The organism is Chryseobacterium sp. 3008163 (assembly GCF_003669035.1).
Taxonomy (GTDB): domain Bacteria; phylum Bacteroidota; class Bacteroidia; order Flavobacteriales; family Weeksellaceae; genus Chryseobacterium.
This window is the reverse complement of the sequence record NZ_CP033070.1, coordinates 1730145-1845487: the sequence shown is the minus strand read 5'-3', so window position 1 is coordinate 1845487 and position 115343 is coordinate 1730145. Positions and strand designations below refer to the sequence as shown.

The 115343-nt window shown below is 34.5% G+C and carries 97 protein-coding genes, 1 tRNA gene and 7 pseudogenes (2 of these 105 cut by a window edge); 72 read left to right on the top strand and 33 right to left on the bottom strand.

What is annotated here, in order from left to right:
• From EAG08_RS08315 to EAG08_RS08300, 4 genes and pseudogenes are all read right to left on the bottom strand, one after another.
• Nucleotides 1-208: pseudogene (locus tag EAG08_RS08315) on the bottom strand (peptidoglycan DD-metalloendopeptidase family protein) (it extends 1345 nt beyond the left edge of the window).
• Complete coding sequence (locus EAG08_RS08310; RefSeq protein ID WP_129535038.1) at nucleotides 205-1050, bottom strand: DUF4292 domain-containing protein; 846 nt, start codon at nucleotides 1048-1050, stop codon at nucleotides 205-207. The pseudogene EAG08_RS08315 and the gene EAG08_RS08310 overlap by 4 nt, the downstream one beginning before the upstream one ends.
• A gap of 88 nt (nucleotides 1051-1138) precedes the next feature.
• Nucleotides 1139-2158 carry a sugar phosphate nucleotidyltransferase gene (locus tag EAG08_RS08305; protein WP_129535037.1) on the bottom strand — a complete coding sequence of 340 codons (1020 nt, stop codon included), beginning with the start codon at nucleotides 2156-2158 and terminating at the stop codon, nucleotides 1139-1141.
• 22 nt (nucleotides 2159-2180) lie between these two features.
• Nucleotides 2181-3635, bottom strand: a complete 1455-nt coding sequence (locus EAG08_RS08300) for a lipopolysaccharide biosynthesis protein (protein ID WP_129535036.1) — start codon at nucleotides 3633-3635, stop codon at nucleotides 2181-2183.
• 122 nt (nucleotides 3636-3757) lie between these two features.
• On the opposite strand from EAG08_RS08300, the gene EAG08_RS08295 reads away from it, so the two are divergent.
• The gene (locus EAG08_RS08295) at nucleotides 3758-5098 is read left to right on the top strand and encodes a dihydroorotase (RefSeq protein WP_129535035.1); all 1341 of its coding nucleotides are present in this window, start codon (nucleotides 3758-3760) and stop codon (nucleotides 5096-5098) included.
• A gap of 184 nt (nucleotides 5099-5282) precedes the next feature.
• Here the strand turns inward: EAG08_RS08295 and EAG08_RS08290 are convergent, their stop codons facing one another.
• Complete coding sequence (locus EAG08_RS08290; RefSeq protein ID WP_129535034.1) at nucleotides 5283-5885, bottom strand: FMN-dependent NADH-azoreductase; 603 nt, start codon at nucleotides 5883-5885, stop codon at nucleotides 5283-5285.
• 108 nt (nucleotides 5886-5993) lie between these two features.
• On the opposite strand from EAG08_RS08290, the gene EAG08_RS08285 reads away from it, so the two are divergent.
• A complete protein-coding gene (locus EAG08_RS08285; protein WP_129535033.1) occupies nucleotides 5994-6380 on the top strand; it encodes a winged helix-turn-helix transcriptional regulator in 387 nt (128 codons plus the stop codon).
• 69 nt (nucleotides 6381-6449) lie between these two features.
• Here EAG08_RS08285 and EAG08_RS08280 read toward each other — a convergent pair whose 3' ends face one another.
• The 5 genes from EAG08_RS08280 to EAG08_RS08260 form a co-directional block, all read right to left on the bottom strand.
• A complete protein-coding gene (locus tag EAG08_RS08280) occupies nucleotides 6450-7346 on the bottom strand; it encodes a helix-turn-helix domain-containing protein (protein ID WP_129535032.1) in 897 nt (298 codons plus the stop codon).
• 317 nt (nucleotides 7347-7663) lie between these two features.
• A complete protein-coding gene (locus tag EAG08_RS08275) occupies nucleotides 7664-8671 on the bottom strand; it encodes an aldo/keto reductase (protein ID WP_129535031.1) in 1008 nt (335 codons plus the stop codon).
• 309 nt (nucleotides 8672-8980) lie between these two features.
• Entirely contained in the window at nucleotides 8981-11278 is a 2298-nt protein-coding gene (locus tag EAG08_RS08270) for a GH92 family glycosyl hydrolase (protein ID WP_129535030.1), read from the bottom strand.
• 86 nt (nucleotides 11279-11364) lie between these two features.
• Complete coding sequence (locus EAG08_RS08265) at nucleotides 11365-12045, bottom strand: response regulator transcription factor (protein WP_129537241.1); 681 nt, start codon at nucleotides 12043-12045, stop codon at nucleotides 11365-11367.
• 10 nt (nucleotides 12046-12055) lie between these two features.
• Complete coding sequence (locus EAG08_RS08260; RefSeq protein ID WP_129535029.1) at nucleotides 12056-13309, bottom strand: sensor histidine kinase; 1254 nt, start codon at nucleotides 13307-13309, stop codon at nucleotides 12056-12058.
• Between the two features lie 169 nt (nucleotides 13310-13478).
• Here EAG08_RS08260 and EAG08_RS08255 point away from each other — a divergent pair, with 169 nt between their 5' ends.
• The 4 genes from EAG08_RS08255 to EAG08_RS08240 all read left to right on the top strand — a co-directional run bounded on the left by EAG08_RS08255 (nucleotide 13479) and on the right by EAG08_RS08240 (nucleotide 18308).
• A complete protein-coding gene (locus EAG08_RS08255) occupies nucleotides 13479-13892 on the top strand; it encodes a DUF1573 domain-containing protein (RefSeq protein ID WP_129535028.1) in 414 nt (137 codons plus the stop codon).
• 274 nt (nucleotides 13893-14166) lie between these two features.
• Entirely contained in the window at nucleotides 14167-15048 is an 882-nt protein-coding gene (locus EAG08_RS08250) for an SDR family oxidoreductase (RefSeq protein WP_129535027.1), read from the top strand.
• Between the two features lie 74 nt (nucleotides 15049-15122).
• The gene (locus tag EAG08_RS08245) at nucleotides 15123-17321 is read left to right on the top strand and encodes a M1 family metallopeptidase (RefSeq protein WP_129535026.1); all 2199 of its coding nucleotides are present in this window, start codon (nucleotides 15123-15125) and stop codon (nucleotides 17319-17321) included.
• 159 nt (nucleotides 17322-17480) lie between these two features.
• Nucleotides 17481-18308 carry an endonuclease/exonuclease/phosphatase family protein gene (locus EAG08_RS08240; protein ID WP_129535025.1) on the top strand — a complete coding sequence of 276 codons (828 nt, stop codon included), beginning with the start codon at nucleotides 17481-17483 and terminating at the stop codon, nucleotides 18306-18308.
• Nucleotides 18309-18528: 220 nt separating this feature from the next.
• On the opposite strand, the gene EAG08_RS08235 is transcribed toward EAG08_RS08240, so the two are convergent.
• Nucleotides 18529-19215 carry a response regulator transcription factor gene (locus EAG08_RS08235; RefSeq protein ID WP_129535024.1) on the bottom strand — a complete coding sequence of 229 codons (687 nt, stop codon included), beginning with the start codon at nucleotides 19213-19215 and terminating at the stop codon, nucleotides 18529-18531.
• Nucleotides 19205-20524, bottom strand: a complete 1320-nt coding sequence (locus tag EAG08_RS08230; protein WP_129535023.1) for a sensor histidine kinase — start codon at nucleotides 20522-20524, stop codon at nucleotides 19205-19207. Before EAG08_RS08230 ends, EAG08_RS08235 begins: the two co-directional genes overlap by 11 nt.
• Nucleotides 20525-20670: 146 nt before the next feature.
• Between EAG08_RS08230 and EAG08_RS08225 the strand changes: the two genes are divergently transcribed.
• The 3 genes and pseudogenes from EAG08_RS08225 (at nucleotide 20671) to EAG08_RS08215 (ending at nucleotide 25835) form a co-directional block, all read left to right on the top strand.
• Entirely contained in the window at nucleotides 20671-23043 is a 2373-nt protein-coding gene (locus EAG08_RS08225) for an outer membrane beta-barrel family protein (RefSeq protein WP_129535022.1), read from the top strand.
• A 131-nt stretch (nucleotides 23044-23174) separates the two neighbouring features.
• Nucleotides 23175-25039 (top strand): annotated as a pseudogene (locus tag EAG08_RS08220) (M1 family metallopeptidase).
• 91 nt (nucleotides 25040-25130) lie between these two features.
• Nucleotides 25131-25835: an FKBP-type peptidyl-prolyl cis-trans isomerase gene (locus EAG08_RS08215; protein ID WP_129535021.1), complete on the top strand. Its 705-nt coding sequence runs from the start codon at nucleotides 25131-25133 to the stop codon at nucleotides 25833-25835.
• A gap of 238 nt (nucleotides 25836-26073) precedes the next feature.
• On the opposite strand, the gene clpB is transcribed toward EAG08_RS08215, so the two are convergent.
• The gene (gene clpB / locus EAG08_RS08210) at nucleotides 26074-28668 is read right to left on the bottom strand and encodes an ATP-dependent chaperone ClpB (RefSeq protein ID WP_129535020.1); all 2595 of its coding nucleotides are present in this window, start codon (nucleotides 28666-28668) and stop codon (nucleotides 26074-26076) included.
• Nucleotides 28669-29091: 423 nt separating this feature from the next.
• Here clpB and EAG08_RS08205 point away from each other — a divergent pair, with 423 nt between their 5' ends.
• The 26 genes and pseudogenes from EAG08_RS08205 to EAG08_RS08085 all read left to right on the top strand — a co-directional run bounded on the left by EAG08_RS08205 (nucleotide 29092) and on the right by EAG08_RS08085 (nucleotide 52179).
• Nucleotides 29092-29811, top strand: a complete 720-nt coding sequence (locus EAG08_RS08205; RefSeq protein WP_129535019.1) for a hypothetical protein — start codon at nucleotides 29092-29094, stop codon at nucleotides 29809-29811.
• An 8-nt stretch (nucleotides 29812-29819) separates the two neighbouring features.
• On the top strand, nucleotides 29820-30602 hold the full coding sequence (locus tag EAG08_RS08200; protein WP_129535018.1) for a hypothetical protein: 783 nt from the start codon (nucleotides 29820-29822) through the stop codon (nucleotides 30600-30602).
• A gap of 11 nt (nucleotides 30603-30613) precedes the next feature.
• Nucleotides 30614-31408, top strand: a complete 795-nt coding sequence (locus tag EAG08_RS08195; protein ID WP_129535017.1) for a hypothetical protein — start codon at nucleotides 30614-30616, stop codon at nucleotides 31406-31408.
• Between the two features lie 39 nt (nucleotides 31409-31447).
• Nucleotides 31448-31618: a hypothetical protein gene (locus EAG08_RS21340; protein WP_164998546.1), complete on the top strand. Its 171-nt coding sequence runs from the start codon at nucleotides 31448-31450 to the stop codon at nucleotides 31616-31618.
• 84 nt (nucleotides 31619-31702) lie between these two features.
• Nucleotides 31703-32521 (top strand): hypothetical protein, encoded by an 819-nt coding sequence (locus EAG08_RS08190; protein ID WP_129535016.1) that lies wholly within the window; start codon nucleotides 31703-31705, stop codon nucleotides 32519-32521.
• A gap of 5 nt (nucleotides 32522-32526) precedes the next feature.
• Complete coding sequence (locus tag EAG08_RS08185) at nucleotides 32527-33249, top strand: hypothetical protein (RefSeq protein ID WP_129535015.1); 723 nt, start codon at nucleotides 32527-32529, stop codon at nucleotides 33247-33249.
• 550 nt (nucleotides 33250-33799) lie between these two features.
• Nucleotides 33800-34375: a TetR/AcrR family transcriptional regulator gene (locus EAG08_RS08180; protein ID WP_129535014.1), complete on the top strand. Its 576-nt coding sequence runs from the start codon at nucleotides 33800-33802 to the stop codon at nucleotides 34373-34375.
• Between the two features lie 211 nt (nucleotides 34376-34586).
• Complete coding sequence (locus EAG08_RS08175; protein ID WP_129535013.1) at nucleotides 34587-35906, top strand: phenylacetate--CoA ligase family protein; 1320 nt, start codon at nucleotides 34587-34589, stop codon at nucleotides 35904-35906.
• Nucleotides 35903-36988, top strand: a complete 1086-nt coding sequence (locus tag EAG08_RS08170) for a 2Fe-2S iron-sulfur cluster-binding protein (protein ID WP_129535012.1) — start codon at nucleotides 35903-35905, stop codon at nucleotides 36986-36988. The genes EAG08_RS08175 and EAG08_RS08170 overlap by 4 nt, the downstream gene beginning before the upstream one ends.
• A gap of 87 nt (nucleotides 36989-37075) precedes the next feature.
• Nucleotides 37076-38014: a 1,2-phenylacetyl-CoA epoxidase subunit PaaA gene (paaA, locus tag EAG08_RS08165; protein ID WP_129535011.1), complete on the top strand. Its 939-nt coding sequence runs from the start codon at nucleotides 37076-37078 to the stop codon at nucleotides 38012-38014.
• A gap of 110 nt (nucleotides 38015-38124) precedes the next feature.
• Complete coding sequence (gene paaB, locus EAG08_RS08160) at nucleotides 38125-38406, top strand: 1,2-phenylacetyl-CoA epoxidase subunit PaaB (protein WP_034679196.1); 282 nt, start codon at nucleotides 38125-38127, stop codon at nucleotides 38404-38406.
• A complete protein-coding gene (gene paaC, locus EAG08_RS08155; RefSeq protein ID WP_129535010.1) occupies nucleotides 38406-39155 on the top strand; it encodes a 1,2-phenylacetyl-CoA epoxidase subunit PaaC in 750 nt (249 codons plus the stop codon). Before paaB ends, paaC begins: the two co-directional genes overlap by 1 nt.
• 185 nt (nucleotides 39156-39340) lie before the next feature.
• Nucleotides 39341-39805, top strand: a complete 465-nt coding sequence (paaD, locus tag EAG08_RS08150; protein WP_129535009.1) for a 1,2-phenylacetyl-CoA epoxidase subunit PaaD — start codon at nucleotides 39341-39343, stop codon at nucleotides 39803-39805.
• Nucleotides 39806-39926: 121 nt separating this feature from the next.
• Nucleotides 39927-40727, top strand: a complete 801-nt coding sequence (locus EAG08_RS08145) for an enoyl-CoA hydratase/isomerase family protein (RefSeq protein WP_129535008.1) — start codon at nucleotides 39927-39929, stop codon at nucleotides 40725-40727.
• A 100-nt stretch (nucleotides 40728-40827) separates the two neighbouring features.
• On the top strand, nucleotides 40828-41958 hold the full coding sequence (locus tag EAG08_RS08140; protein WP_129535007.1) for a 3-hydroxyacyl-CoA dehydrogenase NAD-binding domain-containing protein: 1131 nt from the start codon (nucleotides 40828-40830) through the stop codon (nucleotides 41956-41958).
• A gap of 27 nt (nucleotides 41959-41985) precedes the next feature.
• A complete protein-coding gene (locus EAG08_RS08135; RefSeq protein WP_129535006.1) occupies nucleotides 41986-42213 on the top strand; it encodes a hypothetical protein in 228 nt (75 codons plus the stop codon).
• Between the two features lie 250 nt (nucleotides 42214-42463).
• On the top strand, nucleotides 42464-42865 hold the full coding sequence (locus EAG08_RS08130; RefSeq protein WP_129535005.1) for a PaaI family thioesterase: 402 nt from the start codon (nucleotides 42464-42466) through the stop codon (nucleotides 42863-42865).
• Between the two features lie 96 nt (nucleotides 42866-42961).
• Nucleotides 42962-44169: pseudogene (gene pcaF / locus EAG08_RS08125) on the top strand (3-oxoadipyl-CoA thiolase).
• Between the two features lie 140 nt (nucleotides 44170-44309).
• Nucleotides 44310-44903, top strand: a complete 594-nt coding sequence (locus EAG08_RS08120; RefSeq protein WP_129535004.1) for a transferase hexapeptide repeat family protein — start codon at nucleotides 44310-44312, stop codon at nucleotides 44901-44903.
• A gap of 20 nt (nucleotides 44904-44923) precedes the next feature.
• A complete protein-coding gene (locus EAG08_RS08115) occupies nucleotides 44924-45751 on the top strand; it encodes an alpha/beta hydrolase (protein ID WP_129535003.1) in 828 nt (275 codons plus the stop codon).
• Nucleotides 45752-45839: 88 nt separating this feature from the next.
• The gene (paaZ, locus tag EAG08_RS08110; protein ID WP_129535002.1) at nucleotides 45840-48335 is read left to right on the top strand and encodes a phenylacetic acid degradation bifunctional protein PaaZ; all 2496 of its coding nucleotides are present in this window, start codon (nucleotides 45840-45842) and stop codon (nucleotides 48333-48335) included.
• A gap of 71 nt (nucleotides 48336-48406) precedes the next feature.
• Nucleotides 48407-49117, top strand: a complete 711-nt coding sequence (locus EAG08_RS08105) for an XAC2610-related protein (RefSeq protein ID WP_129535001.1) — start codon at nucleotides 48407-48409, stop codon at nucleotides 49115-49117.
• Nucleotides 49118-49293: 176 nt separating this feature from the next.
• Nucleotides 49294-49830: an SMI1/KNR4 family protein gene (locus EAG08_RS08100; protein ID WP_185145188.1), complete on the top strand. Its 537-nt coding sequence runs from the start codon at nucleotides 49294-49296 to the stop codon at nucleotides 49828-49830.
• 43 nt (nucleotides 49831-49873) lie between these two features.
• Nucleotides 49874-50608 (top strand): DUF4241 domain-containing protein, encoded by a 735-nt coding sequence (locus EAG08_RS08095; protein ID WP_129535000.1) that lies wholly within the window; start codon nucleotides 49874-49876, stop codon nucleotides 50606-50608.
• Nucleotide 50609: 1 nt separating this feature from the next.
• Nucleotides 50610-51314 (top strand): SMUG2 DNA glycosylase family protein, encoded by a 705-nt coding sequence (locus EAG08_RS08090; protein ID WP_129534999.1) that lies wholly within the window; start codon nucleotides 50610-50612, stop codon nucleotides 51312-51314.
• 166 nt (nucleotides 51315-51480) lie between these two features.
• A complete protein-coding gene (locus EAG08_RS08085; RefSeq protein WP_317126327.1) occupies nucleotides 51481-52179 on the top strand; it encodes a methyltransferase domain-containing protein in 699 nt (232 codons plus the stop codon).
• 133 nt (nucleotides 52180-52312) lie between these two features.
• On the opposite strand, the gene EAG08_RS21980 is transcribed toward EAG08_RS08085, so the two are convergent.
• From EAG08_RS21980 to EAG08_RS08050, 8 genes are all read right to left on the bottom strand, one after another.
• Nucleotides 52313-52480, bottom strand: a complete 168-nt coding sequence (locus tag EAG08_RS21980) for a T9SS type A sorting domain-containing protein (RefSeq protein WP_262696827.1) — start codon at nucleotides 52478-52480, stop codon at nucleotides 52313-52315.
• Nucleotides 52477-53139: a T9SS C-terminal target domain-containing protein gene (locus EAG08_RS08080; RefSeq protein ID WP_228446826.1), complete on the bottom strand. Its 663-nt coding sequence runs from the start codon at nucleotides 53137-53139 to the stop codon at nucleotides 52477-52479. The genes EAG08_RS21980 and EAG08_RS08080 overlap by 4 nt, the downstream gene beginning before the upstream one ends.
• Nucleotides 53140-53177: 38 nt before the next feature.
• Entirely contained in the window at nucleotides 53178-53720 is a 543-nt protein-coding gene (locus EAG08_RS08075) for a phage tail protein (protein ID WP_129534998.1), read from the bottom strand.
• Nucleotides 53721-53754: 34 nt separating this feature from the next.
• Complete coding sequence (locus EAG08_RS08070; protein ID WP_129534997.1) at nucleotides 53755-54294, bottom strand: phage tail protein; 540 nt, start codon at nucleotides 54292-54294, stop codon at nucleotides 53755-53757.
• 297 nt (nucleotides 54295-54591) lie between these two features.
• Complete coding sequence (locus EAG08_RS08065; RefSeq protein WP_129534996.1) at nucleotides 54592-55266, bottom strand: response regulator transcription factor; 675 nt, start codon at nucleotides 55264-55266, stop codon at nucleotides 54592-54594.
• Nucleotides 55256-55981: a sensor histidine kinase gene (locus tag EAG08_RS08060; RefSeq protein ID WP_228446825.1), complete on the bottom strand. Its 726-nt coding sequence runs from the start codon at nucleotides 55979-55981 to the stop codon at nucleotides 55256-55258. The genes EAG08_RS08065 and EAG08_RS08060 overlap by 11 nt, the downstream gene beginning before the upstream one ends.
• A 76-nt stretch (nucleotides 55982-56057) precedes the next feature.
• The gene (locus tag EAG08_RS08055; RefSeq protein WP_129534995.1) at nucleotides 56058-56462 is read right to left on the bottom strand and encodes a hypothetical protein; all 405 of its coding nucleotides are present in this window, start codon (nucleotides 56460-56462) and stop codon (nucleotides 56058-56060) included.
• Between the two features lie 241 nt (nucleotides 56463-56703).
• Nucleotides 56704-57441, bottom strand: coding sequence for a hypothetical protein (locus EAG08_RS08050; protein WP_129534994.1), 738 nt, complete (start codon nucleotides 57439-57441; stop codon nucleotides 56704-56706).
• Nucleotides 57442-57660: 219 nt separating this feature from the next.
• Here EAG08_RS08050 and EAG08_RS08045 point away from each other — a divergent pair, with 219 nt between their 5' ends.
• Nucleotides 57661-58425: an enoyl-CoA hydratase/isomerase family protein gene (locus EAG08_RS08045; RefSeq protein WP_129534993.1), complete on the top strand. Its 765-nt coding sequence runs from the start codon at nucleotides 57661-57663 to the stop codon at nucleotides 58423-58425.
• Nucleotides 58426-58559: 134 nt separating this feature from the next.
• Complete coding sequence (locus tag EAG08_RS08040; protein ID WP_129534992.1) at nucleotides 58560-59294, top strand: hypothetical protein; 735 nt, start codon at nucleotides 58560-58562, stop codon at nucleotides 59292-59294.
• Between the two features lie 146 nt (nucleotides 59295-59440).
• On the opposite strand, the gene EAG08_RS08035 is transcribed toward EAG08_RS08040, so the two are convergent.
• Nucleotides 59441-61042 carry a class I SAM-dependent methyltransferase gene (locus EAG08_RS08035; RefSeq protein WP_129534991.1) on the bottom strand — a complete coding sequence of 534 codons (1602 nt, stop codon included), beginning with the start codon at nucleotides 61040-61042 and terminating at the stop codon, nucleotides 59441-59443.
• A 101-nt stretch (nucleotides 61043-61143) separates the two neighbouring features.
• Here EAG08_RS08035 and EAG08_RS08030 point away from each other — a divergent pair, with 101 nt between their 5' ends.
• From EAG08_RS08030 to EAG08_RS07985, 10 genes are all read left to right on the top strand, one after another.
• Nucleotides 61144-61761, top strand: coding sequence for a hypothetical protein (locus EAG08_RS08030; RefSeq protein WP_129534990.1), 618 nt, complete (start codon nucleotides 61144-61146; stop codon nucleotides 61759-61761).
• Nucleotides 61761-62300: a hypothetical protein gene (locus EAG08_RS08025; RefSeq protein ID WP_164998545.1), complete on the top strand. Its 540-nt coding sequence runs from the start codon at nucleotides 61761-61763 to the stop codon at nucleotides 62298-62300. Before EAG08_RS08030 ends, EAG08_RS08025 begins: the two co-directional genes overlap by 1 nt.
• Nucleotides 62301-62302: 2 nt before the next feature.
• A complete protein-coding gene (locus EAG08_RS08020) occupies nucleotides 62303-62593 on the top strand; it encodes a winged helix-turn-helix domain-containing protein (RefSeq protein WP_129534988.1) in 291 nt (96 codons plus the stop codon).
• A gap of 66 nt (nucleotides 62594-62659) precedes the next feature.
• On the top strand, nucleotides 62660-62950 hold the full coding sequence (locus EAG08_RS08015; RefSeq protein WP_129534987.1) for a hypothetical protein: 291 nt from the start codon (nucleotides 62660-62662) through the stop codon (nucleotides 62948-62950).
• Nucleotides 62951-63080: 130 nt separating this feature from the next.
• Entirely contained in the window at nucleotides 63081-63920 is an 840-nt protein-coding gene (locus EAG08_RS08010) for a metallophosphoesterase (protein WP_129534986.1), read from the top strand.
• Nucleotides 63921-63931: 11 nt separating this feature from the next.
• Entirely contained in the window at nucleotides 63932-64225 is a 294-nt protein-coding gene (locus EAG08_RS08005; protein ID WP_129534985.1) for a hypothetical protein, read from the top strand.
• A gap of 18 nt (nucleotides 64226-64243) precedes the next feature.
• Nucleotides 64244-64729, top strand: coding sequence for a Coq4 family protein (locus EAG08_RS08000; protein WP_129534984.1), 486 nt, complete (start codon nucleotides 64244-64246; stop codon nucleotides 64727-64729).
• Between the two features lie 41 nt (nucleotides 64730-64770).
• Nucleotides 64771-66144 (top strand): DUF4173 domain-containing protein, encoded by a 1374-nt coding sequence (locus tag EAG08_RS07995; RefSeq protein ID WP_129534983.1) that lies wholly within the window; start codon nucleotides 64771-64773, stop codon nucleotides 66142-66144.
• 41 nt (nucleotides 66145-66185) lie between these two features.
• A complete protein-coding gene (locus EAG08_RS07990; RefSeq protein ID WP_129534982.1) occupies nucleotides 66186-66710 on the top strand; it encodes a hypothetical protein in 525 nt (174 codons plus the stop codon).
• Nucleotides 66711-66829: 119 nt separating this feature from the next.
• Nucleotides 66830-67345: a hypothetical protein gene (locus EAG08_RS07985; RefSeq protein ID WP_129534981.1), complete on the top strand. Its 516-nt coding sequence runs from the start codon at nucleotides 66830-66832 to the stop codon at nucleotides 67343-67345.
• A gap of 70 nt (nucleotides 67346-67415) precedes the next feature.
• Here EAG08_RS07985 and EAG08_RS07980 read toward each other — a convergent pair whose 3' ends face one another.
• From EAG08_RS07980 to EAG08_RS07970, 3 genes are all read right to left on the bottom strand, one after another.
• Nucleotides 67416-68255 (bottom strand): hypothetical protein, encoded by an 840-nt coding sequence (locus EAG08_RS07980; RefSeq protein ID WP_129534980.1) that lies wholly within the window; start codon nucleotides 68253-68255, stop codon nucleotides 67416-67418.
• A 261-nt stretch (nucleotides 68256-68516) separates the two neighbouring features.
• Nucleotides 68517-68966, bottom strand: a complete 450-nt coding sequence (dtd, locus tag EAG08_RS07975) for a D-aminoacyl-tRNA deacylase (protein ID WP_129534979.1) — start codon at nucleotides 68964-68966, stop codon at nucleotides 68517-68519.
• A complete protein-coding gene (locus EAG08_RS07970) occupies nucleotides 68967-69425 on the bottom strand; it encodes a hypothetical protein (protein WP_129534978.1) in 459 nt (152 codons plus the stop codon).
• A 109-nt stretch (nucleotides 69426-69534) separates the two neighbouring features.
• Between EAG08_RS07970 and greA the strand changes: the two are divergent.
• The 7 genes and pseudogenes from greA (at nucleotide 69535) to EAG08_RS07935 (ending at nucleotide 75551) form a co-directional block, all read left to right on the top strand.
• Nucleotides 69535-70004, top strand: a pseudogene (greA, locus tag EAG08_RS07965) (transcription elongation factor GreA).
• Nucleotides 70005-70044: 40 nt separating this feature from the next.
• A complete protein-coding gene (locus tag EAG08_RS07960; protein ID WP_129534977.1) occupies nucleotides 70045-70434 on the top strand; it encodes an HIT family protein in 390 nt (129 codons plus the stop codon).
• 61 nt (nucleotides 70435-70495) lie between these two features.
• Nucleotides 70496-71683 (top strand): ATP-dependent Clp protease ATP-binding subunit ClpX, encoded by a 1188-nt coding sequence (gene clpX, locus EAG08_RS07955; protein ID WP_129534976.1) that lies wholly within the window; start codon nucleotides 70496-70498, stop codon nucleotides 71681-71683.
• Nucleotides 71684-71756: 73 nt separating this feature from the next.
• On the top strand, nucleotides 71757-73781 hold the full coding sequence (locus tag EAG08_RS07950; protein ID WP_129534975.1) for a T9SS type A sorting domain-containing protein: 2025 nt from the start codon (nucleotides 71757-71759) through the stop codon (nucleotides 73779-73781).
• Between the two features lie 8 nt (nucleotides 73782-73789).
• A complete protein-coding gene (locus tag EAG08_RS21515) occupies nucleotides 73790-74002 on the top strand; it encodes a signal peptidase (protein ID WP_185145187.1) in 213 nt (70 codons plus the stop codon).
• 147 nt (nucleotides 74003-74149) lie between these two features.
• Nucleotides 74150-75433, top strand: coding sequence for a TlpA family protein disulfide reductase (locus tag EAG08_RS07940; protein WP_129534974.1), 1284 nt, complete (start codon nucleotides 74150-74152; stop codon nucleotides 75431-75433).
• A gap of 44 nt (nucleotides 75434-75477) precedes the next feature.
• Nucleotides 75478-75551: transfer RNA gene (locus EAG08_RS07935), tRNA-Met, on the top strand.
• A gap of 676 nt (nucleotides 75552-76227) precedes the next feature.
• On the opposite strand, the gene EAG08_RS07930 is transcribed toward EAG08_RS07935, so the two are convergent.
• The 4 genes from EAG08_RS07930 to EAG08_RS07910 all read right to left on the bottom strand — a co-directional run bounded on the left by EAG08_RS07930 (nucleotide 76228) and on the right by EAG08_RS07910 (nucleotide 80264).
• Nucleotides 76228-77181, bottom strand: a complete 954-nt coding sequence (locus EAG08_RS07930; protein ID WP_228446824.1) for a DUF3810 domain-containing protein — start codon at nucleotides 77179-77181, stop codon at nucleotides 76228-76230.
• A 91-nt stretch (nucleotides 77182-77272) separates the two neighbouring features.
• Nucleotides 77273-79036, bottom strand: coding sequence for an MFS transporter (locus EAG08_RS21975; RefSeq protein WP_228446823.1), 1764 nt, complete (start codon nucleotides 79034-79036; stop codon nucleotides 77273-77275).
• A gap of 55 nt (nucleotides 79037-79091) precedes the next feature.
• The gene (locus tag EAG08_RS07915) at nucleotides 79092-79802 is read right to left on the bottom strand and encodes a lysophospholipid acyltransferase family protein (RefSeq protein ID WP_129534973.1); all 711 of its coding nucleotides are present in this window, start codon (nucleotides 79800-79802) and stop codon (nucleotides 79092-79094) included.
• Between the two features lie 3 nt (nucleotides 79803-79805).
• Nucleotides 79806-80264, bottom strand: coding sequence for a GtrA family protein (locus tag EAG08_RS07910; protein WP_129534972.1), 459 nt, complete (start codon nucleotides 80262-80264; stop codon nucleotides 79806-79808).
• 229 nt (nucleotides 80265-80493) lie between these two features.
• Between EAG08_RS07910 and EAG08_RS07905 the strand changes: the two genes are divergently transcribed.
• The 3 genes from EAG08_RS07905 (at nucleotide 80494) to EAG08_RS07895 (ending at nucleotide 84000) form a co-directional block, all read left to right on the top strand.
• A complete protein-coding gene (locus EAG08_RS07905) occupies nucleotides 80494-80757 on the top strand; it encodes a hypothetical protein (protein ID WP_129534971.1) in 264 nt (87 codons plus the stop codon).
• Nucleotides 80758-80843: 86 nt separating this feature from the next.
• The gene (locus EAG08_RS07900) at nucleotides 80844-81695 is read left to right on the top strand and encodes a BadF/BadG/BcrA/BcrD ATPase family protein (RefSeq protein WP_129534970.1); all 852 of its coding nucleotides are present in this window, start codon (nucleotides 80844-80846) and stop codon (nucleotides 81693-81695) included.
• Between the two features lie 16 nt (nucleotides 81696-81711).
• Nucleotides 81712-84000 (top strand): NADP-dependent malic enzyme, encoded by a 2289-nt coding sequence (locus EAG08_RS07895; protein ID WP_129534969.1) that lies wholly within the window; start codon nucleotides 81712-81714, stop codon nucleotides 83998-84000.
• 180 nt (nucleotides 84001-84180) lie between these two features.
• Here the strand turns inward: EAG08_RS07895 and EAG08_RS07890 are convergent, their stop codons facing one another.
• A complete protein-coding gene (locus EAG08_RS07890; RefSeq protein ID WP_129534968.1) occupies nucleotides 84181-84546 on the bottom strand; it encodes a helix-turn-helix domain-containing protein in 366 nt (121 codons plus the stop codon).
• A 156-nt stretch (nucleotides 84547-84702) separates the two neighbouring features.
• Here EAG08_RS07890 and EAG08_RS07885 point away from each other — a divergent pair, with 156 nt between their 5' ends.
• From EAG08_RS07885 to sprA, 8 genes and pseudogenes are all read left to right on the top strand, one after another.
• The gene (locus EAG08_RS07885) at nucleotides 84703-86226 is read left to right on the top strand and encodes a hypothetical protein (RefSeq protein WP_129534967.1); all 1524 of its coding nucleotides are present in this window, start codon (nucleotides 84703-84705) and stop codon (nucleotides 86224-86226) included.
• A gap of 36 nt (nucleotides 86227-86262) precedes the next feature.
• Complete coding sequence (locus tag EAG08_RS07880; RefSeq protein WP_129534966.1) at nucleotides 86263-86898, top strand: DUF6705 family protein; 636 nt, start codon at nucleotides 86263-86265, stop codon at nucleotides 86896-86898.
• Between the two features lie 190 nt (nucleotides 86899-87088).
• Nucleotides 87089-87748 carry a DUF6705 family protein gene (locus tag EAG08_RS07875; RefSeq protein ID WP_129534965.1) on the top strand — a complete coding sequence of 220 codons (660 nt, stop codon included), beginning with the start codon at nucleotides 87089-87091 and terminating at the stop codon, nucleotides 87746-87748.
• A 198-nt stretch (nucleotides 87749-87946) separates the two neighbouring features.
• On the top strand, nucleotides 87947-88597 hold the full coding sequence (locus tag EAG08_RS07870; RefSeq protein WP_129534964.1) for a hypothetical protein: 651 nt from the start codon (nucleotides 87947-87949) through the stop codon (nucleotides 88595-88597).
• 3 nt (nucleotides 88598-88600) lie between these two features.
• Nucleotides 88601-89206 carry a DUF6705 family protein gene (locus EAG08_RS07865; RefSeq protein ID WP_129534963.1) on the top strand — a complete coding sequence of 202 codons (606 nt, stop codon included), beginning with the start codon at nucleotides 88601-88603 and terminating at the stop codon, nucleotides 89204-89206.
• Between the two features lie 6 nt (nucleotides 89207-89212).
• Complete coding sequence (locus EAG08_RS07860; RefSeq protein ID WP_164998544.1) at nucleotides 89213-89686, top strand: hypothetical protein; 474 nt, start codon at nucleotides 89213-89215, stop codon at nucleotides 89684-89686.
• A 191-nt stretch (nucleotides 89687-89877) separates the two neighbouring features.
• Nucleotides 89878-90462 (top strand): Holliday junction branch migration protein RuvA, encoded by a 585-nt coding sequence (ruvA, locus tag EAG08_RS07855; protein WP_129537237.1) that lies wholly within the window; start codon nucleotides 89878-89880, stop codon nucleotides 90460-90462.
• Between the two features lie 6 nt (nucleotides 90463-90468).
• Nucleotides 90469-97538 (top strand): annotated as a pseudogene (gene sprA, locus EAG08_RS07850) (cell surface protein SprA).
• A gap of 163 nt (nucleotides 97539-97701) precedes the next feature.
• On the opposite strand, the gene EAG08_RS07845 reads toward sprA, so the two are convergent.
• A complete protein-coding gene (locus EAG08_RS07845; RefSeq protein WP_129534961.1) occupies nucleotides 97702-99240 on the bottom strand; it encodes a zinc-dependent metalloprotease in 1539 nt (512 codons plus the stop codon).
• A gap of 72 nt (nucleotides 99241-99312) precedes the next feature.
• A pseudogene (gene radA, locus EAG08_RS07840) lies at nucleotides 99313-100661 on the bottom strand (DNA repair protein RadA).
• Between the two features lie 115 nt (nucleotides 100662-100776).
• Here radA and EAG08_RS07835 point away from each other — a divergent pair.
• The 5 genes and pseudogenes from EAG08_RS07835 (at nucleotide 100777) to EAG08_RS07815 (ending at nucleotide 110256) form a co-directional block, all read left to right on the top strand.
• Complete coding sequence (locus EAG08_RS07835) at nucleotides 100777-101346, top strand: YceI family protein (RefSeq protein WP_129534960.1); 570 nt, start codon at nucleotides 100777-100779, stop codon at nucleotides 101344-101346.
• Nucleotides 101347-101521: 175 nt separating this feature from the next.
• Nucleotides 101522-103134, top strand: a pseudogene (locus EAG08_RS07830) (CTP synthase).
• Nucleotides 103135-103309: 175 nt separating this feature from the next.
• A complete protein-coding gene (yidC, locus tag EAG08_RS07825) occupies nucleotides 103310-105112 on the top strand; it encodes a membrane protein insertase YidC (protein ID WP_129534959.1) in 1803 nt (600 codons plus the stop codon).
• Between the two features lie 455 nt (nucleotides 105113-105567).
• Nucleotides 105568-108567, top strand: a complete 3000-nt coding sequence (locus EAG08_RS07820; RefSeq protein WP_129534958.1) for a SusC/RagA family TonB-linked outer membrane protein — start codon at nucleotides 105568-105570, stop codon at nucleotides 108565-108567.
• 9 nt (nucleotides 108568-108576) lie between these two features.
• A complete protein-coding gene (locus EAG08_RS07815) occupies nucleotides 108577-110256 on the top strand; it encodes a SusD/RagB family nutrient-binding outer membrane lipoprotein (protein ID WP_129534957.1) in 1680 nt (559 codons plus the stop codon).
• A 269-nt stretch (nucleotides 110257-110525) separates the two neighbouring features.
• On the opposite strand, the gene EAG08_RS07810 is transcribed toward EAG08_RS07815, so the two are convergent.
• Nucleotides 110526-111110 carry a ribonuclease HII gene (locus EAG08_RS07810; RefSeq protein WP_129534956.1) on the bottom strand — a complete coding sequence of 195 codons (585 nt, stop codon included), beginning with the start codon at nucleotides 111108-111110 and terminating at the stop codon, nucleotides 110526-110528.
• 136 nt (nucleotides 111111-111246) lie between these two features.
• Between EAG08_RS07810 and EAG08_RS07805 the strand changes: the two genes are divergently transcribed.
• Both EAG08_RS07805 and EAG08_RS07800 read left to right on the top strand, forming a co-directional pair.
• Nucleotides 111247-114270, top strand: a complete 3024-nt coding sequence (locus EAG08_RS07805) for a SusC/RagA family TonB-linked outer membrane protein (RefSeq protein WP_129534955.1) — start codon at nucleotides 111247-111249, stop codon at nucleotides 114268-114270.
• 4 nt (nucleotides 114271-114274) lie between these two features.
• Nucleotides 114275-115343, top strand: partial view of a SusD/RagB family nutrient-binding outer membrane lipoprotein gene (locus EAG08_RS07800; RefSeq protein ID WP_129534954.1) — the 5' portion only. The gene runs 419 nt beyond the window's last position; the window shows 1069 of its 1488 coding nt (coding positions 1-1069); its start codon is at nucleotides 114275-114277; its stop codon lies off the right edge, out of view.

Below are 115343 nucleotides of genomic sequence, written 5' to 3'. Positions count from 1 at the left end.
CCTTCTCTCTTAAAGCTAATTTTTGATTAACGCTTGTGAGATAAGATATGGAGAGTTTAGACTCATTTCTTGTTTTTGCTAAATCAGTATTTATTTTTGCAATTTGTTTTTTAAGCTCGGCATTTTGTTGCTGTAATTGCTCTTTCTTTTGCCCAAAGTGCAACGAGAACAGCAGAATTCCTATTAAAAAGCTAAATTTTTTAATCATTTAATCTCAATTTTCTTATAATTGGCTGGAACTGAATAAGGTGTTTCCATTTTAGTGAAGCCAAATTTCGTGTTTTCCAATAAAATCTGACTCGTTTTTGAACCTTTTATAATTATTTTAACACTTTGCGGCAATTTGAGATTATTGTCAAAAGTCTCCCATTGATCATATACGATTTCAACTGCGTCATCGGATTTCACATCCTGCAATTTAACGTAAATTAAATTATAATCATTTGAATATCTCATATTGATCTTATACTCACGCTCAACGTCATTAGTGACAATCTTTTGATTTACAATGGATGCCAATTGATATCCGTCTTCATTTTTTGTAATACTAGAATTTCTGTTGCTTACCAAAAGAAAAGTACGTCCCAAAAGGATTTTCTCTAAAGTTTTGTAATCGATAAAGTTGATATTCAGTAAATTATTTAAATAATCAAAATCAGAATCAATATAATTTTTATTGTATTTGTCAACAGCTTTTATACCTTCTGGTGTTATGATTGCTCTCGCTGCATTGAAGAATAAGAAGTTGATATTTGACCATATTTTTTTATCACTTTCAATATAAATTGTAGCATCAAGAGGGCTCACTCTGATATTATCTGCCGTGATTTTACTGTTGATTTTTATCTGATCAAATTTTGGATGTATATAAATGTTTTCGTAAAAAGTCAATCGGTCTGAAATGTTTTTTCCTTCATCAATTTTATCTTTATCGTCTAAATTTTCTATTTTGATGCTGTCATTTTCAGAATCGTTCTGCATAGCGTTTTTCTTGGTTTTACATGAAAGTATAACCATTGTTGCCAACAATAACGTGATCCATTTTTTCATAAATTCTTTATATAAATACTTTACAATATTAACGCCAAACCACACAAAACATTTTGTGTGGTTTGAAGTCAATTTATTTTTTATAAAATTAATCTTTATTTAGGAAATCCAGAACAGAATAATCACCTAAAGAAATTTCTCTTGAAACCCCAAAATACTGCGCAGAATTTCCAATCATTGAATTTGAAAGGTTTCCGTGGTTGATTTTTGTGTTTTCCTGAATCAGAGAATTTTCAATATTTGAATTGATAATTACTGTATTGTTTCCAACAGAAACTCCGGGACCAATTTTTGAATTTAAAATTTTCACATTTTCACCGATAAAGCAAGGCTGAATAATCAGAGAATTCTCAATTGTAGCTGTAGCGGTGAAGTGAGACATTTCTTCCCTTTCGTAAGCTAAAATCTTACTGTTTGTTTCTACGGTAGCGTTTTTGTTTCCACAATCCATCCAGTCATCTACTTTTCCAAGAGTGAATTTTGCGCCTTTCTGACGAAGATTTTCTAATGCAGTTGTCAGCTGATATTCTCCACTCACTTTGATGTCGTTATCCATGATGTGATTGATCTCGTCCATCAGTTTTTCTCCAGAGTTGAAGTAGTAAATTCCAATAATGGCAAGGTCTGAAACGAAAGTCTGAGGTTTCTCAATAAAATCTGTGATGAAACCGTAGTCATCCAATTTTACAACTCCAAAAGCCGAAGGATCTTCTACTTTTTTAACCCAAATTACACCGTCAGAGTTAGTATCTAGAGTAAAATCTGCTCTGAAAAGCGTGTCAGCAAAAGCTACAACCACATTTCCCGTCATTGATTGCTCTGCACATTTGATTGCGTGAGCCGTTCCCAAAGCTTCTTCCTGATGATAAATACTTCCTTTCGCACCTAATCTTTCAGCAATTTGAAGAAGAGACTTTTCAACTTCATCGCCAAAATCCCCGATAATGAAAGCAACTTCTTCTATCACCTCTCCTGCAACTTTAGCAATGTCTTCTACCAATCTTTGTACGATAGGTTTTCCTGCGATAGGAATTAATGGTTTTGGAACCGTTAATGTATGTGGACGTAATCTGGAACCACGCCCAGCCATAGGAACAATTATTTTCATTTGATATTGTATAGTTTAAATTTTATGATTTTCTGAGTATTTTGTTGATCATCGTTCTTTCGTTGTACATCAAAAATGCGATGAAGAAGATGAACATTCCGTTTCCTATAAAATAATTATATCTGAAATAGTAAAACGAGACCATCGAAATGGTAATCGAAAGGGTTAGATAGACTGCTATTTTTTTAACGTTATAGTGAATAGGATATTGTATTTTCCCCCAAATATAGGAAATAACCATCATACTTGTATAGGTAATCAGTGCTGCGAAAGCACTTGCCCAATAGCCATATTTCGGAATAAATGTAAAGTTGATGACGATCGTAATTGCAGCTCCGATTAATGAAATGTACAAGCCAACTCTAGTTTGGTCAGATAATTTGTACCAAATAGAAAGATTGAGATAAATTCCTAAAAATAATGCACCGAGCATCACAAAAGGAATAATTTCAATACCTTCAAAATAAAGTGGGTTTCCTAGGTATTTTTCAGAAATCCATTGGAGGTTCACCATCAATCCGATGTAGATGAGGCAGTTGCATATCACAAATACATCCATCAAAACTGCGTAAGTTTTGTGATTGTTTTTATCTTTAAAACTTGAGAAAAAATAAGGTTCAATACCCAATTGATACGCCTGTCGGAAAACTGTGATGAATGTTGCGATTTTATATACACCACCATAAACACCAATCTGATGTTTGGCTTCTTCTTTTGGAAGTAAATATTTTAAAAACTGTCGGTCTAAAGTCTGGTTGATTACTCCGGCCAATCCTGCAACCATTACCGGCCACGAATAACTCATGATTCTTTTCCAAAGTATAAAATCAAACTTTCTGAAACTGAAGTTTACAAATTCTTTCCCTACTATGGCTAAAGTAATAATACTCTGAACCAAGTTGGCAATGAAAACATATCCTACACCGATTTGAGGATCATATTTTAAACCTAAAATTCCGTTAGGGTAATGAGGAAGCCATTTGATGAAAAATACAATCAGAAAATAATAAACCAATGATCCGGCAACTTTTGAAATGGTATATAAAACAGGTTTTCCTTCTAATCTTAAAACTGCTGAAGGAATTGTTGCAAAAGCATCAAATGAAAGAATGAATAGGAAAATAACAAGATAATTAACCTGATCAGGAGTTTCAAAAGCATTCGCAAGTTCCTGCCTGAAAACGTATCCTAGAATAAGATAAATTAAACCGATTCCTAAAATACTCAATGCTGTAGTAGACACCAAAGTTTTTTTATCAATATCGCCTTCCTGAGCAAAACGGAAAAAAGAAGTTTCCATTCCGTGGGTCAAAAAAACCGTGATAACTCCGGCAATCGAATACCAATCTACGAAAGGTGACGATGCTGAAGGTCCGAATGCATTGGTCACGATGGGTGCAATCAGGAAAGGAAAGATCCTCACCAAAACCGAACTCAGTCCGTACACAGCGGTTTGCCCAAATAATTTCTTGTACAAATTAATTTTTTTAAAGTGCAAATGTAAATATTAGAATTCACAATTTTCAGACTTAAGTTTAAAAATCATTCCTGAAAATATTAAATTTGTGCAATACAAATCTTTATATCTAAAAAGTAAAAATGAAAATTCTAATAAAAAACGCCCAAATCGTCAATGAAAATCTGGTTTTCCAAAGCGATATTCTGATTGAAAATGATTTGATTTCTGAGATTTCGAAAAATATTTCTGAAGAAAATGTTGACCAAATTATTGATGCTTCAGGAAAATACCTTCTTCCTGGAATTATTGATGACCAAGTTCATTTCCGTGAACCGGGCTTAACGCATAAAGGTGACATTGAAACAGAATCAAAAGCAGCAATCGCAGGTGGAATAACAAGCTTCATCGATCAGCCGAATACCGTTCCGAATGCTGTAACTCAGGAATTATTAGCTGATAAATACGAAATAGGTTCTCAGAAAGCTTACGCCAATTACGGTTTTATGATGGGCGGAACCAATGATAATTTAGAGGAAGTTTTAAAAACCAACCCAAGAAATGTTCCTGGAATCAAATTGTTCCTAGGTTCATCTACAGGAAATATGTTGGTCGATAATCCTGAAACTTTGGAAAATATTTTCAGTAATACCAAAATGCTGATCGCTGTTCATTGTGAAGATGAAGCAACAATCAGAGAAAATACTCAAAAATATCTGGATGAATATGGCGAAGATATTCCTGTAAAATTTCATCATTTGATAAGAAGTGAGGAAGCTTGCTATAAATCTTCTTCAAAAGCAATTGAATTGGCTGAAAAAACCGGAGCAAGATTACATGTTTTTCATTTATCAACGGCAAAAGAAACTTCTCTGTTCAGAAATGATATTCCTTTAAAAAATAAAAAAATAACAGCGGAAGTTTGCGTTCATCATTTGACTTTTACGAATGAAGATTATGAAACAAAAGGTGGTTTAATCAAATGGAATCCTGCGGTAAAAACTCAAAAAGATAAAGACGGACTTTGGGAAGCACTTCTTGATGACAGAATTGATGTGATTGCCACTGACCACGCGCCTCATACTTGGGAAGAGAAACAAAATGTTTACACTAAATGTCCTTCGGGAGCACCTTTGGTTCAGCATTCTTTGGTCGTGATGCTTGAAAACTTTAGAAACGGAAAAATTACTTTAGAAAAAATCGTTGAAAAAATGTGTCACAATCCGGCGATTCTTTTCAGAGTTGAAAAACGAGGTTTTATTAGAGAGGGTTATAAAGCGGATTTGGTTTTAGTGGATTTAGAAGAAAACTGGACAGTTTCAAAAGAAAATATCCTTTATAAATGTGGCTGGAGTCCGCTTGAAGGAATGAATTTTAATTCTAAAGTCACCCATACTTTTGTGAATGGAAACCTGGTTTACGACAACGGAAAAATCAATGAAGAAAAATTCGGGGAGCGATTGCTTTTTGAAGTTCAGGAATAAATTATAGCGAAATAACTATATCATTAGGAACGGGCTTTAGCCCGTTTTTATTTTAAGAATCAAAATTGGCTTTAGCCAAAATTTAAATATCTCGCAGATTGAGCAGATGAAGCAGATTTTAAACGCAATCATCTGCAAAATTTGCTCAATCAGCGAGAGAAAATTATCTAACAATCACTTGAAATTAATCAATTACGATACTTTCAATCCCTTTTTCTAAAGAGTTTTCCATAATTCCCGGAATCGAAAGACCTTCTGCACGGAAAACACTGACATCAGTAACGCCATAGAAACTAAAAACATTCTTGACATAAGGAACATTAGAATCATATATCTGGTAAGGACCTTCTGAATAAACATTGCCTGACGAGAAAGCGATGTATAATTTTTTATTATTGAGCAGTCCTTTTGGTCCGTTTTCGTCATAGCTAAAAGTATATCCTGCTCTCGAAGTGTAATCAAAATAAGCTCTCAGTGTAGCAGGCACAGAAAAATTATACATCGGAGATTCTATAATGATAATGTCTGCTTCCTGCAGCTCTGAAATCAAACCTTCGGAATATTGGTTGATGGTTTCTTGTTCCGGAGTTCGGTTTTCTGCAGGCGTGAAAAATGAATTGATGTGGACATCTTCCAAAAGCGGAACCAAATTTTTCGTGAGATCACGTTCTTTTACAATGCTGTCAGGATATTTCTCATGGATTTTTTCCAATACGGCATTTCCTAATTTTCTGCTGGCAGATACTTCCACTCTCGGACTTGAGATAATGTGCAAAATTTGTTTCATTTTTTTAATTTTAAATTTCTTTGACAAAATTATGTACATTTGCTTATCAAAAGTTAGTAGTGAACAAAAGGTTAGTAGTAACCTTTTGGTTAGTTTGAGATTAATTTTATGGAAAATAGTATTGAATTAGAAGAACCGCTTACCAAAATAAATTGCCAAAATCATCTTTCATCAGTGGAAGATGCAATTTATGTCATTGGAGGAAAGTGGAAGCTCAAAATTATTATTGCTCTTCAGGAACACGGAAATATTCGGTTCAATGAGCTTCAGAGAATCGTTACCGGAATTTCGGCGAGAGTGCTTTCGAACGAGCTGAAAGATCTGGAAATCAATGGTTTTGTAAAAAGAATCGTTTACAGCGAACAAACGCCTGTGGTTGTAGAATATATTTCAACTGATTACAGCAAGACTTTAAAAACTGTGATTATGGCACTTTCCGAGTGGGGAAGAGAGCATAAAAATAATTTGAGAGAAGACATTTTCGAAAATAAATAAGACTCTCGCAGATTTTGCAGATTGGGTAGATTTTAAATTCAATCTGCCCAATCTGCGAGAGCAAAATTATCAATTAAAAGACTGCCGAAACTCCAACGGCGACATTTTCGTCTTCTTTTTGAAAAGCGTACTGAACGATTGCGAATGTTCAAATCCCAAATCATAAGCAATTTCGCTTACCGATAATTCCGTGGTCGAAAGTTTCTCTTTTGCTTTGCTGATGAGCTTTTCGTGAATGTGTTGCTGCGTGTTTTGTCCGGTATGCACTCGCAAAAGATCACTCAGATAATTCGCAGAAAGATTCATTGCTTCAGCAATTTGATGAACCGTCAAAAGTCCTTTTTCAGAAGATTCTTTATCAAAATAATCATTCAAAAACGTTTCAAATTTTGTCAAAAGCTGATGACTTCCGCTTTTTCTGGTAATGAATTGTCTCTCGTAAAAACGCTTCGAATAATTCAGCAGCAACTCAATCTGCGACAAGATGATTTCCTGCGTATGCTGGTCAATGTGCTGACATTCTTTATCAATTTTATTCAGAATTCCAAGTAAATCATTTTCCTCATCTTCAGAAAGATGCAAAGCTTCATTCACTGCGTAAGAGAAAAATCCGTAAGACGAAATCGTAGTTGCCAAAGAATGTTTCAACAGAAAATCTTCGTGAAAAATTAGCAGATAACCCGTATTTTCACAATCCATTGTCTTCAAATCGAGATACTGAACCTGATTAGGAGCTGTAAAACTCAGAACGCCTTTGTCATAATCGTAATGTTGCTGACCGTATTTTATTTTTCCGGTCGCATTACGTTTCAGTGCGACGCAATAATATCGGCTAACAAAACCTTTCCAGACCTCATCTTCAATAAAAATACTTTCAGAAAGATTGATGACACTTACCATCGGATGTTTTGGTTCCGGAAGCGACAATAATCTGTGAAAAGCTGAAATAGATTGTATGGTGTTCATAATTTGAAATTCTAAATCTTAAAAATAGTGATAATTATTTGACTCGTTCGAACCACTTTGTTGGGCGCCGATTTCCGTCTTCCACTCCCGCTTTTTTGTTACGCTTCGCTCCACAAAAAGAGCTCCGTTCAAGCCGGGGCGCAATCATATTGCGTTCCAACTTTATGATTGATAAACTTTCAGAATTTGTCATTCTGACGAAGGAAGAATCTCTGAGATATGAATTGAGATTCCTCACTACATTTCTGAACTACGTTCGTAGACCTTCAGTCTATGTTCAGAATGACAAACTGCTAAAATATCTTAATTTAAAAAGATTAATAATCCAAAAGTCCCATTCCGAATTCATCATAAGTCGCTCCCGTATCCGTTCCCAAAGGCACAATGCTTTCCAGCTTCTGAATATCAGATTCGCTCAAGACAATTTTGCTGGCTTCGATATTCTGTTCAAGATATGTTCTGCGTTTCGTCCCCGGAATAGGAACAATTCCTTTGCTGATAATCCACGCCAAAGCCAATTGCGAAGATGTAATTTCTTTTTCCTTTGCCAGATTTTCAATCGCTTCTACCAATTCAATATTTTTTTGGAAATGTTCTCCTTGAAAACGTGGAATCCCTCTTCTGAAATCATTTTCCGGCAAATCATTGATTGTTTTAATATTCCCAGACAAGAAACCTCTTCCCAATGGAGAATAGGCAACAAAGCCAATTCCTAATTCCTGTAAAGTTTTCAATACTCCTTTTTCTTCAACCGTTCTTTCAAACAAAGAAAATTCATTTTGAACTGCCGAAATTGGATGTACTGCGTGCGCTTTTTTCACTGTTTCAGAAGAAACTTCCGACAAACCTATATAACCGATTTTTCCTTCTTTTACCAAATCACTCATTGCTCCGACAGTTTCTTCAACAGGAACATTTTTATCGAGACGGTGCATATAATAAAGGTCAATGTAATCTGTTTTCAGATTTTTCAGAGAACGTTCAATCGATTTTTTTACATAATCTTTAGTTCCATTGATTTTCCAGGTGATTTGTTCATTATCATCAATTTCCCAACCGAATTTTGTTGCAATAATGTATTGGTCACGATTGCCTTCAATCGCTTTTGCAATTAATTGTTCGTTTTTGAAAGGACCATACAAATCTGCCGTGTCGAGGAAATTTCCTCCCAATTCCAAAGAACGATGAATAGTTGCAATGGCTTCTTTCTCATCGTGTTTGCCATACATATCTACATCTCCGAAACCCGTCATTCCCATACATCCCAACCCTATATTCGGAATGATTAATCCCTGACTTCCTAATTTTACCTGATTCAATTTCATATTGTTGATTTTTATTGGTACAAAATTCAGCAGAAATTAAATATATGAAGTTTGCAAAACAACGATTGTCGTATGCAAATTACGGATGAATGAATTTTAATCCATTTCTGTCATTCTGAACATAGACTGAAGGTCTGCGAACGTAGTTCAGGAATGGAGTGAAGAATCTACTTTATGCATAGAGATTCTTCCTTCGTCAGAATGACAAACTTTGAGGATATTCTGGACTATGCTTTCGTTTTATTCTGAATGATAGCTTTATTTGTGAAAATTAGTGAAAAATATTGGTGGAATTTGTGTTTAAAAAAATCATTTCCTAGGTTTAGAACTCATATAAAAACTTAGTTTTCCGCCATTCATTATATAGGAATGTTTCAAAGTGAAGTTTTTAATTTCTTTTCCATTCAAAAGAATTTTTTGAACATACACATTTTTCGGACTCTGATTAATCGCTTCAATTTCAAAAGTTTTCCCATTTTCTAAATTCAAAACAGCATGATCAATTGCCGGACTTCCAATCGCATAATCTTCCGATCCTGGAGCCACCGGATAAAAACCAAGCGAACTTAAAATATACCACGCACTCATTTGTCCGGCATCGTCGTTTCCGCCCAATCCATCGGGAGTTGCTTTGTATTGTATCTCTAAAATTCTTCTGATCTGCGCCTGAGTTTTCCAAGGTTGGCCTGCCCAATTATAGAAGTAGGCAACATGATGCGCCGGTTCGTTTCCATGAACGTAACCGCCGATAATTCCTTCTCGGGTAATGTCTTCTGTGTCTGCGAAAAATTCGTCTGGTAAATGCATCGTGAACAATTGATCCAATTTTGAAGCGAATTTTTTCTTGCCGCCCATTAATTGTATGAGTTCGTCAGGATTTTGAGGAACGAAGAAACTGTAATTCCAGGAATTCCCTTCTATAAAGCCTTGCCCGTGAGTGCTTAGTGCATTAAAATCTTTTTTAAAACTTCCGTCTGCTAATCGAGGACGCATAAATCCTGTTGTTTTATCAAAATTATTTTTCCAGTTTTCCGAACGTTTAATGAATTGATTGTAAATTTCTGTTTCACCTAAATGTTTTGCCAACTGAGCAATTGCCCAATCGTCATAAGCGTATTCCAACGTGTTGGAAACCGAAGTTCCGCTTTTCTCCGCCGGAATGTAACCTTTGTCGATATAAAACCCGATTCCTTCGTAATCTCTTTTGTTGGCAGTTTCTACACAGGCATTCAAGGCTTCTTTTGCATCACCGTCATAATTTCCTTTAATAATGGCATCGGCAACCACACTTACGCTGTGATAACCGCTCATGCACCAATTGTCATTTGCATAATGCGACCAAATCGGCAACATTTTCATCGAAAACTGATTGTAATGCGCCATCATCGATTTCACCATGTCATTATTCCGTTTTGGCTGAATGATGTTGAAAAATGGATGCAACGCACGATACGTGTCCCAAATTGAAAATGTTGTGTAATTGGTAAAGCCTTCCGCTTTGTGAATGTTTTGATCTAAACCTTTATATTCTCCGTTGACATCTGTATAAGTTGTCGGACTGATAAAAGTGTGATACATTGCCGTATAAAAATTTGTTTTTTCTGTTTCAGAACCTTTGATAACGATCTTATTTAATTCTTTATTCCAATTTTCCTGAGTCTGTGCTTTGACCTGGTCAAAAGATAAGTTTCCAACTTCTTTTTCTAAATTTTCTAATGCATTCGATTGACTTACAGGTGAAATGGCAAGCTTAACTTCAATTGCTTCATTTTCATTCGTATTAAAATCGAAATACATTTTTAGGTTTTTCCCAGCGATTTCAGGAAAGTTCTTGGTCTGGTCAAATTTTCTCCAGAAACCATTGTAAACCTGCTTCCCATCATAATTTTTCTGACCATAAGACTTAAACGGCTTTGAAAATTTCATCGCAAAATAAACCGTTCTTGTTCTTGCCCAACCGTTCGTTTGTCGGTAACCAGTAATTGTATTTCCGTTTTCTACACGTACATAGGTCCAGACATTTTTACCATCATAATTATAAATTCCGGCCATTAAATCTAAAATGATGTGAGCCTGATCAGATTTCGGGAAAGTGTAACGATGAACGCCGACTCTGGTTGTCGCCGTTAATTCCGCTAAAATACTATGATCATCGAGTTTTACTTTATAATATCCGGCTTCAGCTTTCTCGTTTTGATGTGAAAATCTGCTTCTATAGCCACTTTCAGGATTTGAAGCTGTTCCTGGATTCAACTGTAATTTGCCGACAGTCGGCATCACTAAAAAGTCTCCCAAATCTGAATGTCCAGTTCCGCTGAAATGAGTAGAGCTGAAACCAACAATTGTTTTGTCTTCATAACGATAACCAGCGCAGTATTTATAGATTTCACCATTGTACTTTCCATTGAGTTCGTAAGAAATAGTATCAGTTTCTGGGCTTAACTGACCGGCTCCGAAAGGTACAGTTGCTCCAGGATATGTATGACCCATTTTCTCGGTTCCGATTAATGGATTGACATATTGAACGAGTTTCTCGAAGTGTTGAGCTTTATAATTTAAGCTGACAAAAAGAAAAAATATAAGAGGTGAAACTGCGAAGTTTTTCATGTGGGAAGATTTGGAAAGCGTAAAATTAATTAAAATCAAAAGATAATTATTGTTGATTAAAATTTTAATACGACCAATATCATCTTTTAGCTTTCAGAAAAACGAAAACCAATGCCATGAATATTTTCAATCATAATATTAGCTTCGTTAGCAAAAATTTTTCTTAATCTTGAAATAAAAACATCCAAACTTCTTCCCATAAAATAATCGTCGTCGCCCCAAATGGCTTTCAAAATATCCTGTCTTTTTAAAACAGAATTTTTATTGGTGATAAAATATAAAAGCAGTTCAGATTCTCTCTGCGTAAGGGTTATGATGTTATTTTCCTCCTGTAAAGTATAGTTTTTCGGGTCGAAATTATATTTTCCGACTTTATATTTTGCAGGAGTACTATTCGTCTTTTTTGTACGTTTTAAGAAAATTTCAATTTTTAAAATAAGCTCTTCTATACTGAAGGGTTTGACCAGATAATCATCAGCACCAATTTTTAGACCTTTGATGCGGTCTTCTTTTAAAGCTTTCGCAGAAATAAAAATAATGGGAATCTCTGAATTGTGCGTCCTGATATGTTTTGCCAGCTCAAAACCATCAATTTCAGGCATCATAATGTCGAGGAGACAAATATCGTAACTTCCCGTGTCGAATGCGTTCAATGCAGATCTTCCATTGGCGTGATAATCAATATCATAATACGGTTCTAAGCTGTCCTGAATCAGGAAAGCAATGGTCTGGTCGTCTTCGGCATATAAAATTTTAGATTTCTCCATCATGTAAACATTATTTTGAAAAAGGCAAAAACAGTGTTGTGGTAATTCCTTGGTTTTGATTGTTTTCCACAGAAATTTTCCAGTGATGCTGCTGAACGATCTTTTTTACATAAAATAAGCCCAATCCGAAACCATTGATTTCACTGTTTTTCTTAGCATTAACTCTGTAAAATTTATCAAAAATCTGAGGGATATTTTTAGTCGGAATTCCTACTCCGTTGTCTTTAAACTTTAAATATAAGCCTTTTGAATCTTTATCTGTGGAAATGATAACATGAGGAGCCGTCTCACAATATTTGACTGAGTTGTCTAAAAGATTGTAAATGATATTGGTAAAGTGAAATTTATCTGCGATTACATAAGTATTGTTGTCAATATTCAAATCAATCGTCAGGTTTACGTTTTTTTGCTGCATGGTCTCTGCAATCTCCTGAATAAAAGGAAGCAATAGAATCTTTTCTGTTTTTAATGAAAGTCCGGCAGCATCATTTTTGGCGATATTTAATATCTTTTCGATGTGATTATTCAGTTTGTTGCTTTGATTAATGATAATCGAAGTATACGTCTGCAGTTTAGAATTTTCTCTTACAATTTCCTGCTTATTCAAAGATTCTGTAGCCAATAAAATTGACGACAAGGGAGTTTTGAACTCATGGGTCATATTATTGATAAAATCCCGCTGCAATTCTGAGAATTTCTTTTGCTGAATAATGGTGTAAATCGAATACACATACACCAACAAGATAATAATCAGCGCAAAGGTAAGGATATACCAAAACTTCAGCGAACCAATCATATACGTCATCTTATCCGGGAAACGGATGGAAAAATAATACGTCAGATTTTCGTGCTTCGGAAAATTGATGGTTTTGTTTTTTGAAGTCTCCTGATGTGCAGAAATATATTTCCCATAGATCATTTTATCGCTATGGCAATTATAAACTGCGTACGTATAATTGGTATTGATCTGAAATCTGGTGAATTCAGTTTTTAAATAATATTCAAGAATCGTAGGATCAAACTCATTGTTGATATTAACCACATAATAGTCGTTATCAACGTTCTGTACCGGACTTTGAATAAAAGAAGTTTGCTCGCCTGACAGTTTTTCTACCACTTCAAGAAGAGCGATATTCACTTTTTGATTGAATTTTTTATCCTCAAGATTATACGCCTGTCTGGTCCATAGAAGCTGAGCTATCAGAATTCCGATGATAGCAACGAGCCCAAGCGTGATAATTATATTGAGTTTTTTGATTTCCATTTTCAGAAGCAATATTATCCAAAAATATCTATTTATCTTTTATCATTAACAACTTGTTAACAAATGTTTGAAAGCAGTTAACAATATCTCACGATTTTCGTCTTTACATTTGCTCTATCGAAACAAAAGAATCAAATTTCTTTGAATAATTAATGATAAAAATTTACTTATGAAAAATTTAAAAATTACAGCATTACTTGCAGTTATGGCATTTTCACCATTTTATGCTAATGTATTTCCGGTTGAAGGAACTCCTATCGTAAAAGTAGTTGCAGAAGCAGCTAAGTGGAAATCAGAATCTATTGACGTTGGTAATATTCCTCAAGGAAAACCAAAATTGATTAGATTTGAATTTACAAATACATCAAAAAAACCAATCATCATTGAAAATGTTGCTCCATCTTGCGGCTGTACAACAGCTGATTACAGTAAAAAGGCGATTCTTCCAGGGAAAAAGGGTTTCGTAGAAGCTAGTTTCAATGCAGCAAATGCTGGTCCATTTATTAAGACCGTAAATGTAACAACAAGTGATAGCAAAACACCTAAAACTCTTTCTTTCAAAGGGACAGTTACGGCGGCATAATTATATTCTGATAGCAATTAATTTTTGCTATTGGTTTCAAATCAGTATTTCAAATAAATAAAGACAACCTTGTATTCATTTACAGGGTTGTTTTTACTTTTAAATCAAAATTATTGGTATTTTGTGGACTTTATCATTTTATTTTATCAATTTTTTGGAGCTTTTGGGTTAAATTAAATATTGCGATGCACAGAATATTATTTACAACATCATTTATCCATAGATTTTACGCTCCATCCGTTTAATATTTATTATTTTAAGAAAAATAAATTATATGAATCAATATACACAACCCATGTTGCGGGAAGATGCTCTTAAAGGAAAAGTAGCGATTGTAACCGGCGGCGGAAGCGGTCTTGGAAAAGCAATGACCAAATATTTTCTTCAGTTGGGAGCAAAAGTGGTGATCACATCAAGAAATCTTGAAAAACTTTACGGAACAGCCAAAGAATTGGAAGACCAAACCGGTGGAAGAGTGCTTTGTGTTGCCTGCGACGTCAGAAACTGGGATGAAGTGGAAGCAATGAAAGAAGCGACGTTAAAAGAATTTGGGAGAATTGATATTTTATTAAATAACGCAGCCGGAAATTTTATTTCACCAACTGAAAGATTAACGCATTCTGCTTTTGATTCCATTTTAGATATTGTTTTAAAAGGAACAAAAAACTGTACCCTTTCTATAGGAAAACACTGGATTGATTCTAAAACACCGGGAACTGTTTTAAATATTGTCACTACGTATGCCTGGACGGGTTCTGCATACGTCGTTCCATCAGCTTGTGCAAAAGCGGGAGTTTTGGCAATGACAAGATCTTTAGCCGTGGAATGGGGGAAATATAATATTCGCTTTAACGCTATTGCGCCGGGACCTTTCCCTACAAAAGGAGCTTGGGATAGATTATTGCCCGGAGATATGAAAGACCAATTTGATTTGGCTAAAAAAAATCCGTTAAAAAGGGTGGGAGAACATCAGGAGCTGGCAAATCTTGCGGCTTACCTTGTTTCAGATTTTTCATCTTTTGTAAATGGTGAAGTGGTAACCATAGATGGTGGAGAATGGCTGCAGGGCGCAGGTGAATTTAATATGCTTGAAGATATTCCGCAGGAAATGTGGGATACTTTGGAGGCTATGATTAAATCAAAAAAATCAAATTAATTAAAATAACTAAATTAGGCTCCTGGAATTGTAACAATTTCAGGAGTTTTTTTACCAATCAAAAAATATTTTCAATGAATTTTAAATTTCCATCGATAATTTCTACGGTAGCAGTAATGCTTTTTGCCAATTCTGTGTATGCTCAGGAAGCTCCCAAGTATGATTATGTAGAAGCCTTTAAGCCGTTTTTCTATTCTCAAACCGGAACAGAAACCCGTTCAGCAAGCGGTCAGCCGGGACATGCTTATTGGCAAAACTCTGCAGATTATCATCTCAACGTCAGCCTGAATGACACCAAAAATGAAATCGCAGGCATTGCGGAAATTACGTATACCAACAACAGTCCGGATAAGATGAGTTTCCTGTGGCTGCAGCTGGATCAAAATTTATTTGAAAAAGATTCCCGTGGAAATGCGCTTGTACCTCTTTCCGGGAGCAGAAACGGAGCAAAAGGGGAGACTTTCGAAGGCGGATATAAAATTAAATCTGTAAAATACGACGGTAAGGATGTGAAATATACCATTACAGATACCAGAATGCAGATCGATTTGCCACAAGAATTAAAAGCAAAAGGTGGAGTAGCGAAAATTAAAATTGAATATACCTTCTTGTCTCCACAATACGGCTCAGACAGAATGGGTGTTGAGGATACAAAAAACGGTAAAATCTTTACGATGGCGCAGTGGTATCCGAGAATGTGCGTGTATGATGACGTTTTGGGCTGGAACACGATGCCTTATTTAGGAGCCTCAGAGTTTTATCTTGAATATGGTGATATTACTGCAAACATTACTGTTCCTGCCAATCATTATGTTGTTGCATCGGGAGAACTTTTAAATGAAAAAGAAGTGTATTCAAAAGAAGAAAACAACAGATGGTCACAGGCAAGAAACTCAGATAAAACCGTCATGATCAGACCAGAATCTGAGATTGGTAAAAATAATGCCTCAGGAACAAAAACCTGGAAGTTTAAAATCAATCAGACCAGAGATTTTGCCTGGGCATCTTCTCCAGCGTTTATTGTAGACGCTGCTAAAATTAATCTTCCGAGTGGCAAAAAATCATTGGCAATCTCTGCTTACCCTTCTGAAAGTGCAGGAAATAGCGCTTGGGGAAGGTCTACAGAATACACCAAAGCGGCTATCGAACATTATTCCGCCAAATGGTATGAGTATACTTACCCAGCGGCAACCAACGTTGCAGGAAACGAAGGCGGAATGGAATATCCCGGAATCGTTTTCTGCCATATGAATTCTAAAGGAGAAGATCTTTGGGGTGTTACCGATCATGAGTTCGGGCACAACTGGTTCCCGATGATTGTGGGATCAAACGAAAGACTTTTTGCATGGATGGATGAAGGTTTCAACACATTTATCAATGAATTATCTACTGAAGCTTTCAATAAAGGCGAATATTATTCAAAGAAAAATATTGCACAGACCGGAGCTTTTCTGATGAGTGATCAATTTGAACCGATTATGGTGGGACCTGATAATATGAAAGAAAATAATATCGGAGTTTTAGCCTATTACAAACCAGGAATGGGAATGGGGATTTTGAGAGAATCTATCCTTGGACCTGAAAAATTCGACAAAGCTTTCAGCACTTACATTGAGCGTTGGGCATTCAAACATCCTACACCGTGGGATTTCTTCCACACCATGGAAAATGTTTCAGGAGAAGAACTAAATTGGTTTTGGAGAGGTTGGTTCATTAACAAATGGAAAATCGACCAAGCGGTAAAGACTGTGAAATATGTGAATGGTGATTTCAAAAACGGAGCGCAGATTACCGTAGAAAATTTGGGTCAATTACCAATGCCGACCAGTATTCAGTTAAAATTTAAAGACGGAACTGAGCAAGTTGTAAAGTTACCTGTAGAAATCTGGAAAAGAAATACGGAATGGACGTTTAAAGTAGATTCAACAAAAGAAATCGCAGAGGTTAAATTAGATCCTAAATCTCAAATTCCTGATATAAACCCTAAAAATAACACATGGTCTTCTGCAGATGCAAAAATGGTGGAGAAAATCAATGCAAAAGATTTTACCGGAACATTTGGGAGCAAAGATCTTCCGGTAAAACTGAAGTTTATCGAAAAAAATAATCAGCTCTTTGGCCAGGCAACCGGACAGCCGGAATTTGATCTCGAATATATTGGGAATAACACATTTACATTCGAGCAGGCACAAATATCACTGACATTTAGCCAGGATAAAAAGACCATCAGTTTTAAACAAGGCGGTAGAGAATTTAAGTTTACTAAAGAATAAATTCCCAATCATCTTTTTAAATTTTAAAATATAAAATAATTGCTCCGGAAATTTTCCGGAGTTTTTTATGAATTTAATTTAACAGTGAACTTTCATATATATAGCTTCTCTGTAGATCAGAAGTTTTATTTTTGTTTTTTAATTTTAAATGAAATAATAATGAATTTCAGATTTTCAATCGTATTGCTGATGTTTTTCGCATTAGGTTTTTCTCAGGATCTTAAAGTGATGAGTTTTAATATCAGACTGAATGTTGATTCCGACAAAGAAAATGCATGGACAAACAGAAAAAAGGATGTTGCAGATTTGTTGACTTATTACCACCCGGATTTTTTTGGTGTTCAGGAAGCGCTTCCTGAGCAGATGAAAGATATTAAATTAGGTTTGAGAAATTACGATTATGTAGGAGTTGGAAGGGATGACGGCAAAGAGAAAGGTGAGTTTTCGGCAATATTTTATGATACTAAAAAACTTCAGATTGTAAAATCAGGAACCTTCTGGCTTTCTGAAACTCCCGAAAAACCATCAAAAGGTTGGGATGCGGCTTTGAATAGAATTTGTACCTACGCAATTTTTAAAGATAAAGATTCAAAGAAAGAATTTCTGGCAATGAATATTCATTTTGATCACATCGGAAATATTGCAAGAGTAAAATCTTCAGAATTGATTTTAAAGAAAGTCAAAGAATTAAATCCGAAAAATTTGCCTTTAGTTTTAACGGGTGATTTTAATTTAACGGAAGATTCAGAGCCTGTAAAAATTCTTTCTCAAAATCTGGAAGATACTTTCTACAATGCTGAAAAGAAACATTATGGTCCGGTAGGGACGTTCACAGCATTTAACGTCAATGAAGTTCCGAAAGACAGAATCGATTATATTTTCACGAAAGGTTTTAAAATAAAATCTCACAGACACATCAACGACAGACGAGAAAATCTGCTCTATCCATCAGACCATTTTCCGGTTTTGGTTGATTTGCAATTTTAAATAAATTCAAAATAGAAAATAAGCTTTGTTCAGTTGGATGAAGCTTTTTTTTGATTGCCCGTAATTTGTCATAAATGAAAAAAACTTTGTGAGCTTTTATAAGTGAAACGGCTTTGTGTAACTTTAAAAATAGTTAGTAGTTAAAAAATCTTTGCACACTTTGCGTTAAAAATTAAGCAATATGATTAATAATGAATATTCAAATTATTCTTCACTAAATTTATCTCTCAGGAAAATTGATTTCAAAGCCAATGCCTCTTACTGACAGAATTTTTATGGTAGGGTCGTTGTTTAAGTATTTTCTAAGTTTGCTGATGAAAACATCAAGACTTCTTCCGGTAAAATAATCGTTAGTTTCCCATAATTTATCGAGAACGTCATCACGCTTAATCATCTGATTGTTATGTTGTAAAAGATAAATTAACAGATCTTTTTCACGGATGGTTAAACGGATATTTCCTGTGGGATGAATGAGTAGCAACTTGTCTGAATCTAAAATGTAATCTCCGATTTTCTGCTGAGTGTTTGGGATATTCGATGTCGTTCTTTTCAGAATGTTTTTAATTCTTAAAATTAATTCTTCAGGATCACAAGGCTTTGCCAGATAATCATCTGCACCGATTTTCAGACCTGTAAGACGGTCGATTTTTTGATTTTTAGCGGTTAAAAAAAGGAGTGGAAACTGTGGTTTCTGTTTTAAAATGATTTTCGCCAAAGAAAAGCCATCCATTTTCGGCATCATAATGTCTAGAATCCCGATGTGATACGGGAAATCTGAAGCTAAAATAGTCACAACATCTTCCGGATTCTGAAACCAGACAACCTCAAAATCTTCTAATTCAAGATATTGTTTCAGAATCATCCCAAAGTCTGAATCATCTTCTACCAAAAGAATTTTAGTGTTCATACGGCAAATTGATTTTAAATTGTGTTCCGATATTGATATCACTTTTCACATCTATCTTCCCGTGATATTTTGAAACTATTTTCTGCACAAAATAAAGTCCTAATCCTAAACCTTTTGTGTTGTGAATGTTGTTGGATTGTATTCTGTAAAATTTTTCGAAAATACTTTTCTGTTCATTTTTCGCAATGCCTTCACCGTTATCAGAAATGTTTATTTCTAAATGTTTTTCTTGGCCAATTATATTGATGTCGATTTCAGAAGCACCATATTTTACACTGTTTTCGCAGAGATTTTTAACGATAGTTTCCATTAAATTTTTATCAAAAGGCATCTCTTTTTCAATGTCATTTTGAAACTTAAATGCATGCTCAGGATATGTAAAAGCCAGATCATGAATAAAAAAATCCCAATCTTCGGGTTGTATAAAAATTGTTTCCGCTGTATTTTCATCTTTGTGAAGTTGAAGTAATAGGTTTTCTAATCGGTTAACTTGTCGGTCAATTAAGGGTAATGTTTCCGCATTAAGATTCTTTTTCAGAGTTTTTGAGGCAATCTTCAAAGTAGCAATCGGGGTTTTGAACTCATGCGAAATGTTATCAACGATGGTGTGTAAAACTTCAATCTGTTTTTGTTGTTTGATGAGGTTTTTAATCGTGAAAATATATAAAATCAGGACACTTGCAAGCAAAGCGATACAACATAAAATAAGCAGAGTCAATTCTCTGAAAACCACTGTTTTTATATTTAAAATTTCATATCCAGTGGTACTCTTTAAAGAGAAGCTGTCATTTCTGGTGAGTGTTTTGTCATCAGTATCAGTTGATTTAGAAGTGGTTTCCCAAGTCCCAGTATTTAAAATTCCGGCTTTCTTTACCTTTTTTTTAGTTTCGTAGATAACGATGGGTTTTGTAATGAGATTTGTTTTTGTAGGATTAAAAATAATTGACGAATATTCAATTTTTACCGCAACCTCATACCCTTCAGCTTTAAATTGGTCATCTACATATTTGCTAAATTCTTTTTCGGTAGCAATTCTGTTTTTATCGAAAAGATTCAGAAATTCATCATGGGTAATTTCTTTGTTTTTAAACCGAACTAAAATGGCTTGCACTGTATCATCGTGTACTCTTTTCATTCCACCTTTGTCTTCAAGATGATCAGTGTATTCTGTCAATGTCTTATGAACCTCGCGGTAGATTTCACGTTCTTTTACCTGATAGGTTTTATACATAAAATATCCTTGAATCCCCAAAAGAAGCAGGAATAAAGTAGCAAACAGAGTGATAAGATTTTTGCTTTTTGAAATCATTAAAACAAAGATAAAGCATTCATCTTTTCCCCAATAGACATTAACCCTTCGTTAACCTTCCATTAACCTAAATTCTCTTGAGCATTGCAGACTTTTGTACGAGAAGAAAAAAAAATTTCTGACTATTAAAATCTAAATAAATCCTCATGTATAAATTTCTCATTTTATTATTCTTTCCGGCTCTTTTGTTTTCGCAAAAAACTAAAATTGAAGGTACGATTACGAACGTTCAGAAAGAAAAATTGCCATTGGTTTCTGTAGAAGTTTACAATTCTCAAAATATTTTATTGAAAACTGTAATCACGAATGAAAACGGAAATTTTGTATTGGATGGAATCACAGAAAACAATGTAAAATTAATCATCAAAGATTTAGAATATGCTCAGTTGGAAAAAAATCTAAACTTGGATGAGCAAAAAGAAAGTTTAAAGATTATCCTTAAAAAAGATATTCAGGAAATTCAGGAAGTGGTAATGACCAAACAGAAACCTTTGGTGAAAAGAAAAATAGACCGATTAGAATTTAATGTAGAAAACAGCAATATCTCGTCACTTAATGCTTGGGAGATTCTTAAAAAAACTCCCGGAGTTACATCGGGAAATGATGTTTTGGCAATCAAAGGAAGTCAGAGTATCGTCGTAACAATTAATGATAAAAGAGTAATGCTCACAGGCGACGAACTGAAGGATTTATTGGAAAATACTCAGGGTGATGAAGTGAAGTCTGTAGAAGTTATCACCAATCCGCCCGCAAAATACGAAGCTTCGGGAAGTGCGGTTCTCAACATCGTCATGAAGAAAAATAAAATTGAAGGATATCGTGGCGTTTTGAGCTCAAAATATATTCAAAGTCAATATGCAAAGGGCGTGGCTGGAATTTCTCAGTATTATAAAAAGAATAAGCTTTCGGTAATGGGAAGTTATTATTTCGGAAGCGGAACCTATTATCGTGAAGGTACAGATTATGTAAATTATGCTGAAGATCAGACCCGATGGATTAGTACAATGAACAGAAAAGATAAGAACGCGAGCCAGAATACGGTCAATTTTAATCTGGAATATGAAATTGACAGTCTGACCAATGTGAGTTTAAATTATTCAGGATTTTTTAGTCCAAAATCGTTTGGAACTTACAACGTGCCGACTTTAATTTATAACAGCCAAAATGAAGTTGAATCGAATTATACAACCATTAATGATCATCATTCTAGAAGTATCAATAATTCGGTAAGCTTTCAGGTAGACAGAAAATTAAATGCAAAAAGCAAGTTAACCTGGACGAATTATTTTGCTGGAAACAATGCACAGAAATATCAGGATGTCTTAACCTATCTTGATTTTGTGAACCAATCTCCAACAGAAAATAATTTTGTAACCAATAATAAAAGTGATGTCAAACTTTACTCCACACAGGCAGATTATCAGTGGAAAAATGAAAAGTGGGAAGTAGAATCCGGCGGAAAATACAGCTTTGTGAAAACCAACAGCCAACTCGATTTTTCGGATAATGAAAACGGAGAATTACAATACCGATCGGATAAAAGCAATGTTTTTGATTACAAAGAACACAATTTTGCACTCTATACTTCATTGACCTACAATCCCGGGAAATGGAATTTCAAAGCAGGATTACGGGCAGAAAAAACCGACTTGGAAGGAGTGGTTTCAGAGCCGTTTGAAGTGAATAAAAACAATTACTGGAAATTATTTCCTACACTTTATGCCCAATATACTACCGCCAATAATCATCAGTTCGGGTTGTCTTATGGAAAACGCATCAGCAGACCTTCGTATTCATGGCTCAATCCTGCGAAATCATATTATAATTTGTTCTCCTATTTTCAGGGTGACCCTAAATTGAAGGCTACTATTATCCATAACCTCAATTTTACCTACACGTGGAAAGAATGGAATCTGGATTTCTATTACAGAAAAGAAATTTTCCCGTCGATGGAAATCTCTTTTCAGGAGCCAAGTACCAATAATTTGATTTATAATTTTACAAATATCGAGAAAGGACAGGCGTTTGGATTAAGTGTATATAAAAATTTTCAAATCAAACCTTGGTGGAGTCTGAGTTTATCTGAAAACCTTGAACACAACGAAAATTATTTTATCGGTATCGATAATGTATTGTATAAAAACAAGGTATGGAACTGGGTTTCTGATATTTCCACAAGTTTTACTTTAGACAAAAACAGCGATTGGAAATTAGAATTGGGTCATCGGTACAACTCGCCATCTATTCAGGGTACATTTAGAATTTCTAGTTCGTCATCTGCCTATTTGGTCATGAATAAAAAGTTTTTCGACAAAAAGCTTGAGGCGAGTCTTGTTTTCAATGATATTTTCAGAACATCTGGAGAAAAGGTGAGTACCAAATATGCCAACCAGGATAATTATTTCATCGACTACCGAGATACACAAAGTGTTTCTGTTTCTGTGAAATTTAATTTTGGTAACCAATCAGTGAAAAATGCTAAGGCAATTAAAAAAGCCGATGAACAGGGAAGAATGTAAATTTTCACCAGCTCAGTTTGTACATTTGAGAACAATCTCTTTGGGTTAAATTATTTTAACTGCCTGTTTAATCTTTCAAAGGTTTTATTACATTTTCCCTATTTTTGACATTCATTATTTAAAAATTAAACATGAATAGATTTCTTTTGGGATTGGTCGCCATGGCTTTATCTGTACATATTTCCGCTCAGGAATTGTATATGCCGAGAAATATTAAAAAAGCATACGAAAACGGAACTCGTGATATTTCCGGAGCACCCGGGAAAAACTACTGGCAGAACAAAGGAATTTATGATGTTGAGGTAAAAGTAGATGCTAAAACCAAAATTGTTTCGGGAAAAGAATCGATTATTTACAGCAACAACAGTCCGAATGATTTAGATGAATTAGCGATAAGATTTGTCAACAATTTACATAAACCAGAATCTCCAAGATCCGGTTCTGTTTCAAAAGATTTTTTATCATCAGGTTTAAAAATTAAATCTTTCATCGTCGATGGTTCTGCATACAATGTCAACAGTGAAAGTTGGGGAACGGTGGAAAAGGTAAAGCTTAAGACCGCTTTAAAATCGAAATCAAAAGCTGAGGTGAAAATTGAATGGGAATATCCTTTGTCAGTACAAAGCGGAAGGGAAGGACAGATCGATTCTGAGACTTTTTATGTAGCCTATTCTTTCCCAAGAATTTCTGTGTATGATGATTACAATGGCTGGGATATGCTTCCGCATTCTGACCGACAGGAGTTTTATAATGATTTTAATGATTATTCTTTTGCCATTTCTGCTCCGAAAAATTATGTGGTTTGGTCTACGGGTGATTTTCTGAATCCTGAAGAAGTTCTGCAACCGGAATATTTGAATAGATTTAAAAATTCTCTTACGAGCAATGAGATCATTCACATTGCCAACGAAGCAGAGATGAAATCAGGTAAAGTCACCAAAAATAATAAATGGAATATCTGGAAATTTAAAGCCAATAACATCACAGATTTCTGTTTTGCTTTGAGTAATCATTATGTCTGGGACGGCTCGAGCGTTCGGCTTAAAACCAAAAGAGCAAGCGTACAGGCTGGTTACAAAGCGGGCGCAAAAGATTTTGAACATTATGTAGAATGGATGCGCTATAATCTCGATTGGTTTTCAAAAAACTGGCCGGGTGTAGAATATCCGTATCCTGTGATGACGGCAATTCAGGGGTATGCCGATATGGAATATCCAATGATGATCAACGATACAAGTATTCCGGATGATTTGCAGGATGCAAGACTGACGGCTGATCATGAAATTGCGCACACTTATTTCCCTTTTTATATGGGAATTAATGAAACCCGTTATGCCTTTATGGATGAAGGCTGGGCAACCACTTTGGAATATTTAATAGGAATTGATGAGAACGGAAAAGATGCCGCCGAAAAATTTTATAAAAACTTCCGTGTCAAAAAATGGATCAATGATGCTTCAGCAGAACAAGATCAACCCATCATCACGATGAGCACGCAGGTGAGTGGAGCAGGTTACGGAAATAATTCTTATGTAAAATCATCGCTGTCTTATTTAGCATTAAAAGATTATCTGGGAGATGATTTGTTTAAAAAAGCTTTACATCATTATATGGATAACTGGAATGGGAAACATCCGATTCCGTGGGATTATTTTTATTCGATGAACACAGGATCTGGAAAAAATTTGAATTGGTTTTTCAATAATTGGTTTTACACCAACAATTATATCGATTTAAAAATAATAAATGCGAGTCAGCAGAAAGGAAAATTATTAGTTAAGGTAGATAATATAGGAGGTTTTGCAGTTCCTTTTGATGCGGTTGTGACTTACGAAGATCAGTCGGTTGAGAAAACTCATTTTACTCCTCAAATTTGGGAAAATGATCAGAAAAAAGCAGTGATTTCTATTTCAACAAAAAGAAAGTAAAATCTGTAATGCTTGATGGTGGGCTTTTTATGGATTATACACCGGATGATAACTTGAAAAATTTATAGTAGAAAAATTATTTAGAGCGGGAAAGTTTCTGTAATAAATGATAGATTTGCACCGATTTAATTCGTTCATCATAAATAATAAAATTATCAAATGAAAAGACAGACTATCGCATTATTTTGCATAGCAATATTTAGTATTTCATGTGCTCAGAAAAGTGAGACTAAGGTGGATAGCAAATATACGGATGACCAGAAAGCTTCTTATTATATTGGTTTAAGTATTGCCCAAAACATGAAACAAGAAGGTTTCAAAGTAGATGCAGACCTTTTGGCTCAGGCTATCAAAGAAGAAATGGATGGAAAAAAGAAGTTGATGCCGGCCGAAGAAATGACTGCCTTTATGCAAGACTTTATGCAGAAGCAACATGAAAAAAAGCAAGCTGCAGCAGGATTGCAAGCAACAGAAAATAAGAAAAAAGGTCTAGATTTTCTTACGAAAAATAAAAGTAACCCTAAAGTGAAAACCACAGTTTCAGGTTTGCAGTACGAAGTTTTGCAGGAAGGCGATGGAAAAACAAAACCAAAAGCATCAGATGTTGTACAGGTAAAATATACCGGAAAACTTCTGGATGGAACTGTTTTCGATTCTACCGACAAAAATGGAGGTAATCCAATGGATATCAATCTTGGCGGCGTAATCAAAGGTTGGACAGAAGGTATTCAACTCATGAGCAAAGGATCTAAATACAGATTTTACATTCCTTCAGATCTGGCTTATGGAGATCAAGGTGCCGGACCCGCAATTCCGGCAGGTGCTACCATTATCTTTGATGTAGAATTAGTGAATATAAAATAGAGATATTTTTCAAACAATATTTAAAAAAAGAAGCTGAAAGGCTTCTTTTTTATGTTAAATCACTGATTAGTAGATGGTGACTCTGAATTTTCATGTCGTAAGAAAATACGATTTGACTAGAGTAAGGTATCGACAATTGAATTTGCTTATTTTACAGATGATGTTTTACAAATGAAAATTTCCGCAGATTTTGTCTGCGGAAATTCTTTAAAAATAATATATATGAAAAAAAAACTACTTATTTTTCTGTAGGTCTGAAAACCAAACCTGTCTCCTCGAAATAATCCAGCGTAATTCTGTCACCGTCATTCACGGTTCCAGCGAGGATTTCTTTTGATAATTTATTCAAAACTTCCTGCTGAATGACTCTTTTCAAAGGTCTTGCTCCGAAAACCGGGTCGTACCCTTTGTTTGTCAGGTAATTCAATGCATCTTGCGTTGCAGTCATAATGATATTTCTTTTCAGCAACAAATCATTGAAACCTCTCAACTGATACTGCACGATTTTTCCGATTTCTTTTTTTCTTAAAGGCTGGAACAGCACTGTTTCATCAATTCTGTTCAGGAATTCCGGACGAAGCGTTTGTTTCAGTAAATCGAAAACTTCAATTTTAGTTTTAGCAACAATCTCATCCTGATTTTCCTCAGTAATATTTTCAAAATTTTCCTGAATGATATGCGAACCCAAATTCGAAGTCATAATAATAATCGAATTTTTGAAATTTACCACACGACCTTTATTGTCCGTCAATCTTCCGTCATCCAAAACTTGCAATAACGTGTTGAAAACATCTGGGTGTGCTTTTTCAATTTCATCTAAAAGCACGACCGAATAAGGTCTTCTTCTAACAGCTTCCGTCAATTGACCACCTTCATCATATCCAACATATCCTGGAGGCGCACCAACAAGCCTAGACACGCTGTGTCTTTCTTGGTATTCACTCATATCAATTCTCGTCATATTGTTTTCGTCGTCGAATAAAAACTCAGCTAAAGCTTTTGCCAGTTCAGTTTTACCGACTCCAGTTGTTCCTAAGAATAAGAAACTTCCAATTGGTTTTTTCTCGTCGCTCAATCCAGCTCTGTTTCTTCTAATCGCATCAGCGACTGCTTCGATAGCTTCTTCCTGACCGACAACCCTGTGATGAAGTTCAGTTTCAAGATGTAATAGTTTTTCTCTTTCAGATTGAAGCAACTTCGTAACTGGAATTCCTGTCCATTTTCCAATCACTTCAGAAATATTGTCTGCGGTTACTTCTTCTTTAATCAATTCATTCTGATGATTTTGCATTTCCAGTTCAAGTTTTTGCAAAGCATCTTCTTTCTCCTTAATTTTTCCGTACTGAATTTCAGCAACCTTAGCATAATCTCCTGCTCTTGAGGCTCTTTCTGCTTCCAGTTTCAGAGATTCTATATCTTTTTTAATCGAGGTTAAATCCTCAGATTTTTGTTTTTCTTTAAGCCATTTTGCATTGATTTCATTTCTTTCCTCAGAAATTTTCGAAATATCTTCTTTTAAATGGTCAATTTTAGTCTGGCTTCCTTCTCTTGAAATCGCAGCCAGTTCAATTTCCATCTGCATCAGTTTTCTGTCTAGAACATCCAGTTCTTCAGGTTTTGAATTGATTTCCATTCTCAACTTAGCTGAAGCTTCATCAATAAGGTCGATTGCTTTGTCCGGTAAAAAACGGTCTGAAATATATCGTTGAGACATTTCCACAGCCGCAATAATCGCTTCGTCTTTGATTCTTACTTTGTGGTGAGCTTCATATTTATCTTTAATTCCTCGAAGGATAGAAATCGCCGATTCAGTATCTGGTTCTTCCACCATCACTTTCTGGAAACGTCTTTCTAACGCTTTATCTTTTTCAAAATATTTTTGATATTCATTTAAAGTTGTTGCACCGATCGCTCTCAATTCTCCTCTTGCCAAAGCAGGTTTCAGAATATTAGCTGCGTCCATTGCTCCTTCGCCACCTCCGGCTCCTACTAAAGTGTGGATCTCGTCGATGAAAAGAATAATTTGTCCCTCTGATTTGATAACTTCATTCACAACAGATTTCAAACGCTCTTCAAATTCACCTTTGTATTTTGCACCGGCAATCAATGCGCCCATATCCAAAGAGTACAAAGTTTTATCCTGCAGATTTTCAGGGATATCTCCGGAAATAATTCTGTGTGCAATTCCTTCTGCAATTGCGGTTTTACCAACTCCAGGTTCACCAATCAGAATCGGGTTGTTTTTTGTTCTTCTCGAAAGAATTTGTAAAACTCTCCTGATTTCTTCATCACGACCAATTACGGGATCTAATTTTCCTTCTGCGGCTAATTCGTTGAAGTTTTTAGCATATTTTTTTAAGGACTGATACGTTTCTTCTGAACTGGCAGAATTTGCAGTACTACCTTTTCTTAATTCTTTAATTCCACCTTCCAAAAGACTTTTGGTAACACCCATATCTTTCAAAGTTTTTGAAACTTCTGAATTTGTTTCTAACAATGAAAGCCAAAGATGTTCGATAGTCACAAATTCATCACCCATTTTTTTAGCAATGTTGGGAGCATCAAGCAAAACTTTATTTGCCGATTGTGAAAGGTAAATGTTTCCGCCTTGTACTTTCGGAAGTTTTTCTAAATTTTCTCTGTTCCGCTCTCTTACCAAACTCGCATCTGCTTCAGATTTCTTCAATAAAAAAGGCGATATATTTTCATCTATTTGAAAAATTCCTTCCAAAAGATGTTGAGGTTCTATTTGCTGATTGCCAAATTCCATTGCTACTTGCTGAGCGGCTTGGATGGCTTCCTGTGATTTTACGGTATATTGGTTTAAGTTCATATTATATGTATTTTGATTCTGTATTTTCTAGTTGTCAATTTAAGATTTTAAACATCAGATTTCAGAGCATAAAGAGTCTAAATAAGTGCTAATTTTAGAAGCTGATTTTCTAAATTCTGATGTTTTCAATCTTATTTAATCATTTAATTCATAAATAACAATCTCAAAAAGTGTTCTATAGTCGAAAATGTAATAAATGTGGACGATTTTTCCGATATTTTAAATTTTAAATACTTTGAAACTGACAATTTTACCTGTTTGAGATTTAAAAACTGTAATTGCTTTTAGGATGGTCATTATTCAAATTCCTCCCCACACAAAAAAACTTCACTTACCATGCATTACATATCGATTATTTTTTTTTAACAACTTTATTAAGAAAAAGATTGGTTAGATTTGCAGGGTAAAAAAACACATATTCAGATGAAAATTAAGTACAAGTTAACTTTTGCAGTCATCCTTTCATACTATTCGATATTAATTGCACAGGTAGGGATAAGTAATTCATCCCCTCTTCAAACTCTCCACATTTCAGGTATAGGTACAGGAACTGCACAACCAATTATCAGGATTGATGGATTAAACAGTACGCAAAATACAGCTCATGAAAATGCGGCTTCCCTAAAAAGAGTTTTTGCAACCTCTAATGGTGATTTGGTAATTTTGAATAATAATCAAACCAATAAATTTTACACTTCACCCGCTTTTCCCGTAACGGCTGTACCTGGTGGTACTGAACGACCTGTGGTTAGCTACGCATTTACTTTAGATTACCCATCTGTTGTTCATGTAGAAGCTCGAATGGGAAGTACCGTTACAAGCGATATTGCGAATACTGCTTCATTGAAAAATGGTCAAGCCCGATCCTTTGGTGGTTATTACAAATTTACTTCCGCGCCCTCAGGTGTTGCAACTAATGTTGCTTTCGGTGAGTCTAGTATGTCTCATAGTACATCCTCCGGTACTAATCAATTGAATGGTGTATTTTATTTTGAACCTAGAAAAGATCTCTATCTACCAAAAGGTAATTATACAATTGTTCTATACGGATTTTCTGGTGATGCTAGTATGGCTTTTTCAATAAATAGTATTGCACAGACTAGTCAACAAATGCGTGTTAGTATTACACCTGTAACTTATTAAACAAAAAAATGAGAAATTTATTGTTAAGTGTATCATTTATATTTGGAATTACAAATACATATGCACAGGTTGGGATTGGTGTAGTAAGTGGGAGCCCACAAAAAGCCCTTCATATATCGGGTCCTTCAACAACATCAACTATTTCAGGAACAGCAGTTCAAATTGTTACTCCAACAATCAGAATAGAAGGATTAAATAATGCAAATCAAGTTGTTAACGATAAGCTAAGACCTGTTTCTATAACTGATAATGGTGATGTAGTTTTAGCTCCTGAATTAGTAATTCCTTTAGTAATGATTGATCCTATTAATACTTTAAATTCGGAAACAGATTATATAACTTCTCCAGTTGTTATTAATCAATCATCTGCGACTTCTACAGATACTGTTCTACGATCTTTTGTATTTGTACTTACATCACCAAGTCTTGTAAAGTTTGGTGCAATTACCAGTTTTCAATTTTATAAAGCATCAGACGGATCTGTAATCACAGATGGAGCCAATAGAATATGGGGTACAAAATTCAGATTTTCTAATGCTCCTGCAGGCGTTTCTACAGCTGCAAATGCTTTTTTTGGAGAATCCTTGAAAGGATATATTAATGCGGTAAATAGTAGTTCTGCTGTAGGAATCTTATATGCCAACTCTGAAGAGACTTTGGCTCTCCCAGCAGGTAGTTATACTTTGGATGTAATTTCTTCAATTAATACCCATAGTACACAGATACCTGCAAGAATTATTAACGGAAATGGAAATGACAATATAAGTATTGTTGCTTATCCAATTCAATAAAAAATATAATAATGAGAAGTTACATAAAAATATTTTCCTTATTTCTTGTAGGTGTTTTTTTTAATTTTGGCTATGGTCAGAATAGCAATGTGGGAATAAATACGGATAATCCGCAACAAAAATTACATGTGAGTGGTGTGAAAAATGTTTTAAGCACCAACATAGGAACAACAGGAATTCCTCTTATTGCACCAACAATCCGCATAGACGGGTTAAATAGTACCGGCAATCCCACAGTTTTTAACGGTGTAAATACAGTAAATCCTCTGTATGTGAACTCTTCTGGGGATACTTCTGTGAAAAAAGGTAATGAAAAGTTCAGTTATTCTGCTCCTCAAACTGATGCGATTACTAGTACGACCACGCTAAATGTTACTGCTAATCAAGTCTATCAAGTAACTGGTGATTTATTAACCGTTTCTTTTACTTTAACACAAAGATCTATGGTTTTTATTTCGTCTACAATTTCTGCTGATGTAAGAAATTCTTCAGGAGGCACATTAAATGATGGAAACAGTAGATCAATAGCTGCTTTGCTTATATTCACATCGGCACCTGCATCTAGTGGTATAAATGTCAATTCTGCGATTATGAGTGATGGTTTTACATTTGCAAACAGAGCAACAGGTGGTTCTATTAATACTTTTAAATTAAGCCCGAGTACAGAAGCTGTGCTACCTGCTGGAAACTATACTTTAGTTCTTAGAGCCGCTGCAATTGGAGCAGACCAAACTTCAGATAATTTCAGAGTCATTTTCGGAGGTGATACTGGTGATAAACTCAATGTTTTAGCAAAACCTTTATAAATACAAACAATAATTTTTTAATACTTTTAAATTTATTTTATGATGAACAATTTGAACGAAAAATTAGCAAAATTCTCTGTAGAGAAATTAGAAGAGCGTAAAGAGTTTACTTTTTACTGTTTACCAAAACCTTGTACTCCAAAACCTCCTTGTGATGGCGGTGACAATGGTGGTGGTGGTGTTGGTGGCGCTGGAGGCGCTGGAATATAACTATCATTGCTAATGAAAAAAATACCTGTGCCTGTATTGGCTCAGGTATTTTATATTAAAATCATCATTTAAAAGTAATTTTCTATGAATACTTCACAAAAAATATCTACTCTTTTTTTTAAAAATCAAATTCATTTTTTAAAGGAAAATTTTGTTATTAAAGATGAAAATTTATTTAAAAAATTTAGTTCGGCAGTTGAAAGATTTTGCTATTTCGTTTTTGAGATCGACAAGATGATTGACGGTGATTATAATTTTGCAGATCAATACCAAACTAATGATAATAAGATCTATCACATGATGAAAAATCATCAGGAATCTATAAAACTTTTAGTTGATATTTTCCCAAGTACACATCAATTTTGGGAAGATCTGGATAAAACCAATTATAGGTATTATCAAATTTTGCTAAAAGAAAATTTTGAAAATAATCAAAAATCTGTTTATACAATCAAAGATTTTGAAGAATATGCAGATTCTAAGCATTGTCTGGCATATATTCCTATCATAGGATTAAATTACCTGTTTGAATCAAAGATTGACGCAGAAGAGACGAATACTATTTTCAAAAAAATTTTCTTGGGAATGCAAATGAATGATGATCTTGAAGATTTTAATTCTGATTTACTAACCGCACAATGGACTTATGCACATTCTCGGGTAGAAGAATTCATGAAAGAAAACAATCTAATCGAAAACAACGAATTAGATAAATACAAAGAAAGAGTTTTATATGTATCGGGTATTGGAGAAGAGCTTATGAGTTTTGCAAAAGAAAACTTTATTTCTGCAAAAAAACTATCAAATAAAAACGGTTTTAAAAAATTGGAATCATGGTTAGATGAAACTCTTGATGTCATAAACCAAAATGAAGAATTAATTTTAAAATTAACCTCAAATTAAGACAAGTGTCACTTATTCGTCAAGATTATATTTTATCACCATATCAGCAAGATCAATGGGTTTTGCAAATCTTCGAACAATACTACATCATCAATAATGATAGTAAAAAAGTTCTTGATATACTTTCGTCTACAGAAAATTATAATGATGCGAAAATGCAATTCAATTCCTGCTTTGAGGATGATTTCACAGAAAACCAATTTTTAGGCTTTGTAAAAAATGTTTTTAAAGAGATTCCTATTTTTACACAAGACGATACCGATTCAAATCCGCAAAAGAGTTTTATCAAATTTCAAAGGAGATTAATTAATGCCCAGTTAGCAGAAAAACTGGTATATCCTATCCTAATATTATTTAATAAAAGCGTGTTTTGGGTTTTCTTTATCTTACTTTCCGTCACAGCAATAATTTTATTATCTACAATACCTATTCCTTCAGTAGATAAAATACCTGTATTGTGGATTCTTTTATTGTACACACCCACCATCTTTTTACATGAGCTGGGCCACATTGCCGCTTGCAACAAATATGTTCAGAAAAATGGAGAAATAGGTTTTGGAATCTACTTTATTTTCCCCGTATTTTATTCTAATATTTCTGCCATTTGGCATGCAAAAAAAGAAGAGCGCGTAATTGCAAATTTGGCCGGTGTTTATATGCAGTTATGGTCTATGCTCCTATTTTTAGTGCTCTTTTTTTTACAAATGTCAGTCTTTTTTTATACATGAGTTACGTATTGGGAGTTTATAGTTTTATACAATTACTTCCATTTATAAGATCAGATGGATATTGGTTGCTATCAGATTTGTCTTCTACACCCAACCTGCAAAGTAGATCGAATGCTGAAGTGAAAAGGTGGATCAAAAATCCTTTAAAAAAATCAAAGAAAGTTCTTCAAAAGATATTTTCATAGTTATTTACGGATTGTTTAATACATTAATTTACGGATATTTTATATTCACCCAGATTTTTTTAATTGGGAAGAAATTTTAAATTTCCCGTTATATATTATTGAACTTTTAAAAGACATCGTTACACTCAATTTTTCAGAAATATATTTTGCTCCCCAATTTATAACAAGTACAATGTTTTATTTCATTTGTTTCAGATATTTTAAACAATTAATTGAAAGAAAATAAATCATTTTAAATTTTCAAATAAAAATTTTCTAGGTTATTGGGTATGAAAATTCTATTCAGTTAGAAAAAGTATACATTTGCAAATTATCACCTAAAAATTAAATATTTTATTTTTCTGATAAATTGTATAGGATTAAATATGGAGCTAAAAGAAAAACAAAAGAAAATATTAGACGTTGCGGTAGAGCTTTTCAAAGAGAAAGGGTATATGGGCAGTTCGGTAAGAGATTTGGCGACAAAACTTAATATAAAAGCCGCTTCTTTATATGCACACATCCGTTCAAAGGAAGAAATTCTTGAATGGATTTGCTTCGGAATTGCTCACGAATTCTTCGCCCAGCTTCAGGAAATCAAAAACACGAATCTTCCTCCAAAAGATAAATTGAATTTATTTATTGATAAACATTTATCAGTGGTTCTCGAAAACCGTGATGTGACCCACATTTATTCAAACGAATGGAAACATTTAGACGGCCGTCTTCCAGAATTTATAGAAATGAGAAAAAACTATCAGCTAGAGGTCGAACAATTATTGCTCGAGATTTATAAAGCAGAAAATTGGGAACTGAAATCGCCAACGTTCACAACAAGATTTATTCTTCATACTTTAAACAACTCTTATTTTTGGTTCAAAAGAAATACAGAATCTTCTGTTGATATCAAAGAGGAAATCAGAGATAAAATTCTTTTTGGACTTCTCGGAAATCACGAATAATAAACTTCTTTTGTCATTCTGACGAAGGAAGAATCTCAACTTTATTATTAGAAATTCTTCACTCCGCTTCGCACCTTTAACAACATCTAAATGTAAGGCTTGTCTCAATCTAAAAACAATTTAGAATCATTCGAAATATGACAAAAGTCATTAAAATTTGGTCAGTTAGAAAATCTTTTTTAAATTTACACCTAACAAATGTTAGTTAGTAATGAGGTTTGATATTGAATATTTAAAACTTGACCAATTGAGAACTCTTCAGTCCGAGAGATTGAAGAATTTGGTGAGTTATCTTGAAGAGAAGTCGGATTTTTATAAAGGAAAATTTGATGAATTAGGAATATCAACTGGGGAAGTAAGGACAATTGAAGATATTTCAAAACTCCCGATCACATACAAACAAGATTTGAGAGACAATTATCCGTTCGGATTATTTACCGTTCCAAAAAATGAATTACAAAGAATTCATTGTTCAAGCGGAACAACGGGAAAACCAACGGTAGTAGGATATACAAAAGAAGATGTTGATTTATTCAGTGAAGTAGTAGCAAGATCGTTGAATGCAGCCGGAGCAAAACCGGGAATGCAGTTACATAATGCTTACGGTTACGGAATTTTCACGGGCGGACTTGGTCTTCATTACGGAGCAGAAAAATTAGGAATGAGCGTTCTTCCAATTTCAGGAGGAATGACAACGAGACAGGTTGATTTAATTATGGATTTTAAACCGGAAGTTATCTGTTGCTCACCGTCTTATGCTTTAACAATCGCTGATGAATTTGCTAAAAGAGGAATCTCGGCAGACGAAATCAGTTTAAAATACGCCGTTTTAGGTTCAGAGCCTTGGACGGAATTGATCAGACATCATATTGAGGAAAAATTAGGCGTTCATGCAACCAATATTTATGGGTTGAGTGAAATTATCGGTCCTGGAGTTTCGATGGAAGATTTTGAGGAGAAAGGCGGTTCTTACATTTGGGAAGATCATTTTTATCCTGAAATCTTAGATCCGATTACAAAACAACCTGTTTCATTCGGAGAAGAAGGAGTTTTGGTGATTACAACGTTGACGAAAAAAGCAATGCCGCTTTTACGTTATTGGACCAATGATATCACAAGTCTTTACTATGAGGAAAACTCAAAAAGAACAATGGTTAAAATGAAACCAATTCTTGGAAGAGCCGATGATATGTTAATTGTAAGAGGCGTAAATGTATATCCGAGTCAGATTGAAGAAGCATTTTCTCATGTGGAAGGCGTGGTGCCGAATTATTATTTAACACCGATTGAGAAAGAACAAATGTGTGTAGCATTGGATATCGATCTGGAAATTGATGATGAATTTGTGAAAGCGCAACAAATTGAAATTAATACCGATGATTATGCTATTTTTGTCGGAAACTTTGCAAAAAGTATAGAAAACGAAATAAAAAAACGAGTAGGAATCACCACGAAAGTGAAAATTCATGCTAAGGACAGTTTGCCTAAGTGCGAAGGTGGAAAAATTAATAGAATACTAAAAACAAAATGAATTCATTTTATAAATTAAAAACGGTAAGGGTTCAGAAAGATACCAACGACGCAGTCAATGTAGCCGTTGAAATTCCTGAGGAACTGAAAGATAAATTCAGATTCAAGCAGGGGCAGTATCTTAACTTCCGAATGATGATCGATGGAAACGAAGAGCGTCGTTCTTATTCTATCTGCAACGCTCCGAGTGAAAAAAGCAACACGCTAGAAGTATTGGTTAAGTTGTTAGAAAACGGAAAAGTTTCCGGTTATTTTAACGAGCATCTTCACATGGATGAAGTTCTTGAAGTGATGCCTCCGATGGGCGGTTTTAACACATCTTATCACCCGACAAACGTAAAAACTTACGTTGGTTTGGCGGCAGGAAGCGGAATTTCTCCGGTTTTATCAAATATTAAAGAAAGTCTTTACCAAGAGCCGAATTCAAACGCTTATCTGTTTTACAGCAACAGAAGTATGAATCATGTAATGAAAAAGGCTGAAATCGATAAATTGGTTGAAACTTTTAACGGAAGACTGAAAGTTGTTTATTTAGTGAGCCGTGAGCAGCATGAAGACCCGATTTTTGAAGGAAGAATTTCTCCCGAAAAATTAAATCAGCTGTTTGAAAGATATACAGACATTGATGTTAAAGAATCTACATTTTTTATTTGTGGCCCTTCAGAAATGATTAAAGGGATTGCTGACTATTTAAAGAAAGAGAAAAAAGTACCTGCCATTCAGGTTTTATTTGAATATTTCACTGCTCCTGACGAAGAAAATTCTGAGGAAATGAGCGATGAATTCAAGGCAATTGCTAACTTAGAAAGTATGGTAACGGTTATTATCGATGATGATGAATATTCGTTTCACCTTAATTCTAAAAAAGAGAGTATCTTAGATAAAGCATTGAAAGACAATCTTCCTGTACCATTTGCTTGCAAAGGAGGGGTTTGTTGTACGTGTAAAGCGCAGGTTTTGGAAGGAGAAGTTTTCATGGAGAAAAATTTCGCGCTTACCGAAGATGAAGTAGCCAGAGGTTACGTTCTGACGTGTCAATGTCACCCGACAACAAATGTGGTGATGCTTAATTATGATGTATAATTAAATTAATGTAACAATATATCAATTTACCAGTGTAACAATCATTGGTACATTGTTAGACTGATACATTGTTAAATTGGAAAAATTATGGATTTAGAAAAATTTGTACAATACGTACACGACGAAAATAAAGTAGAACCAAAAGATGTAATGCCCGATGATTACAGAAAATTATTGGTTCGTCAGATTTCACAGCACGCGCATTCTGAGATTGTCGGAATGTTGCCGGAAGCGAACTGGATTTCCAGAGCACCTTCATTGAGAAGAAAAATGGCTCTTTTAGCTAAAGTTCAGGATGAAGCAGGTCACGGTTTATACCTTTATTCTGCTACTGAAACATTAGGAAACGGAACCATCAGAGCTGACAGAGATGCGACTTACGATGATATGCTGGAAGGAAAAGCGAAATATTCAAGTATTTTCAACTATCCTACATTAAGTTGGGCAGATATCGGCGCAATCGGTTGGTTGGTTGATGGTGCTGCAATCATGAATCAGGTAATGTTGATGGGGAATTCTTACGGTCCTTATTCAAGAGCGATGGTGAAAATCTGTAAAGAAGAATCTTTCCACCAAAGACAGGGTTATGAGATTTTGATGGCGCTTTGTCGTGGTACAAAACAACAGAAAGAAATGGCACAGGCTTCGTTAAACCGTTTCTGGTGGCCAGCTTTAATGATGTTTGGTCCAAATGACGACAGTTCGCCAAACTCTAAAATTTCTATGAATTACAGAGTAAAAAGAGAAAGTAATGACAGTCTTCGTCAGAGATTTATCGACGTTACGGTTTCTCAGGCTGAATTTTTAGGATTAACCATGCCTGATAAAGACCTTAAATGGAATGAGGAAAGACAACATTACGATTTCGGAGAACTTCCTTGGGGCGAATTCATGGAAATCTTAAAAGGAAACGGACCTTGTAACAAGAAAAGATTACAGACAAAAGTAAAAGCGCAGCAGGAAAACCTTTGGGTAAAAGAAGCAGCGATTGCTTTTGCAGAGAAACAACAAAAAGAAGTAATATAATAATGTAACAATATACCAATGTAAAATGTAACAATCACTGTCATGCTGAGCTTGTCGAAGCATCTCATTGGTAAACTGCTACATTGCTACATTGTTAAATTAATTTGACTATGGCAAATTTAGATATGTGGGAAGTGTTTATTCAGACTAAACCGGGATTATCTCACAAACACGTTGGAATTGTACAGGCGCCAACGGCAGAAATGGCTTTGCAGAACGCAAGAGACGTTTATACAAGAAGAAAAGAAGGAACTTCTGTTTGGGTAGTTCCAAGTAAATATATTGTGACTTCAGAAGGAATTGATAAAGAAGCATTCTTTGATCCGGCTGATGACAAATTGTACCGTCACCCGACGTTCTACGATATTCCTAACGATGTAAAAAACATGTAATGAGCGCACTATTCAATTATTTATTAAAGTTTGCTGATGACAGTTTCATCATGGGACAAAGATTGTCTGCATGGTGTGGTGAAGGTCCTTATTTAGAGGAAGATATTGCATTGACAAACATCGCTTTGGATGAACTTGGACAGGCAAACAATTTTTATGTTTACGCTTCAAGAGTTGTTGATAACGGTAAAGGTGAAGATGATTTAGCATTTTTAAGATACGAGCACGAATACGTAAACGCACATTGGGTTGAACTTCCGAATGAAGATTATGCGCAGACGATTCTTAAAGTGTATGTTTTCTCGGTGTATCAGAAATTGATGTACGAGGCGTTGTCAAATTCTGCAGATGAAGAACTTTCTGCTCTTGCTCAAAAATCTTTGAAAGAAGTGAGATATCATTATACTCACGCTGCGTCTTGGATGAAAATTTTCGCTCAGGGAACTGAAGAGAGTAAAGCTCGTTTGGTGAAATCTCTTGAAAATATTTGGGAATACACGAAAGGTTTATTCGCAAAAGTGGAAGGAGAAGATGATTTAATTGCTTTAAATATCGCTCCGAATGTTGATGCTTTGTATGAAGATTTCCTTTCTATTACACAAAAAGATTTTCAGAATTTCGGTTTAGAATATCCGGCTAATCCTTTCATGCAGCCAAAATCAAGAACAGGTTATCACACAGAATACTTCGGATTTATGCTTTGTGAATTACAATATATGCAGAGAGCGTATCCGGGTTGTACTTGGTAGGTTTTTGAATGTAACAATGTATCAGTTTATCAATGTAACAATTTTAAAGTGAAATGTTAAACTATCATTAAAAATTTTATTCTTTGTTGACTTTGCTAAGTGAAACGCCTTTGCGCACTTAAAAACAGTTAGTAGTCAAAAAAACTTAGCGCACTTTGCGTTTAAAAAAATCAGATTAAAAAAGATTGAAAAATCCTTTAGAAATATTAGAACTCGTTCCCGATCCGGAAATTCCGGTAATCAATATCGTGGAATTAGGCATTGTAAGAGAAGCAAAAGTTACCAGCGAGAATTCTTGTGAAATAACGATTACGCCGACTTATTCTGCCTGTCCCGCTATGTTTACCATTGAGGAAGACATCATGAAAATCATGAAAGAAAACGGGTGGGATGCGAAGGTAGTCACCAAAATGTTTCCGATTTGGACAACAGACTGGTTGACAGATGAAGCGAGAGAAAAACTCCGTGTCTACGGAATTTCACCTCCCGAAAAAGGAGCAGACGAACATCACATCGGGAAACCGAAAAAATGTCCGCGTTGTGGTTCTATGCATTCAAAACAGATCAGCAGATTCGGGTCTACATTGTGTAAGGCTTCTTATCAGTGTTTAGACTGTTTAGAACCGTTTGATTATTTTAAATGCCACTAAGATTAATGTAACAATTTAGCAATGTAACAATTTAGGATGCAGTAAATATTGTTACACTGGTAAACTGATACATTGCTAGATTTTTATACGTAAATTTACATTAATCATAAAAATTAAAACTATGTATACACAACTTGATATTGAATCGCATTTTGGAGGAAAATTAAAAATTGCTTACCTTAATCAACCGGATACTATGAATGCTTTAACCAAGCCTTCGTTATCAGATTTAAAAGATTTCGTAAAAGAATGCAGTGATGATCCCGCAGTAAGATGTGTTGCCATTTCTGGAAGAGGAAAAGCGTTTTGTTCTGGTCAGAATCTGGATGATGCTTTCGTTCAGGGTAACGATCATCATGATGACGATATTATCAGACGAATTGTAACCGATTATTACAATCCTTTGGTATTGGAAATTACCCGTTGCAAAAAACCTGTAGTTGCTTTGGTAAACGGTCCTGCAGTTGGTGCTGGTGCAATGTTGGCATTGATTTGTGACTTTGTTTTAGCGAATGATAAAGCCTATTTTTCTCAGGCATTCTCCAACATAGGATTGATTCCTGATACTGGTGGAACGTATTTCTTACCTAAATTATTAGGAAGACAATTGGCAAATTATTTAGCATTTACCGGTAAAAAATTATCGGCTGAAGAATCGAAAGCTTATGGTTTGGTTGCTGAGGTTTTCACTGAAGAAGAATTCAATTCAAAATCAATGGAGATTTTAGAAAAAGTTTCCAATATGCCTACTGTTGGCTTAAAATTAACCAAAAAAGCTTTTGCCAGTTCTTACAACAATACATTAAAAGAACAATTGGAGTTAGAAGGTGATTTGCAACAAGAAGCCGCCGAAACAGAAGATTTCAAAGAAGGTGTACAAGCCTTTTTACAAAAAAGAAAACCTGAATATAAAGGAAAATAAGAATTAATATAACAATGTACCAATGTAGCAGTTTACCAATTATTAGATTATTGGAATTCAATTAAATTGTTACATTGTTACATTGATACACTGTTAGATTATGAATATAGGAGTTATCGGTGCCGGAACGATGGGGATTGGCATCGCACAAGTAGCCGCAACGAACGGATGCAAAGTTTGGGTCTATGACGCCAACGCAAAACAAGTAGAAACGGCAACCGTAGGTTTGGAAAAAACATTAACCAGATTGGTTGACAAACAGAAAATTTCATCAGAAAAAATGGTTGAAATTTTATCTAATATTTCCATCGCTACAGAACTGAAGGACTTCAAAGATTGCGAATTAATCATCGAAGCCATCATTGAAAATAAAGAAATCAAGATCAAAGTTTTCACAGAATTAGAGAAACACGTTTCTGATAATTGTGTCATCGCTTCCAATACATCATCCATTTCAATCACTTCTCTCGGTGCAGAGTTACAAAAACCGGAGCGGTTCATAGGAATTCACTTTTTCAATCCGGCTCCTTTGATGCCTTTGGTTGAAATTATTCCTTCATTACTCACAGAAAAGTCTTTAGCCGAAAAAATGTACAACCTCATGAAAGATTGGGGTAAAGTTCCTGTGATTGCTAAAGATATTCCTGGATTTATCGTTAACAGAATTGCCCGCCCTTACTACGGTGAAGGATTAAGAATTGTTGAAGAAAACATCGCCACTATAGAGCAGGTTGATGAAGCCATGAAAACAATCGGAAACTTCAAAATGGGACCTTTTGAATTGATGGATTTAATTGGTGTTGATGTAAATTTCTCAGTAACAACAACAGTTTACAAGGATTATTTCTACGACCCAAAATACAAGCCATCTCTTCTTCAACAAAGAATGGCCGAAGCCAAACTTCACGGCAGAAAAACGGGAAAAGGTTTCTACGATTATGCTGAAGGTACTGTAAAACCAGAACCTGTAAAAGACGATGCTCTTTATCAACAAATATTTTTAAGAATTATTTCAATGCTCATCAATGAGGCGGTTGAAGCGAAAAGATTAGGCGTTGCGAACGACGAAGATTTAGAATTGGCAATGCAAAAAGGAGTGAATTATCCAAAAGGCTTATTGGCTTGGGGAAAAGAAATCGGATATGAAAAAATCTCAGAAACGTTGCAGAGTCTTTATGAAGAATATCAGGAAGAAAGATACAGACAAAGCCCGTTATTAAAAAAATTATAAATCGAAATTGATTTTAAAGATCTTTTAATGAAACAGAGAAAGATAATTTCCTCTTTTGCGATATCGATGTTTTCAACAATATTTGTTGGAGGCATTTTTTATCTAAGTGACAAAAGACTTTCTGCATTTTCTCAAGAAGATAAGATGTTTAGTTGGGGGTTTGTCATTTTTTATTTCGTTGCAATGTTTATCGGTCATCTTTTTATGGAAGACATGACAAGATTCTTTAATAGTCTTTTCGCAAAGAAAAAATAATATTTAATCAGATCAAATGAATCCAAAAATAATTTCGATTGCCATTAATGCCATTTTTGCATACATAATTATTTTGTTGCTGAGTTTTTTCATGAATAAATTGATGAATCATTCAGATGAAAGTTTTGTAGATTTTTTTCAAAAGAAATGGTATATATTTTTGGTTTTTGTAATAATATTCATAGGATACAGGCATTTTTTCAAGAAAAAAACAGACTGAAAATTAATGCTTATTTAAACTTTAAAAATTATGACACCAAGAGAGGTAGCAGATTATATGTTCGATCAGGATTATTTTTCCCAATGGATGAATATTAAAATGATTGAAGTAAAAGAAAACTATTGTTTAATAGAAATGCCAATTAAAAAGGAAATGATTAATGGGCTTAAGACAGTTCACGGAGGCGTTACGTTTGCATTTGCAGATTCTGCATTGGCGTTTTCTTCCAACAATTCCGGAGATGCAGCGGTAGCATTAAACTGTGTTATCAATTTCACAAAAGCTGGTAAAGAAGGCGATATTTTCAGAGCAGAAAGTATTTTGGTGAATAATACCAGAAAAACAGCGATCTACGATATCAAAATTACCAATCAAAATGAAGAATTGGTTGCGAAATTTGTCGGAACAGTTTATAAAATAGGAAAAAAGTAATAGAATTATAAATAAGCAATAAGCAATAGGCATTAAGCTTTTCTTGAAGCTGGTAAAGCCTATTGCTTACAGCCTAAAGCCTAAAGCAGATAAAAAATGAATAACGTATATATCATAGATTACATCAGAACTCCCATTTCAAAATTAGGAGGAGGATTATCAGAAGTGAGAGCCGATGATTTGGCGGCGATCGTTCTAAAAGAAATTGTTGCAAGAAACCCTGAAGTTCCAGTTGGGGAAATTGAGGACGTTATTTTCGGATGCGCAAATCAAGCGGGAGAAGATAACAGAAACGTAGCAAGAATGGGACTTTTATTGGCAGGACTTCCTTACAAAATTGGAGGTGAAACGGTAAATAGACTGTGCGCTTCGGGCATGTCTGCAGTTGCTAATGCTTTCCGTTCGATCGCTTCTGGTGAAGGTGAAATTTATATTGCTGGTGGAGTTGAGCACATGACACATTCGCCTTATGTAATGTCAAAGCCTACTACAGCTTTCGGAAGAGATAGCCAGATGTTTGATACGACTTTCGGATGGAGATTTGTAAATCCCAAAATGAAAGAAATGTATGGCGTTGACGCAATGGGCGACACTGCTGAAAATTTAGCAGAAATGCACAATATCAGCCGTGAAGATCAGGACAAGTTTGCTCTGTGGTCTCAACAAAAAGCTACAAAAGCTCAGGAAAACGGAAGATTAGCGGAAGAAATTGTACAAGTTGAAATTCCACAAAGAAAGGGCGATGCGAAAATTTTCGATAAAGACGAATTCATCAAGCCAACTTCTTCAATGGAAGGTTTAGGAAAACTGCGTCCGGCTTTCAAAAAGAAGGCGGAACAGTAACTGCAGGAAACGCTTCAGGCATGAACGACGGTGCGGCTGCTCTTATTTTAGCAAGTGAGGAAGCCGTAAAAAAATATGGATTACAGCCAAAAGCTAAGATTTTAGGATCCTCAGTTGCTGGTGTTGAACCAAGAATTATGGGAATAGGACCTGTTGAAGCGACTCAAAAACTTTTGAAAAGATTAAATCTTTCATTGGACGATATGGACGTTATTGAATTGAATGAAGCTTTTGCTGCTCAATCTTTGGCAGTAACCAGAAGTTTAGGTTTAGAGGATAACGATTCAAGGATTAATCCTAATGGTGGAGCAATTGCAATCGGTCATCCACTTGGAGTTTCGGGAGCAAGAATTATTGGTTCTGCAGCCTTAGAACTTCACAAACAAAATAAAAAATATGCCTTGTGTACGCTTTGTATCGGTGTAGGACAAGGTTATGCAATGGTAATTGAAAAAGTGTAACTTTTTCAATAATGTAAAAATTTTGCAATGTATCAGTGTAACAATTTTTGTGCGCTTTGTCATGCTGAGCCTGTCGAAGCATCTAATTGGTACATTGGTAAACTGATACATTGTTAAATTAAATTTTGAATTAAAAATTTATGAATATCTACTCATATCACGACATCCGTCCCATTATCAAACCATCCGCTTATATTCATCCGCAAGCGGTGATTATCGGAAATGTTGAAATCGGCGAAGAGGTTTATATAGGTCCAAATGCGGTGATCCGTGGCGACTGGGGTAAAATTATCATCAAAGACGGAGCAAATGTTCAGGAAAACTGTACACTTCATGTTTTTCCCGGTATTGAAACGATTTTAGAAGAATCTGCGCATATTGGCCATGGTGCAATTATCCATTCTGGGCACATTGGTAGAAACTGTCTGGTTGGAATGAACGCTGTAGTAATGGACAAGGCAGTGATTGGTGATGAATGTATCATCGGCGCATTGGCTTTTGTTCCTGCAAATTTCAGATGTGATGCGAGAAAATTAATCGTTGGAAGTCCTGCCAAAATCATCCGTGATGTTTCTGACGAAATGATCAAATGGAAAACAGAAGGAACGAAACTCTATCAGCAATTAGCAAGAGAAGGAAAAGAAGCGATTTTACCTTGCGAACCATTTACAGAATATGTTCAACAGATTCCTTCTAAAGTGGTTGATTACAGCATTTGGGATGATGTGAAATAATTGAATTACAAAAATTTAATATGATTAAAAAACTTCTCATTTTCTGCAGTATTATGTGCGCATTTCAATTCATGGTTTTTGCCCAGACAGGAAATGTAAAACCATTAACCATCGGAGAAATAAGAACAATAAAGTCTAAAATTTTAAATGAAGAAAGAATATTAAATATCTATCTTCCACAAGGCTTTGATAAAACAAAATCTTACCCGATTATCTATCTTTTGGATGGAAGCGTGAATGAAGATTTTATTCATGTTACGGGATTGGTTCAGTTCTTTAATCAAATGTATACAATGCCGGAAACAATAGTGGTCGGAATTGCTAATATTGACAGAAAAAGAGATTTCACTTTTCATACCGATTTAAAAGATTTACAAAAAGATTATCCTACGACGGGACATTCTGATAAGTTTATTAATTTTCTGGAAAAAGAATTAAAACCATATATCGAAAGTCAGTTTAAAACGACCGATACCTATTTATTTGGACAATCTTTGGGTGGACTTTTAGCAACTGAAATTTTGTTGAAAAAACCTGAAATGTTTAATAATTATTTTATCATCAGTCCGAGTTTGTGGTGGGATGACGAAAGTCTTTTAAAACAGGCAAATCAATTATTATCTAAAATTCCAGATACTAAAAAATTCGTTTATGTTTCTGTAGGAAAAGGGGAACATCCTGTGATGATAAAAGATGCCGAAAGTTTTTATGATATTCTTAAAAAATCAAGTAAAAAAAATTGGACGGTAGAATATAAAATGATGGAAACAGACAATCATGCAACAACTCTTCACAGAAGTTTGTATGAAGGTTTGGTGAGATTGTTTCCATATCAAGAACCGAAATAAAATGTAACAATATACTAATGTAAAATTCTTCTAAAGATTGGTAAGCTGTTATACTGATACATTGTTAAACTAAAATATAAAATATTTTATGGAAAAGTTAAAAAACTATATTCACGGAGAATGGGTAGAAGGTACCGGAAACGGAATTCCTTTGTACAATGCCGTGACGGGAGAGCAAGTTGCTGTTTCTGATACTGAAGGGCTGAATTTTGAGCAGGCTCTAGATTTCGGAAGAACAGTCGGTTACAAAAATCTTTCTTCGATGACGTTCTACGATCGTGGAGAAATGTTGAAAAAAGTGGCGCTTTATCTTTTAGAAAGAAAGAAAAAATATTACGAATTATCATATAAAACAGGGGCGACTCACGCAGATTCTTGGGTTGACATTGAGGGAGGTTTTGGTACTTTCTTCACGTATTCAGGGTTGGCAAAAAGAATGCTTCCAAATACTCCGTTTTGGGTAGATGGAGAAACTCAGAAAATTTCTGCTAACGGAACTTTCTTAGGAACTCATATTTTAACGCCAAGTGAAGGAGTTTCTGTGCAAATCAATGCTTACAACTTTCCTGTTTGGGGAATGTTGGAAAAACTATCAACTTCATTGTTGGCTGGTGTTCCATCAATTGTAAAGCCATCTCCTTATGGATCTTATTTGACGAATGCTGTTTTTCAGGATATGATTGAAAGTGGGGTTCTTCCTGAAGGAGCACTTCAGTTAGTTTGTGGTGAGCCGGGAAATATTTTAGATTACGTTCAGGATGGAGATTCTGTATTGTTCACAGGTTCTGCAACGACAGGTAGAAAATTAAAAGCTTTACCTTCAGTTTCAGGAAATTCTGTTCGTTTCAATATGGAAGCCGATTCTTTGAACTGTTCGATCCTTGGTTTGGATGCAAAACCGGGAACTCCTGAATTTGATTTATTCATTAAAGAAGTTCGTACAGAAATGACAACGAAGGCTGGTCAGAAATGTACCGCAATCAGAAGAATCATTGTTCCTGAAAACTTAATTGGGGATGTTCAAAGTGCTTTGTCTAAAGCTTTAGATCAGACTAAAATTGGAAACCCGTTAAGCAGAGAAACGAGAATGGGTTCTTTGGTTGGAAAACAACAATATGACGAAGTTTTAAGAAAGGTTGATATTCTAAAAACTGAAAACGAATTGATTTACGACGGAAAACATGAATTGGTAGATGCAGATTACGAAAACGGTGCATTTATGTCACCTAAATTGTTCTTAAATGATTCTCCGTTCACTAAAAATATCTCTCATGATGTCGAAGCTTTCGGTCCGGTTTCTACCTTGATGCCTTACAAAGATGCGGAAGAAGCTGCAGCCTTGGCGAAAAGAGGAAAAGGAAGTTTGGTAGGCTCAATTATTTCTCATGATGAGAAATTTGTTGCAGAAACTTCTTGGAAAATGGCTTCTCAGCACGGAAGAATTTTTGTTTTAAATAGAGACAACGCAAAAGAAAGTACAGGTCACGGTTCGCCACTTCCTACATTAATGCACGGAGGTCCTGGTAGAGCAGGCGGCGGCGAGGAAATGGGTGGATTGAACGGTCTTCACTTCTTCCTTCAGAAAACGGCGATTCAAGGTTCGCCTGATATTTTGACCGCGATTACGAAAGTGTATCAGCAAGGTGCTGAGAAAAAATATTCAGATAAACATCCTTTCCAAAAATATTTTGAGGAAGTTGAGGTCGGAGATTCTCTGGAAACAGCAGGAAGAACAGTTACTGATGCAGATATTGTTAATTTTTCCAATGTTTCTTGGGATCATTTCTATGCGCATACAGACGCAACAAGTTTATCCGGAACTATTTTCGATAAAACCGTTGCTCATGGATATTTCATTCTTTCTGCAGCAGCTGGATTATTTGTTTCGGGCAAAAAAGGTCCTGTTATCGCTAACTATGGATTGGAAAACTGTTCGTTTTTTAAACCTGTTTATGCGGGAGATACGATTACGGTTTATTTAACAGCAAAAGAAAAAATCAACCGTGGAGTAAAAGGAAGAAACATTCCTTCCGGAGTTGTAAAATGGTTGGTGGAAGTTGTCAATCAAAGAGATGAGGTGGTTTGTGTTGCTACAATTTTAACTTTAGTGGCTAAACATTCGCCGTTTATTGATTTTAAAGTTCAGAATATTCAGAAAAAATTGAATGGTTTAACTGAAAACACCAAATCTGTTTTTGGAGATTTTACGCCGCAATTGATGGTGGAGCATTTGGAAGAAGTTTTGAGAAATGGTTTCGGAAATTTAAAGCCGGAAGATTTTCCTGAGATTCCTGCCGAGAAATTAGAAAAACTTCAGGATTGGTTGTACACCGACCAAAAGATTCGTCCGGGAGCGCAATATCCTTTATGGAAAGAAGGTGAAGTTCCTCAGAATAAAAATAAAAATTTGGACGAAGCAAAGGCGAAATTAATTGAAACTTTAAAAGAGTTTACCGTTTATTTCAAAGAAAATCCTTTTGCGGAACATTACAATCCAAGATTTGGACATTTAAATAAAGAGATGATGGAGCTTTTCCAGAGAAAGCATTTTACGCATCATTTTGAGCAGTTTGGATTGATTTAATTCAAAATTAACTGATAGAAATTATAGTCCTTTTTAGCTTTTGCTGAAAGGGATTTTTAGTATATTTAATTATGAAGCTTTTAGTTATTCCAATTGTACTTTTATTTATGATTTTTTCCTGTACTAAAAATAAGGAACACAATACTAATGCTTATTTTTTGGCAGAAAAGTTTACAGATAGTCTTAACATTGGTGAGATAGGAAAAACAAAGGTCGAAATCGAGAATTTTAGAAATAATCTTACAGAAGATAATCTTATTGTTTTAAAATTTTTTAAAAAATACAGTTTTTGGGATTACAACAAACGAAAATCTGTGGAAAATATCTGGCGAGAAACCAGTAGATTTTACTTTGATAAAGACGGAGTCTCTGGTATCGATGCTGAAATTTCAGATTTTAATAATGACGGATATAAAGACTTTTTATATGTAAGCGGAATCGCTGCCAGAGGAGGGAATGTTATCAAGACATTATTTATTTATGATTCAAAAAACAAAGCTTTTGTTCATATAAAAAACTCTGACAAATACCCTAATTTGAGTTTTAATTCAAAATTAAAATGTATTAATTCAATAATCCTGACAGGTTCTGTAACGACTCATTTTTTAAGATTAAAACAAGATTCTTTAATTGAATTTGCCAGAGTTGATGTTTCAGACAAGATATTGGTGGAGGAAAGAGATTCATCAGGTCAATTTAAAATTATTGAAGAAAGGAAGTTAAAAAGAAATGATGATGATTTTTACTCGGGATATTCCAATTATAAACCACTAGAAAAATGATTTAAAATCATCCGCTTTATTTTAAAAATTCATTTTTTTATTATGTTAATAAATAATTAAACTTTTAAGATTAAAATAATTCACACATCTTTTACGTGATTTTGATTGATTTTTTCAAATAAAATAAGGATATTTGGGGGAGCTTTTTATGGCTCCTTTTTTAATTTAAAAATATTATGATAACAGAATTTTTCAAGAACTTCGACTTTAAGAATTTTTGGAGTGAATGCAGCTACTCTGCAAGAGACTATATCGGTGGTTTTGCTGATGATGAAATGATTGATTCTGTTGAAAAAGAATTGGGGTATAAACTTCCCGGCTCTTACATTCAGATGATGAAAACACAGAACGGTGGATTGGCAAACAAATCTGTTTTCCCTACTACTGAAGCCAATTCTTGGGCAGATGACCATGTGGCAATAAACGGTATTATGGGAATTGGGCGAGAACGAATTTATTCTCTTTGCGGAGAAATGGGAAGTCAGTTTATGATTGATGAATGGGGTTATCCTGCAATTGGAGTGTATTTTGCAGACTGCCCGTCAGCAGGGCATGATATGATTTTATTTGATTATTCAAACTGTGGTAAAGATGGCGAACCGGAAGTGGTACATGTAGATCAGGAAAATGATTTTAAGAAAACTTTTTTGGCTAAAGATTTTGAAACTTTTATAAAAGGTTTGAAAGTTGAAGAAGGATTTGAGGGAGAATAAAAAAAACTGAATTTTAATAATTACAATTAAATCATCAATGATTATGAAAGAAAACTGGCTGCAAAACTGGGAAGAAGTAAAAGATGTTTTAGTTTGTCCTACAGATCTTGAAACATATTTTACCTCGAATGAAATTCTGGGACAGAAAATGGAGACGATGGAAATAGGAAATGTTTGGCTACCATCCGGAAAAATAGTGGTGAGAGATCCGCTTGTTTATCTGAGTTCTGATGAAAAACCTTACTTCATTCAGGCTCCGAAAGGAAATTTTCCCGTTACGATTGCTGTGGTAAAATCTGAAGATTGGGGAGACCGATATGCTGTTGTAAAAGTTGAATTTACCAAAGAAAAGCCGGTTGTTTACCGTGAAGCTTTAATTGGAATTGAAGATTTGGAAGATGTAACCGAAGATGATTTTTTCGGTTTCAGTGTAGATGCCGGTTTGGGATGTATTACCGATGCTGAAGTTCTTCCTTCTGTAGATCAATTTGTTGCTACAAAAGATGTTGACAATGTGTACGATGATTATTTTGCTGGAATTTTCGCACAGAGTTACAAAGATCATCCCAACAATCAGAGAGATGCCGGAGACTGGATCAATTGGACAGTTCCCAATACAAACTATCAGATTCCGATGTTTGCAAGCGGGTTTGGTGACGGTAGTTATCCTGTATACTTTGCGTACGATGCTCATGGTGAAATTTGTGGGTTGTACATTCAGTTTATCGATGTAGAATTGGCGTTGAGTGAAGATGGAGACGATGAAGATGTAGAATAAAATGTCTGATAAAACTTTTGCAGATCAAGTAGTTGAATTTAATAAAAAATTAAATTTTACAGGAAATCTTCCTAAGGATTTTCAGGTTCTGAATCCGTATTTGGATAACCCTGAAACGCTGGTTGTCATGCAAAAGTTTTATCAGAAATATTATTATGATTCCCATCAAAGGAAATTTATGATTGGAATTAATCCCAGCCGTCACGGAGCGGGCGTTACCGGAGTTCCGTTTACCGATACGAAGCGGTTGGAAACGGTCTGCGGAATTAAAATGGAATCTGCACAGACGCATGAAATATCTTCCGTTTTTATATACGACATGATTGCAGCTTACGGCGGCGCAGAAGAATTCTACAGAGATTTTTACATCAATTCACCTTTTCCTTTGGCAATCGTAAGAAAATCAAAAGGTAATTGGGTCAATGCCAATTATTATGATGATAAAGAGCTTTTCAATAATGTGAAAGATTTTATGATCGATTCTTTAAAGAAACATATCAGTTTAGGTTTAGACATTTCAGAAGTTTTTGTTTTAGGAAAGAAAAATGCGGATTTTATTTCTAAATTAAATGAAGAAGCAGACTTGTTTGATAAAATGACTGTGCTGGAACATCCGAGATATATCCAACAGTATAAATCGAAAGAAAAAGATTTGTATATTGATAAGTATATTCTGACATTGAAAAAAATAGATGCTAAGGTCTGAATCGAATTATCGAAGTTGCATTCCGTAGGAATGCAATCTGTGTAGCAATCTGAGATGTAGAGTAGTCGGCCAAAAAAATATCACTTTAAAATCAAAAAAATATGCCCTGGAGTCCCGAAATTTACAATCAATTTAAAAACATTCGCTATCAACCATTTTTGATTTGATGAATTTAATTTCATCAGAAAATCTGAGGAAAGCAATTGATGTAGGCTGTGGAACGGGCGAACAAACGCATATTCTTTCAGAAAAATTTAATGATGCAGAATTTCTGGGAATTGATTCTTCCGCAGAAATGCTAGCCGAAGCCAATCAGTTTCAAAATGAAAAATTGAATTTCAAGCAAATTCCTGTTGAAGATTTAATCGATTCAAAAGAAAAATGGGATCTTATTTTCAGTAATGCAGCATTGCAATGGTCGGATGATCATGAAATATTATTCCCAAAATTAATTTCATTATTAAACGAAAACGGACAGTTCGCTGTACAGATGCCCATTCAGGCTGAGAATGTTTTAAATAAAATATTATTCCAGCTCGCTTCGGAGGAACCTTTTCGTACCCAACTTGATGGTTGGAACAGAGTTTCACCTGTTTTGAGTATTGACGAATACGCTCAAATCATGTTTGATAATGGCTTAAAAGATTTAAATATTTCGGTAAAAGTTTACCCGATTCTCGCAGACGATGCTGAAAAATTGTATCAGTTTATTTCGGGTTCTGCTTTGATACCTTATGTGGAGAGATTGGATGAGGTGAGCAAAGAGAATTTCATTTCAGAATACAAAAAAAGAATTGGCGGGCACTTCAAAAGTTTTCCCGCAATGTATGCATTCAAGAGATTACTACTTTACGGAAAAAAATAAATACTTTTTTATAACAAAACAAAAACCTTTGAAGTTTTTCAAAGGTTTAATCATTGTGTGATAGAATCGTGTTTGAAATCATTTATAGTCTAAAAGAGTTCTCATGGTGGTTAGTTTTTTGGTTGAAGTACGACTATCTTTTAATGATTTTTTTAGATTCTGAAGATGTTTTCAGCAAGTAAGTTCCTGATGGAAGTTCTGATATGTTTTCTTCATTGATTCCCTTTTTAAGCTCAAGGTCTTTCAGGATTTTTCCGGATTGATCATAAAGCTGAGCCTTAGAATTTTCAGATGTTTCTATAGAAAACTGACCTGTCGTAGGATTTGGGAAAACAGACAGATTGTTTTTTGATTTTTTAATTCGTCAGTCGATAATACAATGCCCGTATCTTTTACCCAAGTGAAGGCATCAAGAGCCAGATATTGATAACCTCCTCCTGCTGTTATCTGTAATTGATCAATTATAATGTTACTGTAATTTTGACCATTCAGGTTGGTTAGGTCAATCAGGGTATAGCCGTTTGTCGTTCCCATGCTTGTTGCAAAGCCTGTTGATTTGGTTTGTGTAAACTTTGTTACGCCACTTAATTTTCCTGTAATAGTAAGGGTTCCGGAGACACCAAATGTTAAATCGGCTGCTGAAGCATATACCCAAAATCTGTTTGCCTTAAATAAATTAGACGTTGTTTTTATACTGAATGAAGTCCCTGCTGCCTGATTTCCTGTTGCCGAATTATCGATATATCGGTTGTCTACAGCTGAGCCATTCCATCCTGTAGCCGGATAATTTGCCTGGATATCGTAAGTATTTACATGAGAAAGGATATTAAAAATCACTCCGTTATCTGTAAAACTTGCGCTTCCGTGAGATTCTGTCTCAAATTGTTCTGTACTGGTCTGTCCAAACGAAAAGATCGATATGAAAAGACTGCAGATCGTAAGTAGTATAGTACTTTTCATGATGTTTAAAGTTTTAATTTTAGGTTTTTTTAGATTTATTATGGTCTTGAAGGATAAATCCCCTCTACACAAATAATGTAGTTCATGCCTAAGTAAGGTGGCATATTTTCGATAGGCACATTCGCCCCGTTGAACGTTACAGAAGCTCCGTTAATAGCAGTATCAGGAGCAGCATTTACAAAGCTTGGAACTGCGGTGAAGTCTCTTCCGCTTTGTGTACCTGTAACAGCAATTGATGTAGTAAGTGTTGGTGTAGCCGTAGCCGCATTAGAACTTGAAACTTTCAGCGTGCTCATAAACGTTGGCAAATTAGTGCTAAGAAGAGTTGTGGTGGGTGATCCTCCCATTTCACCAAGGTTTACAGACTTTCCTGTGTTGGCAATTCCTGAACCCATAGGAGCACGTCCGTTAAAGTTAGGTAAAGCAAAAGTAGTAGTACCGTTTCCACCATATGTTGTTCCTAGAAGGGAAAAAAGCGCCTGATTTTGTGAAATAGGCAATAGAGCCCCGTTGCAGAATAAATAGCCTCTCGGGGCGAAATTTCCGGCAAACATTTTAATTGTTGCTAACATTTCTTCCATGATATCTCTTGTTTTTTAGTTATTAATTTTTGAATTAAGGTCTTGAAGGATAAATTCCCTGTACACAGATAATATAGTTTATTCCCAAATAAGGTGGCATGTTGTTAATAGGCTGATTTTGCCCCATAAACACTACAGATTGGGTATTGATAACCGTGTTCGGATTTGCATTTACATAACTTGGAACGGCAGTAAAGTCTCTTCCGCTTTGTGTTCCGGTGATAGCTAGCGATGTGCTTGCAGAGGGTACCGCAGAATTAGCATTGGCATTGGCAACCATCAATTGGCTCGCAAAACTTGGTAAATTCATTGACATGATAGTTGTCTGCGGAACTCCAGATTGCTCACCAAGCTCGTAAGATTGACCTGCATTTGTTCCCGTTCCTAGTGGATAACGGCCATTAAGGTTAGGTAAGGCAAAAGTATTAATGCCATCACCGCCATAGGTAGTTCCTAAAATTGAGAAAAGCGCAGAGTTTTGTGAAATGCTCAATAAAGCTCCATTGCAGAACATAAAGTTTACCGGGGCAAAGTTTCCGGAGAATGCTTTGATAACCCCCATCATTTCTTCCATAATATTATTTGTTTTTAGGTTTATATTAATGTGATTTCTTTAAAACATACTTGGTGTGTTTTCGTTTTAATTATACCCCAAAGTAACGATGAAAACAGGAAATACGGTAGAGTATAAATTACCAAATGCACCATTCAGTATTTATACGTAATCAGAATTGAAAATGAAAACCTATGAAACAAAAAACCAAAGCAAAAAGGCTTCTGCTTTGGTTTAATTAACCATTTTTGACCTACAATCTGTATCAGATTTTTAGGACTCGTCAAAATTTTGATTTTTTAATAAAAGTATAAATAATTAAAGCTTTACCGGAAGAGAATAAATGTCATTAATTACAGCATAGATTACGATGCCCACTGTGTTTTTGGCACCTATTTTATCTAAAATTCTCTGTCTGTGACTTTCAATTGTTCTGGGACTAAGGAAAAGTTTTTCTGCAATCTCATGATTGGTCATCTCTTCACAGATCAATTTTACGACTTCTTTCTCACGATCGCTAAGTTCATCTTCCAGATCAAACAATGATTTTGTTTTCGGTGGATTATTCATGTACGAGAAAAGCATTTTGTAATCTTCTGAGGTGAAATACAGACCTTTTGTATGGACTTCTGTAATGGCTTCTATGAATGCTTTTTTATCAGAGTTTTTAGGCAAAAATGCAGAAACGCCTAGTTTTACCATGTACCCCAAGATGCTACTTTTATAATGAGAAGAGAGAATGATTATTTTGAGTGCAGGATATTTTTGTCTTAAATTTTCTACAAGTTCAAACCCGTCCATTGGTTTCATTTGAATGTCGATAAGGGCAATATCCGGGAACTCTTCAGAATTAAAAGTGGCTAAATTTTCTAAAAAATCCGGGCCATTATTTGATGTTATGGTCACAGAGATGCTTTTTTCTATAGAAAGCAAAAGTTTTACACCTTCCAAAATAAGCTGCTCGTCATCTACTAAGGCTATTTTAATTTTCATGGTCGTTATTTTGTGGAATTATGATAATCAGCCTGCTGCCTTTTCCTATTGTATTCTTCCATTTGAAGCGGGCGTTGAGCGATTTTATTCTCGATTCTATGTTTTTCAAGCCCATTCCTTTGCTTGCATTGTCGTAATCAAAGCTTTCTCCGTTATCAGATAAAATTACGATTCTATTTTCTTTGATATCCTTTATATAGATACTCATTTCAGCGGCTTTAGAATGCTTGATAACATTGGTTGTAAACTCCTGAATGATTCTATAAATCTGCACTTCTGTAAAAATATCTTTTTTCTGATATTCCTGAACCACATGCAGATTGATTTTAATCTTATTCGAAAGATTGGTAATCAATTCTTCAACATACAAAACGAGTCCTAATTTTTCAAGATTGACAGGGTAAAGTGAATGTGAAATACTTCTCGCCGAGTCTATCAGTTCAGAAATTTGATTTGAAATTATTTTTTCAGAAGTTTCTTTGTTCTCTGCGTTTAGATTTTGAAGCCAAAGCGAAAGAATATTAAGCCTGTTGCCAATATCATCATGAATCAAAATTGCCATTCTTTTTCTTTCTTCCTCCTGGGTTTTTGTGCTTTCGAGAGTAAGATTTTTCTGATGCTGAATTTCTGCCTTGTGCTGGATGCTTTTCTCTTTTATAATTCTGTCGATAAAGAACTTATAAGCCAGTAAAACAAACGTGACAATAATTACCAAGACGATAATTAAATAGATGAAAAAGCTAATATTGAGTGTAATTTCTTTAATTGTAAATGTTTAAAAAATTAATAATTTATGTTTTGGTTAATATATTTTTTTTCAAACGTAAAAATGTGTAGAGTAAAGATGCATAAAATACAATCAGCAACATATTATTAGTACTCAAAATAATAAAATAAGTACTTTCAGATAATGATGTTAACTGATTCTGAAGAACAAATATAAAAACAGAAACCGTATAATACATAAAAATAAATGCATCTACTACGATAAAGTTGTTTACTTTATTATTGTATTTTATTTCCTGCAGCAATGTGTAACCTGCAAGGCACATGATGATGATGTTAGATGCCGCTTTTATATAATCATTGGCAACCTCAAAAAACTGGTTCGCAATCAGCAAACCAACACTTAGAGAAAGTGTTGGTATCAGCCAATAATCTGAAAATTTAAGTTTTTTTATAAATAACGATGTCAATATAAAAAATTCTCCTGCTATAAATATAGGGTATATAAAAGAAGTGTTTTTATACCCGAAAAATTCTATTAAAACATTAGTTGTCAGCTCTATAATAAATAAAAAAAACAATAGAAAAAATACCATTTTTCTTTATTGCTAAGTCTGAAGTATTTTATAATTCCTGTAACAAAAGCTAATAAAAGCAATCCGTAAGAAGCATATAAAGAAAAGATGTAGAATCCTTTCATTTTTTAATTTTTTAAAGTTGACAAACCGGAGGGCAAGGTCTTGCATAGTCAAAGACATTTGAAATACTAAAATCTGGACCGGCATTAGTTAATAAATTATTTTGTTGAAAAGATATGAAAATAAGACTTACAAGCATTCTTTGATAGATGTCTGAGAATTTCAGTGCAAATGAGCACGTAATATTTGTGGTGCTGCTCTCATCCTGTAAAAGGTCTTCTTTTGAAATGAAAAATCTTCTGAAAATTCTCTTTCCGTCAAATTCATTGCATTCTCTCAAAAACCAATCCATACCGCTCATACGCCAGTCTTCTATTTCTTTTACAGCAGTCTGCTGTTCTATTGCAGGACGGCTCAAAATAGGAAAGTTAAGGTCAGAATCTGTTGACATATGGGTAAGATCTTTAGAAAGTACACTTCTGTTGATAAGGGTGTATTGCTGTATTTCTTTTAGCTGAAGGTCATGATCAAGAGGTGCTAAATTTACATAAGTATAATTTTCTAGTATTTTTATTGCTCCTTTAGCATCTCTCGGAACTAAAATCATAATCAGAACATCATCCTGAATTCCAATATCCAGACGGAAGTTTTTAGGATCTTCATCTTCTTTGTTGATTTGTTGGATCTGCTCTGGAGATAAGCTGAAAACGTTGTATAAAGGGATTAATCTTTCGATTTCAGAATATCTTGAGATCGTGTTTTCCCATGATTGAATTGCGGCAAGGTAGCTTTCGTGATTGAAATTAGACATGTTATTAAGTTTAGGCATAAAAGTAAAGAAATAAATTTCTGCAAGCAAAAATTAGGCATTAATTTTTTTGAAAATATTTCGATATGATTAGATTTCTGAGAATTGTTTTAAAGATATCTAATTATGAGTATATAATGAATAATAATGATGATAGTAGATATATTTAACAAGATTACACTATTTTTGCGATTATTAAATCTCAAACTATATTTAAAAGAAATGAGTGACTTTGTAACATCAGAAATTAAAAATAATATTGCCGAAATTACATTCGGAACTGCAAAAAGCAATGCGCTTCCCGGAGCAATTCTTGAAAAATTAGCTGAAACAATTTTAGAAGAAGGCGCGAAGAAAGAAGTGAAAGCAATTCTTGTAAAAAGTGAAGGTGAAAAAGCTTTCTGTGCTGGAGCAAGTTTTGACGAACTTTTAGCAATTGACGAACTGGAAGCTTCCACTAAATTCTTCGGAGGTTTTGCTAAGGTGTTAAATGCCATGAGAAATTGCGGTAAAATCGTTGTCGTAAGAGTTCAGGGAAAAACCACTGGTGGTGGAGTAGGATTGGCTTGTGGTGCAGATTACTGTTTTGCAACTAAAGATTCTGCTTTAGCATTAACTGAAATCAATTTAGGAATCGGGCCTTTCGTCATCGGGCCTTTCGTAGAAAGAAAAATCGGGAAATCTCAGTTTTCAGCAATGGCAATTGATGCAGATTTCAGATCGGCAGATTGGGCAGAGCAGCATAATATCTATCATTCAGTTTCTGAAACCATTGCAGAAATGGATTCGAGATTAGAGAAATTTTTAAATACTTTGGCTTCAAGAAGCGAAGATGCATTAGCTCTAATCAAGAAAGTTTCTTGGGAAGGCACAGAGCACTTCAATGAGTTGATGCCTGCAAGAATCCATATGAGTGCAAGTCTTATTTTGGAAGATTCTGCCAAGAAAAATATCGAGGCAATCAAAGAAAGATTAAGAGCAAAATAAATTTTAATGGTTAATAATTAACCGTCATTACTGAATAAACAAGAAAACCACCCCATAAAAAGGGTGGTTTTCCTATATAATGAGGCTGTCAGGCAAAGTAGTTTTGTATCAAATAATTTATAAAACTTTTTATTATGAAATCAAGATTTTTTTTATGCCTGATGTCTATCGCCACTTTAGTTATAAGCTGTAAGAATGACGATGACGAAGTTGTAGCACCACAACCTGAAGCGTTTACTTACAGCGCTGTAACGGGGATGAGTACAGGGAATACATCTGTTGCAGGAACTTCTGCACCTACAGGATATACCTGGAGCGAAGTGAAAGCACCTCAGAGTACTTGGGGATTGAACGGAGCAATTACTGATCGTATGCTCGCCGATGATTTTCAGGTTCCTGCAGGTGAAAAATGGAATATACAGAACTTCTATTTCTATTCATACCAGACAAGTTTCTCGGGAACTACATTTCCTGTAAGTGAATTTTATTTTGAAATATACTCTTCTGACCCCTCCGTTGCAGGAGCTGTGAAAGTGTACGGCGATATAACCACAAATCGATATGCTTCATCTGAAGAAACTAAGTGGTACAGAATATTGCAAGGGCAACCGGATAATACGAACAGAAAAATTTATAAGATGAAAATTAATTCACCTGATCTTAATTTGGCAGCAGGTACTTACTGGATAAAATGGGGTTCAAAAACTTCTACAGGAACTCATTTCTACCCACAATTGCCTCATGATGCAGGTAAAGTAAACAATGCGCAACAGTTTGTAGTTGCAAGCTCTACATGGGTAAATTTGGATGATGGCGGACAAAGAGTAAGTTTCCCATTTGAAATTTCGGGAACCAAACTTCCTAACTAAAAAAATACAAAAAAACTAAAATCAAACCAACCAAATCACAACAAAAACCATTCTGGCTTTCAGAATGGTTTCTTCTTATTTTTAAATAAAAAGGATCTGCGCAATCAGCTATATCTGCGAGATGAATTTAGATGAATTAAATTTTACTAGCTTTTCAGCAAATTAATAGAAACCGTTGCCAACTCAGAATTAGGAAACTTCCTGAATAATTCTTTATCAATCTGAAGTCCCGTTTCTAAGCAAATTTTCTTAAAAACTTCCACTTCCAAAATGTATTGGTCTGAAAAACCATGTGTTGCCTCGTAAGCGGTTGCCGGAGTTTTTCCTAAATTTTCAGCCGTAAGTTTTGAATCTAAAGCATGAAGCTCAATGATTAAAAGTCCGTTTTTTCTAATATATGGAAGCCAAAGTTCAAGGTGTTCTTTTAAACTTTCTTCAACTAAATTATTAGGTAATCTCTTCCCACGATGTGCAAACGCTCCGGTTGAAGTACTGATTCTTTCCGGCTGACTGTTCTCAGGAGCTTTCCAAACTCGGTTGTGATCGAGAAAAGTTCTGATATTCAACAAATCTGAAAGATCAATCTCATAATTTTCTTTTAAATCATCAGCCAATTGTTTCGGATTTCCGATGTCTCCCCAAATCACTTTAGCCCAAATATCGTTGTTGATGAGGTTGGCTCGGGTCACTTTCAAAGCGGCTTGGTTGTAATCTGCACCCACCAAAAATAAAGGATGTTCTTCCAGCATTTTCCCGCGAAGCGTATATCTTTCAATTGTTTCAAATATATGCTGAATGAAGGCACCGTTTCCACAACCCATATCCAGAACACCCTTCGGTTGTAGATGAATGGGCTGATTGAAAATCTGAATAATAAAATCATTCGCCACTTTAAAATAATTGGAGTGTGAGCCACCGCTTCCCCAAACATTCATTGCTCGGTCTACATGAATTTCATCTTCGCCTTCGGAGATTTCTCTTATTTTGGATGCGTCACCAAACAGAAGATCGTCCATTTTATTCAACAAAGGAAGATAAGAAACTGTAACTCCGTATGATGCTGCTCTTTTGGCAAAGTAAATTCCGGTTTCGGTAAATTTATAATTATCGCCGGTCTTTTTAAACCAACCTAAAAATGTCAGAAAATCTAAAATGACCTCAAAATTATCAGAGTTTTTATGAAATTCTGCCGCCTGAAAAGAAGTTTCCATAAAATACTTATGAAACATCCCTGTCATTCCGAGATAAACGATTACCGGACCGATGATGCATCCTTCGATATGTTTTAAAATTTGCTCCTGAATATTTTTTTCTTCTGCATCATCAGAAAGCTGAATCCCGAAATGATTTTTTATAGAATCACTCAGCTGTGTAAATTCTTCAATAAATGAATTTTCGTTGATTTGATTTTTAATATTGGTAGAATGTTTCAAAAACGGAATCACTTTTAGATAAAGCAAGCTATATTTTTGAAGAAACTGAGTTTTGTTGTTTGCAGAAATTATAATGTTGTCTTTCTTATTATCGACATCATAATTCAGGAAACCTTGTGACGCCAATGCCCGAATTGCTACATTCAAGTAGCCTTCATTGGTTTTGAACTCTTCTGAAAGTTCACTCAAAGTTATTTTTTCACGGTCAATAATGAAATTAATAATTTCCTTTTTCATGAGTGAAGCAACTACAGGCGCAGTAACAACGCCATCCAAATGTCTGAAAATTTCTGAGCGCAGAATTTCTTTATCCATACCATATGTTTTTTCTAAAGTAAAAAAATTAAACAAATAATTTGAAAAAAGTTTTGCTGTTCAAAAATTAAATATAACTTTGCAATTCAAAGTTCTTTTATATGGAGTCAAAAAACTATCACGAAGACTTATCACACATCCGTTCTATGATGGAGCGGTCGTCACGTTTTATTTCGTTAAGCGGTTTATCTGGAGTAGTTGCTGGTTTGGCAGCGATTATTGGCGCGGCTTATGTTTATTTTGTTTTCCAAAGAGAAGGAATTGATTACTTTGACGGCGATAGAAATATTTTTGGAAAGGAATTGGTCAAGGAGCTTGTAGTCATTGGTGCAGTCATTTTAGTAGTGGCCATTTCATGCGGATATATCTTCACAGCTAATAAAAGCAAAAAGAAAGGATTGAAAATCTGGGATGCAACCACGAGAAGGCTGTTGGTGACATTTGCCGTTCCTTTAGTTACGGGTGGATTATTTTGTCTGGTGCTTCTGTATCATCATTTATTTGTCTTGGTCGCTCCGGCAACATTGATTTTCTACGGATTGGCTTTGGTAAGCGCAGAAAGATATACTTTGACAGATATTAAGTATTTAGGATATTGCCAGATTGTTTTAGGTTTGCTTTCCTTCCTGTTTTTAGGTTGGGGATTGGTTGCATGGACAATTGGTTTTGGTGTGCTGCATATTGTGTATGGTTTGATTATGCATAAGAAGTATAAGTGATGATGTTAATTTGGTTCATGTTTTTTATTATAATACTTGGAATTTCTCTCATTTTCCTGTTATTATATGACAGAACTAAAAATAAAATTTTTAAAAAATTATTTATTGGATATTGGCTGTTTTTTAGTTTATCATATTTGACTTTGTTTGTAGTGAGTTTTATTAATAGTTCAACTACTGTAGATAAAGAAGATATTTATGGAAAATATGAAATAGATAAGGATATGTTTAAAGGAAATGATGCTGATTGGCAATTTCGACATTTTAGTTTTGAAATAAATAAAGATGAAGAGTTCGTTTTCTTTGAATACTATGACAATCAAAAGATTAAAAGCAAGCATAAAGGAGGTGTAGAATTTGTTGAAGGTTATGCTAGCCCACATTTAAAAATTACTCACATCGAACCTGAGCATCAAGTAGTAGAAAGTGAACCGTTATTAGTAAGGACTAAATGGGATTTTTATTACGTTTTTAAGTCGAAAAAATTTGGAAACGTATTTTTCAAGAAGAAAGAAGAAGGAATTTTTAGCAAATTTTAATAATGTACAATATCAGTCAACTCAACAAAGAATTCGAAAGCCGTGTAAGATTGGGCATCATGTCCGTTCTGATGGTCAACGACTGGGTTGATTTTTCTGAAATGAAAAGTTTGCTGGAAATCACAGACGGAAATATGGCAAGTCACAGCAATGCGTTAGAAAAAGCCAATTACATTGAAGTTAAAAAAGAATTTGTCGGTAAAAAGCCAAAAACTTCATACCGTGTAACTCAAAACGGGAGAATTGCTTTTACCGAACATTTAGATGCCTTAGAAAAATTAATAGGCAGATAAATTCTATATTTTTTTGAAAATTAACTTTGAAATACAAAGTACTTTATAGAATTAAAATTAATTAAAATGTTAACAAAAAAACAAACAACTCTGGCAATTTTTGCGGTACCGGCTCTATTGATGGTAGCAGCATTTTTAGGAAACCTTTTTGTAGAAGGTTGGAACTGGTCAAGATTTGATTTTATCCTGGCTGCAATTCTACTTTTCGGAACGGCTGGTTTAATCAGCTTGGAGAGAGCGATTGTTAAAAACAACAATTACAAAATCTTAATCAGTCTCTTAATTGTTGTGATTCTTATTTTAGTTTGGATGGAATTAGCAGTTGGTCTTTTCGGAACTCCGTTCGCAGGAAGCTAATGTGCTTTTCCAAATAATCAAAAATGAAAATTTTCTCACAGATTGAGCTGATTCCGCAGATTTTTCATCCGATTGAAATCTGTAGAATCTGCGAGAGTTTAATGCAAAATAATCACATCAACCTTACATCATGACCAGAAAACATTTTCTAAAAAGACTCATGCAGCTTTCTGCAGTCGGAGCTTTGCCTTTTCTATATTCATGGCAGATCGAACCATTTTGGGTAGAATTTGTTGAAAGAAAACTTCCCATCAAAAATTTACCTGAACATCTTGAAGGGAAAATATTAATGCAGATTTCAGATCTACATGTCGGAGACCGTTTCGATTGGAATTTTTTGATTGAATCTTTTCAAAAAGCCCAAAATTACAGTCCTGATTTTGTTGTCTACACCGGAGATTACGTAAATCACGGAACCCCAGAAGATCATGAAAGTTTGAAAAAAGTTATGTCAAAAGCAATTTATGGTAAGTTGGGAACTTTCGGGATTCTTGGTAATCACGATTACGGAAAAACCTGGAAGGATCTCGGTTCTTCAAAAGAGATTTGCCGTATTCTTCAAAACAATGGCGTTACCATGTTGAATAACGAGCAAGTAGAATCTCACGGTTTAAACATTATCGGCTTCGATGATTTATGGTCACCCAATTTCGATCCGATGAAAGTGATGAAAGATTACAATTCCGAAAAAGCGAATCTCGTGCTTTGTCATAATCCCGATGTCTGCGACAAAGATGTCTGGAACGGTTACCAAGGCTGGATTTTAAGCGGTCATACTCACGGCGGACAATGTAGAATTCCAGGTATGATTACGCCAATTCTTCCGGTGGAAAATAAAAAATATGTCTCCGGAGAAATTGATTTGAAAGATGGAAGAAAGATTTATATCAATCGTGCTATCGGTCATTCATTTCAGGTAAGGTTTATGGTGCGTCCTGAAATTACTGTTTTCACTTTAACTCAAGCTTAAAAAAAATTATAATGAAAAATCAATCTTTTATTTATTTTGGAAAATGTGTGTTTGCTCTATTTCTAATATTGGGAAACATCAGTTTGTTCGGATATCTGCTGACAAAATTTGACAGTTTTGCAATTTTGGGATTTTTACTTTTGATTTACGGCACGCTCATCAATCTTTTAATTGTTATTATTCTTTTTGTCTACGGTCTGTTTGAAAAAGAACAGTTAAAATATTGCTTAAGTGCAATTGGTTATATATCTATAAATATTCCAATAGCCATACTATATGCAGTGATCGGATTGAATCTGAATTAAATCTAAAAATACATAACTATGAAAAAACTACGCATCCGCTTTATCGTTTTCATGTACGAGAATTCACAAAGACAGTACAGGAAATATTTTAAAAAGAAAAAAAGACAGTGGCAGTTCAACGAAAAACAACTGTTGAGCTTCAATGAAGATTCATTGGGTAGAACGTTAGGTGAATTTTACCACAATCACGGTTTCAGAATGATTCCCAAAATGGAAAACCACGACGTCTATCATTTAATTACCGATTGCAGTACCAACGTTCAGGATGAAATTGCGATGCAGTACTTGCTTTTCGGCAACGGAAAACGTAGTGCCTATCTTTTGGGAGTTCTTGCTTTAGGAACCATTGTTTTCCCGGAGTATCTTAAAATTTATTTAAAGGCTTTCCGTAAAGGACAAAACATGAAAGCTTTTCATCATTGGGATTTTGAAGAACTTCTTTGGCAAAATTTCGATAATCTCAAAGACTTCATCCGCCAAAAAGAAACTCCGGTTTTATATTAACCTAAGCCTCAACTTTATCCTTAACCTCAAAAAAATTCCTCATGAAAACACATCATTATATATTTCTTACAACCGCCATCTTTGTAACGCTTTTTTACAACGAAAATATCGGTCTCAACCTCGGGATTTTAGCGATTGTATATTCTGTACTCACTGTTTTTAAAACTCCTGAGAAAAATAGGACGAGAACCTTTATGATTCTTTTGGTAACCAGCATTTTTTCGGGTATTGCTTTTGCGTGGTACGGAGATTTTGCTTCATTTTTGGCGGTGGTAAGTTCACTTTTGCTTCTTTCTTACCGTTCACAAAACAAGAGGATGAAAATTCTTTTACTGATCCCGGTTTTTGTAGTCAATTGCTTTACTTTTATCTGTAGAGTTTTCAATTTAGATAAATGGCTTCCGAAACGGAATGCTTCAGGTCTTTGGCAGAAAGTTTTAGCATTTGTTTTAATTCCGCTTATTTTTATTTCGATTTTCTTTGGAATTTACTCTGCGGGAAGCGATCATTTTGCAAGCATTTTTACAGATTATGAATTAGATATAGATCTTTGGCAATTGCTATGTATTTCCATTTTAGGTTTTTTTATAGCTTTCAATTATTGGAATTATTCTGTGGAGAAATTGATTTACAAACAAAACCATGTTCTGGCAAACGAATTTGAAGCTAAAGATAAAATTCAAAAAGCAACATATTCTTTTTTAGATTTAAATTCTGAAAGAATGAGCGGTGTGATCTCATTTTTTTGTTTAAATATTTTGTTGGTCTTTTTTATTATTACTTTCAACTACGAGCAATTTTATGAAGCTGTAAAAACGCCTAATCAATTGTCTGAAGAAACACATGAGAGAGTAGGTGCAGTAATCATGTCTATTGTAATGGCAATTTTGGTGATTATGTTTTATTTTAAATCAAATTTCAACTTTGATTCTAAGGCAGGCTTAATGAAAATTTTAGTCAAAATTTGGATTGTTTTGAATGCTGTTTTAGTTATTTCTGCAATGCTTAAAAATACAGAATACATCATCAATTACGGTTTTACTTACAAGCGTTTGGGTGTTTATGCTTTTCTTATTTTATCATTAATTGGTCTCGTAATGACCTTTGTCAAAATTCAGATGAGAAAAAAGAATGTCTTTCTTTTCAATGCCATGATCTGGTATTTTTATGGAACAATTTTAGCTTGTAGTTACATCAATTGGGGCGGATTGATTACTTCTCAAAATATGAAGAGAGATGATTTTGCCATTAATTATCATTTGCAATCCATCAATTTCAGTGAAAAATATTTGTTGAAATATGCTGAAGAAAAACAAAACACACCGTTGAAAAAAGAGATTTTAGAAAAAGTTAAAACTGAAAAATCAGAGACATTTCTTTCGAAAATCCTTTACTATGAAACCATTCGTGAATAAGGTAATTGAAATAGATTTGTTTCTTCGTAAAAAATCTTCAAATGAAAAAATCAATCTTATTAATTATTCCTTTAATGATTTTATCATGCAAAAAGGAAGCGGTGGTATCGGATATGGCACAAAAAGATTCTTTGGTTGTCAATGAGTTACCAACTCCTCAGTCGAGGTTAGATTCTGCAAATATGCCTAAAAGTGATTCTTTAATCAAAAAAGATTCTGTCAATAAAGAATTGATAAGAGAAGAAAAAGATAAAGTAATCATCATAACGAAAGACGGAAGCAGTTCTTTTAAAATCCATGAAGAATTTACGGACAAACATGATAAGTTGATTTTGAAGATTGCTAATTTCACTAAGTCTAAAATTACAGCAAAGATTACCACAAAACAGCAGGATTTTAATATCAGATTTAATCAAATCAAACTTCCTGACGGCAAAATGGATGGACCTTTTATGAGAGAAATTACCTATAATGTTCCATCATCTGGCGAGTTGTGGTTGATTATCGGGAAAAATAATATGGCAGACGGTAAAACCACAGGCAGTTTTTCTGTGAACGTAGAATAGATTTGGTATAATTTCTGCAAATCAAAACTTCTAAAATTTAATTGTTATGAAGTCATCAGTTTCAAAATTGTATTTATACAAATGATGGTAACATGATACCTTAAAATAAATATCTATTTATGAAAAACATATTTTCAGCAGCAATCATTGTTTCAACAGCTTTGGTAAGTTGCGGAACCGTGCAGTCGGTTATTCAGAATACATTTCCTTATACGGCAAATGTTTTAGTTTCTACGGGAGTTCCTGCAAACAAAGAAGTCTCGTCAACAGCAACAGCAACTAATGTTCAGACTTGGTTTGGCGGAAACAATAATGCACAGATCAAAGATGTTAGAATTTCTGATGCTAAAATATCAGTGGTTTCTCCGGTGGGTGGTAATCTGAGTGCTTTAAAATCAGTAAAGGTTTACATTTCATCTACCGGGACTAATGAAAGATTAGTGGCTTCAAGATCTGATATATCTTCAAATTCATCAAGTTTAAATTTAGACTTAAACAACGAGACAGGATTTTTAGATGAGGTTGTAAAAAGCACCGGAGTTACAGTAAGAACAGTCTACGAACTAAAAAATCAAACATCTTCTGATATGAATCTGAAAGTGGCATTGAATTTTAGTAGTGTGCCGGTGAGGTAATTCTAATAACATAATAAATAACTACGGCTTTCTCATCTGAGAAAGCCGTAGTTATTTTAAGTAAATGTTTTTATCTTATTTTATAAATAGATAATTCTGCTGATTTGTCTGTTATCAATCCCAAATTAAGGCCTCCTTGTACAATTCCAAACCTTAAAATATCGCCAGCTTTCAAATTGTAAATGTGACTTATTTGTCCTTGGGTTAAAGTGACATTCGCAACGACAAGAGAGAGTCCCAAAAGTCCAGATAAATCTAACAAATTAACACCGCCAAAATATCTGTAATCAAGTGCTGTAGTAGTACCTCCCGTTGTTTTTGTAATGATTAATCCTGGGCGTGCACCTGATAATAATTCAGCTGAAACACCCTGTCCGGTTCTGAAACTATAATTAATTTGATATAAACCATCAGTTGGTACAGTATATATATTATTGTTTACTTGTGCAGATGGTATCTCAACATTGTAGATTGTCGTGGTAGTATTGGTTAATGGGATATAGTTAACATTAGAACCTAATAGATTTAATGATAAACTTAGAAGGGATAGGTTACCGGCGGCTTTGACTGCATACGTACTGCTGGCTAAACTTGTATCAGTGGTAGCTATTTTGTTCCATATGCCTAATTGATTTCCAGGATGGGTGTAGCTCGCATCGTAAACAAAAAAACCTGTGGTAGATACACCTTGTGTTTTTATTGATCCTGTAGTAACCGGGCTGGTTACAAAAACAATTGCACCGTTTTGTGGAAGACCATAAGCGGCATCTTTAAGTTGTAATGAATCACCAGAAATTCTAGGAGGTATTATTCCATCTGCAAATGTCAATTCTGTTCGCTTGTGAACATCTAATGTTGCTTTGGGATTCGATGTATTAATTCCCACTTGTGCACTGATTCCACATCCCATTGTCAATAGGAAGAGTAATAAATAATGTTTTTTCATATTTTTTGTATTAGTTTTGGATTGTTAAATTTAACTAAAAAAATACGTATAAAACAAAAATAAGTTTGATTATTTAATGAAAATTTCACATAATTATGTTTACGTTGATTTATTCTAAATGTTACCTTTTGTTACTATTCAAATTTGTGGGATATAAATGTGGCACACAATAATTCTCGTTAGTGAATTATTGTGTTGATTTTAACCTGAAAAGTGTGTGTAGAGTTAGTTTTTAGAAATAGAGTCCATTACGATGGTAACCGGACCATCATTTATTAATGAAACTTTCATGTCTGCGCCGAAGATTCCGCTTTCGATTTTTAAGCCGGATTTTGCGATTTCTTCTTTGAAATAATCGAATAGAGGAATTGCTTTATCAGGCCTAGCAGCTTTGATAAAGGAGGGGCGGTTGCCTTTTTTGTAGTCAGCAATCAATGTAAATTGGCTGATGCAGAGAATTTCTCCTGAAATGTCTTTTATAGAAAGATTGAGTTTTTCATTTTCATCTCCGAAAATTCTGAGATTTAAGATTTTTTGAATCAACCAATCGGCGTCGGTTTTTTCGTCTTGTTCGTCGATGCCGATAAGGAGCATGAAACCTTTCTCGATTTCTCCAACAATTTTACCGTCAACTTTTACGCTCGCTTCAGAAACTCTTTGGATGACAGCTTTCATTTAATTGTAAATATTTAAGTTTTTGGTTCCGGCGTCATAATTCCAGAAATAAGTCTTTGGAGGAACTGAAGAGATAGCGGTTGGCTGGCCTGAATATAATATCCATGTTGCGTTATCTTTTGGGCAGATGATACTGATGTCGTCTTTAATTTCTAATGTTGTATTAGAATCTGGACAAAGGTGAGGTGCGTTTCGGTCATACACTTTAAAAGATGCCGGAGAATCTTGTGTTCTTACAATGATAAGTCCGCGTGTTCCGGATTGTTGTTCATCGATGTAAATAGGCTGTCCCACGAAGTTGAGCTTGTTATAAGTAGGAAGATTTAAGTTCAAATTTACATTAATGGGAGAGTTGGGAAAACAACTTACCGTATCTTCACGGCTACCGCATGAGTTTACATTTAATAAACTGAAAGTCAGTAAGATGAAAAATGATATGATTGAGAAAGTTTTTTTCATTAGAAGATAAATTTTTATATATTTGTAAAACAATAACGATTAACACGCAAAAACATTGTCCGACAAATGTCGGATTATTTTTTTATACTAAAACTAAATTTTAAAAATTATGGCGAGCTATGTAACTAAGGAAGGACTAGAGAAAATGAAAGCCGAGCTTGAGCAATTGGAAAAAATAGAGAGACCAAAAATTACTCAACAGATTGCAGAAGCAAGAGATAAAGGAGATTTGTCTGAAAATGCAGAATATGATGCAGCCAAAGAAGCACAAGGAATGTTGGAAATGAGAATTTCTAAACTAAAAGATATTGTAACGACTTCTAAAGTAATTGACGAAACTCAGCTTGATACTTCCAAAGTTTCAATCTTAACAACGGTGAGATTGATGAATAATGATACAAAAAAGAGCAGGTTTTTAAATTGGTTCCGGATAACGAGAGTGATTTGAAGTCTGGTAAAATCTCTGTCAATACACCTATTGCAAAAGGTTTATTAGGAAAAGTAATTGGCGAAACTGCCGAAATTATTTTGCCAAACGGAAATAAATTGTCTTTCGAGGTATTAGAAATTACACTTTAGGAAAATTCAAATTATTAACTCTTAACTTATAACTTTTACAATGAGTTCAATATTCACAAAAATCATCAACGGCGAAATTCCTGCTTACAAAATTGCAGAGAATGATGATTTTATTGCTTTTCTAGATGCAATGCCTTTGGTGAAAGGTCACACATTGGTCGTTCCCAAAAAGGAAGTCGATTTGATTTTTGACCTTGAGAGTGATAAGTACAAAAACCTTTGGGGATTTGCTCAGGAAGTTGCAAAAAAAGTGAAAAATGCAGTTCCATGTGTAAGAGTTGGAGTAGCTGTAGTAGGGCTTGAAGTTCCTCATGCTCATATTCATCTGATACCTTTGCAGAAAGTAGAAGATATGAATTTTAAAAACGAACGGCTGAAGTTATCTGTAGAAGAATATACAGAAATTCAAAATTCAATAATTAATTCTTAACAAAACAAGAGGTCGTGAAAAAGTAATTTTTTGCGATTTTCTTTCTTATATTTAAATTAAAATGAATGCAAACCAATGTTCTTTCTGTGGCAAGAAAAGAAATGAAGTGCAAATGTTGGTCTCAGGACAAAACGGATTTATTTGCGAAAACTGCATCGAGCAGGCACATTCTATCGTAAAAGAAAGTGTTTCTCCTACAGGATATTCTCCTGCAGAAACAATTGATGAATTAAAAAAACCAAAGCAGATAAAAGAGTTTCTTGATCAGTATGTAATCGGGCAGGATCAGGCAAAAAAACAATTGTCAATTGCTGTTTACAATCATTATAAAAGATTGCTTCACGCAAAAGAAGAAAACAGGGAGGTTGAGCTTGAGAAGTCTAACATCATCATGATCGGTGAGACAGGAACGGGTAAAACTTTATTGGCAAAAACCATTGCTAAAGAACTGAATGTTCCTTTTTGTATCGTTGATGCAACGATTTTAACTGAAGCAGGGTATGTGGGTGAAGACGTAGAAAGTATTCTGTCAAGACTTCTGATGGTCGCTGACTACGATGTAGAAAAGGCGGAGAAAGGAATTGTTTTCATAGACGAAATTGATAAAATTGCAAGAAAATCTGATAACCCAAGCATCACAAGAGATGTATCAGGAGAAGGTGTGCAGCAAGGTTTATTGAAGTTACTTGAAGGAAGTATTGTAAACGTTCCGCCACAAGGAGGGAGGAAACATCCGGATCAAAAATACATTCAGGTAAATACCCAAAATATTCTTTTCATTGCGGGTGGAGCTTTTGATGGTATCAAAGAAATTATCGAAAGAAGAATGAACAAACAGGCAATTGGTTTTAGTTCAGAAAAAATTAACAAAGTAGGAGAGGATGATTATATATTAACAAATCTTAATGCTATTGATCTTCGTTCTTTTGGATTAATTCCTGAACTTTTGGGAAGATTTCCAATCATCACTTATTTAGAGAAATTGACTAAAGAAACGATGATAAGAATCATGACTGAGCCTAAAAATTCTATTACCAATCAATTTGTTGAACTTTTTAAGATGGATGGTACTAAACTGATCTTTACAGAAAGCTCAATTGATAAAATTGTAGAAGAAACCATGGAAAAAGGTTTAGGCGCAAGAGGTTTAAGAGGGACTACAGAAAAAGTATTAGAAGACTATATGTTTTCGATAGGAGAAGATGAAGAAATCACATTAACGGAAGATAATATTTTGATTAATAAGTGAATTTAACTTTTTTTTGAAAAATTGTTATATCTTTGTCGGTGAAAATTGTATTAACACAAAAAAATAATATACAATGAAAAAAAATTTATTAGCTATAGGACTTTTAGCAATTGGTTATTCTGTTCAGGCGCAGAATGTTCTACTACATGTAGATGACACGGCTAAAATGTATGTAAGTGCAGGAACTCTCGTTTATAACGGTGGAGGACTGCAATCTCGAGGCAGTGGAGTTATTGACCTTCATGGTAACATGATGGTTGTAGGTACTACTGCTGATGGTATTAAAATGATACCTACTGATGGAACAGGTGGTACATCAGTTACCCCAAACCCTACCAATGTTATTCTTAGAATAAATACACCAGGTACTCCGGTTACTTCTACGTATGGACAGCTTTACATTAAAGGGATTCCACAGAATAACATAACAGGATCGGTTGATAAAGAGTATGCAGCTACAAAACATGGTGCATATCAGCAACTTGGTGTTCCGTTTTTCAATAAAACCTTTGCTTCTCTGAGCTCAGAGTTAGGTGGAGGATTTGATGAAATTAGATGGAATGGTAGAGAAATTCTAAAATGGAGCAATACGAACTTAAGATTTGATGGCTCTATAATTCCTCCAACTCCAATTCCTAACGCAAGTGTTGCAGGTATTACAATTGGTTTAAGTTCTACAACATCTTTAGCTGATAGAACAGCATATTATGCTGTTGGAACCAGTACTTATGTTCCTACTACATTAAGTACTGTGAAGGGTAGACCATTTGCAGATGGAGATGGTTTGGGTAGTGTTGCTGTTGGAACCAATGTTGTAAGTTTAACTCCTTCTACTATTCCGGCATCTTTTGGAACAGGTGGTAACAATAGAAATGTATATCAAGAGAGGTATAATACTTACATCGGTGATGCATTTGATCCTATTCCGGCATGGACGGCACCAACGTTTGGAAAATATTTGTATCAATACTCTAACCCTTTTCTTACCAATATAGATTTATCTATGATAGGGTTTGTAGAGGCAGGTGCAACTACAGATAATAATAATATATCAAATATTTGGGGTGTAATTGTTGATCCTCAAAATGTTACTTGGAATTCAAATACAGGTGGAACTGCAACATACGCAGAAGCTCAAAAGGTTACTTTTGATTCATCTGGAAAACCTACTGGTAATTTACCTAGTTTGGTTATCAAGCCTTTGAATACTTTTAAAATAAAACTGAGAACTGCTACAGCTCATACATTAGATTTCGATAACTTAAGAAGGTTTGCATTTACAGCAAGAACGGAAGATGCTGCTAATCCTTATTCAGTAACGGCGTCTAAGAACACAAACTCAGGTAGTATAAAACAGTTAGGTGTATTGGCGCTTGACGCTGCAGGAAATCAGATTGGTGAAACTTTCTATGTTGTAGCACCTCACTTTACTACGGGTAATATTACTAACCCAAGTCTTGGTTCGGTACAAGCAATGACTTCTACTACATCTGCAATGATTCAGACATTTGAAGAAAGTGTGAATGGAGGAGTAGATTCTAATTATTCTTCTGCATATAGATTATATATTAATGAGGCTAATGAGAGTAATTATAAAGGGAAAAGAATTGATTTAAGCATATTTGGTCAGAATGTAGCTTCACTTAAATTTGAAGTTAGAGATGATACTGTTTTGATTCCTAATAATACTCATACTTTATCTAGTGGTACAGGATTTTACTATAGTGTAGGTAACGGTCAGGCTGCACAAATTTATCAAGGTGCAGTTATTCCTGTAAATACTTCTAATTTTGGTCTTTATTATGGGACTCCACAAACACAAGGCGCTTTAAACACGGGTGATTTAACTAAAAAGTCAAGAACATTGGTTACTTATAACCCTAATATTGATCATTACATAGTTCGTTTTGATTCAGATTGGAAATCTGCATCTATTGAGGTATTCGATGCAAGCGGCAAACTGGTTATTTCTGAAAAATCTGTGAAAACAGATTCAGACTACGTTATAAAATTAGATTCAAGTCTTAAGGCTTTCTATGTTGTAAAAGTAGTAGGTAACGACGGAACTATAGTAAATAGCAAAATATTAATAAAATAAACTAAGACATGAAATTTCTTGTAAAAAAAATATTACCTCTTCTCTTTTTGGTAGTCTATGGTCTAGGTAGTGCACAAAATACACCAGGTACTCCATGTTTTCCAGGTGAGCCTTGTGAAAGACCAGCATCACCAATTGATATGTACGTCTATGTTTTAGTAATCGCAGCCATTTTGATGATTGCATATTTTGCTAAAAAATACAAGGCGCAAAAAATATAAAAATTTTATTAAAATATTTGAAACTCTCTGATTAGTCAGAGAGTTTTTTTATTTTTACATAATAAAATTGTGATGATGCAAAATACAGGCACTCATGAAGAATATACAATTTTATACAATCCTTAAAAAAAGATTTAATATCTACATATGAAAAAGATATTCGTAGTATCAGGAATGTTGTGTGCATTCTCATTGCAGGCACAATTTTCTGTAAACATTCAGGTGCCTGCAGACTTCAAGGAGCAAGAGGCAATTTTATATACGCTCAATGGTTCTAAAGACATCATCGTTACCAAAGAACTCAACAAGAATAATTCATGGACTTTTAAATATCCCAAAAACTATTCCGGGATGATGAAGGTTTTCTTTCCGAGTACCAATAACAGCGTCAGCTTTATTTCTGAAAATAAAAATGTCAGCATCAGGTTAGAAACTCTTAATAACAAAGTTAAAAATGTTATTTATCAGGATGAAGCCAATGAATTGATGAACAGTATTCAGGAGTCATCTCAAAAAAAGGAAATGATACTTCCTGCGCTGGCTCAGATAAAAGAATATTATAAAGACAATACAGATTTTGGTAAAGCACTTACTACAGAAATCGGAAGACTTTCCGGAGCAAGTACCGCTGATTTTTCTAAGCATCCTTTTGTCTCTTATTACAATACCAATTACGCAAAATTTTTATCAAACGATCCTACCAAGAAAGTTAGCCAAGATGAAGTAATAGATTTCTTTGATAAGTCAAATGACATGCTTGAATCATCATCATTAGTAAGGCCAATTTTAGTGTCTTTTCTAAACAATGGGGGTAATGCCAATGTTGGGCAGTCTGTAGATAAATTGTTAGACAAGTTAAAGGTAGAAACACCCCGCGGACAAACCGTTTTATCAGAATTGATTGATATTTTTGATATCTATGAGATGGCAGAGTTTAAAAATAAATATTTGACACTCGCAAAAAATCTGAAATGTACTATTACAGATAGATTGGCATCAACTATAAAGTCTAATGCTAATGTGGAAATTGGGGCGGTATTTCCCAATTACAAATTCCAATCTGCGGTTAATACGACTGCAAAATCGATTGCTGATGTAAAAGCAGATAAAAAAGTGATAGTATTTTGGTCTTCTACATGCTCTCATTGTGAAAGCGAACTTCCTAAACTTCTGGAAAAGTATAATGATATGAAAGCCAAAAATATTCAGATTATTGGACTTTCTTTAGATTCTGATAAAGATTCTTACACTAAGAAAATTGTAGCCTTCCCATGGATTAATGATTCAGAATTGAGAGGTTGGAATAGTTCTTATGCAGAAACTTATAATGTACATGCAACACCAAGCTATTTTATTTTGGATGCTAACAATAAGATTATCAGTAAACCAGACCATGTAGGCGATGTTTTATCATATTTAAATCTAAAATAATTTTGGTAAATGTTAAATATTTTATATATTTGCACCACCAAAAAGGCGAGGTAGCTCAGTCGGTTAGAGCGCAGGATTCATAACCCTGAGGTCACGGGTTCAATTCCCGTCTTCGCTACAGTAAAAACCCCTAGTAATAGGGGTTTTGTCGTTTATATATATTCTCTTCTGATTTTTTATACTAAAAAGGTCATTATTTCTTTACAATTGGATAATAATATTTGAAACTTAATTTTTGGTTTAAAATTTATTGATTTAGGTAAACGATTGCACACTTTTTAATTAAAGATTCTAAAGGAAAATTTTACAAAATTTGATTAAATTTTCATTCTAAAGTAATGAATTAATATTTTAAGTGAAAATTTTACTTTTTTTCCAGGTTTTTTTACCGCAAATTGCCACAATGCTTTTAAAATTTATTTCAAAAATGGATTTTTTTTAGAATCTCAATAAAAAAACATAGTGATTTTGTATAGTAAATTTAATATAATGATACTTGTTTCTTATTGATAAATTAATAGTATATTCATTTTTTTTTAATATATTTTCAAATATAATGGCGAAATGTAATTAATAAGTAAATCATTTGAAAGAGATTAATAAATAGTGTGAACTTAAAAAATCATAAAGTTTTCTTAAAGTTTAATTAAATTAGGGAATGGGATTTTGAAATATGAATTATTGTTGTATTTTTACAAAGCCTTGAATGAGGGAACAAGTCAAGGTAATAAATTTTTTTTCATCATTTGTGTTTTTAGAATCGTATCGCCTGATACGATTCTTTTTTTTTGTTTTCACTTTTCGTAACGAACTAACAAATCAATGAAATAAGAATAAGTAACCGAACCTTCCTGCTGATTACTTTTTAAAAATAGATTATTTGTAAACCCGAAAAAATCATTAAGCCATCCTTGATGTTGTAAGATGAACTCTCTTTCATAAGTCCTGTCTCTTTTCATTCCTGCAGAATAGTTTTTAAGCGCATTATTGACGAAATTTTCATCTTCATATATAATAGAGTTCAAAAGGCTTTTTAAAGTAAAATATTCGGTACTGTATCTAAGTTCAGGATTAGATGAATTAATGCCAATTAAATATCCGATAAAATTTGCTTCTTGTTCACGGGCAAATCCGAGCTGATGAGAACTTTCATGAGCTAGAGTAAAGAGTAGGTAAGAAGACGGTAATTCGGCGTTATATTGAGCTTCTGCGGTGAAAGGATTGTAATATCCCAAGATGCCCGTAAAACTCATTACATTTTTAAATAAACTTGGTTTAATAGAATTAACTTTGTCTGCCTTTTTATCAGAAATGAAAGATGGAAGTTTATTTTGCTGATTCAGAATTTCAACCTGAATATTTTTGATATTTAAAGCATTAAAAACTCCTTGTTGATTTTCATTGACAAGCAATCTTGTCTGTTTGCATTTTTCAAGGTATTTTAGAGCTAAATTCTTCCTTTTTTCTAATGTAATTTCTGTTTCGGGAAGTTTTGCAATAATCGGTTTTTGAAAGTAAAGCATTCCCCAAAAAATCTGATATGTAAAATAAAAGATGTTGATGAGAATCAGTATTTTCAAAAGTGATTCATTTCTACTCTTCTTCTTAAAACATTTAATTATAAAATAGAAAAGAAAAATTCCCAACAAAATATATAATACGTCTCCAACTGAAAACGGAATCCAAGAAAATAAAAGCTTATGTATTTTTTTTTGAATTTCAAAAAAGCTTTCAAAGGCGGAAATCACGAATCTCAGCTTTGAAAATATAAAGAACAAAAGAATTTGGACAACTAAAATAGCTGCCCAAAATCTTTTTTTATGATATGTTTTTATAATATTAATGTCCACCAGATGTTGTTTCGCCCATAATAATTCCTTGCTTTTTAAGGATTCTTGGTGTTACAAAACCATAAAATGCAAGATATACAAAGCAAAGAATCGGGATTACATAAGAAAAATGAGTCCAAGTGATTCCCATCACACCTTCAGGACTTGTTTTATCAAAGTCACAAATCCATCCCTGAACTAGAGGGATGATACCGCCACCCAAAATCATCATTACTAAGAATGAAGATGCTTTTCCGGTATTTTTCCCAAGTCCTGCAATAGCAAGATCGAAAATTGACGGCCACATAATCGAACAGAATAATCCTCCTGAAATGAAGAAATATTTAGCAATTTCTTTATCTGGATAAACCAAACCTAAAATCATCATCACAACACCAGCAATCCCAAAGATCATAAGCGTTTTTCCGGCTGCTTTTCCGCCAATAAAACTCATGATGATAAAAGCAAGAATCCAGAATGCGTAAATATAAAAGCTTGAAACGTCTTTGCCACTCAGCTCGTTAGCGAAAATAATGATAGCAAATGCTATAAAAGGAACTATAAGTTTCATCAACATATTGGTCGTTTTAGACATATTAAATACATTGATACTGCCATTCCATCGTCCGATCATTAAGCTTCCCCAATATAAAGATACGAATGGAGCAATGTTATGTTCTAAAACTCCTCCAAATTCTTTAGTATGAAGTAGTGCAGGAAGATTACTGATGATAGAAACTTCTACACCTACATAAATAAAGATTGCAAGCATTCCTAAGTAAAGCTGCGGATATTTAAAGATGCTGAATTTAGCTGAACCTTCTTCAATGTCGGCCTCTTCTTCTTTTGCAGGGTCTTCAATTTTTGAAAAGAGCATAAAGATAGCGACCAAAATAAAAGCGATCCCTAAAACAATGAAAGGCATTTTGACCTCTTTCAGATGATCTTTCACAAATCCTATAGGATAGGATATATTGGTAGATCTCTGCTTGATCTCTCCCAGTTTGGATGTGTATACATCAACCTGCGAATCACTTGCAGAAGTATTTTGTGCAATTGATGCTAACTGAGTATCTAGATCGGCTATGTTTTTTTCAACAGTTGTGATGACTTCGTTTACTTTCGCAGGGTCATCTTGTCTGTCATTTCGTAATTCCAGAATATTTTTCGAAAGCTCGTCTTTATGAGTTTGGTATTCCTTTTTTACGATTTCAATTTTAGTTAAATGAGTGTCTTTGGGTTTAGAATCTTCTTTGTTCCCCATTCCGAAAAGAACGATACCCAAAAGGATAGGGCCAATGGTGGTTCCTAATGAATTGATACCTCCTGCTAATGTTAAACGGTGTGCTCCGGTTTCGGCACTTCCCATTTTGATTGCAAGTGGATTAGCAACAATCTGCTGTACAGAAAAACCAAGTCCTACAATAAATAAAGCTGCTAAGAAAAACCAGAAATTGGCTGCAGCAGCAGCCGGAACAAATAGAAATGCTCCAAATGCAGACAGGACTAAACCAACCGCAAGTGTTTTTTTATAACCGAATTTCTGAAGGATATCACTTTTTAAAGAAATGATAAAAAAGATGACAGATCCTACAAAATAAGCAACATAAAATGCCCAGGCTACAAGCTGACTTTGCACTTGTGACAGTACAAACCATTTCTTAAAAACCGGGATAAGAATGTCATTACTTGCTGCAACAAATCCCCAAAAGAAAAAAACTACGATTAAGGATAAAAATTGCGACCATTTGGTCTGTTGTGGTTTTGAATCCATATATTAAAATTAAGTTAAACAAATATAATTTTTTTCTTTGATTAACCGAGTTCTGTTAAAGTTTTTTTATTGTCTCAAATGAAGACAATTTTAAATCTTTCGGAGAGTCTGTTGGTGCGAGAATATCGTTGAAGTAAACTTTTACTTTTCCGGGGAAACCTTTTGAGTTGTCAAACGGAAACATTTCCTTTAAGCCAATAAAAGTAAATACCGCAATTGGTGAATGATGTTTTGAAGATAAAGTGAATGCGCCATCTTTAAACTGATCTAAAACAATAGAAGTATCATCTGGAACACCACCTTCCGGAAAAAGTACGATGCTGTTGCCTTCTTCCATTTTTTCTGCACATCTTCGGTAAACATCGGCGCGGCTTCTCGGGCTGCTGCGGTCAACCATTACACAAATCCGTTTATAAATCGTTCCAAAAATCGGAATTTTCACTAATTCTTTTTTTCCAACATAACAAAGCGGATGGTTTGGAAACAAAATACACGGAAGCATAATATCCATAATCGAAGTGTGATTCGAAATGACAACATATTGTGTGTTTTTATCGATTTTTTTATCAGTAAGATTGATGAGCTCGTATCTCATTCCCATTCCGTAGAAAACTCCGTAACACCAGATTCTGATGAAGATGTAAGCGTATTTATAGGTTTTCTTGTTGAGGGAAAATAGGTAAACAGGTAAACCTAATAAGATTGTCAGCAAGAATGCCAAAACCACTAACCAAAACCTCCAGAGATAATTTAAAATCTTTACCACAAATCAACCGTTAAAAATTACTTTTTTCTTCACCGAATAGTTCAGAATGGAAACCAATAGAATCGCTGCGATTTTACTGATCATTTCCGGACTCAAGGTATAAAAAATTAAATCAATATTATCTTTAAATATAAAGCTGTAGAATATCTGGAAGAAAAATAAACTTAATAATGTAGAAACGAAAGATACACCCATGAAATAAACAAACTCTCTTCTTTTGGAATGTTTTCCTCTTTCAAAAACAAACCAAATGCTTAGAAAGTAATTGGATAGAATTCCGCAACTCGTAGAGAAAATGTTACTGAATGGAAAATGTATCCCATGAAAATTCTGTTCCTGAGAGAATATCTGCGGAAGGTAAGTGCTGAAAATCTTAAAACTCCCAATTTCTACAATGGCACTCAGTCCGCCGGCGATAATGAAAAACAGGACTTGTTTGTGTCGTAGTAATAGTTCTCTCATATATTTTAGTAATGTGCAAATTTATAACTATATGTTAAACAGTGAAAAAAGTTGTTAATTTTTTTTTTCGTCTCAAAATAATTTCTAAATTTAATTTTCAGAAAGAAACAGAATCTACCTGATACTAAATTCATTTTCAACTCATTCTGTTGATGGTTTTTCTATCTTGTACCAAGCGGTTGAGGCAGTTTGCTCAAATTTTACACATTAAAAACAATCAAATATTTGTATGAAATCTCAAAACAAATACAGAAAATTTCAGCTTCAGCAACAAAATATTGAAGCTTTAGAAAAAGAAAATACCCGTTTCAAAAGAGTATATTCAGAGTATGAAAATATGTCAGATGAACTTTGGAATCTGGAGAATAAAGAAGGAGAACCTATTCCTGACGACTTTATAAACGCTATGGTAATGCAGGCCTCTTATCTTGAAGAGGAGATAGAAGACTGGCTCATACAGTTTAACCAAAATAAAAACGAAATCAAAAGCTGAGCTTAATCATTAAGAGGGTTTCCTTGTCTGTTTTTAAAGGCTATTTAAAGATAAATTCATAATTTAGCACTCTTAAAATAAGAATTATGGTTGCTATTGTTGATAGTGGTTCTACAAAATCAGATTGGGTAATTTTAGATGAATTCAAAAATGTTTTTCTGAAAACAGAAACCATTGGTTTCAACCCCAATTTTATCAGCAGAGAACTTATTGTTCCGGAAATTGAAAAGAATACAAGCTTAAACTCTGTTAAAAACTCAATTACCAAAATTTATTTCTATGGCTCAGGGTGTGGTGTGAAACAAAACTGCGAGACTATAGAACATGAAGTAGGAAGGGTTTTTACTAATGCTAAAATTTCTGTAAGAGAAGATTTGGCAGCGGCTGCATTTGCTGCATACAACGGAAAACCTGCAATTGTTTGCATCATGGGAACCGGCTCCAATTCTTGTTATTTTGACGGTGAAAATTTAAAAATAAAACTTCCGTCACTCGGTATTCTTATTGGTGATGAAGGAAGCGGAAGTGCCATTGGAAAACAATTGGTACGCAGATTTTTTATGCAGAAACTTCCTCAGGATCTTCATGAAGAATTTGAAAACACCTATCATCTGACGATTGAAGAGGCATTGAAAAACATGTATCACAGCACAAGGCCTAATGCTTTTCTTGCAGATTTTAATAAATTTGTGGTAGAGAGAAAAGATCATCCTTATTTTGTTCAAATGGTTTCCGAAGAGATGAAAAATTTCTTCGAATATCAGGTGATTCCTTACGAGGAGTCAAAAGAATCCGAGATTAATTTTATCGGATCCATTGCTTATTATTACGAAAATATTCTACGTTCTGTAGCTTCAGAACTTCAATTGAATGTGGGACACGTTGTACAAAAACCTATTGAAAGTTTAGTCAACTACCATATTAAATATATACTATAAAAAAACAGAAAATTCTATGTCGAATAAAACTAACCGCGACGAAAAAAATTTCAATCAGGCCGCGCTAGACTATCATAAAGCAGAACCGAAAGGAAAAATTGAAGTCATTCCTTCAAAGCCACACTCTTCGCAGAGGGATTTGTCACTGGCATATTCTCCTGGAGTTGCCGTGCCTTGTATGGAAATTCACCATCATCCTGAAACGGTTTATGATTACACAGGAAAAGGAAATTTGGTTGCAGTAATCTCAAACGGAACAGCTGTTCTTGGTTTGGGAGACATCGGTGCCGAAGCTTCAAAGCCTGTAATGGAAGGGAAAGGTCTTTTGTTTAAAATTTTCGCAGACATCAATGTTTTTGATATTGAAATCGACGAAAAAGATCCTGATAAATTTATTCAGATTGTAAAAGGTATTGCCCCAACTTTTGGAGGAATCAACCTTGAAGATATCAAAGCTCCGGAAGCTTTTTACATCGAACAAAGATTAAAAGAGGAATTGGATATTCCGTTGATGCACGACGATCAGCATGGAACAGCGATTATTTCTGCGGCGGCATTAATTAATTCACTTCAAATTGCCAATAAAAATATCGAAGAAGTAAAAATGGTTGTGAATGGGGCAGGAGCAGCAGCTGTTGCCTGTACCAATCTTTATATTTCTTTAGGTTTAAAAAGAGAAAATGTATTGATGTGTGACAGCAAAGGAGTTATCAATCATAAAAGAGAAAACCTTACACCAGAAAAAATAGATTTTATTGCTCAGACTGATATTGAAACTTTAGAAGATGCTTGTAAAGGTGCTGATGTTTTCATTGGTTTATCTAAAGGAAATGTCATGACGCCGGAGATGTTGAGCAGCATGGCAGAAAATCCGATTGTTTTCGCATTGTCAAATCCTGATCCTGAGATTGCTTATGATCTGGCACTTGCTACAAGAAAAGATGTGATCATGGCAACGGGAAGAAGTGATTATCCTAACCAAGTGAACAACGTTCTTGGTTTCCCTTATATTTTCCGAGGAGCATTAGATGTTCAGGCAAAAGGAATTAATGAAGAAATGAAACTGGCAGCTGTTCACGCAATTGCTAATCTGGCTAAAGAACCGGTTCCTGAAGCGGTAATTTTAGCTTATAACGTTCAGAATTTACAATTCGGAAGAGAATATTTCATTCCGAAACCATTTGACAACAGATTAATTACCAAAGTTTCAAGTGCTGTTGCAAAAGCAGCAATTGACAGCGGAATTGCTAGAAAGACTATTGCAGATTTCGACGAATACGAAACTCAGCTTCTCGACAGAATGGGAAGAGATGAGAAGTTGGTAAGAATGATGCAGAACCGTGCAAAGGCTAATCCAAAGAGAATTACTTTAGGAAATGCCGAAGAATACAATGTCTTAAAAGCTGCTCAGATTTTGTATGAAGAAGGAATTGCTTACCCAAGTCTTTTAGGAGATAAAAAATACGTCAAAGAACAAATGGAGCGTTTCGGAATCAACATTGATGTTCCGATTATCGATCCTAGCGATGACGACCAGAAAGAAAACAGAAAAAAATACAGAGAAACACTTTGGAAACTTCGTCAGAGAAAAGGGGTGAATGAGTACAAAGCCAAAAAATTTGTACGTCAGAGAGATTATTTCGGTCCTTTGATGTTGAAGCATGGGGATACAGACGGATTAATTGTAGGTTTTTCTAAAAATTATGTTTCGACTCTAAGACCTGTTTTAGAGGTTATCGAGAAAGAAAAAGGAGTTGAAAAAGTGGCGGCAATGATGATGATTTTGTCTGAAAAGAAACCGATTTTCTTCGCAGATACTTCGATCAATCAAAATCCTACTGCTGAAGATTTGGTGAATATTGCTAAAATGGCAGAACATACGGTGAAATCTTTTGCGATCGAACCAAGAATTGCGATGCTTGGTTTTGAAAACTTTGCAGCGATTTCTGATACTTCTAAAAAAGTAGCCAAAGCGGTAAGTATTCTTCATGAAAAATTCCCGAAAATGATTGTCGATGGAGAAATTCAGCCTGATTTTGCGATGAATGCAGATCATTTAAGTGATTACCCGTTCTCAAAATTAGGAACCACTCCTGCCAATACATTCATCTTCCCGAATTTGGAATCTGCCAATTTATCTTACAAAATCATCAGAGGAATGAAGGTTGCGCAGGTAATCGGACCGATTTTGATGGGGCTGAAACAGCCTGTTCACGTTTTACAGATGCGTTCAAGCGTTGATGAGATTGTGAATCTTGCGACTGTGGCGGTTTTAGATGCGCAGAGAAGAGAAAGTAAAAAATAATATATATTAACCACCTATCAAAAAAGACTCTTTTAGTATATCGGTAATTACTAAAAGAGTCTTTTTTGATATAAATTCATTATAATTAATAATAAAAAGAGTCTCCCGGGACTCTTTTTATATCTCATAAAATGTAAAAAGAATAAATTTTAATGTAAAAAGAATCATCATTGATTCTTTTTACTTTTTCAGAAGGCTCTCAATAAGCTTACTTTGCACTTCTACCAACTTTGTTATATCCTGCTGGTTTTTAATAATGCTTTCAATCAATTCCTCAGATATTGTATTATTAATTGTCACAGTACTATCAATATAACCAAAACTTCTATCAGTATTATTTTGAACAATAGATTTTTCATCCAATAAATCATACACATCCGTTTCATAAAAATCTGCAATCTTCATCAGATTTTCCATGGCAGGTTTAGCCTTGTCACTTTCCCACTTATTGTAAGCGTTCTGTGAGATATGTAGTTTTTCTGCAATCTGCACCTGTGTAAGGTTGCGCCCTGTTCTAAGTTTATTGAGTTTGGTTCCCAAAGTCATCCTGTATAATTTTATGCTAAAGTAAAGAAAAAAATAAAAAAACAACTAAGGTTCAGGTATTTTACAACCAAAGTTGTAGAAAGTTTATTCATCCTTTTATGATATTTGTTGCAGAATTATTTTTATATTTAACACTTTTAAAAAAAACAAATGACAATGAAAAGAAATTTTCTCAGGCTTTGCCTGATGTTGGGATTATTTTCCCTAAATTCATGTAGGCAGGATATTCTCCCTGATCAGGAAACCTACAACAACAGCGGAGCATTTCAGCTTACTTCCAAAAGAATCTCTTTAGATGAAGCTAAACACAAAGCTAATCTTGTCTCTAAGATTAAACAGGTAGAGACTAACCTTTACACTGATTCAAAAAATAATCTGCAGGGCAAAACCGTGAATTTCGGAAACGGAATTTCTATTGATACCGATGATGTAATCTACCTCGAAAAAGGCCCGGACTTCCACAGTTATACTTTTCGTATCGATCATGAGAATGCTCCTGCCAATGCACCTGTTGAGAACCTTGTGATCAGCTCACGTCCTGACGGTACCTGGAAAGAAGCTTTGGTAACGTATTATCTTACTCCTCTGGAAAGACAGAATATGCTTTCGGGGGGTGCAGTAGATTTTACCGGAAAGATAACTCATGAAATACTTCAAAACGGAACTTACTCATCTGCAATCATGCAACAGGATGTAATGAATTGCCATATGGAAATCAGCACGTACTACACGAGGTGTGGTCAAAGTGATGATCATCATAATGGTGAACTAACGGGTACAGAAGGCCCTTGTAGGTCTGAAACACCCTCGGTATTGGTGGTCTCTTTGGTGAAAAAATGCACTATGGCACTTCCTGCAGATACCGGTTTGGGAGAAAACGGAGAAGGAGGAGGAAGCGGACCGGGTGGATTAGGAAGTAATCCCCCGGATGAGACAACTACTGCACCGAATCTGCCGGCAGGACCCAATAGAAATAATGATCCATGTAAACAACTAAAAAACCTTGCAGAGAAGCAACCATTTAAAGATAAGGTTACTATATTAAAAAATAATGTAAATACAGGAACAGTAGAAAAAGGTTTTGTAATACATGATGATGCAACTACAGGGTTTTCCCCAATTATTGAAGGTAACTCCGAAGGAGAAATTGATTATAATGCTTATTTGAGTACGATTTCGGAAGACCTATTATATAAATCATACGGGTCTGCACATAATCATCTTTTAAGCAATCCTGACCATGTAGGAGTTTTCACGGATAAAGACCTAAATAATTTGTTATTTTGGGGATTAATGGAAACCTACCCTCAAAATCCAAATGTTAAATTCAAACCTGAAAATTCTATTACATTTGTAAATACGAACATTGGCTTTTTTGCTTTAAAAATTAACGACTTAGAAAAACTAAGACTTTTCTGCATAGACTTTGCAAGTTGGAATATTGGAAAACTTGAGAAATTTATGAGGGATACATATAAAAATTCTGATCAATACAATATTACCCATAATTCCACACATGATCAGCAGATAACAGGGTTTCTCCGTTTTATACAAGATTACAATATTGGTATAGAATTTTATGAAGGTAATAAAGATACATTTGGAGACTGGAAAAAACTTACTTTAAAAAACAACAGCAATGGAACATTTGGATTCACAGAAACACCATGTAAACTTTAAAAATATGACTACAAAAAAATAAAATTTATATTTCTAATGATAACTTTGTTAGGAGGAAATTTAATTAAGTCTCAGAATATAATTGTTTGGGGGGCAGATAATGGAAATTTACCTGTAAATTTCATGAATTCAGGAGCATATTATTATAAAGATATCCACAATTATTTAGATAATTTCGTAGGTACGTGGGAATACATAAATGGTAATGATAAATTCCAAGTCACATTTACCAAAATTATTAAGTATCATAGTATTGATAATGAATTACATTATAATTTTTATGAGGATGGTATTGCATTTCAGTATAAAAAATACAAAGGAAGTTTATTACTATATTCTTCTCCTATTTTATTTGAACCCACATTTAAGACAGCTGATGGGATTAAACTCGAAGGTACATTTATAGACTATGGCAGAATAACCAAAGAGGTAAAATGGCCACCATATGTAGGACCACCTATGGCAGGAACGATCTATAAACAAGGAGGAGAATACTTTCATCCCAGTTGTACAATAGAAAAAATTTCTTCGGGAACATCTCCTAAAATAAAATTTCATTTATATTTAAGAGGTGTCAATGCAGGTTTTGGAAGTCCTTATGATAACCCGATTTATGCGGGACAACCAAGATTAAGTATTCCTAATGATATTATTTTGACAAAAGTACCATAATAACTAAGCCTCTGTAACGGAGGCTTTTATTTTAAAACTCAACAGATAAAACATTATCAAATTTGTGTAGAATTATATGAAGATAACAAAGATACTTTCGGAAACTGGAAAAAACTTTCTTTAAAAATTAACAGCAACGGAACTTTTGGATTCATAGAAACACCGTGCCCATTATAAAACAAATATGAAAATGAATAAGCTAACTATATTTTTCACAGCATTACTTTCAAGCATAGCAGTAATTATAAATGCTCAAACTGTTGTAGATATTTCTTCAAGTACTCCACTTCCTCCTGATTATAATGAAAATGGACTTTATTATGAAAAAGATATTCACAATTATTTAGATGATTTTGTTGGTACATGGGAGTACATAAATGGGAATGAAAAATTCCAGATCACATTTACAAAAATTATTAAATACCATTTATATTATCCAGATATAAAAATTAATGTTTATGAGGATGGTATTGCATTTCAGTATAAGAAATACAAAGGAAATTTACTATTGTATTCTTCTCCTGTAATGTCTAAACCTACTTTAAAAACATATCACGGGACAATATTGGAAGGCACCTTTATAGATTATGGAAGAGTAACTAAGGAAGTAAAATGGCCACCCTATGTAGGACCACCTATGGCAGGAACAATCTATAGACAAGGCGGAGAGTACTTTCATCCTAGCTGTACGATTGAAAAAATATCTTCAGGCTCTGTTCCGCAGATAAAATTTCATTTATCTTTAAGAGGAATGAATGCAGGGTTTGGAAGTCCTTATGATAACCCGATTTATGCGGGACAACCAAGATTAAGTATTCCCAATGATATAATTTTAACGAAAGTACCTTAGAATGAAGCCTCCGAAATGGAGGTTTTATTTATTTGACAAAGATCATTCAGAGATAGCACTACCTGTAGACGCCGGTTTGAGAGAAAACGGAGAAGGTGGAGGAAGCGGACCGGGTGGATTAGGAAGCAATCCCCGGATGAGACAACTACTGCTCCAAATCTGCCAATTAGAAAAACATCTTGCCTAAAATTGAATAGCTTGTTTGATCCTGCAAAAGCAAATATAAAACCCTTAATTACCGGGGGATTGTACACCGCTGTTAATAACGCTGCAGGAGAAACAGGAATTGCCTTAAAAAGAGAATCGAATGGAACAATTACCAATGAGATATTGCCTTACACACCAAATCCTAATGGCGAAAATCCTAGTATTCGTGTAAAAACAGGAGGTAGCTATTACAGTGCCATACACAGCCATCCCAAAGAAGCATATTCTATGTTTTCATGGTCGGATGTATATTCTCTTTACAAATTAGAAATGGGAACAGCCCCTCATAATACAAGACAGTCTAGTTTCTTATTGGTTTGCGAAGATGACAGCGGAGTGAAACAAACATACGCCATTGTTTTTGAAAATACAGGGCTAATGATGGAAGATTTTTTTTCAAATCCTGAGAATATTGGATGTACGCAACAAGAGATTAAAGATAAAATGGATGGTGAATTAGAACTACAATATTATGAGGAATCAAGGAAAGCTAACCCAAATTACGAACGCGTATTTTTGCAACTTAATTATGGTACTAATATTGGCTTATATAAGACCAATAGTGATTTAACAAGCTGGCAAAAATTATCAATCAACTCAAATTCAGATACTTCCATTGTAACACCTACTAATTGTAATTAAAAAATGAAAACTACATTCTTACTATTCATAATTCTAATATCAACTTTTTTTAAATCTCAAAGCGTCATTATTGATATAGAGGAATCTGGGTTTGGAAAACCTGCCGGATATTACCGAAAAGACATGAACAATCTATTAGACTCCTTTCAAGGAACTTACGTATATACTAATGGAAACAAGAGCCTCAAAATCGTATTAAAAAAAATGATACAGCAACCTGTAAGTTCGCATTATGAGGATATCATCATTGGAGAATATCAATACATAGAAAATGGCGTTGAAAAAATAAATACTCTATCTAATTTGAATATCGTTTATTCTGATCAATACTTGAAGCATGGTATTGCAGGAAACGGAATACTATGGAATAATACTCGCTTATGGAAATGCCCTCAATGCAATCCTAATGAGAAAAGAGTAGTAGTAAGAATTATAGATAAAATTTCTGGTGTTCGTGCAAGTTTCCTAATGCGAAGAACAGTTGTAAATGGGCAACAGGTAATGCAGGCGAAAATTAACAACCTAAGCGCTACCATTTGGGAAGAAGGAACTCCTGAGCCTCTTGCTTTCGCACTTCCTACAGGAGAATTTACCATGATAAAACAATAAATAGTAATGATTTATAAATTTTTATGTTTCCTTTTTTTATTATTTGTTATTTCTTGTGCTTCATACAACCATGGGGTGGAATATTTAGAATATAATTACCATGGTTCTCCTATATCAAGAAAGGATGATAAAATTTTAATTAAATATATTCCCAACAAAAAAGATATAAAAGTAGAGCTTACTTATCACGGAAAATTTTATTCTAGAAAACCTATCAAGAAAAAAGAGTATCAGGAAATGTTAAAAATGTTCTTAAAAATTAAGAATGAGGATAGTGCTTTAGCCAATGATACTTTAACAGTAAAAGAAGTTGAGATTGTTTACGTGGATGCAGGAGCAAGTGAAATTATTTATACAAGATGTGGTGATACTATAAAACATCTTGTTCTTGGTAATAGGAAAGATGATAACAAAAATTTTTATGACACTTCAGTTTTAATTTACAAAAATGCAGGATTAGATAGTAAATATATAGATTAGTGTATTTCTTTCACATTATATTGTAAAGTTTTAAAAAGAAACAAAAAACTCCAAATCAATTTTGGCGTTTTTTGTTTTTTTAGTTAATTCATTGTCTTTGCAATGACAAAAAAAGTTAAATATCATTCTTGTGTTAAATGAATTTATTACTTAGTTTAAATTACTATATTTGGAAGTTATAAAAATTAATGATGATATTTTCTTTACAAGGAATTGTTCAGGAGCTTACACCAACTTACGCAGTTATCAACGTCAATGGCGTGGGATATTATGTTGGTATCAGTTTAATGACCTCACAAACCCTGACTTTGAATCAGGAAACCATGCTTTTTATTCAGCAAATTATACGCGAAGACGCACATTTGCTTTTCGGTTTTAAGACTCGTTTAGAAAAAGAAATGTTTAATCTCTTAATAAGTGTTAACGGAGTTGGTGCTGTATCAGCATTGATTTTACTGTCAACTTTAAGCCTTTCTGAGATTGCCACAGCCATACTTTCCAAAAATAGTGCCGTTATTCAGAAAGCGAAAGGTTTGGGGACAAAAACAGCGGAAAGAATCATTGTTGATTTGAAAGATAAAGTCCAGAAATTCGGCAGTGCAGAAGAAAATAATTCTGTTCTGGCAAATAATAAAAGTAAGGATGAGGCGTTATCTGCATTAGAAGTTTTAGGGATTTCTAAGAGGATGAGTGAGAAGATTGCTGATCGTATCATCAAACAGGATCCGGAGATTTCTGTTGAAGAATTGGTAAAACAAATTTTAAAAAATATTTAACTTTTGGTGGAAAATAATAAGTTTCTCAAGATATATTCGTTCCTGTCATTTTTATTCTTGTCAATAAATCTATTTGGGCAGGTAAATCCGGACGCATTTTCGATAAAAAGAGATTACAAAGTAAGTGATCCTACCTATTACGAAGGCTACTACGATATAAAAACCGGGATGTACTATGTATATCCTAAAATTGGAAATACCATTACGGGTCAGCCCACTGCGATGTCGCCGGAAGATTATAAAGAATTTATGGAGGCTCAGCAGGCAAGAGCTTATTATAAAGATAAATCTGAAAGATACAGTCTGCTTTTCAGAAAAGATACTTCCGAGGCTCAGAGAAAAGGTTTAATTCCTTCTTTGACAATTAATAACAGGCTTTTTGAAGCCATTTTTGGAAGTAATAAAATTGAAATTATTCCTTCAGGATATGCCTCTTTCGATTTTGCAGGTTTATATCAGAAAATAGATAACCCTTTAATTTTACCTCAAAACAGAACCAGTTTTACCTTTGATATCGACCAAAGAATTCAGTTGGGTTTAATTGGAAAAGTGGGTGAAAACCTTCAGCTAAAAGCCAACTACGATACACAAAGTGGTTTTGCTTTTGAGAACCGAATGAATTTGGTTTGGCAGGCAAAAGGAAGTTGGAAAGATCTTCAGACAAAAGGTTTGGGGGAGGTAAACAAACCAAGCGCCGGAGGTGAAGATAAAATCATCAAAAGAGTTGAATTTGGTAACGTAAATATGCCACTTTCTACAAGCTTAATTCGTGGCTCAGAATCACTTTTCGGGGTGAAAACTGAATTCCAATTAGGGAAAACTTACGGAACGGTAGTGCTTTCACAACAACAAGGTGAAGCCAGAAATATTGTTGTACAGGGTGGTGGTGTGATGAATACATTTAAAGTAAACGCTATTGATTACGAAGATAATCAGCATTACTTCATCGGACATTATTTCCTTAATAATTATGACAATGCGTTGCTTAATTATCCACAGATCAACTCAAGAATCAGCATCAGCAGAATGGAAGTCTGGGTTTTAGATCAAGGGAATTCCAATTTAGCATATCAGAAAAGTATCGTCGGTGTACGAGATTTGGGAGACGGAGCATCTGGCTTGCCGGATAACTCTCAAAATGGAATTTATTCTGCAGTTACCGGTTTAGGAGCAGGTTTGCGTGATGCTAATTCTGCGTACAATACAATTGCCGGACAGGTTCTTCCCAATTCAACAGGTGGAACTGAGGCTTACGGAGATGGCGAACAATTTATATTTAACAGAAAAGCAAGAAGATTAACGAGTACAGAATTTACCTTTCATCCACAGTTAGGATATATTTCATTAAATCAAAGACTGAATGATAATCAGCTTTTGGCAGTTTCTTATTCTTATACCGTAAACGGAACCAACCAGGTTTACAAAGTCGGAGAATTTTCTGAGGAAAGTCCGGTTTTGGTAACTAAAGTTCTGAAACCGAATACCACTGTAAAAACAACATCACCAATGTGGAAATTGATGATGAAGAATATTTATGCATTGGATGCCGGTCAGGTTGATCAGGATGGTTTCATTTTAAATATTTATTATAGAGATGCACAAACCGGAGGTAAGGTAAATTATCTTCCAAATACATCAGTACAGGATACCAATTTATTGAAATTATTAAACTGGGACCGACTGAATGTCAATGGCGATTTACAAAACAGCAACGGAGTTATGGGTGACGGAGTTTTTGACTTTGTCAACGGAATCACCATCCGTCCGGAATTGGGGAAACTTATTTATACGAAAGTAGAGCCTTTCGGAAGTTATATGGCCGGTCTCGTGGGGAATAATCCACAATATGTCTTTACAGATTTATACACACAGCAAAAACAAGTAGCAACATCAAGTAACCTTGCTCAGCGATACACGATGGAAGGTCGTTACAAAGGTGCTCAGGGACAGGGTATTTCTTTAGGTGCAGTAAATGTACCTCAGGGGTCTGTAAAAGTTGCGGCAAACGGGGTACAATTGACAGAAGGTGTCGACTTTACCGTTGATTATATGCTTGGGACAGTAACCATCATCAATGAAAACGTAAAACAGTCTGGTCAGGCAATCAATATTTCATTAGAAAACCAATTGACTTTCAATACTCAGAGAAAAAGATTTTTAGGGGTGAATTTAGAAAGAAGAGTCAGTGAAAACTTTATCTTCGGTGGAACGGTTGTTAATTATTCTGAATCTCCGCTTACTCAAAAAGTAAATTACGGTCAGGAAGCCGTTAATAATACGATGGCGGGCATCAACATGATGTACAACAATCAGCTTCCTTTCCTGACAAGATTAACAGATAAAATTCCTGGAATCAATACGGAAGCTCCATCTAATTTGAACTTCAAAATGGAAGGTGCATATTTACTTCCGGGAATCAATAAAGGAACAAATGATCAGTCATACATTGATGATTTTGAACAAACGACTTCAAAGATTTCATTAAAAGAACCTGCAGCATGGAGCTTGGCTTCAAAACCTGAAAAAAATCAAAATTACCCGATTTTCAGTGGGTCAGGAGCTAATGATAATGTTACCAACGGTTACGGTAGAGGTTTGCTATCTTGGTATAATATTGACCCGAGATTCTGGGGAGTTGGTGGTAAAGCTCCGGTAGGAATTACCGCACAGTCGGTTTCCAATCACGCTTCAAGAAGGGTGCAGTTCTCAGAAATCTTTAACAACAGAGATTTCGTAGCGGGTGAGCAGACGTTTACCAATACTTTTGATATTTCATATTATCCTTCAGAGAAAGGTCCTTATAACGTCAATCCAAATTCGGAAACAGTACAGCAAAGATGGGCAGGGATTATGAGACCGATTCAGGTTTCCAACTTTGTGAATTCAAACATCGAATATGTAGAATTCTGGATGATGGATCCTTATGCTGACGGAAATAATTTAGGTACAGATCCTAAACTTTTGCTTCATTTAGGAAACGTAAGTGAAGATATTTTAAAAGACGGATTGATGCAATACGAAAACGGATTGCCTACACCGGCGCAGACTTCGTCAACATCAAATTCAAACTGGGGAACACAGCCAAAACAGCCGCCGATTTTATATGCTTTCTCTAGTGAAGGTGATGATCGTACGATTCAGGATGCCGGATATGATGGTTTAAATTCTAATCAGGAAGGTCTGAAATTCCCTACAAGTACGTTTGTGAATCCTGTTCTCAATCTTTCTGACCCTGCAGTTGATGATTTCGTATTCTATATGTCTGAGAAGTTTACAGGAAGTCAAGCGGCTTCAATTGCTCAGCGATACAAATATTTCAGAGGCCCGGAAGGGAACTCGCAAAGCAACACTTTAGAAGTGGCTTCGCAAACTCCCGATGCAGAAGATATCAACAGAGATTATAACTTAGATCAAAGTGAAAATTATAACGAATATGTCGTTAGTCTTGCTGAGGCAAATTTAACATTAGGTCAGAATAATATTGTAGATGTAAAAACAGTCAATGCGACTTTCCAGAATGGACAGACTGATGATGTGAAATGGTATTTATTCAGAATTCCTGTTTCTAAGTATGCAGAAGCTGGTGTTGGAGGTGATAAAGATGCTTCGGTACTTAATAATGTAAGGTTTGCAAGATTATTAATGACAGGATTTGAGCAAACTTCCACGTTAAGATTCGGAACTATAGATTTAGTAAGATCAGACTGGAGAAGATATCCTAAAAATATTGCAATAACAGGAACAAATCCTGCAACAGATGAAGGTTCTATTATTGACACAACTCTTAATAATTTTGAAGTAGGGAGTGTAAATATTGAAGAAAATGCATTAAACCAGCCACCTTACGTACTGCCTCCGGGAATTGACAGACAAGTTTTGAGCGGAAATGCTGGTGCGCAAAGACAGAACGAAGCCTCTTTATATATGAAGGCTGATGATCTTGCTGCGAGTGAAGCTAAGGGTGTGTTTAAAAACACTACTTTGGATATGAGAAGATACAAAAAATTAAAACTTTTCGTGCATGCACAAGATCCAAGCAACAGAGCTACAGGTATAGATAAAAGCACAAAGTTTTTTATACGTATTGGTAGTGATGCTACAGACAATTATTATGAATACGAAGCATCATTAAAAATTACACCAAAGACGGCGACAGCACCAATGGAAATATGGCCTTATGAAAATGAGGTTGATTTGGAAATTCAAGATTTTGTAGATGCAAAAATCAGAAGAGATAAAAATAATCCTAATGATGTTGCAAAAAGATTGTTAGATGCTACATATGGAGGGGGGAATACTTTCAAAAAAATATATATAAAAGGACGACCAAGTTTAGGCAATATTACGACCATAATGTTAGGGATTAGAAATGGATATGAGAGAGGCGAGCCTAATGCCGCACCCATAGATAGAATTCTCTGGGTCAACGAAATTCGTCTTTCAGAAATTGAAAATGACGGAGGTTATGCAGGAAATGCCAGCTTAAATTTCAACCTTGGAGATTTTGCGGTTGTCAACACAAGTGCATCATATACCTCAGTAGGTTTTGGAAACATAGATTCTAAGCCGGCAGAAAGAAATCAGTCTACACAATCGGCTTTCAGTATTAATACTCAGGTGAATGTAGATAAATTCTTGCCAGAGAAAACAGGTGTGAAAATTCCTGTGAACTATTCTTATTCTCAAACCATCGAAGATCCGAAATACAATCCTTTGGATACCGATGTTGAATTCAGCAAAGCTGCCAACAAAGAAGAGCTCAAAAAAGTTGCAAGAACATATACTCAACAGAGAAGCTTGGGTGTTGTGAATATGCATAAAGAACGAGTAAAAGAAAACAGCAAGCCGAAATTCTACGACGTAGAAAACCTTTCTCTTACTGCGGTCTATAACGACGATTATTACAGAGATATTTATACCAAAAAGAATTACAGACAGTATTTCAGAGGGTTCTTAGATTATAATTATACTTTCAAACCTTGGGTGATCAAGCCATTCAATAAAATGATCAGCGACACTGCTAAGTCGACCAAATATTTGAGATGGGTAAAAGAATTTAATTTTAATCCGATTCCTACAAGATTATCTTTCAGAACAGAATTAGACAGAAATTATAACGAGCTTGAATTTAGAAACATCGATGCGATTTTAAGCGGGAACTTGGGCGATGACTTCGCTGCAATCAAAAACAGAAACTTCTATTTCGGCTGGCAGTATGGTTTAGGATTTAATTTTACTAAATCTTTAAAACTGGAAATCAATTCTCGTACAAGAACGCTTAATGATAATGTAGATGTCAATACAATGGATAATTCTTCCATTTTTGGAAATATGTTCAGATCGGGAAGACCGGTGTTGTATAATCACAGAGTTCAGTTGAATTACAAATTACCATTCCAGCTACTTCCGTATTTAGATTTCATTGATGCAGAATTGCAATATGGTTTCGAGTACAATTGGAATGCGAGATCGACGGCTTTACTATCAAGCCCAGACGGAAGTTTAGGATCAATCGGTCAAAATACAAGTATTATTCAGGCAACGGCAACGGCAGATATTCCGAAGTTCTTTGGTCAGTTTAATTACTTCAAAAAATGTCGACTACGCTTCAAAAACGTAAGCAGGAGATGGATTCATTGAATAATGCATATACTCAGGCTTGGGATAAAAAGAGATATAAATTTAAAAGCTATAAGTTTAAAAACAAGTTATCGATTTTACAGAATGCAGCGTTTGTTTTAACTTCATTCAAGCAGTTAGATGTTAATTATTCTGAAAATAATGGTACCGTTCTACCAGGATTATTATCAGCGCCAAATGGATATGGTTACGGACAAACTCTTGGTGGCCCAACGATTGGTTTCCTTTTTGGATCTCAGGCAGACATCAGACGTACCGTTATTGAAAACGGATGGGTGAGTGATTCAGAACTAATGATTGATCCTTATGTGAAAATGTCCACACGGGAACTCCGGGCAAACTTACAGATGATGCCGGTCAATGATTTTAGGATAGATTTTAATGTATTGCAAACGTATAACAGAAACTTCTCACAAACCGGTTTCAACTTCCGGGACAGTGATGGTTTCTCTAATCCGAATTTGACCTTTGCAAGTGATATGGTGAGCTACTCAAACTCAGTTATTCTTACCAGTACTTCATTCTCAACGGGGCAGGCCGTTTATGAGTCAATAAGACAAAATGCGAGAGTGATTTCGCAACAATTGGGTGGTGTTGCAGGAAATGATGGTTTCACAGATGGACACAGCATTTCTAATGCTTATGTTTTAATCCCGGCATTCCGTGCTGCGGTGGAAGGTAAAAGTCCTGAACGAATGGGCAATGCCAAGAAAGCAGGAATGCCAATACCAAACTGGAGAATTGTTTATTCAGGTCTAAAAAACATACCAATAATCAGCGGACAGTTTACGAAGTTTGATATTTTACACAGCTATAATGCAACATATACTGCAACAGGAATACAGTCAAGTATCGATTATTTCAACAGCAAAAATGATGTAAGCAGTTCTCAAAGAGATGTGAATGATGATTATATCAATCCTTATACATTCTCTCAGGTTGGCTATGTGGAAGCATTTGCACCGCTTATCGGAATTGATGTGACGATGAGAAACAATATGCAGTTCGGGTTGCAGTATAACAGAATGAGAACTTTATTGTTAGGATTGGTGAATCATACATTGACGGAAGATTCAAATACAGAATATGTTGTAAGATTAGGGTATATCGTCAGAAACTTCAGACTAGGAAACATGGGTAACACAAGAGGTGGAAGAGGGAAAGGTAGCGACCTTAACATCAGAGGCGATATCTCATTGAGAGACAGCCGTACAAGCATCATGAATATCTTGTTAGATGACTCACAAGTAACAGGTGGTCAGAAGTTAATGAACATTAAATTATCTGCTGATTACAACGTGTCAGAAAACTTAAACTTAAGGTTATTCTACGAGCAGATGACTTCAAAATACAAGATCTCAACGGCGTTCCCGTTATCAACTATAAGAGCTGGTATCTCAGCAACATTTACATTTGGTGATTCCGGAGGATTCTAATAATGGTTTAACAAAAAAATCCCTTTCTAAAATATTAGAAAGGGATTTTTTTTGATTTTTAATTTAAATAAATGATGAATATTATTTAATCTTAACCGATGATAATTTAAATGTGGAAGAAGTATTTTCAAATTTAAATAAGATTAAAAACAGTAATCGTCAACTATTTAACGATGAATTTTTTGCTTCCTACTAAAGAATTTTTATCATCAAAAACGCTCAGGAAATATTCTCCGGAAGATAGACCCTGAAGATTGATGCTCTTTTTGTCAGTCGTTAAAATAATCTGACCTAAAACATTGATGATTTTAAAAGTATATTTCTCATCATTCATGATCCATACATTGATTTCTTCTTTAGCAGGGTTCGGGTAAATGGTAAAGTCTTTCACATCTTTATTTTTGATTTCAAAAGTACCCAAATTCGAAGTCGGCATAAACTGCGAGACTACACAAGCGAAACGCGCAAAACCAAATGCTTCATTCGAAGGATTAGGATTTCCAATTGCAATTCCGGTAGGTTCAGAATTGTAATTTACGATTGGGTTGGCCCATCGGTTTGCTTTAGGACAATTGATTCCAACATTAGAACATTGGTCGTTATAGGCCATCATGGTTCTCCATCTTTGGGATGATGTACTTGATGTTCCTAAATTAACTGCAGTCTGATTAACGTAACCATGAAGGTTACTACAAGGGGTAGTACTTTGATCTACATACCAATCGTGATTGAGTCCCATATTATGACCCATTTCATGAGATAGCGTATAATTGGATACTGCACAATTTAATAATGACACCGTAAAGGCTGTTGTGTTTGAATAGTTTGTCGAATTGGTATTTACATATCCTAAGCCGCATATACTGGTAGGTGTAGACGTGATCAGTCCACAAAGATCAGCACCGTAGGTTGTTCTTAACGTATGAACACTGTCCATAAATCCATCATTATTATTTCTGAATCTTGGCAAATCAACATAAATATCTCCGGTTTCTGTATATGGAATTTCACCAGAGTACACTAAATTAATGGTAATATTTGGAATCCCGGAATTGATAAGCGATGTATTAAAGTTTGTAATTGCGGTTGCCACAAAAGAATTACTCTGTGCAACACCTCCCCATGCAATTCTTGCTGCTGGCGTAAAAACAACTAAAACATCAATCGTTGTTGCCGGGCAGATAGGGGTAGATTCTAAACAGATATTTGCATTTACTTTTTGATTAATCGCAAATTCATTGAGAATAAAATCATTTTTAGAATCTCTATTGATAAGCTCTGATTCGCTTACCAAAGAAACGGCGAATATATTTTGATCAGTTTGGTGGAAAATAATTTTTTCCCCATGGCTCGAAGCATACATTCCTGTTACCGCATCATCATATTTTGAGAAAACCAATTCACTCTCTGGTTCGTTTTCAACAGAATAAGCGTAAGATGTGCTTTTATTTGTGTAATTGAATGTTTTTGAAAGCTTAGCTTTGATCGTTTTATCATTTGGTAGTTTAATTTCTAAATCAGAAGTAAGATCAAAGTTTGATTGTGAATAATACTTGGTCAAAATATAAGTAGCAGCAAGACTCTTACTTACTTTTTGATTGTCGGTCAAATTATTTTCATTGATTGCGTGCTGGAATATTTTGTTTTGAGCAAACAGAATTGCAGCACAACATAGCAGTAGGCAAGTACTTAAGATTTTCATATTCGGTTTTATTAATTTTGTTAAATAACAAATATATATATAAACCTCTAAAATATTATGATTTATTTAACGTTAAAATAATCTTTCATGAAAATCCTCAACCTTACTCACTTCTTCAATCTTGATCCCAAATTTTCTCTTTGGAATTTTATTTAAATTCGAAACAAAAATTTTCTCGTAACCCAATTTTTCAGCTTCTGTAATTCTTTGTTCGACCTGTGCCACCGGGCGAATTTCTCCGCTTAAACCAATTTCTCCTGCAAAACAAAAATGTTCAGAAATCGCAATATCTTCATTAGATGAAAGAATAGATGCAACAACCGCTAAATCTAATGCAGGATCATCAGTTTTTATTCCTCCTGTAATATTTAAGAAAACATCTTTTGCGCCCAACTGAAAGCCTGCTCTTTTTCTAAAACTGCCAAAAGCATATTCAGTCTTTTAGAATCAAACCCAGTACAGCTTCTTTGTGGAGTTCCGTAGACTGCTGTGCTTACCAATGCCTGAATTTCCAAAAGCATCGGGCGGTTTCCTTCAAGGGTTACGGCAACAGAATTTCCGGAAAGTTCTTCAAATTTTTTAGTAATTAAAATTTCTGAAGGATTTTTTATTTCCTTTAAACCCTGTGACACCATTTCGTAAATTCCTATTTCTGCAGTCGATCCAAAACGGTTTTTATTAGCTCTCAATAATCTGAAAAGATGGTTTCTGTCTCCGTCAAAATTAAGAACCACATCGACCATGTGTTCCAAAACTTTTGGGCCTGCAATTTGTCCGTCTTTTGTGATGTGACCGACTAAAAATACAGGAACATTATTTTCTTTGGCATATTTAATAATTTCATTAGAACATTCACGAATTTGAGAAACAGTTCCCGGTGAACTTTCAATCAGTTGAGATTGCAAAGTTTGAATAGAATCAATAATAACAAAATCAGGTTCCAGCTTTTTAGCTTCGTGAAGTATCTTTTCTAAAGAAGTTTCTGTATAAAGAAAACAATTTGGGTTTTTAATTTCAGCCAAACGATCGGCTCTCATTTTAATCTGAGAAGCACTTTCTTCACCTGAGACATAGAAAACTTTCTTTTTCATCTTTAAAGCAAGCTGAAGAAGAAGGGTAGATTTTCCAATTCCGGGTTCACCGCCAATCAATGTGACAGAGCCTAAAACAATTCCACCTCCTAAAACTCTGTTGAGTTCATCTGATGGGGTTTTTATTCTTGGTTCTTCTACGGCTTCAACTTCGATAATGTTGATGACGTTTTGTTTTGATTTTGAAAAAGGAGGAGTTTTCGAAGATGTTTTTTCTACAATTTCTTCTACCAAAGTATTCCATTCAAGACAATTTTTACATTGCCCTGTCCATTGCGGATATTGCGAACCGCAGTTTTGACAGAAATAAGCTGTTTTGAGTTTTGCCATTCTGTAAAATTATGAAAAATCCTGCTCAAATTTTTTCGTAAAAATTGTTAATCTTATCATGCATCAATGAATATTTTGAATTTTCTGATGTACATTTGCTATATAAATTTTAAAAATGAAAAAAATACTTTTAAGCTTTGTATTTGTTTTAGTTAGCATATTCACATTTGCACAAACTTCTTGGAGCGTTGATCCGATGCATTCATCGGTGAATTTCAGTATAAAGCACATGGGAATTAGTTTTGTGCAAGGGAAATTTGATAAATTTGTAGGAACTGTTTCTACAGGGGGAACAAATTTAAATAATGCAAAATTCGATTTCACTGTTTATCCGGAAACAATAAATACAGGTGTTGAGCCTAGGGATAAACATCTGAAAAGCGCTGATTTTTTTGATGCAGGAAAGTTTCCTGAAATGATTTTCCAAGGTGCAACATTATCACAAGGTAAAGGCAATAATTATACGCTTAAAGGTAAATTGACCATAAAAGATGTGACTAAAGAAATAAGTATTCCTGTAACTTTTGGTGGTATTGCTAAAAATCAACAAGGAAAAGAGGTGCTGGGTCTGCAAGCTAAATTTTCAGTTAATCGTTTAGATTATAACATTAAATATGATCCTACGGGAGCTGGTGTTGCTAAAGATGTTGAGGTAACTTTATTTTTTGAATTGACAAAAGAATAATAATTTTCATATATATAATTTGGTTTAGGTGGAGGTTTCTCAAAGTTATTTTGGGAAACCTTTTTTGTTTTTAATTTCCAGTTTTCAAATAAATTTAGTTGAATTTCAGAATTTAAAAGTGCAACAAAATTGCTTTGCATTTCTTTTTGCCCTAACTTTGCACAAACCTAATCTAATGAGTAAAAAGAATACAAAGTACATCTTTGTGACAGGAGGTGTAACTTCATCTTTGGGAAAGGGAATCGTTTCTGCTTCTCTGGGACTTCTGCTAAAATCACGCGGCTTTAATGTAACTATTCAAAAATTGGATCCTTATATTAATATCGACCCAGGAACATTAAACCCTTATGAACACGGAGAATGCTATGTAACCGAAGATGGTGCGGAGACAGATCTGGATTTAGGACACTACGAGCGTTATCTTGACTCGCCGACTTCTCAAAACAACAATGTTACCACAGGAAAAATCTACCAAACTGTAATCGAAAAGGAAAGAAAAGGAGACTTCCTTGGAAAAACAGTGCAGGTAATTCCTCATATTACGAATGAAATCAAACGTAGAATTAAAATTTTATCTAAACAGAACTACGATATCATTATTACGGAAATCGGCGGAACTGTAGGCGATATTGAGTCTTTACCTTACATCGAAACTGTACGTCAGTTGAAGTGGGAATTGGGTGAGAAAAATTCTATGGTGATTCACCTGACTTTATTGCCTTATCTGGCTTCAAGTGGAGAATTAAAGACAAAACCTTCTCAGCATTCTGTTCGCCAGTTGATGGAAAGCGGAATTATGGCAGACGTTTTAGTTTGTAGAACAGAACATAAAATTCCGAAAGATCAGAGAGCAAAACTGGCTCAATTCTGTAACGTTTCTTTGGATAATGTGATAGAATGTAAAGATTTGGAAACGATTTACGAAGTTCCAATGTACCTTCAAAACAAAACTTTGACGATGTAGTTCTTAAAGGATTAGATTTAAAAAGCGATAAAGAAGCAGATCTTAAAGATTGGAAAACTTTCGTAAAGAAATTCCAAAATCCAAAGAGAACCGTAGAAATTGCTTTGGTTGGAAAATATATTTCACTTCAGGATTCTTATATTTCAATTGCTGAAGCATTCAAACATGCCGGTGCAGATATTGAAACGGAAGTGAAAATCAGATGGGTTTACAGTGGTGATTTAACCAAAGAAAATATTAAGGAAACTTTAGATGGAGTATGTGGTATCTTGATTGCTCCAGGTTTTGGCGACAGAGGTATTGAAGGTAAAATTCTTACGGCTCAGTATGCAAGAGAGAATAAAGTTCCGATGTTGGGAATTTGTTTGGGAATGCAGATTATGACTGTAGAATTTGCCAGAAATGTTTTAGGTTACACAAAAGCCAACTCAATGGAATTTGATACTTCTACAGAACATCCTGTAATTTCTTTGATGGAAGAACAGAAAAATGTAGTGGATAAAGGAGGTACAATGCGTCTTGGAGCATGGAAATGTTCGTTGAAAAACGGTTCGAAATTACATGAAATCTATGGAAGCAAAAATATTTCTGAAAGACACCGTCACCGTTACGAATTTAATAGTGAGTACATTCAGGAATTTGAAAAAAACGGTTTCCTTGCGACAGGTACAAATCCTGAAACAGGTTTGGTAGAAGCATTAGAAATGCCGGATCATCCTTTCTACGTAGGAGTTCAGTATCACCCGGAATACAAAAGTACAGTTGCTTCACCGCATCCTTTATTCAGAGCTTTCATCAAGGCTTGTGAAAAAGAGATAAAGTAATTGTTTAATTACAAACGTTATATAATAAACTCAGGTTGATTTTTGTCAGTCTGAGTTTATTATATAGTAACATATTATAGTATAGAGTTTTGATAAAAAAACAGTATTTTTGTCGACTCAAAAAGTATGGCATTGCTATGCTTGTTTAAATTTTAAAAATTTTAATTAAAATAGAATGCAACAGAACAACGGACTCGATAAAAGTCAGATTATTAGTTTTGCGGTTTTATGTTTGGTCCTTTTCGGATTCATGTTTTATTTCCAGAGAAATGATCAGGAAGCAGAAAAGCTGAAAGCTGAGCAACAGAAAACAGAACAGGCAAAAAATCCCGTAAAGCAAACTCCGGCAGCCGATATCAATCCTAATGTGACTCCGAATGCTATTCAAGTTTCAAATTTGGAAAACAAACAACTGAAACTTGAGTTTTCAAGCTTAGGAGGTCAGGTTTCAAAGGTTGAGCTTTTAGAATATAAAGCGTACGATCATAAAACCGATAAGGCAGATCTTCCGCTTAATCTGATTACTAAAAATAACTCGAGCTACGGTTTTCAGTTCAAAGATAAATCCGGGAAACCGGTTAATACAAAAGATTTGGTTTTCTCACCTACTGTTGCAGGTAATGCTGTAACGTTGACTGCCAATTATAACGGAGCTGTGATTCAGTTTATTTATACTTTATTAGATAAATATACGGTAGATTTCAAAGTAAGAACACAAGGTCTTGCTAAAGTAACTTCAGCTACGAAAGCAGACTTCCTTTGGAATTACAGTGTGAGAAATCTCGAAAAAGGTAGAGCACAGGAGCAGACTCACTCAGAATTCTCTTATGTTTTTGATAATTATAAGAAGTATGAGTACGACGGTAGAACCACGATGGACGAGCCGGAGGAAACGATAAACTGGATTGGTGTAAAGCAACAGTTTTTCGCATCTGTAATCGAAGCGAAAAACGGATTTACGAAAAGCAAGGGTAATCAGGAGTCTATCGAAGAAGGTGAGTATCTGAAAAAACTAGACTACGAAGGTGAGGTTCAGATGTCAGGAAGTGAGCTGAATCAGGATTTTACCTGGTATTTTATGCCATTGGACTTAAAACTTTTAAGTTCTTATGAAAACAAAAATTTTGACGAAATCTTACCATTAGGTTGGTCATTCATAGGAGCAATGAACCGTTATTTCTTCATGTGGTTATACGGAATTATTGCAGGCTGGGGGATATCCGCAGGTTGGGTGATTTTCTTAATGACGATTATCGTAAAATTAATCTTGTCGCCAATTATGTACAAGCAGCATAAATTGAGTGCGATGATGAAAGTGATTCGTCCGGAAATTGACGAAGCTAATGCGAAATTCAAGGATGCAGATCCGATGAAAAAGCAGCAGGCTACAATGGAAATCTACAGAAAAGCAGGAGTTAATCAAATGGCGGGATGTCTTCCGGCATTGGTGCAGATTCCTATTTTCTATGCATTGTTCAGATTCTTTCCAAACTTTATTGATCTGAGAGGTCAGGGATTTTGGTTTGCAAAAGATCTTACAGCTTATGATGATTTAATTAAATTACCATTCAGTGTACCGTTTTTGGGTGAACATTTAAGTGTATTTGCAATTGCATGTACGATTGTAATCTTAATCTATACCGTAATGACTTCAGGAAATATGCAGCAGCCACAACAGGAAGGTATGCCGAATATGAAAGTGATTATGTATATTTTCCCGATCACCTTCTTATTCTTCCTTAATACTTCAGCATCAGGTTTATCTTGGTATTATTTTGTATCGAATGCAATTAATATTTTGATCATCCTAGTTATAAAGTATGTGATTTTGGATGAAAAGAAAATTCATGCACAGATTCAGGCAAATAAAGAGAAACCAAAAGCAGAAGGGAAGTTCCAGAAACGAATGAGGGAAATGATGGAAAAAGCTCAGGATGCACAGAAAACGCAGGAGCAACAAAAAGGTAAAAAGAAATAACTTTATATAACAAAAAAGAGAAGCAGTTTATTGCTTCTCTTTTTGTTATGATTGGTTAGGATCATTAGTATTATTTTTAGATAATTACTTGACTCTATAAAGACATATTTTCACCATGAAATATTGACTGATTTTAGGCTGTTTTTCCATCAACTGTGAATTTGTTTCTAACTTTAATTATAAATTGTGATTTTGGCGTGTTATTATGTTAAATTATCATCATTTTTATAGTTTTTAATTAATTAAGCTCATAGAGTAGTTTGCTATTTTTGAATTTTGTTTATTGATATGTGTGTTTATTTTAATGTTTTTTAGTGATTTAATAAAAAATAATGACATAAATTATTCAAAATTGCGAAAAATTAAATTGTTAAAAAATATTAATTTTTTTTGAAATTTTAATCGTTTCTTAAGAAAAAGTTTCACAACTTTGCGAACACAAAATTAATATATAAATGAATAAATTAACTGCAAGTATTTTAGCTTTGGTTCTTACATCCTCCTTTGCGATGGTAAATGCTCAAGAAACACAAGGCGACACTCTGAGAACTCAGGATATTCGTGAGGTAGTGGTAACAGGAGCATTAGGTCTTAAGAAAAGACAGGATGCTGTAACATCTACCAATCAAGTAGTAAATAATGCTGAAATTACTCAAGCTAACAACCCTAATGCAGTTCAAGCATTAACAGGTAAAGTTTCTGGATTACAGATTAATACAACCGATAATTCTGTAAATTCTACAACAAGAGTTGTTTTAAGAGGTCCAAGATCGATTTCAGGGAATAATCAAGCACTAGTTGTTATCGATGGTGTGATTTCCACATTAGGAATTTTACAAAATTTACCTCCTGAAATCATTGAAAATATGAATATCATTAAAGGTATGCAGGGGTCTGCTTTGTATGGTGAGAGAGGAAGTAATGGTGTTATTGTAGTTACAACAAGGAGAGGAACTAAGTCAGAAAGATTACAGTTTAGCCTTACAAATTCAATTGATTTTTCAAGTGTTTTTAAAATGCCTTATAGGCAAACACAGTATGGGCAAGGGTATCCAGGCGATACTTTTGATACTACTGATTATGGTGGTGCAAATTGGACACCATATGAGAATACCAACTGGGGACCTGCTTATTCATCAGCTTTAGGAGGGCAATCATTACTAGTAGGAATGCCACTAGCTGATAATTCTTGGCGTAGAGAGACATTTAGTTTTAAAGAAGATGGAATGAAAAATTTCTTTAAAACAGGAGTTTTGATGCAAAATGGCTTATCAGTAACATCAGGAGGAGAAGACTCTTACGTTTTCTTGTCAGTAAACAGAGCTGAAAATGATTTTGTTGTTCAAAATGATAATTTAAAGCGAAATAATTTTATTTTAAAAGCTGGAAAGAAATTAGGTAAACTGAGAATTGATGGGAACGTTAACTACTTAGATACGAGAACGTCGAATACCAGCTCAAGTCTTTATGGTCAGTTACTTCAGACTTCTAGTAATGTTGATGTTAGACAATTTAGAAATGCTCTTCCGGATGCTAGTTACACTATTTATAATGTTAATCCTTACTGGACTATAGATAATAATAGAACAGATACTAAAGATAGAACTTTTACAGGATTGATTAATTTGGAATATAAACTAAGTGATCATATTTCATTTACATATGCAGGAACTGCTGTTTCAGGTTCTACAATCCAAGAAAGTCATTTAAATGCGTTTGCATTTGATAGAGTTTATGATGGTACAGGTACTCCTATTGATGGTACTTCTCCTACAGATTATGGTGCTGATCCAATTGTGTCAAATTATTACAAATCTGTATCTTCTAGTTTTAGATATTATGGTGATTTGATGGCTAATTTTGATTACGATTTAACGAATGATTTAAATTTAAAAGTTAATGTAGGTCATAATATTCAAGATACATCCAGCTCAATCGCTCAGGTTGGAGGTGAAAATCTTCAGATTCCGGGATGGTATCATATTAACAATGTATTACAACCAGATAAATTTTATAATCTAAATAATAATACTACTAGACAAAGGTCTTTTGCTTGGTTTGCAAATTTAGATTTAGCATATAAGGATTTCTTATATTTTAATTCAACATTCAGATATGAAAAAAGTTCAGTTACAAGTGTTAATCCTGTAACTATAGAAGGCGTTCAACTGCCATTTAGTAATAAAGGATATCCATATTATTCATTTGGAGCTTCATTTATTCCTACAAAAGCTTTTGAAAGTATTAAAGGAAAAGTTTTAAACTATGCGAAGGTAAGTTTAGGGTATAGTAAAGTAGGGAATTCAGGAACTATTCCTGTATATGGGCTAGATAGAGTTGGTGCTTTCCCAATAGGATATCCTTTCGGTAATCTTTCGTCTTATCTTCCTACAACTACTATATATGCTCAAGATATTGAACCTGAATTCTTCATTTCAAAAGAAGCATCAATACAATTAGGTTTCTTTAAAGATAGAATTACTTTTGAAGGTTCTGTTTATAGAAATGATAATGACAACTTTATTACTACAATTACTACTTCAACTGCATCAGGAATTAGTAATTTTCAGGACAATATCGGAGATAGTAGAAACCAAGGGTACGAATTGGATTTAGGATTTACGCCTATTAAAACAAAAGACTTTGAATGGAAAGTTAGAGGGTCTTATTCAACTTATGATACTGAAATTTTATCATTAGCAGATGGTGTTGATGAAGTGGCATTGTATAATTCAACTACTACAAACGCAGGTATTTTTGCAGTTAAAGGAGAAAGTTTTCCAGTAATTAAAGGAACCAAGTATCAAAGAGATCCAAGTGGAAATATTATTGTGAACGCAAATGGTAATCCTTTGTCTACCACTACTTTTGAAGTTCTTGGAAAAGTGAACCCTGATTACGTAGTTGGTATCAATACTTCATTTAAATTCAAAGGACTTACTCTAAGTGCTACTGCAGATTACCGAACTGGAAATAGCTTTGTTTCTTTGGCTAAAGCAAGCTTAGGAACTACAGGGTCTTCTGAAAAAACAGGTGATTTTGATAGATCTCAAGGATATGTAATTCCAAATTCAGTTCAGTTAGTTAATGGGCAATATGTTGTTAATAGTACACCCGTAGGTAATGATGCAAGCTATTTCGGAGTAATGAATTACTTTACAACGTCGGCTTATACATCTGTAGGTGAAGAATTCGTTGTAGATGGGACAGCATTAAAAGTTAGAGAAATTGCTTTATCTTATGATTTACCAAAATCAATTCTTAAAAATACTTTTGTTAATTCATTAGCAGTAGGTGTATATGCAAGAAATCCATTCTTCATTTATGCTAAAGATAATAGAAACTATAACGATCCGGAAACTGCTAACACAAACGGAAATGCAGGAGGATTTGCAGTTACAGGACAATATCCTAGTATGAGAACTTTTGGTTTTAATCTTAATGTAACTTTTTAATTTAAAAAAATGAAAAATAATAAATTCCTAACGACAATTTTAGCTGCCACTGTAGGTTTTGCCGCAATATCTTGTAATAATGAATATTTGGATGTAAATGATAATCCAAATGCTGTACAGGCAGAGATGATTACTCCTGAACTTATGCTTCCAGGCGCTTTAAGTACTGCATATAGAACGCAGGCAGGTACAATGATGCAGTTTGGTAACCTAATGATGAATAGCTGGGCAGGAAATTCTTACACAATTGCTGGTCCGTTTTCAAGAGAATTTTCTCTATCTAGTGTAGATAATACTTTTTATAGTGGTATTTGGGGAGGTTTGTATCCAAGAATTGCAAATTTCAATCAAATGGAGATTACCAGTAATGCTGACCATAAACAAGATAATTATGTTGCTATAGCCAAAATTATGAAGGCTTATTATATGCAGTATATAGTTGATTTGTACGGAAAGGTTCCTTATAGTGAGGCCTTCCTAGGCCAGCAGAATACAACACCCAAATATGATAATGATTCAGATATTTATAAAAGCTTAATTACGAAATTAGAAGAAGCAAATACAATCATTGATGCTGCGAATCATGATGCTTTAGTGCCTACCTCTGATATAGTTTTCTCTGGAAATATGACTAAATGGAAAGCTCTGTCTAATACTATAAAACTCAGATTACTAGTTAGAATGTCAAATGTTACCGGTGATTTAGCTACGTATAGAAATACAAAACTTCAAACATTAGCTGGTGCAACATTTATAGAAGAAGAAGTAAGATTGAACCCTGGATATAATTCGTCTACTGATGATCAGATGAATCCATATGCTTTAACTTGGGCTAGAAATGCAGCAGGACAGCAAGCGTCAAATTATGCGGTTGTAGTTGTTTCTGAGCACATGGCAAATTCACTTGAAATGAATAGAATCCTTAATGATCCTAATTATTCTAAATTTAATGGTATTACTGACCCTAGAAAAGGGAGATTGTTTACAAATGTAAATTCAGTTGATTATAATGGTGTTGCTTTTGTAGGATTAAAAGGAGTAAGACAAGGTAATGTTCCTGGCCAACCTGGAGTACCTGTAAATAATGTTAGTACTTCAAAATTAGGATTTGGAAATTTTGGTGCTACAGCTACTAATTTAGCTACTTCAGTCACTCAAAATAATGCTAGAGGAGGTTTGCTTTTTTCGCAGGCTGAGAGTGATTTGTTACAAGCGGAAGCTGCACTTAGATGGCCTTCGATTTTTGGAACTATCAATGCTCAAGCTAAATTCACTAATGCTATAGTTGCTAATGCAACTTGGTTAGGAGTTCCTATTCCTGTCCCTCCTGTTACTATTCCTGTTACGCCACCTCTTACTATGGCTCAAGTTTTAGCTCCGTATATAACTGCAATTTCAGCTAGACCTGGCTTGGGTTGGACGGGTACAAATACTCAGAAAATTGAGGCAATTATGACTCAAAAATGGATTGCGTTGACGAATATAAACCCAACTGAAATGTTTATAGAGTATAATAGAACAGGTTATCCGTTTACTCCAATGGCTACTACTGCACAGTATCCTAACAAGCCTTACAGATTAGTGTATCCAAATTCTGAATATGTTGCTAATTCTGCTAATGTGCCAGCGATATCTAGTGCACAGGTATTTGTTAAAAACCAATATACTCCTTTCTGGAATCAAAACTAATTTAATAAGTTAGTTTTATAAAAAAAGACTGTCCTAGGGCAGTCTTTTTTTATAAATATCAACAAATTACAAGTGAAATTCTGATTTTTTCAAGTTGTTTTATAAAATTTCCTATTAAGAAGAATACTTATTAAAATGATAGTGGTAAAAATTCTTAACATTATATAACAGAAAAGAGAAGCAATTTATTACTTCTCTTTTTAATTTGGAATCATTTTAAATTTAAAATGTTAATATTTTTTAACTCATAATTCACAAAGCATTTTTAATCAGTCATATTTTAATCTGAAAGATTGTCTATGGTATTTCGTTACACCATGCTTTATCAGGGCTTCCTGGTGTTTTTTTGTGGCATATCCAAAGTTGGTATTCCATCCGTACTCTGGGTGTTCTTCATGCAGCTCAATCATCAATTTATCTCTATAATTTTTCGCTAAAATAGAAGCCGCTGCAATTGATAAAACTTTCGAATCACCTTTAATAATACATTGATGCGGAATGAAGTTGTAAGGGTGAAATTTATTTCCATCTACCAAAATCAACTCTGGGCGTATTGCTAATTGATCTAAAGCACGATGCATTGCGTGGATGCTGGCATTCAGTATGTTATGTTCATCAATGAACGCTGGAGGTAGTTCTGCAATTGCATAACTTTTAACATTATTTTTGATATAACTGTCTAGTTCCATTCTGGTTTTAAAACTTAATTTCTTTGAATCGTTCACCAAGTTTTGTTCAAATTTTTCATCCAAAATTACCGCCGCTGCAACCACTGGTCCGCTTAGGCAGCCCCTCCCAACCTCATCACATCCTGCCTCAATGTAAAAATTTGACCATTTTTTTAATAATTCCATAAAATTTTAACATTTATATGTTTTAAAATAGGAATAAATATGATTTGTTATTCTATTCATAATAATTTTTTCTCTTTTTAACAGTTTCTTAAGAAAAAGTTTCACAACTTTGTTAACACAAAATTAATGTATTTATATGAAGAAATTAACATCAGGTGTACTACTTGTAGTACTTTCCTCGTCTTTTGTCGTTGTTCAAGCGCAACAAACAAAGCCGAGTGATACCTTAAAAACACAAGAAATCGAAGGTGTGGTTGTTACTGCACTCGGTATTAAAAGAGAGAAAAAATCTTTAGGCTACTCTTCACAACAATTAAATGCAAGTCAGGTAAATTCATCTCCAACTAACAATTTTTTAAATAATCTATCCGGCAAGGTTGCGGGGTTAGATGTTAAAATGAATTCCAATTTTGGAGGTTCTACCAACATTGTGATGAGAGGTATTAAATCCATAACGGGTAATAATCAGGCGTTAATCGTAGTAGATGGTATTCCGATAAGTAATGCCAATCTCAATACGAACGACGCTAAAAATGGGCGTGACGGATTTGACTTTGGAAACGCTGCATCTGATATTGACCCTAATAATATAGAATCTGTAAACGTTCTTAAAGGAGCTGCAGCAACGGCTCTTTATGGTAGTTTGGCTGCTAATGGCGCTATAATGATAACCACAAAGAAAGGTAAAAAAAATTCAGGGTTAGGTATTTCATATAGTTCTACGGTTTCTGTAGGAACGTTTGATAAATCTACGTTTGCAAAATATCAGAAAGATTATGGTCAGGGTTATGGAGGAGAGGATAGCTCATATATAGGAGATATTAATGGAGATGGTATGGATGATGGGCTAATTGCATCTACTGGAGATGATGCTTCGTACGGTAATGCATTTAATCCTAATGTCTTAGTATACAACTGGGATGCTTTTATTGAAGGTCATCCAAATTATCAAAAGGCCACACCTTGGGTTGCCGCAAAAAATGACCCTACTAAGTTTTTCAAAAAAGCATACTCTGTGATCAATAGTATTACATTGAATGGGGGCACAGAAAAATCAACATATAGTTTCGGATATACAAATAATTATGAAACGGGTATTCTTCCAAACAGCTCTTTAAACAAGAATACGATTACTGGAAATTTTTCTCATGACCTTTCGAGCAAACTAAAGACTAATGCTTTCGTTACTTTTACTAATCAAAGTACTATCGGCAGAAATAATGTAGGATATGGTGATAATATCATAGGTGGATTCAGGCAATGGTGGGCAACAAATGTTGACGTTTTAGATTTAAGAGAGCAATACTTCAGAACGAAAAAAAATGCAACATGGAATATGATAAGCCCTACCGGAGGAAATTTAGCACCTAATTTTTGGGACAATCCTTACTGGAGTAGATATGAAAATTATGAATCTGATACAAGAAGAAGATTTTTGACGGGTGCATCACTTAGTTATGAGATAACTAAAAATTTAAATTTATTAGCAAGAGTCGGTATTGATTACACTAGGGATAAACAGGAAATAAGAAAAGCTGTTGGAAGCCACGCTGAAGAATTTGGTCTTTCACAGACCAATCAATCTTCCGGATACGAAATTTTCACAAGAGACTTCATGCAGCAAAATTATGATTTTATTGCTACGTATGATATGAAAATTGGGGAGAAAGTTACCGGGAAGTTAACAGGTGGCTATAATTTCATCAAGAGAGATATTGAGGCTTTCAATGCATCTACTACAGGTGGACTATTAAAACCGAATTTCTATGCCTTACAAAACTCTAAAACCTTTATTGCACCTATAGAGACAGACGTTCCTTATAAGAAATCTGGTGTTTACGGACAAGCATCGTTTGATTATGACAGAACAATATTTTTAGAAGGATCTTACAGATATGATAAATCTACAGCATTACCTGCAGCCAATGGTGGCTATGGTTATTGGGCATTGGGAACAAGTTTTATTTTCTCGGAATTAATTAAACAACCTTGGCTTAATTTAGGTAAGTTAAGATTGAATTACGCAGAAGTTGGTAATGATCCTGAACCGGGCAGATTTGGATGGTTAAATAATAATGGTGCTATATCTGATGCTGCGTTATTTGATCTGTCAAATACATATTTGGATTTCTCACAGCTAAGACCTGAAATTACTAAATCTTGGGAGGCAGGTATAGAATTGCAAATGTTTAAGAATAGATTAGGCTTAGATTTTTCAGTTTATAAAACCAATAGTACGGATCAAATTTTTTCTGTTCCAACTACTGCAGCATCACAGTATTTATTCAAAATGATTAATGCCGGTGATTTAGAAAATAAAGGTATTGAGGTGGCTTTAAGTGGAACTCCTATCAAAACAGAAAATTTCGCTTGGAATGTTAATGTGAATTGGTCTAGAAACAGAAATAAACTAATCTATTTGGACGAAGGTAGAACCAATCTCCAATTAGCAAATTTCCAACATACATCGTTAAATGCTACAGTGGGAGAAGCTTATGGGACTATACGTGGTACCGACTATGTTTACGATGGAAATGGTAACAAAGTAGTAGGGGATGACGGGTATTATTTGATAAATAACGATCAGGTCTTAGGTAATATACAGGCAGATTGGTTAGGGGGAATTTCTAATACATTTAAATATAAAAACTTTTCAGTAGGTTTCCTAGTTGATATACGAAAAGGAGGTGATATATTTTCTTTAGACCAAATTTTCGGTCAGGAAACAGGATTGTATCCTAATACGGTGGGTCTAAATGATTTAGGTAATCCGATCCGTAATACATTAGATCAAGGAGGAGGAGTAATACTACCAGGAGTTAAAGAAGATGGAACACCTAATGACGTTAGAATTGATGGTAGTTATTCTACAGGTATCTTTGGTTCTGTAAATCCCGAAAAAGCTTTTGTGTATGATGGCTCATATGTAAAACTAAGAGAAGCTTCTATTACCTATACACTTCCTAACAGGGTTTTTGAAGGTACAGTCATAAGATCAGCTTCATTCAGTCTCTTAGGGAATAACCTTTGGATAATTCATAAAAATCTTCCGATGGCTGATCCAGAAGCAGGATCTTCAGGAGGTAATGTGCAAGGTTATCAATCGGGTGTAATGCCAACTGTGAGAACCATATCGTTTAATGTAAAAGTTAATTTTTAGAATTATGAAAAAGTTTTTTTTATCAATATTTGCAGTCTCTACTTTAATCACTTCTTGTGCTAGTGAAGATGATATTTATAATGACGATTCTCTTAAAGCTTATGAAGCTTCCGGAGAGTATTTCTTTGCCAATGCACAAAAAGAATTGGTAGATCAGCTTACCACACCAAGTGTGAATCTAAATGTATTTCGCTATTTCTCACAATATTGGGCAGCAACTACTTATCGTGCAGAATCACGCTATGATTTAACATCAAGAAATATCCCTGATAATCATTGGGATAATCTCTATTCTGAAGCTCTTGGGAATTTTAAGAAAGCGAAAGAAAATATTTTATTAGAAAGCAAACCGGCTCTTATGTCCGAAACTGAGTGGGGCAAGATACAGCAAAACAGAATTGCTATTATTGAGGTTTTAATGATTTATACATACCAGGTCTTAGTAGATAGTTTTGGAGATGTTCCTTATTCACAATCGTTGGATATTGTAAATACACCGTTGCCAAAATATGATGATGATGCAACAATTTATCCTCAACTTCTTATAAGATTAAATGCTGCAATTGCCAAGCTAGATGCAGGTTACAAATCAATAACTCCTAATCAGGATTTGGTATATGCTGGCGATGTTTCAAAATGGAAATTATTTGCAAATTCATTGAAAGCAAAAATAGCTATCAACATGGCCGATGTTAACAGTAGTCTTGCAAAATCGAGTATAGAAGAGGCATATGCAGCCGGGGTAATTGAAAGTAATACAAATAATGCTTTACTTGCCTATAATTCTTTTGCACCAAACTACAATCTTATTCATGAAGAATTGGTACAGAGTAACAGAAATGATTTTGTTCCCACATCAGTTTTTGTAAATAGGCTGAATACCTTGAATGATCCTAGAAGACCTATTTATTTTACTTTCAAAGATGCTGAAAATGGTGGAACAACATATGTTGGAGGGAACTATGGTTACCAAAATTTGCTACCATATGATGAATCTTACTCTCATATTGGTGATAAAATAAAACAGCCAAATCTACCAGGAGTACTTATTGATGCTGCAGAAATCAATTTTA

What these genes read in the sequence shown, in the direction of transcription:
- EAG08_RS08280 (WP_129535032.1), bottom strand. Translation starts at nt 7,346, where the DNA reads ATGAACACCATACAATCTATTTCAGCTTTTCACAGATTATTGTCGCTT.
- EAG08_RS08065 (WP_129534996.1), bottom strand. Translation starts at nt 55,266, where the DNA reads ATGAAAATTAAAATAGCCTTAGTAGATGACGAGCAGCTTATTTTGGAA.
- EAG08_RS07990 (WP_129534982.1), top strand. Translation starts at nt 66,186, where the DNA reads ATGAAAAAATCAATCTTATTAATTATTCCTTTAATGATTTTATCATGC.
- paaC (WP_129535010.1), top strand. Translation starts at nt 38,406, where the DNA reads ATGAGCGCACTATTCAATTATTTATTAAAGTTTGCTGATGACAGTTTC.
- EAG08_RS08310 (WP_129535038.1), bottom strand. Translation starts at nt 1,050, where the DNA reads ATGAAAAAATGGATCACGTTATTGTTGGCAACAATGGTTATACTTTCA.
- EAG08_RS08135 (WP_129535006.1), top strand. Translation starts at nt 41,986, where the DNA reads ATGAAACAGAGAAAGATAATTTCCTCTTTTGCGATATCGATGTTTTCA.
- EAG08_RS07985 (WP_129534981.1), top strand. Translation starts at nt 66,830, where the DNA reads ATGAAAAACATATTTTCAGCAGCAATCATTGTTTCAACAGCTTTGGTA.
- EAG08_RS08175 (WP_129535013.1), top strand. Translation starts at nt 34,587, where the DNA reads ATGAGGTTTGATATTGAATATTTAAAACTTGACCAATTGAGAACTCTT.
- EAG08_RS08275 (WP_129535031.1), bottom strand. Translation starts at nt 8,671, where the DNA reads ATGAAATTGAATCAGGTAAAATTAGGAAGTCAGGGATTAATCATTCCG.
- EAG08_RS07960 (WP_129534977.1), top strand. Translation starts at nt 70,045, where the DNA reads ATGAGTTCAATATTCACAAAAATCATCAACGGCGAAATTCCTGCTTAC.
- EAG08_RS07845 (WP_129534961.1), bottom strand. Translation starts at nt 99,240, where the DNA reads ATGAAAATCTTAAGTACTTGCCTACTGCTATGTTGTGCTGCAATTCTG.
- EAG08_RS08145 (WP_129535008.1), top strand. Translation starts at nt 39,927, where the DNA reads ATGTATACACAACTTGATATTGAATCGCATTTTGGAGGAAAATTAAAA.
- EAG08_RS08120 (WP_129535004.1), top strand. Translation starts at nt 44,310, where the DNA reads ATGAATATCTACTCATATCACGACATCCGTCCCATTATCAAACCATCC.
- EAG08_RS08140 (WP_129535007.1), top strand. Translation starts at nt 40,828, where the DNA reads ATGAATATAGGAGTTATCGGTGCCGGAACGATGGGGATTGGCATCGCA.
- EAG08_RS07995 (WP_129534983.1), top strand. Translation starts at nt 64,771, where the DNA reads ATGAAAACACATCATTATATATTTCTTACAACCGCCATCTTTGTAACG.
- EAG08_RS08265 (WP_129537241.1), bottom strand. Translation starts at nt 12,045, where the DNA reads ATGGAGAAATCTAAAATTTTATATGCCGAAGACGACCAGACCATTGCT.
- EAG08_RS07905 (WP_129534971.1), top strand. Translation starts at nt 80,494, where the DNA reads ATGAAATCTCAAAACAAATACAGAAAATTTCAGCTTCAGCAACAAAAT.
- EAG08_RS08180 (WP_129535014.1), top strand. Translation starts at nt 33,800, where the DNA reads ATGGAGCTAAAAGAAAAACAAAAGAAAATATTAGACGTTGCGGTAGAG.
- clpX (WP_129534976.1), top strand. Translation starts at nt 70,496, where the DNA reads ATGAATGCAAACCAATGTTCTTTCTGTGGCAAGAAAAGAAATGAAGTG.
- EAG08_RS08205 (WP_129535019.1), top strand. Translation starts at nt 29,092, where the DNA reads ATGAAAATTAAGTACAAGTTAACTTTTGCAGTCATCCTTTCATACTAT.
- EAG08_RS07900 (WP_129534970.1), top strand. Translation starts at nt 80,844, where the DNA reads ATGGTTGCTATTGTTGATAGTGGTTCTACAAAATCAGATTGGGTAATT.
- EAG08_RS08200 (WP_129535018.1), top strand. Translation starts at nt 29,820, where the DNA reads ATGAGAAATTTATTGTTAAGTGTATCATTTATATTTGGAATTACAAAT.
- EAG08_RS08085 (WP_317126327.1), top strand. Translation starts at nt 51,481, where the DNA reads ATGAATTTAATTTCATCAGAAAATCTGAGGAAAGCAATTGATGTAGGC.
- EAG08_RS08100 (WP_185145188.1), top strand. Translation starts at nt 49,294, where the DNA reads ATGATAACAGAATTTTTCAAGAACTTCGACTTTAAGAATTTTTGGAGT.
- EAG08_RS08230 (WP_129535023.1), bottom strand. Translation starts at nt 20,524, where the DNA reads ATGATTTCAAAAAGCAAAAATCTTATCACTCTGTTTGCTACTTTATTC.
- EAG08_RS08270 (WP_129535030.1), bottom strand. Translation starts at nt 11,278, where the DNA reads ATGAAAAACTTCGCAGTTTCACCTCTTATATTTTTTCTTTTTGTCAGC.
- EAG08_RS08215 (WP_129535021.1), top strand. Translation starts at nt 25,131, where the DNA reads ATGAAAAGACAGACTATCGCATTATTTTGCATAGCAATATTTAGTATT.
- EAG08_RS21975 (WP_228446823.1), bottom strand. Translation starts at nt 79,036, where the DNA reads ATGGATTCAAAACCACAACAGACCAAATGGTCGCAATTTTTATCCTTA.
- EAG08_RS08105 (WP_129535001.1), top strand. Translation starts at nt 48,407, where the DNA reads ATGAAGCTTTTAGTTATTCCAATTGTACTTTTATTTATGATTTTTTCC.
- EAG08_RS07820 (WP_129534958.1), top strand. Translation starts at nt 105,568, where the DNA reads ATGAATAAATTAACTGCAAGTATTTTAGCTTTGGTTCTTACATCCTCC.
- EAG08_RS08130 (WP_129535005.1), top strand. Translation starts at nt 42,464, where the DNA reads ATGACACCAAGAGAGGTAGCAGATTATATGTTCGATCAGGATTATTTT.
- EAG08_RS08075 (WP_129534998.1), bottom strand. Translation starts at nt 53,720, where the DNA reads ATGGAAGAAATGTTAGCAACAATTAAAATGTTTGCCGGAAATTTCGCC.
- EAG08_RS08305 (WP_129535037.1), bottom strand. Translation starts at nt 2,158, where the DNA reads ATGAAAATAATTGTTCCTATGGCTGGGCGTGGTTCCAGATTACGTCCA.
- EAG08_RS08045 (WP_129534993.1), top strand. Translation starts at nt 57,661, where the DNA reads ATGAGTGACTTTGTAACATCAGAAATTAAAAATAATATTGCCGAAATT.
- dtd (WP_129534979.1), bottom strand. Translation starts at nt 68,966, where the DNA reads ATGAAAGCTGTCATCCAAAGAGTTTCTGAAGCGAGCGTAAAAGTTGAC.
- EAG08_RS07980 (WP_129534980.1), bottom strand. Translation starts at nt 68,255, where the DNA reads ATGGGATGTGGAATCAGTGCACAAGTGGGAATTAATACATCGAATCCC.
- paaA (WP_129535011.1), top strand. Translation starts at nt 37,076, where the DNA reads ATGGATTTAGAAAAATTTGTACAATACGTACACGACGAAAATAAAGTA.
- EAG08_RS08090 (WP_129534999.1), top strand. Translation starts at nt 50,610, where the DNA reads ATGTCTGATAAAACTTTTGCAGATCAAGTAGTTGAATTTAATAAAAAA.
- EAG08_RS07860 (WP_164998544.1), top strand. Translation starts at nt 89,213, where the DNA reads ATGATTTATAAATTTTTATGTTTCCTTTTTTTATTATTTGTTATTTCT.
- EAG08_RS07885 (WP_129534967.1), top strand. Translation starts at nt 84,703, where the DNA reads ATGAAAAGAAATTTTCTCAGGCTTTGCCTGATGTTGGGATTATTTTCC.
- EAG08_RS08040 (WP_129534992.1), top strand. Translation starts at nt 58,560, where the DNA reads ATGAAATCAAGATTTTTTTTATGCCTGATGTCTATCGCCACTTTAGTT.
- clpB (WP_129535020.1), bottom strand. Translation starts at nt 28,668, where the DNA reads ATGAACTTAAACCAATATACCGTAAAATCACAGGAAGCCATCCAAGCC.
- EAG08_RS08170 (WP_129535012.1), top strand. Translation starts at nt 35,903, where the DNA reads ATGAATTCATTTTATAAATTAAAAACGGTAAGGGTTCAGAAAGATACC.
- EAG08_RS07835 (WP_129534960.1), top strand. Translation starts at nt 100,777, where the DNA reads ATGAAAAAAATACTTTTAAGCTTTGTATTTGTTTTAGTTAGCATATTC.
- ruvA (WP_129537237.1), top strand. Translation starts at nt 89,878, where the DNA reads ATGATATTTTCTTTACAAGGAATTGTTCAGGAGCTTACACCAACTTAC.
- EAG08_RS07875 (WP_129534965.1), top strand. Translation starts at nt 87,089, where the DNA reads ATGAATAAGCTAACTATATTTTTCACAGCATTACTTTCAAGCATAGCA.
- paaZ (WP_129535002.1), top strand. Translation starts at nt 45,840, where the DNA reads ATGGAAAAGTTAAAAAACTATATTCACGGAGAATGGGTAGAAGGTACC.
- EAG08_RS08035 (WP_129534991.1), bottom strand. Translation starts at nt 61,042, where the DNA reads ATGGATAAAGAAATTCTGCGCTCAGAAATTTTCAGACATTTGGATGGC.
- EAG08_RS07805 (WP_129534955.1), top strand. Translation starts at nt 111,247, where the DNA reads ATGAAGAAATTAACATCAGGTGTACTACTTGTAGTACTTTCCTCGTCT.
- EAG08_RS08195 (WP_129535017.1), top strand. Translation starts at nt 30,614, where the DNA reads ATGAGAAGTTACATAAAAATATTTTCCTTATTTCTTGTAGGTGTTTTT.
- EAG08_RS07880 (WP_129534966.1), top strand. Translation starts at nt 86,263, where the DNA reads ATGATAACTTTGTTAGGAGGAAATTTAATTAAGTCTCAGAATATAATT.
- EAG08_RS08295 (WP_129535035.1), top strand. Translation starts at nt 3,758, where the DNA reads ATGAAAATTCTAATAAAAAACGCCCAAATCGTCAATGAAAATCTGGTT.
- EAG08_RS08250 (WP_129535027.1), top strand. Translation starts at nt 14,167, where the DNA reads ATGAATCAATATACACAACCCATGTTGCGGGAAGATGCTCTTAAAGGA.
- EAG08_RS08015 (WP_129534987.1), top strand. Translation starts at nt 62,660, where the DNA reads ATGTTAACAAAAAAACAAACAACTCTGGCAATTTTTGCGGTACCGGCT.
- EAG08_RS07970 (WP_129534978.1), bottom strand. Translation starts at nt 69,425, where the DNA reads ATGAAAAAAACTTTCTCAATCATATCATTTTTCATCTTACTGACTTTC.
- EAG08_RS08240 (WP_129535025.1), top strand. Translation starts at nt 17,481, where the DNA reads ATGAATTTCAGATTTTCAATCGTATTGCTGATGTTTTTCGCATTAGGT.
- EAG08_RS08290 (WP_129535034.1), bottom strand. Translation starts at nt 5,885, where the DNA reads ATGAAACAAATTTTGCACATTATCTCAAGTCCGAGAGTGGAAGTATCT.
- EAG08_RS07950 (WP_129534975.1), top strand. Translation starts at nt 71,757, where the DNA reads ATGAAAAAAAATTTATTAGCTATAGGACTTTTAGCAATTGGTTATTCT.
- EAG08_RS07910 (WP_129534972.1), bottom strand. Translation starts at nt 80,264, where the DNA reads ATGAGAGAACTATTACTACGACACAAACAAGTCCTGTTTTTCATTATC.
- EAG08_RS08225 (WP_129535022.1), top strand. Translation starts at nt 20,671, where the DNA reads ATGTATAAATTTCTCATTTTATTATTCTTTCCGGCTCTTTTGTTTTCG.
- EAG08_RS07895 (WP_129534969.1), top strand. Translation starts at nt 81,712, where the DNA reads ATGTCGAATAAAACTAACCGCGACGAAAAAAATTTCAATCAGGCCGCG.
- paaB (WP_034679196.1), top strand. Translation starts at nt 38,125, where the DNA reads ATGGCAAATTTAGATATGTGGGAAGTGTTTATTCAGACTAAACCGGGA.
- EAG08_RS08095 (WP_129535000.1), top strand. Translation starts at nt 49,874, where the DNA reads ATGAAAGAAAACTGGCTGCAAAACTGGGAAGAAGTAAAAGATGTTTTA.
- EAG08_RS07815 (WP_129534957.1), top strand. Translation starts at nt 108,577, where the DNA reads ATGAAAAATAATAAATTCCTAACGACAATTTTAGCTGCCACTGTAGGT.
- EAG08_RS07810 (WP_129534956.1), bottom strand. Translation starts at nt 111,110, where the DNA reads ATGGAATTATTAAAAAAATGGTCAAATTTTTACATTGAGGCAGGATGT.
- EAG08_RS08115 (WP_129535003.1), top strand. Translation starts at nt 44,924, where the DNA reads ATGATTAAAAAACTTCTCATTTTCTGCAGTATTATGTGCGCATTTCAA.
- EAG08_RS08260 (WP_129535029.1), bottom strand. Translation starts at nt 13,309, where the DNA reads ATGGAAATCAAAAAACTCAATATAATTATCACGCTTGGGCTCGTTGCT.
- EAG08_RS21340 (WP_164998546.1), top strand. Translation starts at nt 31,448, where the DNA reads ATGATGAACAATTTGAACGAAAAATTAGCAAAATTCTCTGTAGAGAAA.
- EAG08_RS08070 (WP_129534997.1), bottom strand. Translation starts at nt 54,294, where the DNA reads ATGGAAGAAATGATGGGGGTTATCAAAGCATTCTCCGGAAACTTTGCC.
- EAG08_RS08285 (WP_129535033.1), top strand. Translation starts at nt 5,994, where the DNA reads ATGGAAAATAGTATTGAATTAGAAGAACCGCTTACCAAAATAAATTGC.
- EAG08_RS08245 (WP_129535026.1), top strand. Translation starts at nt 15,123, where the DNA reads ATGAATTTTAAATTTCCATCGATAATTTCTACGGTAGCAGTAATGCTT.
- EAG08_RS08255 (WP_129535028.1), top strand. Translation starts at nt 13,479, where the DNA reads ATGAAAAATTTAAAAATTACAGCATTACTTGCAGTTATGGCATTTTCA.
- EAG08_RS08235 (WP_129535024.1), bottom strand. Translation starts at nt 19,215, where the DNA reads ATGAACACTAAAATTCTTTTGGTAGAAGATGATTCAGACTTTGGGATG.
- EAG08_RS21515 (WP_185145187.1), top strand. Translation starts at nt 73,790, where the DNA reads ATGAAATTTCTTGTAAAAAAAATATTACCTCTTCTCTTTTTGGTAGTC.
- EAG08_RS08080 (WP_228446826.1), bottom strand. Translation starts at nt 53,139, where the DNA reads ATGAAAAGTACTATACTACTTACGATCTGCAGTCTTTTCATATCGATC.
- EAG08_RS08050 (WP_129534994.1), bottom strand. Translation starts at nt 57,441, where the DNA reads ATGTCTAATTTCAATCACGAAAGCTACCTTGCCGCAATTCAATCATGG.
- EAG08_RS08030 (WP_129534990.1), top strand. Translation starts at nt 61,144, where the DNA reads ATGGAGTCAAAAAACTATCACGAAGACTTATCACACATCCGTTCTATG.
- EAG08_RS08020 (WP_129534988.1), top strand. Translation starts at nt 62,303, where the DNA reads ATGTACAATATCAGTCAACTCAACAAAGAATTCGAAAGCCGTGTAAGA.
- yidC (WP_129534959.1), top strand. Translation starts at nt 103,310, where the DNA reads ATGCAACAGAACAACGGACTCGATAAAAGTCAGATTATTAGTTTTGCG.
- EAG08_RS07865 (WP_129534963.1), top strand. Translation starts at nt 88,601, where the DNA reads ATGAAAACTACATTCTTACTATTCATAATTCTAATATCAACTTTTTTT.
- EAG08_RS08005 (WP_129534985.1), top strand. Translation starts at nt 63,932, where the DNA reads ATGAAAAATCAATCTTTTATTTATTTTGGAAAATGTGTGTTTGCTCTA.
- EAG08_RS07940 (WP_129534974.1), top strand. Translation starts at nt 74,150, where the DNA reads ATGAAAAAGATATTCGTAGTATCAGGAATGTTGTGTGCATTCTCATTG.
- EAG08_RS08190 (WP_129535016.1), top strand. Translation starts at nt 31,703, where the DNA reads ATGAATACTTCACAAAAAATATCTACTCTTTTTTTTAAAAATCAAATT.
- EAG08_RS07890 (WP_129534968.1), bottom strand. Translation starts at nt 84,546, where the DNA reads ATGACTTTGGGAACCAAACTCAATAAACTTAGAACAGGGCGCAACCTT.
- EAG08_RS08025 (WP_164998545.1), top strand. Translation starts at nt 61,761, where the DNA reads ATGATGTTAATTTGGTTCATGTTTTTTATTATAATACTTGGAATTTCT.
- EAG08_RS08000 (WP_129534984.1), top strand. Translation starts at nt 64,244, where the DNA reads ATGAAAAAACTACGCATCCGCTTTATCGTTTTCATGTACGAGAATTCA.
- EAG08_RS08010 (WP_129534986.1), top strand. Translation starts at nt 63,081, where the DNA reads ATGACCAGAAAACATTTTCTAAAAAGACTCATGCAGCTTTCTGCAGTC.